Origin of the sequence: Sorangium sp. So ce1014 (assembly GCF_051521505.1) — a bacterium.
Classification (GTDB): Bacteria; Myxococcota_A; Polyangia; order Polyangiales; family Polyangiaceae; genus Sorangium.
In genome coordinates this window covers 11,378,770-11,494,112 of sequence record NZ_CP150356.1, presented here as the reverse complement: position 1 = coordinate 11,494,112, position 115,343 = coordinate 11,378,770, and the positions used below count along the sequence as shown (strand labels likewise).

Below are 115,343 nucleotides of genomic sequence, written 5' to 3'. Positions count from 1 at the left end.
GGACGGGCGCTGGTGGTGGCCGTCCGCGAGGCCATGTCCGCGATGGAGCGCTCGAGGGCGCTCCCCAGGGCATCGCGCCTGGAGAGCGAGGTGGCCGATTTCTCCGGGGCGCGCGACGTCGACGGCGCGCTCGCGCTGCTCGATCTGTCGATGGCGATGATCCACAACGCCGGCGAGCTCGCCGAGGAGTGCCGGCGGCTCGACACGCGCGCCGGGATCGCCCCGGAGATGGCGCAGGGGGAACGGTACCGCTGCGCCTACACGCTCGGCCTCCCCGCCCCCGAGGTGGTGCTGCCAGCGGGGGGCGACGGCTCGCCGGGCGCGGTCGCGGCGCGGGCGCGCGTGAAACAGATGGTCCACCACGCCGACCAGCCCGAGGCGGCCGCGGAGCTCGCGCGCCTGTACGAGCAGCAGCCCACCTCGTGGGGGCGCTCGACGCTCGCCGCGAGCGCGTCATGCCTGCTCCAGTCGTTCGATCCGGGCCGGGCCGCCGAGATGGCGCTGCTCGCGGTGCAGGCCGAGCCGAAGAACCCGATCGGGGAGTTCTGCGCGCCGTGGGTGCAGCTCGTCACCGTCTCGCGCGGGACGCCCAGCGAGGAGAGCTCGCTGCGCGCCATGCAGGCCTGGGCGCCCTGGGACGCGTACAGCTGGCTGATGGAGGCGGTCGCGCCGCGCGACGCCGCGCGCGGCCTCGCGTTCGCGCGGCGCGCGTACGCGCTCTCGCCGCTCGACACCTATGTGGCCGACGTGCTCGCCGACAGGCTGCTCGCGAGCGGCGAGCGGGAGGAGGTGCGCGGGATGGCGCTCGCGCTCGCCGCGGGCGGCTACCCGACGCACCGGGTGGAGAGCGAGCTCCTGCTCGTGCGCATGGAGGCGAGCGCGGCCCGCTTCGGCGCCGCGATGGAGAGGGCGAAGCGCGCGATGGACATCTCCCCGGAGGACGCCGGCTGGGTGCGCGGGCAGCGGCTCGAGATCGCGTGGCGCGCGCTGGAGATCGGCCTCGTCCTGGGGCGCGCGGGCGAGATCGCCGACCTCGCCGTCGCGCGGTTCATCGACCCGGATCCGCCGCCGCTCGACGGGACGCACATCGCCGTCCCGCTGCGCATCCCGGCCCTGTGCGCGCGCGCCACGAGGCCCGTGTCGCGCCGCTGCTTCGCGCGCTTCCGGGCGCTCCGGTCGAGGTTCCTGGGGGGGCTCCTGCCGGGCACGGACGCGTTCGTGGCGGGCGCCGAGCGCTACGCGGAGGGCGATCTCGCCGGCGCCGCGCGGGCCTTTCGCCCCTTGCTGCGCGACCCGGGGCCCTTCGCCGAGGTGCTCGCCGACGCGATGGTCGCGGCGTTCGAGCGGACGGGCGAGGCAGAGCTCGTCGAGCGGATCGAGGCCGCCGTGGCGGGCGGCGCGGAGCGGCTGAACGGGGCGAGCCTCGCGACGGCGCGCGCCGCCCTCCGCGCGGCGCGGCGCGGAGCGCGGGCCGAAGCGCGCGCGCTCGCCCGGCGGGTGCTCGACGCGTGGTCCGCGGCGGACGAGCCGGTGCCGGCCGTGGCGCAGATGCGCCGGCTCGCCGCGGCGGTCGAGTAGCGGCAAGCGGGAGGGGGCAATCCGCGCCCTGGAATCCGGGATCGCCGCCCCACCGCGCGGCGACCATGACGCTGTAATAGCCCATCTTGCCCTGGGGTTATTGAGGACGCGGGGACGGGTGAACTCGAAGGGATCGTCGTTGAGGTCGTTCCCTCCGGGGCCTCGGGTGCAACACCTGTTGCCACACCCTGCAACACCTGTGGCGCCGCCGGGGCCCCGCGCCCACGCGGATCCATGGCGCCGGCAGCGCAGCGCGGGCCACGGGAAAGGGCGCCGCCACGTGACCATCCAACCATCTTTCTCCGGGGTCTTCTTTGCATCCGACACGGCACGCCACTTGCAAAACTTGCAAAAATTGCAAACTGACAAAACCGGCTTGCAAAAACCGAGGCCCCGGACGCACCAAACGCTGGTTCGCGTGCGCCCCAATGCCCTAGCTGCACCCGACCAAGGAGATTCCTATGCGCACAGCCATATCCCTTGCTACCGCCATTCTCACCCTGTCCATCCTCCCTATTGGATGCGATGTCGACACGACGCCTGATGGCAATGAGCTGGAGGCCGCGGAGGAGAGCGAAGTCACCGAAGTCACTGCAACGGCTGAGCTCGCGATCAACGCCAGCCAGCGGCAGGGCGTTGGGAAGATATACGATACCGGCGCGGCGATGGGCTTCGCCGAGTTTTTCGCCTCGCTCGTCGACTGGTCGGCGTCCGGAGATAACACGCAGATCGACTACGATAATATGAATTCGTCGCTCAATTTTGCCGCCACGACGCTCCCCGACACCCGCTATGCAATCTCGGCAGCCGGTTACAAGCCGCAATCGCCAGACCCGATCGGCAAGGATGTCCAGAAGCCGTACTCGACCGTCCTCGGTCGGCGTTACGAAATCGCCGCAGCAATCGCCAACAGCTCCACCTACGCCGCATATTACGATCTCGGCGTGAACCTCGCCATTGCCGAGAGCCAGGCGCTCGTCGCATCGTGGCTTCCGACTTCCTGGAGCTATGCCTGCTGGGCGCTCGATTCAGCGCTGAGCAACGCGAACGCGCTGAATAACCGTGTGCGGATCGACGTCAGCGCGCTCGCGACGCTGCGCACGGACGTTTGCAACAATCGTCCGGCGAACGCGTCGCCCCGGATCAAGACGCTCCGCGAGCAGTATGCCTATGCCGTGTACACCACCGCCGAGCCCCCTCCGCCTTGCGGAAATGGCGCCTGCACCAACGGCGAGACCTGCTCGAGCTGCCCCTCCGATTGCGGGGCCTGTCTCTGCCCCAACAACCCGGGGGGCCAGCCGAACAAATACGCATTCTGCATCTCCTGCCCCAACGCCTATGGCAACGCGTATAACTCCACGCGCTACGAGACCGCGTGCACGTCCAGCACCGCGTTCAGCTGGGTGCAGGGAACCACGTCGTCGAGCTGCTGGATCTACGCAAACGCCTGCCCCTGAGTGTCATTCCGGGGGTGGAGCCGGAGCCCCGGCGTGATTTCCGCGCCGGCGCCCGCGGGCTATGGGATCTGAATCGCCAGCGAACCGCAAGAGCGTCACCCGGCGATCAGCCGGAACACGGGGAGCTCTGGCCGACAGGTGAACCGCACAGGAAGGACGCTGGTGCCGACACCGCGGCTCACGTAAATCCTGCCCTGCGCAGCGTCGTACATACCCGAGCGAAATCGGCAGGGCCCCCGGCGGGTGCTCGACGCGTCGTCCGCGGCGGACGAGCCGGCGCCGGCCGTTGCGCAGATGCGCCGGCTCGCCGCGGCGATCGAGTAGCGGCAAGCGGGAGGGGTCAACGGCCGTGCGTGGGCACGAGGTGGCGGTCTGGTTTGCCTCGAGACTCCGCGGAATCCTTGGTCACGGAGGCCCCAAAAAGACCACCATCGAGGCTGCACGCTTCGGCCCCGGCGTTCCCCGAGAGGTCGCACGGGTCGTTGAGATAGATCGTGACGGGATGCTTGTAGGTCTGGGGCCGCCACTGGCACTCGGGGTAAAGCACATTGTCGTACTCGCACTGCCCCGTGGCGCCGGACGGCGGCCAGCACTGGCCGGGCTGGTTGACGAAGCAGCTATCCTCCGGAGACAGGCACAGCCTGTCGGCCATGTACGCCTTCCCGTACCTCCAGACGTGGCTGAAACAGGCATACTGATTCGCCGCCAGCATGTCGGACATGGCCGGGGAGCCGGACAGATTTTTGAGGGAGCCGTCGAAGAGATTCCCGTAGAACGCCCCCTCGAGGTACGTGAACACCTCGGCCTCCGTCGCCGGGTAGCTGCCGTCGGCGGACACCTGCGCGTCGAATCCGGGATCGCCGCCCTGCGGCGAGGCGACCATGACGCTGTAATAGCCCATCTTGCGCCGGGGGTCGGCGCGGTTGCCTGGACATGTGAACGTGATGCGATGGTTCTCGCTTTTGATATGCCCGCTGAGGAGGTGCCTCGAATAGCTCCGCGCAACCTCGCCCGGCTCCTTTGGGTGATCGCAGGCGTGGAGCCCCTCGCAGATGCGCACGAAGCGAGGGTACGATCCAACGCCGGCCTGGGTCGATGTGATCGTCACCCTGCTCTCGGGCTGGCAGCGCCCCACGAAGCGCGGAGAGAAGCCGCAGTTCCGGGACTCTCCTCTCTGGAGCTCTTTGTCGCTGCACTCCTTCTGGTGGATGCTCGGGATCGGTGTCCCGCCCTTCTCGCGGAAGTACGTCTCGACAGGCACGACCGGCTGCAGCCGAAAGAGCTGTTCCGGCTCGCCGCGCATCGAGATGACGACCTTGTCCCCGTTCGCGTTCACCCGGGCGAGGACGCACGCGGAGACGGCCTGCTCGCAGTCGGACGTCGCCGGCTCCTCGGACCAGTCTCCGAGGGGCGAGCTCTCGTCGCAGAGCCCGAGCTCTCCCTTCCATTCGATGCGCGGCTCGGACGCGTTCACCGTCACGACGGCGCCCGGGTCGAGCGCGCACGAGGTGATATACTCCATCAGCGAGCTCGTGTCTTTCAGGTCGCCGGTGCGCTGCCCGTTGGTGAAGCTGTTGGCGATGGCCAGGTACGCCGGCCGGACGCTCGCGCTGTTCAGCGGCTCGCGCGCGAGGCCATTGAGGAGCGACTTGTTGGCGGCCAGCGCCTGGACGCTGAGCCCGTTGCGCGGCATGCCATTGTGGAGGAGCCCCCGGGAGGCCCTCGCGGCGGCGGGGTTCGGCGGCGCCACGCGCTGGGACGAAGGAGAGGGCGCCGGGGGCGTGGGCGGAGGTTCCGGGGGCACCGGCGGGCGCGGCCCGCAGCCGAACGGGAAACTGATGGCGACGAGGACGAGGGCCGATGTCCGCAGACTCATGGGTCCAATGTCTCCTTGGCGTTGCGCCAGAAAAGCGGAGGAACACGCCGGGCGAGGCAAGCGGCGGCGTCGCCCAGCCTGTGGCGACGACCGGCTGATGCAAGGGCCGTACCGGGTGACCGGGGCGCCGCGGCGCGCTCCTGATCACCGCCCCTCCGGGGCCTCGGGTGCAACACCCTCCAACAGCCGTGGCGCCGCCGGGGCCCCGCGCCTACGCGGATCCATGACGCCGGCAGCTCAGCGCGGGCCGCGGGGAAGGGCGCCGCGGCGGCTCCCTCCCGCGGTGTCATCGATCTACCCTGAATCCAGAGAAAACGCACCCATTCCCGGCGCGCGCCGATCTGTCAGGCATCCTGCACTCAATAGGGATAGCCGGGAATGGCCATCTCGATCGAGTACAGCGCGCGGCCCGCGGTGATATAGAGCGTCCTCCGGTCGGCCCCACCGAACGCGACGTTCGACGCCTTGCCTACCCCCTCGATCGTGCCGAGCCTCGCGCCGCCCGGCGCGATCACCTCGACGCCGCCTCGCCATCCGACGTAGAGATTGCCAGCGCAATCGACCGTCATGCCGTCGGCGTCCGCCAGGTTGGCGATGACCTCGGAGGTGGGGCCGGCCGAGCCGTCGGCGTTCAGGGGGTACCGCCGGACCGGGCCGCCGAACTCGCCGGCGTAGAGCGCGCTGCCGTCGGGCGAGAGCGCGACGCCGTTCGGGCTGTCCAGCGTGTCCACGACGCTGACCTCGCCGGACGGCGACACGCGGTACACCGCCATCGGCAGCTCCGGGCGACCGCTGAGCTGGAACTCCGGGTCGCTGAAATAAACGTTGCCGTCACCCCGCACGACGACATCGTTCGGCGAGCTGAACCGCTTCCCCATGTACCCTTCGGCGATCGGGCGCCGCGCCCTCGTGCCGAGGTCGAACACCGAGACGCTCCGCGTGTCGTGGGTGCACGCGATGAGGTTCCCGTCGACGTGAAGGCCCAGCCCGTTCGTCGAGCTGTCCTCGATGAACACCTCGAACGAGCCCGGCGGCGTGAACCTGTGTATCGTCGCCCGCGGGCCGTTGAGCGGCGGCGCGTTCTCCTCGTCGAGGTGCAGCTCCGAGAAGTACAGCGCGCCCTCCGCGGCCACCCAGACCGGCCCCTCGACGTAGTCGAACCCGTCGCGCACCCGCTGGGGCCTCCCGCTCGGCAGCGGATCGTCCGCGTACGGTCCGCCCGGGCAGATCCGCCCGCCACCGCCGCCTCCGCCCTCGCCTTCCCCACCCCCACCGTCGCCTCCGCTCCCGCCGCTCCCCACGGCCGCGGCTCCGCCCGTCGCGCCGCTCGCGCCGCTCGCACCGCTCGCGCCGCTCGCGCCCGTACTGCCGCTTGCGACCGTGGCCCCCTCGCTGCCGGTAGAGCCGCCCGGACCGCCACCGCTCCCCGATGACAATGCAGGGACTGCGCCCCCGTCACCACAGCCGAGGGCTGCCGCAGGCAGGATTCCCCATAGCATGGACGAAAACCGAGCTCTCATAAGCAAAGACCTCCGTTCGAAAACGAGCAAAGCTCGAATTTATACAGATCCTCAGGGGATAAGAAAGAACAAAACGATTCGAGGATGTCAAGGGTGGATCGCCGCGCTCACCTCAGATGACGGAAGGTTCCTTATGCGTTCCGCCTCCCTCCTGGAAAAGTGACGCTGTATCAATAATTATCCATGCATCGACAATGAGGCCGCCCTGAGGTCAAGGGCTTGAGCGCTCTCTTTGCGCGGCTGGCCGGCTTCGGCTCGGCAGCGGCGGCGCTCGGCGTCCCAGCCGAAGCTCGGGATCGCCGATAGCGTCACCGTGACCTTGCCCCGCCGGTGGAACGACACGATGTGGCTGGAGGTCGGCGCCCGACAACCACCGGCTGATCGGCGACGTCGGCGGCGTCCTCAAGGTGAGCGACAGCGTATCGCTCTCGGGCGACGTCCGCGTGCAGGGCATCCTGCCGCGCACGGTGACCGAGTCCGACTACGACCTCGGCAACGGGACGTACACGCTGGTGCTCACGACGGTGGGCGGGCACCTCAAGGTCGTGTTCTGAGCCGCCGCGCTCACCGGTCGATCACGGCCCGCACAGCTCGAGATCCGGCGCCGGCGGCGCCGGGTATGCGTCGGTCGCTCTCTTCGCGAACTGGCACTGCAGATCGTCCGGCAGACACCCGCTCTGGGAGATGCACGCGCCGTCCTCATCCTTCCCCAGACACAGGCACTCCTGATCTTCGGGATCGCAGATCTCCACGAGCTCCATCATCCCTTCGTCCTCGTGGTTCAGCTTGTGGCAGTGCAGCACGAACTGACCCATGAACTTCCGTGGATTCATGAGCACGTCGCGCGGTCCGTCCTCGAGCTGGACCCACATCGTGTCCCGCCAGTGGGGAAAGTTGGGCTCCTTGTTCGACGTGTTGGGGCACACAAGGAAAGGGTTGATGTGGATGTGGAACGGGTGGCCGTCGAACGCGCGGATCTCCCACCGCTCCGCGCTGCCGGCCGTCATGACACGGTCGCTCCGGTAGCCCCGGAGCCGCCGATCGTCGAACTTGCGGCAGCTGATGTTCGGATCCGGGCAGAGGCACACAGGCGCGTCCGGATCGATCGCGTGCGGGTGGTCCTCCGGATCGCACGTCTTGAGCGCCACGTCCGAGCCGAGATCGGGCGGCTGTGACCCCGGCGTGGGCACCAGCAGCACCACCTTCTGGTGCACGGTCTCGACCGAATCGCAGCTCACCTCGGTCATCTTGCCGTCGACCATGCCGGTCCACGAGGTGGGCGGGGCGAGCGCGGCCACGTCCGCCTCGCTGGGCAGGTTCACCTCGGTCGGCTCACCCGCGCTCGCGGCCACGTCGACGATCGCGATGACGCTGCCCTGGAGGTCGTTCGGCCGGCGGCCGACAAGACAGAGCGTCTGTTCCTGCTCGGGCATCTTCACCATCACGTCGACGCGGTACCCCGGTGATACCCACACCGTGTCGCTCCTGTAGAACTGCGGCAGCGTCAGCCCGTCGCGCGCGATCTGCGTCGTCTCGATGGGCTCCTTGTCGAAATCCGAGCACGCCGCGTCCTTCGCGACGTGCAGCTTCATCCCCATCTCGTCGGGGCTGCCCGCGTAGACCATGCGCCAGCGCTCCACCTGCCCGGGCGGCGTCACGAGCCGCGGCCTGAGCTTGCCGTTGATCAGCGTGGCCCGGAGCGTCTCGACCGCGAGGAAATCGGTCACCGACAGGTTGTGCTCGGTGCAGTCCTCCCCCTCTTTCAAGGGCACCGTGTTCTCGTGATCGATGGGCACCTGCGTCATGACCATGACCCGCTCTCGGGCCCTTTGGATGCCGGGGAGCTCGTCGAGCTCCCCCTCGATGAGGAGCGCCCCGGCGGCGCCATCCATGACCTGGATGGCCGTCGAACCGTGGATATGAGGATGGTACCAGTTGGTCCCCTCGTGATGGATCCCGTCCTCGTCGACATCCCAGCGGTACCGGGCGCCCTCCCCCGGCCCGACCTTGTGCAGCACGTGATCCCCGAAATACCGCTCACCCGGGGCGCAGCCGTCGCCCTCGCACGGGTCCGCGGGATCGTCCGTCGCGAAGTTGGGCTGCACGTGCAGGCCGTGCGCGTGCAGGTTCGTCAGGTTGAAGTCGTGACACGACCTCCCCCCGTGACCCATCATGCTCGCGATCTCGCGGAAGTCGCTCCTCGCGAAATCGTTGACCAGGTTCACGCGGACTCTTCGGTTCTCACCCTTCGGGACGCGGATCGTGGGCCCGCTCGTCATGCCGTTGTACGCGCGAAGACAGAGCCGCCGCCCGCCGATCTCCACCGCGCTCGGCCCGAAGTGGAGCTCGTACGCCCCGTCCCCGCCCGGCTGGAGCTCGGGGGGATCCTCGTAGATCGATGTCGTCTCCGGCGTCGTGCTCGTCTCCTCGCCTCCGCCGCAGCCCGCGGACGCGGCGGCCACGAGGGCCAGCGCTGCGAGCGATCCTGTCCGTGTGAGCGCATGTGAAGCGTCTCGTCCCATCGGCTTTGCTCCTCCAGGGACGACACTAGCGAGCCGCGCCGGATGTCGATGGCCGAAGACGGTCACCCCTGGCTAGAATGCGGACAGTGGCAGGAGGGTTGGACCTCGAGGAGCTGCGCGCCTTCATCGCGGTCGTCGAGGCCGGGTCGTACCTCGGCGCCGCGCGCGCGCTCGGCACGTCGCGCACGACGCTCCGGCGCCAGGTCGCGTCGCTCGAGCAGCGCGCCGGCGTCGCGCTGCTCGAGAGCGTGCGGCACGGCGTCCTGCCGACCGAGGCCGGGCAAGTGCTCGCCAAGCGGGGACGCGGTATGATGCAGGAGGCCGGCGCGCTCCTGGCCTCGATCCGCGAGGTCGGCGACGCGCCCTCGGGCACCCTGCGGGTCGTCCTGCCCGTGGGGCTGCCGCCGCACGCGCTCACGCCGGTCTTCGCCGCCGTGCGAAAGGCGTATCCGAGGCTCCACTTTCATTGCCGCTTCAGCAACGACCCGCTGGCCGAGGCCCTGACGGACGTCGACATCGCGGTTCACTTCGGCGAGGACGCGCCGCGGGGGCACTGGATATCGCACGTCGTCCTGCGCATCCGTGAGTGGCTGATCGCCGGCCGCGCCTACCTGGAGCGGCGCGGCACCCCCCGCACGATCGAGGACCTGAAGCACCACGAGCTGTTCGCGTGGCAAGCCCCCGGCGAGGACGCGCGGATCTGGCGGACACGGCGGGGCGCGTCCTTCACCGTCGCGCCGGCCCTCATCGCGACGGACATCCACTTCATCCGCCACTGTTGCATCTCCGGCCTGGGAATCGGCCTGGTCCCCGACGCGCTCCTGCCCGATCCGGGCCTCGGCCCGGACGTGCTCGTGCGGGTCCTCCCCGACGTCGTCGGCCAGGAGAGGCCGGTGCGGCTCAGCGTCCCGGAGGTGCTCTCCGAGATCCCCAAGATCAAGGTGCTCATCGAGCACGTGCGCGCGTCTCTGGGCCAGGTGGTGCCGGCGCGACGTAGCGTCGCGGCCGCATCTGCCCAGGACGAGACACCATGAAGACGGTAAGCCAATGAAACAATTGAATTTTTATCCCATCATTCCCGGATTCATGCGCCGGTCTGACCACCACCCGGCGGCAGGGAGACAGCGCTTCATGGCCGCGCGCGGAAGCGGGGTGAACACCGCGCGCAGATGCTGTAGACAGATCGCGATCCTCCCGTGAGCTCCGACCAGCCCGTCCTCCGCGTCCGCAACCTCCACAAGTCCCACGCGCTCGGCGCCACGCCGATCGAGGTGCTCCGCGGGGTCGACCTCGACATCCACGCCGGCGAGATGTGCGCGATCATGGGCCCTTCCGGCGTCGGCAAGAGCACGCTGCTCTCGTGCGTCGCGGGCCTCGAGTCCCCCGATCGCGGCGAGATCCGCGTCCTCGGCGAGGACATGGCCGCCCTCGACGAGCACGGCCGCACCCTCCTGCGCCGCCGCCGCGTCGGCATCGTCTACCAGTTCTTCAACCTCGTCCCGACCCTCACCGGCTACGAGAACATCATCCTGCCGTACCTCATCGACGGCGCCGCGCCGGACCACGACGCCGCCTCGCGCATGCTCGATCGCGTCGGCATGCGCGCCCGCGCCGAGCACCTGCCCTCGCAGATGTCGGGCGGCGAGATGCAGCTCATCTCCATCGCGCGCGCGCTCGTCCGCCGCCCTGCGCTCGTGCTCGCCGACGAGCCGACCGGCAACGTCAACATCGCGACCGGCCGCCGCATCATGGCGCTGCTCGCCGACGCCCTCCGCGACGCCGGGAGCGCCATGCTCCTCGTCACGCACAACGCCGAGGACGCCGCCCGCGCCCACCGCGTCGTGTTCATGCGCGACGGCCTCCTCCTGCACGACGCCGCCCTCGCGGGCCCCGCCGTGACCTCGGCCGCCGTCCACGACCGGCTGAAAGAGCTCGGCATCTGAATGCTCCTCCTCCGCGCCCTCTTCCAGCCGCTCGTCCGGATGCTCGCCCTGCGCAACCTGCGCGCCGATCGCTTCGGCGCGATGGCCGCCCTGCTCGGCGTCGCCCTCGGCACGGCCACGGTCAACGTCGTCCTCATCCTCGACGTCGGCACGCGCGCCGTCGAGGCGCGCAGCGCCGTCACGAACCCCGATCTCCCCGTCTTCACCGAGCAGACCGTCGCCCTGAGCGGCCTCCGCCCGGACGGCACGCTCATCGCCGCGGCCGACGCCCAGGAGGAGACGCACGAGGACTACGAGATCATGCGGTCGGCGATCCGCCTCGGCTCGCTCTCCGCGTTCCTCGTCGGCGCCCTCATCGTGTTCTTCACCTTCAACGTCGCCGTCGAGCGCCGCCGCCGCGAGATCGCCCTCCTGCGCAGCGCCGGCGCGCTGCCCCCGCAGGTGGCGGCGGTCTTCGTCTTCGAGGCCCTGCTGCTCGGCCTGGCCGGCGCGGCGCTCGGCCTGCTCGGGTCGATCCCGCTCGCGTACCTCGCCGCGAAGGCGGGCATCACGACGACGGGCCGCGCGCGCATCCCGCTCCACGCGATCCGCCTGCCCTGGAGCGCGATGCTGCTCGTCTGCGGCACCGGCGCCCTCACCGCGCTGCTCGGCGTGCTCCGCCCGGTGCGCGACGCGCTCCGCCTCGACATCGCGCGCGCCCTGCGCCCGCGCTTCCTCGAGGGCGGGGCCGAGCAGCGGCGCCGCATGCGCGGCGTCATGCTGCTCGCGCTGCCGTTCATGGTGCTCGTCTACGGCCTGCTCCGCCCCTTCTTCCGGCAGTCCGTGCCCCTGTTCGCCTTCTTCGTCCTCGAGGCGGGCCTCGTCTGCGCGGCGTTCCTCGCGGCCATCGTCTTCGTCCCGGACCTCGTCGCGCGCCTCGGCGCGCTCGCCGTCCGCCTCGCGCCGCGCCGCTGGGCCGCCGAGCGCCTGCTGCTCCGTCGCCGCGTCGAGCACAGCGGCCACGAGCTCGCCTGGAGCGTCGGCGGCGTGATGATGGTCTTCGCCCTCCTGCTCGCGCTGCACATCGCCACGGGGGCGCTCAAGCAGGAGGTCTCGGCCTGGGCGGGCCGCGCCCTCGCGCCCTACGCGTTCCTCTACCCGGACGAGCCGCTCGGCCACGCCCAGCGCCTCCTGCCGAGCCTGCCGCCGCGCCTCGTCGCGGCGCGCTTCTCGAGCCGCACGCCGTGGCCCAACGTCGTCCATGCGGTCCCGGCCGACGAGCTCCGCGCGCTCGCCGAGGCCACCGGCCGCCCCGAGTCGATCGCGCTCGCCCGCCGCTTCGGCCCGGGCAAGGCGATCGTCTCCACGATGATGGCCCGCCGCTTCGGCGTCGGCCCCGGCGATCAGCTCGAGGTGAGCGGCCGCGCCGGCGCGCGGCGGTTCGAGATCGTCGGCGTCACCGACGAGCTGGGCTATGTCCACGCGCCCGGCGCGTACCGCAACCTGCGCACCTACGCGGTCATCGAGGCGGCCGACTTCCCGGTCATCTCGCCGTACGTGCTCGCGATCGGCCACACGGTGGCGCTCGCCGATCCGGTGACCGGGGCGGCGGCGGCGCGGGGCGGCCCGGCGACGCCGCCCTGGGGCGAGCTCCTGGCCGACGTGCCGCCCGCGCGCGACATCCGGATGCAGACGGGGGTCGAGCTCGAGGCGGTGCGCCGCAAGGCGACCGGGCGTGACTTCGTGATCTTCGACATGATCCTCGGCTTCACGACGGTGCTCGCCGCGATCGGCGTGGCAAACCAGATGGTCCTGGCGCTGCACGCGCGGCGGCGGGAGCTCGCGCTGCACCGCGTGCTCGGGATGACGGCGGGCCAGGTCCGGCGGATGGTGCTGATGGAGGGGGCGCTGGTGGGCGCGCTGGGCGGCGTGCTGGCGGTCCTGCTCGGGATCCCGCTGGGCGCGGCGGCGCTCGGGGCGCTGCGCACGGTGTCGAGCTTCGAGGTCGAGCTCACCATCCCGCTGGAGTACGGCCTGCTCACGGCGCTCGGGGCGACGGCGGTGGCGCTCGGGGCGTCGCTTTACCCGGCGCGCAGCGCGGGGCGGAGCAACGCCGCGGAGTCGGTCCAGTACGAGTAGCGAGCTTCCTTGCCGGTGAGGTGGCGGCCCGGGCGCTGAAGCTCGATCCCATCGATGACGTCACGCTCGACCTCGTGGATGGACATCCATCGATGGGCGTGCCTCCTGTCGCCCATGCTGTCGATGGCCATCCGCGACGCCGTCGGCGTCCGCTCATGAGCCTGACAAATACGCATCCGCCGTGAGCCCGCAGACCGCGAATTGAAGACAGACCCTTCGATGCGCGGGATAAGCCATCGATAGTTCATCGCTTTTACGAGGGTGAGCGGATCGTCATCGATCGTCGATCGCCTGAAACCTACGTGGTGATCCGCCCTTGACATCATCGAATCTTTTGGTCTCTCCTGCTGTCGACCATGACACGACGCCCGGGGATTGAACAGGGGATGGCTCAAATCAGGGGATATCACATCACCGCGAAGACGGGCGAGACGGCGGCCTCCGTCACGTACCGAGCCCGCCGGGAGGGCGAGGAGAGAGAGGTGGCGGTGAGGATGCTCCACGCCGATCTCACGCGGGTCGCCGATATCACGCGCTTCAAGCACGCCTGCAGCGCTATCAGGCACATCGACTCGGAGAGGATCGTCAAGATCCACGGCGTCGAGGAGCACGCGGACGGGCTCTTGCTCGTGACCGAGTATTTCCCGGCTGCCGCGCTGTCCGAGCTCCTGAAGGATCGGGGCGATCTCGACGTCGGCGGGTTCCTGAGCGGGGCCATCCTCATGGCCGAAGCCCTGGCCGATATCCATCGGCGCGGCCTCATCCACGGCGACGTCAGGCCCAGGAACATCCTGCTCGGGGAAGGGGGGCAGATCAAGCTCACCGGCTTCGGCGTCGAATCCATCGTGACGCGCGAGAGGGAGGCCATCTACGGCCGCGAGGTCCTCTCGGAGGTGCTCCCGTACACCTCACCCGAGCAGACCGGCCGCATGAACCGCAGCGTCGACTACCGCACCGACCTGTACTCGCTCGGGGTCGTGTTCTACGAGATCCTCACCGGGCGAAGGCCGTTCGAGGCCGCGGACCCGCTCGAGCTGATCCACGCCCACATCGCCGTGAGGCCGACCCCACCCTCGGAGCTGAGCCCGAAGGTGCCCCCGGCGCTCTCGGCCATCACGATGAAGCTGCTCGGCAAGAACGCCGAGGATCGCTACCAGAGCACCGAAGGCCTGAGGGACGATCTGAAGGCGTGTCGACGGCGCTGGGAGGAGAGCGGCGCGATCGAGGATTTCACCCCGGGCCAGCACGACAGGACCGATCTCTTCCAGATCCACCAGAAGCTCTACGGTCGCGAGGGCGACATCCGGCGGCTCATCGAGTCGTTCGACGACGTGCTCCGGGGCAGGCGCGCGATCGTGCTGGTCTCGGGCTACTCGGGGATCGGCAAGTCGTCCCTCGTGCAGGAGATCCTCAAGCCGCTGGCGCGCGAGCGGGGCTACTACGTCAGCGGCAAGTACGACCAGTACAACCGCGACACGCCCTACAGCGCCGTCGTCCATGCGTTCGACGCGCTCGTCAAGCAGCTCCTGTCCGAGAGCGAGGAGCGCGTCCAGAGGTGGCGGAAGGCCCTCCTCGATGCCCTCGGGAGCAACGGGCAGGTCATCTGCGATGTCCTCCCGTCGCTCAGGCACCTCATCGGCGAGCAGCCGGCCGTGCCGGCGCTCGGCCCGGTCGAGGCCCAGAACCGTCTGAACCTCTATTTCAAGAAGTTCGTCTCGGTGTTCGCCCGCCCAGCCCACCCGCTCGCCGTCTTCATCGATGATCTGCAGTGGGTGGACTCGGCCAGCCTCAGCCTGCTCAAGTCCCTCCTCGCCGACGAGGAGATGGAGTCGCTCTTCTTCTGCGGCGCCTATCGCGACAACGAGGTGAGCCCGACCCACCCCTTCCTCGTCGCGCTCGAGGAGCTCCAGCAGGCGCGCCTCGGGGTCGTGAACATCGTTCTGGAGCCGCTCCGGCTGGCCCACCTGAACGAGCTCTTGCTCGACAGCCTGAGGGCCGGCGGCACGGACGCGCTCGCGCGCGCGGTGCTGAAGAAGACCGGCGGCAACCCGTTCTTCGTAAAGCAGTTCCTGCGGCATCTGGTGGAGGTCAGGGTGCTGGTCCTCGATCCCGCGGCGGGGTGGCGCTGGGACCTCTCGACGATCAAAGAGCTGGAGCACACCGACAACGTCTTGAGCCTGATGGCGCAGACCATCCGGCGCCTGCCCGAGGACACGCAAGAGGTGCTCCGGCTCGCCGCGGCGATCGGCAACAGCTTCGAGCTGGAGATCCTGAACACCGTCAGCGCAGAGGCCCCCGACGCCACCTACGGTAGCCTCGCCAGGGCCATCGACGATGGCCTGATCGTGAGCGCCGGCGAGGGCTACCGCTTCGCGCACGACAAGATCCAGGAGGCCGCATACTCCCTGATCCCCGCGCGGGACCGGCCGGGGTTCCACTACCGGATTGGCAGGCTGATCCTCGGCAAGCTCGGCCCCGACGAGGGACAGAGCGTGTTCGATATCGTCAATCACCTGAACAGCGCCGGCGATCTGATCCAGGCGCCGGAGGAGCGGCTCACCTCGGCCAGGCTCAACCTCCGGGCAGCCGCGCGCGCCGAGGAGTCGAGCGCCTTCTCCGCGTCGCTGAAGTACCTGGAGCACGGCATCTCCATGCTGCACGCGGACGCGTGGACCTCCGAGTACGAGCTGACGTTCGCCTACCACACGAAGAAGGGCGTGCTGGAGTCGCTCTGCGAGCGGCACGACGACGCGCTCGCCACGCTCTCGGGCTGCCTCGACAAGGCGAGGGGGCGGGTGCACAAGACCGAGGTCCGGCGCCTGACCATCAACGTGCAGATCCTGAAGAACGATCTGCCCGCCGCGCTGGACGAGGGGCTCGCCGCCCTGCGAGCGTTCGGCATCGACCTGCCGCCCTACCCGGACGACAGCGTGCTCGTCGCCGAGATCGAACGGACGATGACCATGATCGGCGATCGGCCCATCGCCTCCCTCATCGATCTGCCCGCCCTGGCCGATCCCGAGATCGCCGCCCTGCAGGATCTGCTGCAGGAGATGTTCGCGCCCACCTACCAGCTGGGGACGAACAACTTCGGCATCACCGTGATGAAGATGCTCCAGAACTCGCTCACGCACGGGATCTCGAGGAACTCGATCTACGCGTACGTCAACTTCGGGACGCTCCTGTGCGCCCGGCTCGACGTCGAGAAAGGCTACGAGTTCGGCAGGGCCGCGGTCCGCCTCAACGAGCGCAATCCGGACAAGAAGTCCGAGGCCATGCTGTGCAACATGTGGGGCGCGTGGGTGCAGCACTGGAAAGAGAGCTACGCGACCTACAAGACATCGTTGCGCAAGGGCATGCACGTCGGCCTCGAGACAGGCCAGTACATCTGGTCTTTTTACAACGCATGCAACTCGCAGCTCAACAGCCTGCTCCAGGGGAAGAACCTCCGCGAGCTCGTCCAGGAGGCGAAGGACAGCGAGCACATCTGCAAGCTCGACAGGTTCAATGCGATCACCTGGATCGTCGCCGCCGCCGCCGATCTCGGCGAAGAGCTCAGCACGTCCGCCGAGGGGGACGGCGGCGAGCCGCGCGCGCGCCGGGTCGATCTCGACGCCATCATCGCGGAGGCCAGGAGGATCGGCAACACCGCGAGCCTCTATTTCACGAACATCTTCACGGTCATCGGCGGCGTCTTCAAGGGCGCGTACGAGCGGGCGGCAGAGGTTTGGGGCGAGACCGACCCGGGCGCCGGCGTGATGCTCGGCGCCTGGCACGTGAGCCCTTGCTACTATTTCTATGGCGGCGTGGCGTTCTCGCGGGCCTCGCTGGCCGCCGCGCCGGAGCAGCGGGCCGCGTACGTCGCCAGGCTCGGGGAGTTCGCGGGCAAGCTCGATCTCTGGGCAGGGCTCAACCCGCAGAGCTTCCGTCACCGCAGCTTGATCCTGAGGGCGGAGCTCTCGCGGATCGAGCAGCGCGACGGCGCGAGCGCCCTCTACGATCAGGCGATCACCGCCGCGAGGGAGGCGCAGCTCGTCCATGACGAGGCGCTCGCGAACGAGCTCTGCGCGCTGCATTACCGCGACATGGGCAGGCAGTTCCTCGCGCACGCCTACATCACCGAGGCGCACCGGCTCTATGCTCGCTGGGGCGCCACGCGCGTGACGGAGCGCCTCGAGCGGGACTTCCCGCTGGCGCTCCTGCGGGAGGCGCCGCGCCAGCCGGGCTGGGGTGACCACGGCGGGGCCGTCCAGAGCGCGTCCCTCGGTCACGCCGCGGAGGTGGACCACGGCGAGGTGAAGCTCGACACGCTCGCCATCATCAAGGCCTCACAGGCGATCTCGGGCGAGATCCTGTTCCCCTGCCTCCTCGAGAAGCTCATGCAGAGCATCCTCGAGGGCGCAGGCGCCAGGAAGGGGCTCGTGATCCTCAGAGACAACGACAGGCTCGTGGTCCAGGCGGAAGGTCACGTCGAGGCGCAGGAGATCAAGGTGTCCTCGCCCGTGCCCCTGGACTCGTGCGGGGAGGTCGCCGCGAGCGTCGTGCACTACGTCGCGCGGACCGCGGAGAGCGTCGTCCTCAGCGACGCTGCCAGCAGCGATCAGTTCGCGAGCGACCCGTACATCGCGAGGACCCAGGCCCGATCGATCCTCGCGGCGCCCATCCTCCGGCAGGGGCGCCTCGTGGGCGTCATCTACCTCGAGAACGATCTGGCCGCCGGAGCCTTCACGCCGGACCGGCTGGAGGTCACCAGGCTGCTCGCCGCCCAGGTGGCCATCTCGATGGAGAACGCGCTCCTCTACGCGAGCCTCGAGGAGAAGGTCAGTACACGGACCGCCGAGCTCGAGGTCGCCCACCAGCGGATCGAGCTCGAGCTCTCGGAGAAGCTCGCGCTCATCGGGCGGCAAAAAGAGCTCATCCGCACCCTCTCCACGCCCATCCTCGAGGTGTGGGACGGCGTGCTCACCATCCCGGTGGTGGGTGGGCTCGACGATGACCGGGCCGCGACGATCATGCAGGATCTCCTCGAGCGGGTGGTCCATACCCAGTCGAGGTCCACGATCCTCGATCTCACCGGGGTGAACACGATCGATCCCGGCACGGCCGAGCGCCTCGTGCGCATCATCCGATCCGTGCAGCTCCTGGGCTCCCGGAGCATCATCACGGGCATTCAGCCCGAGGTTGCCCGGACCATGATCTCGCACGGGCTTGACCTGAGCCGCGTCACGACGCGCGCGAAGCTGCGCGATGGCTTGCGGATGTGCATGGGAGAGGGGAACTGAGGGGCTGAAGCCCGCCCGAGCCGCCGGCGCAGGTCGCGCGGCCGGCGCTGGCCGCTTCGTCGTTGAGCTCCCTCGCTGGTGCGGAGGAGCGGACGACGGATGCTTCAGAGAGCGAAGAGGAAGTCGACGAAGGAGCGGGTCGCGCCGTCGAGGCCGAGGTACTTCTTGCCGGCGGCGGGCTCGACGACGAAGTATTCGTCCTTGGCGTGGGCGCCGGAGCCGTGGCCGAGGCCGACGTGGCCGGCGGGGCGCTCGAGCGGCTTTCCTGTGAAGAGGTAGCCGGGCCAGGAGCCGGCGACGCGCGGCCAGATCACCGGGTCGAGGCCGGCGGCCTTGTAGACGGCGAGCTGGGTCTGGATGGGCGGCGCGTCGAGCGCGGTGTTCGTCGGGTCGTAGCTGCCCAGGTCCTTGATCACGATGTCCGTGTAGCCGCGCCTGTCGAGGTGCTTGCGCAGCTTGGCGAGCACGTCCTTGGCGGTCATGTCGGGCACCAGCCGGATATCCATCTTGGCGAAGGCGCGGTGCGGCAGGATGGTCTGGGAGCCCTCGCCGATGTAGCCGGCATAAAGGCCGTCGATGTTCACCGACGGGCGCGAGACGTAGCGCTCGAGCATGGCGCGCTCTTCGAGGTCGTTCACCCACCTGTCGACCTTGAAGGCGTTCTTCCAGTCGGCCTCGTCCCAGCGCGCTGACAGGTCGTCGAGCAGGATCTTCTGCTGCCTGGAGACCGGCCGCACGGCGTCGGTGAGGCCGTCGATCCTCGGTTCGTTGCCGTCCGCCGAGACCAGCGTGCCGAGCGCCTGCACGAGCCGCCAGACCGGGCTGTCGACGACCACCTTCATGCTGGAGTGGATCTCCGCCTCGCGCGGGCCGCGACCCCACGCCTTGCCGCTCGCCCCGAGCTCGACGTAGACGATGCCCTTGGCGCCCAGATCCATGTTGACCGTGCCGGACAGCGATTGCTGCGCCGACGGCATGATCACGCCCTGGCATGTCTCGAGCGCCCTCATCACATCTTCGTTCCACACCACTTGCGAGAAATGCGGCGAGCCGAGCTCCTCCTCGCCTTCGGCGACCACCACCAGGTTGACCGGCAGCTTCAGGCCGGCGGCCCGCACCGCGTGCAGCGCGGCCAGGAACGCCCCCTGCGGCCCCTTCTGGTTGACCGCGCCGCGCCCCACGATGACCTTGCCGATGCCCGCCTTGTCGACAAGCCTGGCGGCGAAGGGCGGCGACGACCACTCCTTCTCCTCCACCGGCTGCACATCGTACATGAAGTAGAAGCCCATGGTCTGCTTCGCGCCGGCGTCGAGCGTCGCGAAGATGCCTGGATGCCCGTCGGTCTTCATCTTCTTGACCGTGCCGAAGCCGGCGTCGCGCAGGAGCTCCATGGTCAGCTCGCAGCACTCGGTGATGCCGACGTTCTGCGCCGAGATCGACGGCTGCTGGATCCAGCGCTGGATGCGCTCGATCGACGGATTCAGCTGCTCGGTGATCTTGCCGTACACCGCCGAGAGATCGACGGCCTTGCCACCCGCGCCCCTGGCGAGGCGGGGAAACGAGGCGAGCGCTCCGGCGGCCGCGGCGCCGACGAGGAAAGTGCGGCGATCGATGTCCAGCATGGCGCGTACCTTAAAGCTGGATGCGCGCCGGGGTAGTGGTCAACTTTGCCCAGAGAGAGTCCACATGAAGGCGGGAAGACGGGAAGAACACTGATTTTCTTCCTGCCTTCCCGCCTTCATTTTCAAATTGGACCACTACCTTCCAGTCGCCCCTGAGGGGATGGGCTCACGGTCGCCCGCGGCTCGCGCAACGAGCGCCGTGTCGATAGTCGGTGAGCGCCTCGAGGTACAGCGCGCTGAACCGGTCCGTGGAGAAGGGATTCTGGCTGGTCACGAGGTTACAATCGCGCAGCGCATGGGCGCTCCCCGGGAAGGCGGCCTCGTGATCATAGCCGTGGTCCTCGAGCTGCTCGCCGATGTCCCGGACCTGGGCCTCGGCGCCCATCACGAAGGTCTCGATGTAGAGCTCCTCGAACGACGAGACCGACGTCACCGTTCGACGGCTGAGCGGATTCGGCTGCCGCATGCGGGTCAACACAGCCGGCGCGTGACAGATCAACCCCACGGGCTGGTCCTTGACGGCGAAGTGAGCGAGCAGCGCGTGCAGGTCCGCGTTGTCGAGCAGGTCGACCATCACGCCCTGTCCGCCCGGAACGACGATGCCGTCGAACGAGTCGGCCGCGGCGCGCGCCCGCTTCAGGCTGAGCGGCGCGCGGATCTGCGGGGCGCGCTCGACGAACCGTTGCGCTTGCGCGCGCCGCGCGTCGTCTTCCCAGTACCTCTCGTCGAGGCTCTCCGGGTCGATCGCCGGAGCGGCGCCGCCGTCGGTCGCGAACACGACCTCGTGCCCCGCGCCGGTGAGGGCCAGGTACGGCTCGTAGAACTCCCCGAGGAAGGTGCCTGTCGCGCGCTTCGAGCGGTCGCCGAGCGTCTGCTCTCGCGCCGCGCTGAGGACGAACAGGATCCTCCCTCTGGGTTTCACTGCCGCCGGGCGCTCGGGAAACACGGGGTGGAGCCTCGGCGGCGCCGCGGCGCACGCGGCCAGCGCCGAGCCGGCGAGCAGGACCGCGAGCCCCGCCAGCAGCGCCGCCTTCCGGGCCGCGCCCCGCGGCTCGTCGCGGCGCGAAAGGCCGCGCGTGGGTTCCGTTGCTCGCTGCTCGCCGTTTCGCGTCGTTCGTTCCGTCGTCATGCCCGAAAGCTGACCCGCGGGGGCGCGGTCGCGCCTTGACCTAGGTCAAGAAGCGACCGGCCTGGTCGCCGCGCGCTTCAAGCGACTCAGGGCCTCGGGCGTGATGCCGAGGTACGCGGCGATGTGATAGTCGGGCACGCGGCTCGCCACGGCGCCGTGCTCCGCGACGAAGGCGCGATAGCGCTCGGCGGCCGTGTCCATCAGCAGCGATGCCTCGCGGCGTACCTTCTTCACGTACACCCGCTCGACGATCCGCCGGCTCACCCGTTCCCAGTAGACGTCGCGCTCGCCGAACTCGCTCAGCCGCGCGTAGGGCGCGACGAAGAGCTGCATCGGGGTCAGCGCCTGAATCGTCAGCCTGGCGGGCTCCCCGGTGATCAGCGCCTCCAGCACCGACATGAAGTCGGGCGCGGAGACGAACGCCTTGTTGAACTCCTTTCCATCTCTCCGCGTGTAGAACATCCTGGCGACGCCGGAGTTGACGAGCGCCACCGAGTCGCTCGCCTCGCCCGCCCGCACGAACGTCTCGCCCTTGCGCAGGCTCTTCCCGTGGAACAGGGCCGCGAAGGCGTCGAAGCGCGGCGCCGGCCGAGCGTCGAGCGCCGCGATCATGCGCCCGAGCGCCGCCACCTGGTCCGCGCGCGAGAGCTGCGCCATGAGCGCCGAGCCTACCACGGCGTCCCCGGAGCTCGTCACCCGCGCCGCCGGGGCGCCGGCCGGCGGCGCGTCGTCGCCTCGGCGGCGAACGGCGTCTCGCCGAGGCGCAGCGCGCTCCGCTGCTCCGGGCCGAGCCGCTTCACCGCCGCCCGGAAGTCCTCCCGGGCCAGCCGGAGGCGGTTCTGGGCCGTGTTCGCGTTGATCTGGAGCTCCCGGGCGATCTCCACGACCGGGATCTCGAGCATGTCGTGCATCACCAGCATGACGCGCCGCTGCGGGACGAGGCTCGCGAGCAGCAGGTCGATCACGTCGGCCCGCTCCGTCGCCTCGACCCGCTGCTCCAGGCGGGGGCGCCTGTCGATGCCGGCGAAGATCGCGCTGCCGCCCTGCAGGCCCACCGGGATCTCGCGGCGCCGGAACGCCCGATGCCGGTAGTGAGTTATCTGCCGCCACGCGATCCCGAAGAGCCACCGGTACAGCGGGTCCCACGCCCGCCGCGCCCGCAGGCGGCTCACATAGGGAAGCACCATGCTGAACGGCACCGGCTGGCTACCGCCCACCTCGTCCTCGTCGCGCAACCCCAGGGCGGCGCGCAGCAGACGGCTCGCGTCGAAGCCCTCCAGACCGCGGTAGGCCGCGATGAGGATGTCGTGCAGCACGTCGTCGAGATCGTGAGGGTCGACGCCATACCCGCGGAGCGTCCTGCGAAGGAAAGGAACACCCACCTCGTGCAGCACAACGAAGCTTTGATGTTTGGCGCGAAGGGCATCGTCGGATTGAGATTCCACATATAATTTTTACGAACCCTCATTCCGAGTCGTTTGGGAACCGGCCCCCTCTCCGCGTAACCACGCGTTATTGCAGTGTTTTTATGGCAGCCGCGCGACTCGCACCGAGCGACTCCCGCGCGGCCCCGGGCCCGCCCCCGGCGAGCCAGCCCTCCTGTCGCCCCCGGAGCTTCGATGCGCCGTCCACACGAATTCGTGATCTGCTGGCGGGGTGTCGTGCAATTTGCGCGTTTTGCCCGGCGAAAACGCGGGCGGCGCCCGCCGGCCCGCCCCCCGGCCGGCGGCCTCGGCCGCGTCTTTTCCGCCTCCCCTGCCCCCGGAGCTCGCCCCGAGCCGCCGAATTTCCCCGGCCGACCGGCCTGCTCCGCCGCGGCCGCCCCCTTGCCGACCGCTCTCCCGGCCCGTAGGGTGACGGCGCCGTGCCCCTCCTCCAGCTCCGCCGCAGCGCCGGCGCCGCCGCGCGCGACCTCACCGCGTTCCTGCCGACGACCCGCGAGGAGATGCGCGCGCGGGGCTGGGACGCGCTCGACATCCTGATCGTCAACGGCGACGCCTACGTCGACCACCCCGCGTTCGGCGCGGCGATCATCGGCCGCTTCCTCGAGGGGCGCGGCTTCCGCGTCGGCGTCATCTCCCAGCCCCGCTACCAGGACCCGAGCGACCTGCTGCGGATGGGCGTGCCCCGGCTCATGGTCGGGGTCACCGCCGGCAACCTCGACTCGATGCTGAACAAGCTCACCGCCCAGAAGAAGGTCCGCAGCGAGGACCAGTACTCGCCGGGCGGGCAGGTGGGCCTCCGCCCCAACCGGGCCTCGATCGTCTACGCCAACCTCTGCCGCCAGGCGTTCCCCGGCGTCCCCATCGTCCTCGGCGGCATCGAGGCGTCCCTCCGCCGCATCGCCCACTACGACTACTGGTCGGACCAGGTCCGCCGCTCGGTCCTGCTCGACGCCAAGGCCGACCTGCTCATCTTCGGCATGGGCGAGAAGGCCGTCTGGGAAGTCGCCGACCGCCTCCGGCGCGGCGAGCCCGTCCGGTCCATCCGCGACGTCCGGGGCACCGCCTTCCCCATGCGCAAGGGCGAGTGGGAACCGATCGAGGGCTCACGTTACGTCTCGGACGGAAAAACCGTGCTCCTCCCGAGCTACGAGCAGGTGGCGGCGGACCGGAGCGCGTTCGCCGAGATGTCGCGGGCGTTCCAGTTCGAGACGAACCCTGGCAACGCGCGGCCGCTGCTCCAGGCGCACGGCGCGGAGGCTGTGTACTTCAACCCGCCGGCGTTCCCGCTCGAGACGGGGCAGATGGACGCGCTCTACGACCTGCCGTTCACGCGGGTGCCGCACTGGTCGTACGACGCGCCGATCCCGGCCTACGAGACGGTGAAGCACTCGGTCGTCACGATGCGCGGCTGCTTCGGCGGGTGCACGTTCTGCTCGATCACCGAGCACGAGGGCCGGGTGATCCAGTCGCGCTCGGCGGACAGCATCCTGCGCGAGGTGCGGGCGCTCCGGCGCATGGACGGCTTCCGCGGGGTGCTCAGCGACCTCGGCGGGCCGACCGCGAACATGTACCAGATGCGGTGCAAGGACGAGGCGATCGAGAACGCGTGCCGGCGGCTCTCGTGCGTCTTCCCGGAGGTCTGCGAGAACCTGAACACCGACCACGGCCCGCTGCTCAAGCTGATGAAGGCGGTGCGCGAGGAGGAGGGGATCAAGAAGGTCTTCATCGCCTCCGGCGTGCGCTACGACCTCGCCGAGCGGTCGCCCGAGTTCATCGAGGAGCTCGCTGCGCACCACACGGGGGGCCAGCTCTCGGTCGCCCCGGAGCACAGCAAGAAGGACGTGCTCGACAAGATGAAGAAGCCGGGCATCGAGAGCTACGAGCGCTTCGCCGAGCAGTTCCGGTGCGCGAGCGAGGAGGCCGGGAAGAACCAGTTCCTCGTGCCCTACTTCATCTCGGGGCACCCCGGCTCGACGCTCCGGGACATGGTCGATCTCGCCGTGTACCTGAAGAAGAACGGGATGCGGCCGCGCCAGGTGCAGGACTTCATCCCGACGCCGATGTCGATGGCCGCGTGCATGTACCACACGGGGATCGACCCGCTCACGCGCGAGCCGGTGTACACGGCGAAGGACCTGCGCGAGAAGAAGCTCCAGAAGGCGCTCTTGCTCTACTGGGACGCGGCGCACCACGACGAGGCGCGGGAGGCCTTGATCAAGGCGGGCCGCGGTGATCTCATCGGCACGAAGCCGCACTGCCTCGTGCCGCCGGCGGCGGGCAAGGGCGCGCCGCCGCGCTACCTCGCCAAGGTCCGCGGCGAGCGCCGGGGGAAGCCAGCCGATGCGACACACCGCCGAAATCGATAACGATCGGTCCTTCACCGCGAAGCTCGGCGACCGCGGCCTGTTCCCGCACCTCGCGCCGCTCGTCTACGTGAACCACGCGGGGATCTCGCCCCCGTCGCGGCCGGTGCGCCTCGCGATGATGGCGCTGCTCGACGACTACGCCGCGCAGGGGGCGGCCGCGTTCCCGGCGTGGAGCGCGCAGCGGCTCCGTCTGCGGGAGAAGCTCGGCCGGCTCATCGGCGCGGCGGCTGACGACATCGCGCTCGTGCAGAGCACGACGCGCGGGCTCACCGACATCGCCCTGTGCCTGCCGTGGCGGCCGCGCGACCGGGTGATCCTCTTCGAGGGGGAGTTCCCGGCGAACGTGACCCCGTGGCAGCGCGCGGCCGCGCTCTTCGACCTGGAGATCGTGTTCCTGCCGCTCGGCGGCTTCGCGGACGGCAGCGGCACGGGCCTCGCCCGGCTCGAGGACGAGCTCCGGCGCGGCGCGCGGCTCGTCGCGGTGAGCGCCGTGCAGTTCCAGACGGGCCTCCGGATGCCGCTCGCGGCGATCGGCGCGCTCTGCCGCGCGCACGGCGCCGAGCTGTGCGTGGACGCCGTGCAGGCGGTCGGCGCGACGCCGGTGGACCTCGAGGCGGCCGGGGTCGACTACCTCGCGTGCGGCGGCCACAAGTGGCTGATGGGGCTGGAGGGCACGGGTTTCCTGTACATTCGCCGCGAGCGCCTGCCGGCGCTCCGGCCGGCGGTGGCGGGCTGGCTGAGCCACGAGGACGGCGTGAGCTTCCTGTTCCAGGGCCCGGGCAAGCTCCGGTACGACCGGCCGATCCGGCGGCGCGCCGACTTCGTGGAGGGCGGCAACCTCAACGCGGCGGGCTACGCCGGGCTCGAGGCGGCGGTGGACCTGATCCTGCAGATCGGGGTCGAGCGGATCCACGAGCACGCGAACCGCTTCCTGGATCCGCTCGAGGAGGCGCTGCGGGAGCGCGGCTGGGAGAGCCTCCGGGCGGCGGATCCGGCCTTGCGATCGTGCTCGCTCGGGGTGAGGCCGCCGGGCGGCGTCTCGGTGGTGGCGCTCTACGGCGAGCTCACCCGCCTCGGGATCGCCTGCGCGATCCCGGACGGCGTGCTGCGCTTCGCGCCGCACTGGCCGAACGCGCTGGACGAGTGGGAGCAGGTGCTGCTGTCGGCGGACGAGGCGCTCGGGCGGATCGCGAAGGGGTGAGCGGCGGTCAGGGCACGCTGCGGCCCCGCGAGGCTACTCCATGCGTTGCCAGTACGACTCCGTGTTCAGGAGATCTACGGCCCACCTGTAGTGTTCATCCGGCCGCAAGCCGTCCGCCCCGGAGTACAGGTCACACGATATGAGCGCATAGGCCATCGCGTAGCGATACAGCCTTCCCTCTGCCTCTGCGCCGACCTTGCGCAACGCGACAGCGACCAGCTCGTCACGGACTGACGATCTCTTGGGTCCGTACATATCGAAGAGCACGCACGCGAGGGAGACATCGTACAAGGGGTTACCGAACATGGTGAAGCTCCCGAAATCGATGACACCGGTCACCCTGCAGGTGTCGCTCATCAGCACATTTCCCGGGAAGAAGTCCCCGTGCACGACGCTCAGCGGGCCGTCGTACCTCTGACGGAGATAGAGCTCACGGAGCCGGGCCTGCTTGGCGGAGAGATCGACCACGTCCGCCTCCAGGGAAGCCCGCTGCCGCTCGATCTTGACCTCGGCGAGGCGGTAGACGAACTCATACCACCCCTGAGCCCGCGCGCTGCTCGACCCGGACTCGTCGAACAAGAGATATTGCGACACGCCGTGAGGTGACTTGATCTCCGCCAGGGCCGTGACAGCGTCGAGGTAGCGCTCTCGCGCCGTGAGCGCGGCTTCGGCATCGAGATCAGGGAGCAGCTCGGAGAGCGGCTTCCCCTCGATCCGGCGCTCGATGACGGCGAGCAGCCCTCGAATGGGCGTGACGTCGTGTATCCGCGGAAGCGCGAAGGTCAGCCCGTCGGCGCGCAGGGAATCGTAGAATCTCCTCAGCACCTCGACCCTGCCGACCCGGCCGGGATCCGCATAGAGCTTGAGGACGCGCTCGTCCGTCAAGCCGTAGACCTCTGCCTCGGTCCCGCTCGCGATCCAGGCGCCTGGGTCGACGCCGAGCTGTCGCAGCGCTGCCTCTCTCGCCTCTGGATCGATCGCCGAAGCGTCCGCGCGACTCAACTCCACGAGGGTGCGCTCCCCGCGGCCGCCGATGAATCGCCCCCACGCATCGCGCTCCGGCGGCGCCCCGCTCACCGCCCCCGCTCGTAATCGAGCGCCGCCTTCTCCACGACGTCCCAGTCCCTCGCCGCCCGCTCGGCCTCGGCCACCAGGTCCGCCGTGAAGAGCGTGAGCCCCCAGATGCCGTTGTCCCGCCGCCGGAACGGGTACCGCGTGCCGCGCGCCGTCTCGACCGTGGCCCGCTCGCCCGTCACCTCCACCTTCGCGATGCCCGACACGTCGCGCCGGAGGCGCGCGACGAAGCCCTGCGTCGTGGCGATGTCGACCCACACGTCCGCCCCGTCCTCGGCCATCGCGTGCGCGCGGTACTGATCGAGCAGGCGCGTGCGCTCCGGCTCCGGGTAGCTCGCCTCGATCCGCTCGCTCGCCTTCAGCCGGTAGTCCCGGATGGTGTAGGCCGCGTGCTGCGCCCGGTCCTCGAGGTACGAGAAGCACGTGCGCAGATCGTTGGCGCCGACGCTGTACGCGATGCGGAGGTAGGCGCCCTCGGGCGTCGTGTCCGGCGGGAACCGGAAGAGCTTCAGCCCGACAAGCGCGAGGGTCACCGCAGCGACGGCGGCGGCGCCCCAGGCGAGGGCGCGGCGACGGGTCATGTTCGAGCCTCCATGACGACGGCGAGGGGCCCGGGCGAGCGCGCCGTCGGCGCCGTCCTGCCCGACACGACACCTGTGCCCCTGCGGTTCATCCCTCGCCCTGTCGAGCCGCCCGGCGCGCTAATCGATGTGCCCGCCGAACTGCAGATAGAGCGACGCCACCTTCTCCCGGTCGAACGCGGGCCCGAGCGGCGCGTCCAGCGCGAGGAGCGCGCCCGCCCGCATGAAGAAGCTCTTCTGGCTGTCGTACACGAAATACGGCAGCAGCGAGACCTGCCCCCGATCGTTGTAGATCGAGGACGGGACCCACACGGTCTGGAGCGCCGCGCCGCCGCCGAAGCCGGCGCGGCTCTGGAACTCCGGCTCGATCTTCGCCTGGAACACCACGTCGAGATCGTCGGAGTCGTCGAGGAACCCGCGCCGGCCGCGGTCCTGCAGCGGGACGAAGAACGTGAGGTCGCCGCCCGCCCGGAGCACGAAGGAGCGCCCGAAGCGGTACTCGATGCCGCCGAGCCCGCCGATCGGGAGCGTGTCGGCCGCCCAGAGGTGCAGATCGTAATAGGCCATCGCCCGCGACGCGTAACCCGTGGCGACGCGCCAGTCGAAGTCGTCGACCACGCCGAGCGGCAGCCCGGCGCGGCCGCCCGCGTACCACGTGAGCTTGCGCTTGCTGTCCGAGTAGTAGAGCGTGAACGTCGGGTTGCCGAGCCCCGCGCGCGACTGGCCGTCGCGCGGATCCTCGACATCCCCCGGGCCGTTCAGGGAGAGCGCCAGCGGGAACTTCAGGTTGACGAACAGATCGGGCGTCGGCTCGAACTGGATGAAGGGGACCGCGGCGATCGACGCGCCGAGGACGCGGGCGCTCCACAGGTAGAGATCCACACCCGCGTCCGAGCGGTGCACCACCGGATCCCAGGCGTGCGCCGGCGAGGAGGCGGCGAGGAGCGGAGCAGCGGCGGAGACCGCCAGGGCGAATGCGTGAAGCCATCGGGGCGTGCTCATCTCGAGATCTGCCTACCGAGATCCTGACCGCGACGTCAACCGCGTAGCGCCCCCTTCCTGAGAAGCCGGACCGACCCTACGATGCGCCCCATGTCCCGCACGAGACCAGAAGCCCCGCTCCTCGACGCGCTCCGGCGCTCGATCCTCGTGGTCGACGGCGCGATGGGCTCGCTGCTCTACGAGCGCGGGGTGTTCGTCACCCAGAACTTCGAGCAGCTCAACGTCGCGCGCCCCGACCTCGTGAAGAAGGTCCACGCCGACTACCTCGCGGCGGGCGCGAACGTCATCGAGACGAACACCTTCGGCGCGAACAGGTTCCGCCTCGAGCGGTACGGGCTCGTCAACGAGGTGCGCAACTTCAACCTCGCGGGCGCGCGCATCGCCCGCGAGGTCGCGGGCGGCGACGCCTACGTCGCCGGCTCGATCGGCCCGACCGGGCTCGTGCCCGGCGTGGCCACGCGCGACGACCTCGCCGCCGCGGCCGGCACGTTCGCCGAGCAGGCGGGCGCGCTCGCCGAGGGGGGCGTAGACTTCCTGATTCTTGAAACATTTCGCCATCTTGACGAGATCAAGCTCGCCATCGAGGCGGCGCGGAAGGCCGCGCCGGGGCTCCCGGTGCTCGCGTCGATGACGTTCGACACGAGCGGCGTCGTGGCCGACGGCAGCGAGCCGGAGCGCGTCGCCCGGACGCTGCGGGACTGGGGCGTCGACCTGCTCGGCGTCAACTGCGGCGACGGCCCGCAGCTGTCGCTCGCCATGGCGGAGCGGATGGCGACCGCGGGGCTCCCGCTCTGCGTGCAGCCGAACGCGGGCCTGCCCCGCACGGTCGACGGCCGCATGCTCTACATGGCGACGCCCGAGTACTTCGACGTCTTCGCCCGCCGCATGATCCAGGCGGGCGCCGTGATGATCGGCGGCTGCTGCGGCACCACGCCGGAGCACGTCAAGTGGATGGCCAAATCCGCCCGCATGCTCCGGGGCGGCGCCGCGCCCGAGGTCGCCGCGCGCCCGCACATCACGATGGACGCGCCCACGGGGAGCGAGCCCACGCCGCTCGGCGAGCGGAGCCCCCTCGCGGCGAAGATCGCGGCGGGCAAGTTCGTCGTCTCCGTCGAGGTGAACCCGGCGCCGGGCCTCAGCCCCGAGAGCGCGCTCAGCGCGGCGAAGATGCTCATCGACAGCGGCGTCGACGTCGTGAACGTCGCCGACGGCCCGCGCGCCACCGCGCGGATGACGAACCTCGCCTTCTGCTCGCTCCTTGTGCAGCGCTACGGCATCGAGCCGATGCTGCACGTCTGCGGCCGCGACCGGAACCTCATCGGCCAGATGGCGCACCTGCTCGGCGCCCACGCGATCGACATCAAGAACCTCGTCATCATCACGGGCGATCCGCCGAAGGTCGGCGACTACCCGGAGGCGACGGCCGTCTACGACCTCGACTCGATCGGGCTGCTCAACATGGCGAGCACGATGAACCGCGGCCTCGACCCGGCCGGCAAGCCGATCCCGGGCGGCAAGACGTCGTTCCTGCTCGCCACGGGGCTCGAGCCCGGCGCCCCGGACCTCGACAAGGAGGTCGCGCGCCTGGAGCGCAAGCGCGCCGCGGGGGCCGACATCATCATGACGCAGCCTATTTTCCACCAGGATCTCCTCGAGAAGGTGCTGCGGCGCATCGAGCACCTGGAGATGCCGGTGCTGATCGGCGTGCTCCCGCTGGTGAGCTACAAGAACGCCGAGTTCCTCCACAACGAGGTGCCTGGCATGCAGATCCCCGAGGAGATCCGCGAGCGCATGCGCAAGGTGCCGGCCGGGCCCGAGGCGCGCAAGGAGGGGGTGAAGATCGCCCGCGAGATGCTCTTCTCGGTGCGCGAGCGGGTGCAGGGGGCCTACCTGATGCCGCCGCTCGGCAAGTACGAGCTCGCGCTCGAGGTGCTCGACGGCCTCAAGACGAGCTGAGCGGCCCGGCCGCCCGCTCCGGCGCATGAGTTCTTGCTTGCAGCGCCGGGCGCCGCGCGGGGAAACTCCGCCGAGATGTCCCTAGAGTACCGGCTCCATTCGCGCTGTGCCTGCGGTTCCGCGCTCTCGTCGTCCGAGTTCGCGCTCGCGTCCCGCCCCTTCGCGCTCGCCGGGACGAGGCGCGTCTACGAGCGCTCGCGCCCGTTCACGATCCGCCACATCGCCCTCGATCTCGCGCTCGACGTCGCGGAGCGCTCGATCCGCGGCACGGCGCGGCTCGACGTGGTCCGCGTCGACCCTGCCGCGCGCGAGGTCGCGCTCGACGCCGTCGGCTTCGATCTGGAGGCGGTCGAGATCAGCGCCGGCGCCGGGCGCGCAGCGAAGCCCCGGCGCGGCGCGGGCAAGGCGGCGAGCGGCGCGTTCCACCCGGCCGAGCACACCTACGACGGCGAGACGCTCCGCGTGGCCGTGCCGCTCGACGAGGCCGAGGTGTCGATCCTTGTCCGGTACCGGGCGACGCCGCGGCGGGGGATCTATTTCCTCCAGCCGGACGAGCACGTCCCCGACCGCCCGCGCCAGGTCTGGACGCAGTGCCAGGACGAGGACGCGCGCCACATCTTCCCCTGCATCGACAAGCCCCATATCAAGCAGACGACCGAGCTCCGCGCGGAGGTGCCGCCGGGCTGGTACTGCCTGTCGAACGGCGAGCTCGAGAGCGACGCGCGATCGCAGAAGGCGGGCGTCTTCCACTACCGGCTGGACGAGCCCCACCCGAGCTACCTGTTCACGCTTGTCGCGGGCGAATTCGCCCGCATCGACGACGCGGCGCTCGACATCCCGCTCGCGTACTTCGTGCCGAAGGGGCGCGAGGACGACGGCCGCCGCACGTTCGCGCGCACGCCGGACATGATCCGTCACTTCAGCGAGAAGCTCGGCGTCAAGTATCCGTTCCGTCGCTACGCGCAGGTGGTGGTGAGCGACTTCATCTTCGGCGGGATGGAGAACACGACCGCCACCACGATGTACGAGCACATCCTGCTCGACGAGCGGGCGGCGCTCGACATCTCGTCGGACGACCTCATCGCGCACGAGCTCGCGCACCAGTGGTTCGGCGATCTCGTGACGTGCCGCGACTGGTCGCACGGCTGGCTCAACGAGGGATTCGCCACCTTCATGGAGCACGTCTATCGGGAGCACCACCTCGGCGCCGACGAGTACGATCACAGCGTGAAGGCCGATCTCGACGCGTACCTGGGCGAGGCGCGCGGGCGTTACCGGCGGCCCATCGTCTGTCAGGACTACGACGCGCCGCTCGACGTCTTCGATCGACACCTCTACGAGAAGGGCGGGCTCGTGCTGCACCTGCTCCGCCGGGAGCTCGGAGACGAGCTCTTCTGGCGCGGGGTGAGCACCTACCTGACGCGCCACGCGCGCGGGGTCGTGGAGACACGGGATCTCGCCCGCGCGTTCGAGGACGTGAGCGGCAAGTCGCTGGAGCGCTTCTTCGAGCAGTGGGTCTTCCGCGCCGGGCACCCCGAGCTCGACGTGAAGATCGAGCTCGAGGGCGATCAGTGCACCGTCACCGTGAAGCAGACGCAGGCGGCCGGGCAGCACCCCAGCCGGGAGCACGCGCTCCAGCCGGACGCCTCGACGCCGCCGGTCTTCGCGTTCGACCTCGTGCTCGATTTCGGCTTCGCGGACGGCAAGGGATCGAGCGTGCGCCGCGAGGTGCGGCGGGTGGACCAGCAGGCGCACACCTTCGTCATCCCGCTCCCGCGGCGTCCTCGCTTCGTCGTGGTGGATCCGGACCTCAGGATCCTGGGGGAGGTCAAGATCGACGCGCCGGCCGATCTGCTGCGGGCGCAGCTCGCCCACGCGCCGACGGCGCGCGGCCGCATGCTCGCCGCGAAGCCGCTCTCGCGGCGCGACGACCCGCCGACGACGCGGGCGCTCGGGCAGGCGCTCTCCGGCGCGAGCGAGTTCTGGGGGGTGCGCGCCGCCGCGGCGAGCGCGCTCGGCGCGCTCCAGTCGAGCGCGGCGTTCGCGCTGATCGAGGGCAACGCGGGCGTGGAGCACCCGAAGGTGAGGCGGGCGGTCACGAGCGCCCTGGGCAGCTTCAGGTCGGCCAGGGCGGCGGAGCTCCTCGGCAAGCTCGCCCTGCGCGACGCGAGCTACCTGGTCCAGGCCGAGGCGGCGCGGGCGCTCGGGGCCACGCGGCAGAGCGCGGGGTTCGACACGCTGATCGACCTGCTCGACCGTCCCTCCTGGGGCGAGGTCATCCGCTGCGGCGTGATCGACGGGCTGGCGAACCTGCGCGACGAGCGCGCCGTGCCGCACCTGACGGCCCGCACGCGCTACGGCATCCCGACGCGGGGGCGCCGCGCGGCGATCCTGGCGTTGCCGAAGCTCTCGACCGATCGGCGGACGCGCGAGCTCCTCGAGGAGCTGCTCGATCAGCCGGATCCGTACCTCCGGGTCGACGTCGCGCGCGCGCTGGGCGATCTCGGCGACGGCCGGTCGCGCGGCGCGCTCCAGCGGCAGCTCGACCGCGATCTCGACGGCCGGGTGCGGCGGCGGATCCGCGAGGTGCTCCGCGATCTCGGCGGGGCGGGCAAGCGCGAGCTGGACCGGCTGCGGGACGAGCTCGAGGCGCTGCGGCGCGACAACGCGGAGATCCGGGCGCGGCTGGGCAAGCTCGAGGCGACGGGGACCAAGGCCAAGAAGGCGGCCGACGCCAAGTGAGGGCGCCTCTTTGCCGCGCCGCTCTCGTCGGCTAGGGAGGCTCCATGTCGGACGCCTCTCCCGTGAAGCTCGACCGGCGCGGCGCGGTCGCGGTGCTCACCCTCGATCGGGCGGATCGCCGCAATGCGCTCTCCCGCGACGCGCTGCTCGCCTTCGGGCGCCTCGGGCGCGAGCTCGTGGACGATCCGGAGGTGCGGGCGCTCGTGATCACGGGCGCCGGGGACAAGGCGTTCTGCGCCGGCGCCGACCTCAAGGAGCGGCAGGGCATGAGCCCGGACGACGTCCGCCGGCAGGTGGGGCTGTACCGAACGGAGCTCGGGGTGCTCGCGCGGAGCCCGAAGCCGGTGATCGCGGCGATCAACGGGGTCGCGTTCGGCGGGGGGCTGGAGCTCGCGCTGCTCTGCGATCTCCGGGTGGCGGCGCCGCACGTCGAGCTCGCGTTGCCGGAGACGTCGCTCGGCATCATCCCGGGCGCGGGCGGCACGCAGCGGCTGCCGCGCGTCGTCGGCGAGGCGCGGGCGAAGGAGATGATCCTGCTCGGCAGGAAGCTCACCGCGGCCGAGGCGCTCGCCTGGGGGCTCGTGAACCGGGTATCGCCCGAGGGGACGCCGGTGGTCGACGACGCGATCGCGTGGATCGAGCCGATCGCGCGCGGCGCGCCCATCGCGCAGGCGGCGGCGCTCCGGGCGATCGAGGACGGCTACGACGTGCCGCTGGATCTCGGCCTCGAGATCGAGCGGGTGCACTACGACGAGACGCTGCGCAGCGAGGATCGGCTCGAGGCGCTGCGGGCGTTCGCCGAGAAGCGGAAGCCGGTGTACCGGGGGCGGTGACGGCCGCGGGCGGCGGTGACGGCGCGCGCTCCGGGAGCGGCCCCGCGGCGCGCGCTGGCGCGGCGGCGAGGCTCGTGGGATCGCCGTCGTGCTAGCCTTGTCCTCATGGATCCGAAGCCGACCGGTGCCGCGCTCCTGCTCGCCCCGGCCGCCCGGGGCGGCGCGGCGGCCAAGCTCCCGCCTGCGGACACGCGGCGGGCGCATTTCCCGGCCGTGGATGAGCACCTCGTGGCGCCGGAGGTGACGCGCGACGAGCTGATCCGCGGGCGCAAGGTCGTCGCGGCGCCGGCGCTGGAGCCGCACGCCGAGCAGCAGGTGCGGCTGGATTTCCTGATCGCGCCGCACCTTCGGCCCGGCTACATCGGCGCGGCCGATCTCATCACCCGCGTCGCCGAGGGCTCGGATTTCGCCACCGACCTCTCCATCCGCAGGGCGGGGACCGATCCGGCGACGGGGCGCCGGTACCTGGAGGAGCTCTCGTTCGAGATCGTCAACGAGCAATCGATGCGGGACGTGCGCGAGAAGGCCGAGGATCTCCTCGCCCGGGGCGTGCGCCGCGTCTTCGCCCTCTTCGTCAAGCGCGACGAGGTCGCCGAATGGTCGGCGGCCGAGGGGCGGTTCGTGCCGCTCACGCCTGACGCGACGATCGAGGATCCGTGCCTGGTCCGTCCGGTCCCCGTCCGCGCATTGCTCGACGGCGCGGCGGCCGAGCGTGAGGTCGTCCGCGCGCTGGAGCGCAAGGGCAACCCCGAGATCGAGGCCATCAAGGCCCGCGAGCGCCAGGCGGCGCTCGACGAGGGGCGGCGCGCAGGGCTCGACGAGGGGCGGCGCGCAGGGCTCGACGAGGGGCGGCGCGCAGGGCTCGACGAGGGGCGGCGCGCGGGGCTCGACGAGGGCCAGCGTGCCGTGCTGCTGCGCCAGCTCCGGACGCGGTTCGGAGAGGTGCCCGAGGCGAGGCGGGAGCAGATCCTCGCTGCGTCCGGTGAGCGACTCGCGGTATGGGCCGAGCGGATCCTCGCTGCCAGGACGCTGGACGAGCTCTTCGAGGGCTGAAGCGCCGCGCGTCGCGAGCGCGAGCGGGTCGGGGGTGGCGCTGAGCGGGGGAGTTCGACGGCGAGGTCGCGCAGGATCTCCGCGGTGATGAGGATGAGAAACTGAATCGGGTACCAGGGCCCCGCCTACAGCCCATCCGTCGGCTGGCGGAGCACCTCGACCTTCCCTGCCAGCCGCTTTGACACCCACACCTTGTTGCTCCGGTCGACGATCACCGCCCCGCAGTCCTCGATCGACTCGACGAGCGCGAGCCCCTTCTCGGCCCCCAGGATGAACACCGCGTCGTCGACCGCGTCCGCGGTCAGCGCGTCCTTCGCCCAGATGGTGACGCTCCGGCTCTCGGACGCCGGGAATCCCGTCCGCGGATCGAGGATGTGGTGGTAGCGCCGGGCCTCCTTGATGAAGCTCCGCTCGTAGTCGCCCGCCGTCGAGAACGCGTGGTCCTCGACCTCGATCATCGCGAAGTAGTCGTTCGCGTCCTTGCCGCGCGGATCCCGGACGCCCGCCCGCCATGGTGACCCGTCCGGCTTCTTGCCGGCGATGTAGAGGTCCCCGCCTGCCTGGACGAAGAACGACGAGAGCCCCTCCGCCCGCAGCACCCGCGCCGCGGCGTCGACGGCGTAGCCCTTCGCGATCCCCCCGAGGCTCATCCGCATTCCCGGCTTCCCGAGCATCACCGTGCGCTGCGCGCGATCGAGCTTGATCTGCCTGTAATCGATGAGCGCCCGCGCCCGCTCGACATCGTCCCTCCGCGGCACGTTGTCGTCGATGTCCTCATCGAACTTCCAGAGCCCGTGCATCGCCTCGAAGGTGATGTCGAAGACCCCCCCGGAGCGCTCGCTGATCCAGAGGCTCTTCTCGATCACGGCGAGAGACTCCGGGCTCACCTCCACGGCGCCCTTCCCGGCCACCGCGTTGACCCGCGACAGCTCGCTCTCCGGCCGCCAGGTCGTCATGAGCCCCTCGAGCCTGCGGATCTCGGCGATCGCCTTTTCCAGCCTGGCCCTGATCGCCGCCTCGTCCATCGCCGCGCTCGTGTGGGCGGCGAGGAGCAGGCTCGTCCCCATCGCCCGCGCCTCGACCGCGACGCGGGCGGGCCCTGCCTGCGCCGCCGCGCCCCGGTCCGGCGCACGCGCCGCGCTCGAGGCCGCCGGCGGGGCCTCCTGACGCGCGCGCGGGGCGTCGCACGCGGCGAGCGCGGGCGGCGCGAGCATCGCCGCGAGGCCGAGGAGGAGCGAGGAGCGGCGCAGTCCGACCATTCGAGGATCCTGACTCCATGAGAACGGCGAGGAAGCCCGACCGCGCGGCATCGTCGCGGACGGGCGCCGGCGGCGGAGCTCCTCCGCCGGCGCCACCATGGCCCAGGCGAGGCGCGCGGATCCAGGGTAGTATCGCCCGCCCATGAGCCTCGACCCGAGCCGCATCGCGCGTGACATCGACGACCTCTCCCCTGAGCTCCGCGAGATCGCCGCGCGCATCCACGCGAGCCCCGAGCTCCGGTTCGAGGAGCACAAGGCCGCGGCGTGGCTCGCCGAGGCCGTCGAGAAGAACGGCATCCAGGTCGAGCGCGGGCTCGCCGGCATGCCCACCTCGCTGCGCGCGCGCATCGGGCAGGGCCACGGCCCCCACCTGGCCATCCTCGCCGAGTACGACGCCCTCCCGGAGATCGGCCACGCCTGCGGGCACAACCTGATCGCCGCGGGGGCGCTCGGCGCCTTCCTCGCGCTGGCCCGGCAGAAGGACGCCGTGGCCGGCACCATCGATCTGGTCGGGACGCCCGCCGAGGAGGGGGGCGGCGGCAAGATCCGGCTGCTCGAGGCGGGCGCCTTCGAGGGCGTCGACGCCGCGATGATGTTCCACCCGTTCGACCGCGACCTGCTCGCCCACGACACGCTGGCCAGCACCTGGCTCGAGCTCCAGTTCCGCGGCAAGCCGTCGCACGCCGCGCTCGCGCCGTGGGACGGGCACAGCGCGCTCACCGCCTGCCTCGACACCTTCCGGCTGATCGACGGCCAGCGCGTCCACTTCCGCGACGGCGTCCGGGTGCACGGGTTCATCAAGAACGGCGGCCAGGCGGTCAACATCATCCCGGAGGTCGCGGTGGCCGAGTTCTCGGTCCGCGCCCTCGACACCGACGAGCTCGCCCGCGTGCGGGGGATCGTCGAGCGCTGCGCCCACGGCGCGGCCATGGCGAGCGGCGTGGAGCTCACCCTCGTCGACCAGGGCGGCTACAAGAACATGGTCAACAACCGGAAGATGGCGCGCCGCTTCGGCGAGCACCTGCGCGCCCTCGGCCGCTCGCCGGTCGAGATGGACCCCGCCGTCGGCACCGGCTCGACCGACATGGGCGACGTGTCCCACGCGCTCCCCGCCATCCACCCGTGGATCGCGATCTGCGGCAAGGGGGAGACGACCTGCCACCAGCACGCGTTCGCCGCCAAGGCCGCGAGCGCTTCCGGCCAGGACTCGATGCTGATCGCCGCCAAGGCGATGGCGATGACGTGCGCGGATCTCCTGCTCGATCCCGAGCTGCGGAGGGGCGTGCGCGAGGAGTTCGCGCAGCGGAAGGCCGGCGCGAGCGCGGCCTAGGCCAGGTCAGCCGTCGTCCTGGAGGGGGCTGCCGAGGTCGTCCATCAGCCCGGTCCCCCCCTCGATCGGGATCGCCCGCGCCAGGGCCACCCGCTCCAGCATCACCGACAGCGCGATCCTGTCTCCCACGTCCGGCAGCCAGGTGCGGGACCCGTCCCAGAGATCCAGCCGGACGTTGCTCGCGAGCTTGCCCCCGTTCGCCGCGCCCGCGCCGCCGGCGGCGCCGGCCGTCGATTGCGCGGAGGGCACCGCCATGCGGTCGATCTGCGACCAGGCGAAGCGCCGCACGCGCGGCAGCCCGAACCCGAGCAGCTCGCGCAGCTCGATCCCGTCCGGGTGCACGATCACGCCGCGCATCTGCTCGCGAAGCACCATCGCGAGCGCGCTCACGCACAGGATGATGGCGCACACGCTCGAGGGCACGAGCCGATGGCGATCCCCCTCGACGACGTACTGGAAGATCCGCGAGCTCGAAGGCGCGTTCTGACCATAGAAGATCACCGCCGAGACGCTGAGGGCGAAGCCGAGGTAGAGCAGCGCCGGGATGCGCTCCTTCATCGGCGGCCCGAACGCGATGCGCTTCTCGGGCCTGTACGTCATGTCAAAGCCGGGAGGTCTGGAAGGACGCGCCATAGATTCCTAGTCTACACGGCGCTAGGTCCGGTGCTTGGGTCGCCCCTTGGGCCCGCCCACCCCCCCGGTCGGCCGCCGCGCTCCCAAAAATACAGGGTCAGGCGTTCCCGGAAAGCCGCGGGCCGGCGCTCCCAGAAACCCATTGCCGGGAGATGGCTGAACGGACATGAAGGGACGCCCGAGGGCGCCCCCTCGACCCATCCTGGAGCCTTCCATGCACGATCGCTTCCTGCGCGCCTGCCGGCGTGAGCCGACCGATGTGACGCCCATATGGTTCATGCGCCAGGCCGGCCGGTACATGGCCGAGTACCGCGAGCTCAGGAAGAAATACACGCTCCTCGAGATCTGCAAGACGCCCGAGCTCGCCCTCGAGGTGACCCTCCAGCCGCTGCGGCTCGGGATGGACGCGGCGATCCTCTTCGCCGACATCCTGCTGCCGCTCGAGCCCATGGGCGCCCCCTTCGAGTTCGCGAAGGGCGAGGGGCCGGTCATCCACGAGCCGGTGCGCGACCGGGCCGGTATCGAGCGGCTGCGCGTGTTCGAGCCCGAGGAGGGCCTCGGCTACGTGCTCGACGCCGTGCGCCTCATCCGCAAGGAGCTGGACGGCAAGACGCCGCTCATCGGCTTCGCCGGCGCGCCGTTCACCATGGCGAGCTACCTCGTCGAGGGGGGCAAATCGAGCGATTACCGGCTCACGAAGCAGCTGATGTGGAGCGATCCCGAGGCGTGGTCGGCGCTCATGGGCAAGATCTCCGAGGTCGTCCGCCGCCTGCTGCGCGCCCAGGTCGCCGCCGGCGCGCAGGCCGTGCAGCTGTTCGACTCGTGGGTCGGCTCGCTCTCGATCGACGACTACCGCGAGCACGTGCAGCCGCACGTGCGGTACATCCTCCGCGATCTCGAGGCGACCGGGGTCCCGGTCATCCACTTCGGCACGAACACGGGGGCGCTCCTCGAGGCGCAGCGCGACGCCGGCGGCACGGTGATCGGCGTCGACTGGCGCACGCCGCTCGACAAGGCGTGGCAGCGCATCGGCCACGACCGCGCCCTGCAGGGCAACCTCGATCCGCTGCTGCTCTGCGCGCCGCGCGCCGTCGCCGAGCGCCGCGCGCGGGCGGTGCTCGCCGAGGCCGGCGGGCGCGCGGGGCACATCTTCAACCTCGGCCACGGCATCATCCCGGAGACGCCGGTCGACACGGTGAAGGCGGTCATCGATCTCGTCCACTCCATCCCGCGCGCGTCGCTGCAGGGCGAGCCCGATCGTTGATGCTGCGCCTCACCCCTCCCGGGGTGATATGGTCCCGCCGCGAGCATGTGCGAGCTCCTCGGGATGGAGTGCAACGTCCCCACCGACATCGTCTTTTCGTTCAACGGCCTCCGGCACCGGGGCGGCCGCACCGGGCCCCACGCCGACGGGTGGGGCCTCGCGTTCTTCGAGGGGCGCGCGGCGCGCGTCTTCCTCGACCCGAGCCCCGCCTGCGATAGCCCGCTGGCGCGGTTCCTCGGCGAGACCCCGATCAAGACGCTGCTCGCGATCGGCCACATCCGGCGCCGCACCCGCGGCGACGTCCTGCTCGCCAACACGCACCCGTTCGTGCGGGAGCTCTGGGGACGCCACTGGGTCTTCGCGCACAACGGCACGCTGCGCCGCGTCCGGCGCCGCGCGCTGGGCCGCTTCAACCCCATCGGCACGACCGACAGCGAGCATGCGTTCTGTTACCTGCTGGAGGGGCTCCGCAGCGCGTTCCCGGCCTACCCGCGCCGGACCAGCGAGCTCTGGGAGGCGATCGCGACGCTGGGCAGCGAGCTCGGCCGGGACGGCACGTTCAACTTCCTGCTCGGCGACGGGCGCCACCTCTTCGCCCGCTGCGCGACCCGGCTCTGTTACATCGTCCGCAAGGCCCCGTTCGGCATCGCGACGCTCGTGGACGACGACATCCGCGTCGACTTCTCCGCGGTCACGACCCCGAAAGATCGCGTCGCCGTGGTCGCGACGACCCCGCTGACCACCAACGAAGCCTGGACCCAGGGACGACCGGGCGAGCTCTGGGTATTCGATGGCGGCGAGCTGCGCGCGACGCTCCCGTCGCCCTCGTGACCGACGCCGCCCGGGCTCTCGCGCCGGCACCCGCCCGGCAGGGCTCGGGTCGTCAATACTCTACTTGCTGCCGAGGTCGGTTTCTCGACGCCTTCTCCGGCTGGGCCCGTGGATGCCTTTCGAGGCAAACCGTTCCAGCAGCGACGGAGCATGATCGCTAGCCGAGGAACGAGCTGTTCCGGGAATCATCTCAGGAAGGAACACGCGGCCGCGCCGGGGGTGGAGATGGGCACGGGGCAGCCTGAAATGAAAAACGTCGCGACGGACCTGGGGGGGAAAGGTCTCCGCCGCGACGCAGGTCTATCCTACGCACCCCGTATGCCAAGTCAACCAACCGGCACGGCTCGCAAAGAGGCCCGCGCGCAGCGCGGTCGCGGCGCGCGCAGCGCTCAGTTCAGCGTTGTGATGCGCCCTGGTTTTGAGGCAGAACTCACAGAGCCTCATCCCCGCAGAACGCGGGCATGGCAGCCGAACAGACACATCGTGCTCCAGCGAACCATTCTCTCCCCTGCCGGCTCAACCGCTCGCCGGATGGGTGGCGGCGCGCCCGGGAAACGCATAGAGAGAGCCGCATCGACGGCAGCGCGGGCTGCACGAGAGAAAGGGGCGGCGCCTTCACTGCGATACAAGCGCACAACGCCCCACAAGGCGCGTCAGCGAGCACAGGCGATGCAGTGCAGAGCAAGCGGCGGCGAGGGGCGGACGGCGTGCGGGGAACAAGCCGAGAGCGTGGAAGGGTACGACGGAGCGCAGAGGGCGACGTGCGCCGTTGTCGGGTCGGGAAGGCGGAGGAAGCACCGAAGACGGCTCCGCCCGGATGGCCGTCTTGACGGGAGTCGGGGCATGTCAGTACGCTTTGACGTTGGGCGAGCTAGGGCATATCGAGCCGTTGGATCGCGACTGCAGAGCCGCGCCCCGGTAGGTTCCGTCTCGGAAAGAGCTCGAACGATGTCGAGGCTAGGTCGCACGACGGGTTGGGCTGAGCGCGCGTGAGTGACTTCGACGAAAAGACTCGTGTAACGCAGGTGGTCCAGCCCCCACCGGGCGGCGGCAGCAAGAACACGACCGACTGCCTGGTCGTGATCTACACGAAGGAGCCCACGCTGCTCGGCAAGCGGTTCGTGCTGGAGAACAACCCGACGCGGGTCGGCCGGGGGGCGGACAACCACATCGTGCTCGACGGCGACTCCGTCTCACGGCGGCACGCCCATTTCGAGCAGCGGCCGAGCGCCTGGATGGTCGTCGACGACGGGAGCACCAACGGGACGTACTGCAACGATGAGCAGATCTCCCGCGAGGTGGTGCTGAAGAACGGAGACAGGGTGAAGATCGGCCCCACGATCTTCAAATTCCTGTCCGGCGCCGACGTGGAGGCGCAATACCACGAAGAGATCTACCGGATGACCATCATCGATGGTCTCACGCAGATCCACAACAAGCGCTACCTCTACGAGGCGCTCGAGCGCGAGATCATCCGCGGCCGCCGCCACGAGCGGGACCTCGCGATCCTCCTGTTCGACATCGACCACTTCAAGCGCATCAACGATGTCCACGGCCACCTGGCCGGCGATTTCGTGTTGAAGGAGGTCGCGCGCATCGTGCAGAGCCGCATCCGCCGCGATGAGGTCTTTGCGCGGTACGGCGGCGAGGAGTTCGCCATCATCCTGCCCGAGACGTCCATCGAGGGCGCCGCGGCGCTCGGCGAGACGCTGCGACAGAAGGTCGCGGAGCACCTCTTCGTCTTCCAGGCCGACAGCATCCGCGTGACGATCAGCGTCGGCGTGGCGCTGCTGCAGGAGGGCGATCGCACCGCGAACGACCTCATCAAGCGCGCCGACGAGCGCCTCTACCACGCGAAGAACACCGGGAGAAACCGGGTTTGCGCCTGAGCTCCGGGCCGCGGGCGCGCTAGATCCCGGCGGAGGAACGACGATGCCGAACAGCGAGCTGCCGCTGCCGGCGGCGCCGGGCGCAGACGGCGGCGCTGCGCTGCCCGAGATCCTGGTGCCGCCGCCTGGTCCCCGGTCGCGGAGCGCCCTCGAGCGGCTCGAGCGCGTCGAGTGCCCCGCGTTCGGCCGGCGCCGCGAGGCGCGGGCGCAGAAGAGCGGCGCCGAGATGCTGCCGATCGTGCTGTCGCACGGGCACGGCGCGAACGTGTGCGATGTCGACGGCAACCGTTACGTCGACCTGTGCGCGGGCTTCGGCGCGCTGCTGCTCGGCCACGCGGCGGCGCCCGTGCGGCGCGCGGCGGAGGAGCAGCTGTCGCGGCTGACGCTCGCCCTCGGCGACGTGTACTCGGCCGACGTGAAGATCACCCTGCTGGAGCGCCTCGCGGCGCTGCACCCCGGGCCCGCGCCCATGGCGCTGCTCGGCCAGAGCGGCAGCGACGCGATCACCGCGGCGATCAAGACGGCGGCGCTCGCGACCGGGCGGCCGGGGCTCGTCGCCTTCGAGGGCGCGTACCACGGCCTCGGGTACGCGCCGCTCGCGGCGTGCGGGCTGCGCGAGAGCTACCGGGCCCCCTTCGCGGAGCAGCTCAACCAGCGCGTGACGTTCGCGCCGTACCCGCGCGACGAGGCGGGCGCCGCGCGCTCGCTCGACGCCGTCGAGGCGGCGCTGCGCGGCGGCGAGGTCGGCGCGGTCCTCCTCGAGCCGATCCTCGGGCGAGGCGGCTGCGTCGTTCCGCCCGACGCGTTCCTGAGCGCGATCTGCGACGCGGCGCACCGGCACGGGGCGCTCGTGATCGCGGACGAGATCTGGACCGGCCTCGGTCGGTCGGGGGCGATGACGCGCACGGGAGCGCTCGGGGCGCCGGTGGACATCCTCTGCTTCGGCAAGGGGCTCGGCGGCGGGCTCCCCATCTCCGCGTGCGTCGCGCCCGAGCCCATCATGCGCGCGTGGGCGCGCGAGGGAGAGGTGGTCCACACCTCGACGCACTCCGGATCGCCCCTCGCCTCGAGCGCCGCGCTCGCGACGCTCGACGCCCTGGACGCAGGCCAGCTTGCGGCGCGCTCGCGCGACGTGGGCGCGCGCTTCCAGGAGGTGCTCCGGGAGGCGCTCGGGCGCGGAGCGGGCGTCGTCGACGTGCGAGGCGCCGGGCTCATGGTCGGCGTGGAGCTGGAGAGCGCCGAGCTCGGGCTGCGGGCCATGCGCGGGATGCTGGCCGAGGGCTACCTGGTCCTCACGGGCGGGGTGCGCGGCGAGACGCTGACGCTGACGCCGGCGCTCACCATCCCCGAGGCGCTGCTGGCGGCCGCGGCCGGCGCGCTGGCGCGCGTGCTCTCGGCCTAGACGCGGCCGGCGCGTGCTATCCCGGTCCCGTGGGACCGATCGATCAGAGCGAGGCGCTGCACCGCCGCGCGAGGGCGTTCATCGAGGCGTCGCTCCTCCCGGACAGGGCGGGCTCGCCCGGCGCCGGCCGGGCGGCGGCGGCCTCTCCTCAGCAGGGCGAGCGCGGGGCGGACGCCGCGCTCCCGGAGACGTTCGATGCGCTCGCGATCGCCCTCGCCCGGCACCAGGCCGCGCATTGCGCGCCGGTCGCCCGCCTCTTCAAGGCGCGCGGCGCGGACGTCGACGCGATGGAGCGCGCGGCGCAGATCCCCGCGGTGCCGTGCGACGTCTTCCGGTTCGCGCGCGTCGCGGCCCACCCCTCCGGGGCGGACGAGCGCGTCTTCCGCACGAGCGGGACCTCCCTCGGCGCGGCGTCCCGCGGCGAGCACCCGTTACGCACCACGGCGACGTACGAGCTCGCCGCGGTCGCCTGGGGGGAGCGCCTCCTGTGGCCCGACGGCGCGCGGCTCCGGGCGCTCGTCCTCGCGCCACCGCTCGACGAGGTCCCGGACTCGTCGCTCGGGTTCATGATCGATCGCTTCGCCGCGCGCCTCGCGGGGCCGGCGAGCTGGCACGTGCGCGACGGCGAGCTCGACGCCGCGGGGTTCGCCCGCGCGTGCGGCGACGCGCGCGCCGCGGGCGAGCCGGCGATCGTGCTCGGCACCTCGTTCGCGTTCGTCCACCTGCTCGAGGCGCAGCTGCCCGAGGGCGCGACGCAGCTGCCCGCAGGGAGCCGCGTCATGCAGACCGGCGGCTACAAGGGCCGCTCGCGCGAGGTGCCCGCGGAGGAGCTGCGGGCGTCGATCGCGCGGTCGCTCGCGGTGCCCCTCTCGCACGTCGTGGGCGAGTACGGCATGACGGAGCTCTCCAGCCAGCTCTACGAGGGCACCCTCGCGGCGGCGCTCGCCGGCAGACAGGGCCCCGCGCCGGGGCTCTACCTCGCGCCGCCCTGGACGCGGGTCACCGCGGTCGACCCAGGGACGCTCGCGCCGCTCCCCGCGGGCGAGATCGGGCTCGCGCGGATCGTCGATCTCGCGAACGTCGACTCGGCCGTCGCCCTCCAGACCGCCGATCGCGTGCGCGTCACCGACGAGGGCGTCGAGCTCCTGGGCCGCGCGTCCGGGGCGCCGCCGCGCGGCTGCTCGATCGCGATCGACCAGATGCTCGGCGGCGGCCCGTGATGGACGAGGGCGCGGCGCGGCGCCGCCGGGTCGAGCGCGTGATCGCCGCGGCGGCGAGGATCGCGGACGCGCGCGATCCGCTGGGCGAGGAGGCGCGCCGGCGGCTGCCCTCCACGAGCGGCCTCTCCCCCGAGGGCGTGGAGCTCGCGCTCGGCCGCCACCTCGAGGTCGCGCCGAGCCGCGGCGAGCTCGACGCGCTCGTGGCGACCTCGGGGCGCGCGCGCCGCTGCCACGTGGTCCTCGCCGCCAACGTCTGCACGGCGCCGCTGCGGGCCATCGCCGTCGCGGCGGCGACGGCGCCGGCGGTCTTCGTGCGCCCGTCTCGCCGCGATCCCGTCGTCGCGGAGCTCCTCGTGCGCGCGCTGCAGGCCGACGAGGGCTTCGGCCGCGAAGGCGGCGCCATCGCGCTTGTCGCGGACGTCGCGCTCGGGGACGCCGGGGCGCAGGCGGCCGGCGAGGGCGCGCCCGGCGATGCGTCGCGCGCCGAGCTGCACATCTACGGCTCGGACCAGACCGTGGCGACGCTGCGGGCCCAGGCCGGCCGCGGCGTGCTCGTGCGCGGGCACGGCGCCGGCCTCGGGCTCGCCGTGGTCGGCCCCGGCGCGCGCCTCGCCGAGGCGGCGCGGGACATCGCCGACGACGTCGTGCCGTTCGATCAGCGCGGCTGCCTGTCGCCGCGCTTCGTGTTGGTGGAGGGCCCTGCCGAGCGCGCGGAGGCGCTCGCGCGCGCCCTGCACGCGGCGCTCGCAGAGGCGGGCGCGCGCGTCCCGCGCGGGCCGCTCGACGGCGCCGCGCGCGCCGAGGTGGCCATGTACCGGGCCACCCTCGAGGCCGTGGGCTCGTTCTGGGAGGGCGAAGGGCACGGGGTCGGCGTGGATCTGGCGCCGCGGTCGCTGCTGCTGCCGCCCGCGGCGCGCGTCGTCCACGTCGCGGCGAGCAGCGCCGAGGCGGCTCCGGCGCTGCTCGCGCCGATCCGCGGCGCGATCACCGCGATCGGCGCGGGCGGCGGCGGGCAGCTCGCGCGCGCCGCGTCCGCCGCGGCGCCGCGCGCGCGGGTCTCGGCGCTGGGGTGGATGCAGCGCCCGCCCCTGGACGGCCCGGTCGATCTGCGGACGCTCTGACGTCCGGTGACCTGCCGCCGGACGCGCCGAGGCGGGCGGGCGGCACGCTGAAAGCGCGTCCGTCGCGCCGCCGAGGCAGCCTGGAGCGCCGCGCGATCCGGGCGCTGGTGTGTGCGAGGTGCGCTCGGGCGACCGTGTGTGATAGCGATCGTCGTATGGATGCCGAGGACGAGGACGCGCCGCCGTCGGTCACCTCCGCCAGGATCCAGGTACGCCGCGACGAGCGCCTGGATCTCGTCATCGAGTACCTGGCCTTCGTGGCGAAGCCGATGCCGCTGTCGCTCCTCCTCGACGAGGCGCCGCAGCGGATCGCCGCGATCCTCGGCGCCGACGTGGCGTCGCTGTACCTCCTCGAGGGCGACGGCGACGAGCTCGTCTTGCGCGGCAACGTCGGCTTCCCGCGCGAGGCGCGCGGCACGGTGCGGCTCTCGGTCGGGCAGGGCATCACGGGCATGGCGGTCGAGTGCCTGCGCCCGATCTCGGTCGTCCAGGCGACCGAGCACGAGCGCTACCGCGCGTTCCCGGAGCTCCACGAGGAGCGGTTCCCGGTCTTCCTGGCCGCCCCCATCCTGGGCAGCGGCCGTCCGCTCGGCGCCCTCGTCGTGCAGCGGGCGGGGGATCGCGCCTTCACCGCGCGGGACGTCGAGCTCCTCATGGCCCTGACGGCGCCGATCGCGGCCGGCGCGCGCCACGCGCAGGTGCTCGACGAGCTGCGCGAGCGGCGGCGGCGCACGGGCGGGGGCACGCGCAAGGTCACGCTGCCGGGGTTACCCGTCGTCCCGGGTCGCGCGCTCGGCGCGATCGCGGCCCTGCGGCGGCCGGCCAGCTCGTCGCTCGGCCCGCAGCGGGATCGCGGCGATCCGAAGCTCCTGCGGCTCGCCTTCGACATCGCGGAGAAGGCGCTCGTCGACCTCCACGCCCGCGCGGCGGAGCGGGGGATCGCGCAGGACGCGGCGTTCCTCTCGACCTACCTCCTGATGATCGGTGACGGCCGCCTGCGCGCGCGCGCCTTCGAGCTCGCGGCCGGCGGGCAGAGCGTCGCACAGGCGCTCGGGACGGTCGCCCGCGAGGTGGCGCGAGCCGCCAACGGGATCGTCGGCGACCCGTTCTTGCAGGACCGCGCCCGCGACATCGAGGACCTCTGCGACGCGATCCTGATGCTGGCGACCCCGGACGCCCGGGCCGAGCTCCCGTCGAAGGCGGTCCTCGTCGGCGACCAGCTGACGGTGTTCGATCTCCTGATCTCCGCCCGGGCCAACCCGGTCGGCGTCGCGCTCAGCGACCGGTCCGGGCCGCGCTCGCTCGTGCTGCTCCAGCTGCTCGGCGTGCCGTCGATCGTGGATGTGGCAGGCGCGTTCCGCTGGGCGTCGCCGGGCGACGTCGCGCTCCTCGACGCCGACCACGGCTTTCTGGTGATCAACCCGTCCCGGGCCGAGGTCGCGACCGTTCGCGCTGCGCGGCGCAAAGGGCCCTCCTCGCCAGGGCCGGCGCCGGACGACGACGGAGAGGACGAGCCGGCGAGCTGAGCACCGGCGAGGGCCGGTGCTCGCGGCTCAGCTGCTGGGCTGCGCGGCGGCGGCCGGATTGGCCGGCGACGTTCCCTGGGCGCTCTGCAGCTCCTTCTTGGCGCGCCAGTTCGCCAGGCGCTTCGTGTCGCGTCGCTTCTTCTTGGCTCTCACTGCGGGCTTTTGCGGCATGGCCGGGGGTATAGCCGCTCGAGCCCCTCGAGGGAACCCCGTACCTCGCGCCGCCGACCCCCGCGAGGCCGCCGGGCGTTGACGCGTCACTGCGCCCGCCCCATGACCGCTGCTCCAATGAACGTTCGTCTCGTGCATGAGTTCCGCTTCGAGGCCGCCCACCGCCTTCCCAAGGTGCCCCAGGGGCACAAGTGCGCGCGCCTCCACGGTCACAGCTTCAAGGTCGAGGTCGCGATCCGCGGCCCCGTGAACGAGGAGACGGGGTGGTTCATCGACTACAGCCACCTCTACGAGGCCTGGGCTCCCCTCCACGACCTGCTCGATCACCATTACCTGAACGATGTCCCCGGGCTGGAGAACCCGACGAGCGAGGTGCTCGCCCGGTGGATCTGGAACCGCCTCACGCCGTCGCTGCCGTCCTTGAGCCGGGTCACCATCTTCGAGACCTGCGACGCGCGCTGCGAGTACGAGGGCGACTAGGTCGATGAAGACGCTCGTCTGCCGCTGCGAGGACGTCACCCTGCACGAGCTCGAGGCCGCGATGGGCCGCGGCTACAGGGACATCGAGTCCGTCAAGCGCTACACGGGCTTCGGCACCGGCTGGTGCCAGGGCAAGTGGTGCCTCGCGCTCTGCGCGCGGCTCATCGAGGAGCGCGGGGGCGACGTCCAGAAGCCGATCACGCCGCGGCCCCCGTACCACCCGGTCTCGCTCGCCGCGCTCGCCGGGCTCGACGAGCTCGGCCTCCGCGGCGGCGGGCACGACCGCTAGCGCCGGCCGCGCCTCGATCGCCCGGCTCGGCGCTCCGGGTCGATCGTCAGCCGATCGGCCGCCGCGCGCTCGCGCACCCGACGTTCACGGTCAGCTCGAACACGCCCTCGGACCAGTACTTCGAGACCGCGTGGTGCAGGTACTTGAGCATCGAGTCGATGATCTGCGGCTCGAGATCGAGCATCGCCGTCGCCTCGGGGATCACCATCAGCCGCGAGATGGGGTCCTCGAGGAACTCGCGTCCGCTGTCGAACGACACCGCGATGAGCTGGACGTCGACCTCGACCTCGTCGAACCCCGCGCCCTCGATCTCCTCGGCGATGGTCTCGAGGGTCGGACGGCTGGCGGAGGCGGCGTCGACCGCCGCGCCGAGCTCCGAGAGGTCCTGCTTGAGCGCGCACTCGCGCGCGATGTCGGCCACCTCCGGGAACGAGCCGCGCAGCGGCAGCGCGATGAGCGCCTGGCCGCCGGGGACCAGGACCCGGTGCAGCTCGGCGAGGAGCTGCGCCCGCTCATCCGGGCGGCAGACCGGGTGCAGCGTGAACGCGTGGGTGAAGCTCGCGTCCGGCAGCGGCGTCGGCAGGGCGTCGGCGAGCACGTAGCTCGCGTTCATCCCGGAGAACAGCGCCGCCTTGGCGCGCGCGAGATCGAGCGCGGCGGCGGACCCGTCCACGCCCACCAGCGTCGCGCCGGGCAGCTTGTCGGCCACGATCGCGTCGGGGAAGCCGCTCCGGCAGCCGAGGTGGACGATGCGCGCCGCCTCGGAGGGCAGCAGCATGTCCACCGCCAGCGAGGCGAAGAACGAGATGTAGCGCGGGACGACCGCGTGCTCGAACAACACGGCGTCCGCCGCGCTCAGCGGCGGGCCGATCATCAGGCGACCCCGTCCTCTTCCTCCTCGTCGTAGGGAGCGAGCAGGCCGAGCGCCTCTTCGGCGAGCTCACCGATCGTGACCTCCGACGTCGCGTCCTCGCCGCCGTCGTCCGCCAGCTCGACCGTGCGCAGGTCGCCGAGCAGCGGCTGGATCAGCGGCGCGTGCGCCGGGTCGCCGATCTCGACGAGGGTCTCGATCGCCGCCGCCACCGCGTCCGGATCCTTGTGGCCGAGGAATTGACCGAGCAGCTTCGGCACGCCCGGCTCCGGCACCTCGGCGATGAGGTACGGCAGCTCCGGCAGCGCGGACGACCCGAGCGGCAGCCGCTTGAGCGCCCGCTCGATCGCCTGCGCGACCTCCTTGAACCGGTCGTAGGCGAGCAACTCGATCTCCTCGCCCGCCGCCTGCCGCGCCTCGGGGTGCTCCGCGGCGAGCACGTCGATGAGGGCGTCGAGCGCGCGCGGGCCCTCGTGCTCGCCGAGCAGCGACGCGATGCGCACCAGCCGGAGCGCCGCCTCGTCCTCATCGCTCTCGCGCGTCGCGCTCGCGATCGCGGCGGTGAGGACGTCCAGCAACGCATCGCCGGGCATGGCGGCCAGATCGTCGTGGAGCCGGCGGGCCGTGCGCTCCGCGTCGAACAGCTTGTTCAGGGTCGTCTCGATAGCTTGGCGATTTTGCACGAAGAGGAGCTATCAACAGCGCGCCGCCTCCGCAAGCTGGCAGGCAGCAAGGGCCTGTTCCCCGTGGATTCCCGTCCACGGCGGGCACGGCCACGCCGGCCCGGCGGCGCCGTATCGCGCTCGCCAGCCGCGCGCGATACGGTAGACCGTTCGAGGCATGCGCGCGTCCGGCTCACCGCAGGCCCGCCCGACGAGGGCGGCGGTCTCCCCTTCCCCGCTCGTGCGCGGCGCGGCGGCGTCCGCCCTCGTCCTTGCGCTCGGCGGTCTCGACGACCCCTCGCCGCCGCCGCCCGCGATCGTCCCTCCGGCGGCCGCGGCGCGCGGCGCGGCGGGCGCGGCGGCGCTCTGCGGCCCCCGCACCGTGCCGGAGGGCGCCGCGTGCATCCCGCTGCCCGCGCCGGGCGCGCCGCTCCCCGAAGGCGGCGCGGCGGCCCTCTCCGGCCCCGCCGGGGCGCGTCCCGCCGGGGGGGGCGCGCGCGGCCAGGCCTACGAGCACATCCCCCGCCGCCCCGAGCGTCCGGCGAGCGCCGCCGCGTACGCGTTCCCGATCGGCGCGCCGGCTCAGCCGCCCGGGTTCCTCCTCGTCGAGGGCGCTCCAGCCCAGGCGGGCGCGCCGCCTCCGGCGGGCCCCGTGGCGGCGATCGGCGCCGCGCGGCCCGAGCCGCCGTCCTGGGCCGGCGGGGTCGAGATCGCGGCGACGCGGGGCGAGCGGGTGACGGCGCTGAGGCTCGAGGGCCAGGAGGGGAAGGCCGAGGTCGTCTTCGTCGGCGAGCTGTCCGGGATCACGGTCGCCACGGCGCACGACGTGCGCGAGGCGCGCGACGTGGATCGCGTGCGCAGGTACGTCGTGCTCCACGGCCACCTCGATCGCCCTGGCCCCGGCGTCGTGGCGGGCGCGCGCCTCGACGCGGGGGACGTGGTCGGGTACGCCGGCGAAACCGGCAGCCTGGGCCTCGTCCGGCTGCACCTCGAGGCGCGGCAGCTCCGCGAGGGCGCGCGCCTCTCGGATCTCGACCCGAAGCGCATCACCGACGCCGCGGTGACGGTGCCGTGCGACCTGCGCAACGTGCTGCCGCTGCGTCAGGGCGCGAGCTTGTAGCCGAAGCCGTAGACCGTGAGGATGTGCTCCGGCTTGTCGGGCGAGCGCTCGACCTTCTTGCGCAGCTTGACGATGAAGTTGTCGACGGTGCGGTTCGACGGCCCGGCCTCGATCCCCCAGATCTTCTGGAGGATCTCCTCGCGCGAGACCGGCTGGCCCAGGCGCTCGTGCAGGAGGCGCAGGAGCTCGACCTCGTAGAACGACAGCTGATCCGAGCGCGAGCCACGCGAGACCGTGTGGGCGGTCATGTTGACCTGCACGTTGCCGATGGTGAACACCTCGACCGGCGCCTCGGCCGGCCGGGCGGCGCGGCGGAAGAGGGCGCGCAGCCGCGCGATGAGCTCGCCCACGCTGAACGGCTTTGTCACGTAGTCGTCGGCGCCCGCGTCGAGGCCGCGGATCTTGTCGATCTCCTGACCGCGGGCCGTCAGCATGATGATCGGCACGAACGCGTCCCAGCGGCGCAGGTCCTCGCAGACCTTGAAGCCGTTGGTGTCGGGGAGCATGAGGTCGAGGAGGATCGCGTCCGGCTTCTCCTGCCGCGCGAGCTGCACGCCGTCCTTCCCCTTCGAGGCCGACGCCACCGAGAAGCCCTCGAACTCGAGGGCATCCGTCAGCCCCAGCACGATGTGAGGCTCGTCCTCGATGATCAGGATCTTCTTGCGTGCCGCCACGACGGAGTGCGGTCTTAGCACAAACCCGACGGGCCCCGCGAGCGCCCTGCCGGCCGGCTCGCCGGAGCCCCTCGGGGGCCACAAACGACGGCGCGGGGCGCGATCTCGCGATCGGCCCCGCGCGCCGGGTCAGTCAGCCGTCAGTCTACTCGCCGGACTCGCCGGAGCAGGTGATGAACAGCGTGGCCCCCGTCTGGGCGTCGCCCTTGTTCGTGAACCGGATCTTGCGCTGCTCGGTCGACGGGCAGTCGGCGACGATGGTCGGATCGCCGAGCTGGATCGACGGGTCGACGTAGCACCACCCGTGCACCGCCTGACCGCCGGACTCGACGTTCTCGTTGGGGTTGGTCCTGCACTCGTAGGCCGGCTCGCCCTCGTTCACGCCCTCGAGCTGCTGGATCTCGCACACGCAGTCCCATTCGGAGACCTTCGCGATGTCGAGGGAGAGCACCTCATCCTTCGCGGGCTGGTGCTTCGTGGTCACCTCGGTGCGCCCCGGCGTCCTCGGGTCCAAGCAGTCGCACTGGCCCTGCGAGTTGCGCGCCTCGAGGATCAGGCAGGGGACTTTTCCGTCGGTGGGGGTCAAGGTGCGCGGCAGGCACTGGCCGCCGAGCACGGTCTTCAGGCGATCGATGATGGCGCCGATCGCCGGCCGGTAGCCGTAGTCGGCCGAGCTGTCGTCGTTGAGCTGGGCCGGGCACACCGAGCCGACGATGCCCTGGGGCCCGAGCTCCCGGATGAGCTGCAGCTCGCGGAGGCCCGGGTAGGCCTTCGCTTTGATCTGCGTCGTCGTCCTGGGCGCCGGGTCCTCCTGACTGTTCGTGCCCTCCGGCCGGCACAGCGGGTTGTCGTTCGGCAGTTCGCCCGCCCTGCAGTCGCAGCTCTGGTTGCTCCCCTCGCAGGGTTTCGGCGCGGTGAGATCGAAGATGCACGCGTACTGGAGATCGCCGCTCTTCGGCGAGATCGTGTACTCCCGGCCGTTGATGCCGTTCCAGCCCGGCTGCTCCGGCGTGACGATCGCGTCGCCGGTGATCGGGTTCGTGCCCGAGCGCGGCGCCATCGACTCGACCATGAAGGGATCCTTCGGCCGAACGTGGTTCGCGGGGTCGCCGAGGATGAGCTCCCAGGTGCTGCTGAACGCGTTGTCGAGCAGCGGGGAGCCGAGCTCGGTCGCGTTCTTGAACCCGCCGACCGGCTCGTTGTTCTCGTTGAGGCCATTCAGGAGGTCCGGCTCGCCCTGCGCGTTCTGGCGCGCGATGTCCTGCCACGGCACACCGACGATGCCGGCGAAGAAGACGAGCCCGGGATCGCGGACGGAGGAGTCGTCGTCGTCCGGATCCAGATCGGTGAAGATCGGGTTCGGGACGAGATCGCCCTGGCGGTTCTTGACGCGGGCCTCGGTAAAGCCGCGCCGGTAGCGATCGATCGGCTGGAGGAAGTCGTAGCCGAACCGGCGCTTCTGGTCCCAGCAGCGGGAGTTGACCGGATCCTCGAGCTCGGTCAGCCTGGCGGGGTAGCCGTCCGTGCCCGTGCATGCCTCTTGGACCGGGCATTCGCCCACGGGCTGGCTACACGACTTGCAGCACTTGTCGTTCGGGTTTTCAGCGCACTCGGCGCGCGGCCGCCACATGCGGAACCCATTGGTCTCGGCGACGAGGTAGTTGCGGCCCTCCGCGCGGATCGAGCAGTCGTTCTCGTCGCTGAGCATGATGATGGCGAGGAGGGAGCTCGGCCGGAGAAACCGGCGGCGTTGATCGAGGACGACCTGATCCGTGTCCACCAGCACGGCGATATCGTTCTCTTCTTCCAGGATATCGATCGACTGGTACGGCTCCGGGTCGACGAGGAATCGGTACACGCTCTCGAGCTGCGCCTCGAAGCCGCAGCCGGACTGCCCCGTGCCCTTGACCATCGCCGTGAGCTGCTCGACGAGCGACGTGTTGTTGAGGTCGGCGTTCGTGTCGCCCTCGATGTCCGCCTCGCCGTCGTCCGCGTCGGGCACGTTCGGCTCTCCACCCTGGCCGCGCTTCTGATCGGGGTCCCAGGCCAGGAAGCCCTGGTCAAGGTAGGTCGGAAGGTTGTTCATGGTGTCGTCCTCGCTCTCGCGCGCGAGGAGGTGCGCCATGTCCACGTTCGAGGGGATCGTAGCCCCCGGGCAAGCAGCCGAGCCGTAGCCGCCGAGGCTCGAGCTGATGATGCCGATGTGGATATCCTTGACCGGCTCGAACTCGCGCTGGAATCCCGCATCGCATTCCGCGTTCGGCGACGCGACCGTCATGGGAGCCCGCGTGCCGGTCTTGTCGATGCAGCGCGGGTTGACGAGACCCTGCACGAGGTCGGGGATCGCGAAGCCGAGGATGTCCTGCTTGTCGGCCATCGAGCCCGAGTTGTCGATCGCCAGGAGGAGGTCGATCTTGTCGACCGAGCTCTGGGTCAGCCGCTCGACGATCGTCGATGTCGTGCGGGGCTCGTTCGTGGCGATGGGGCGGTTCAGACAGCCGAAGGCGCTGCCTGTGCCCGCTACCAGGAGGCCTGCCATGGCGAGCCTCGCCGCGCCCCTCCACGGGCGCCTCCTCTCACGCTCAATCCGCGTCATCATTGGACTTTCCTTTCGACCACCGATCCAGTTGCGCGGCGGTCAAGCCACTGAAAGGGCCCGTCGTCCACGGGCCCACGACCGACTTCCGCAGGCGATCCGCGGCTCGACGGGAGCTCGATGCTAAGGACCCGACCGGAACGCTGTCAATTCGACCTGCCGGCCCGCTCGGACCCGCCGGAGGGCGCCGTAGCAAACGAGATGCCGCCGCCGCGCTTCGAGAATCTCCATCTCCGCGCCGGGCTGCGCCGTCAACTTGATTGCGCGCTGCCAACGCAGTAGGCGATCTCCTCCCTTTCCACACCCTCCTGGCTCAACCCCGGTCGGTCGGGGGGCGATCGTCTGGCGGGGCCGTGATTGCCGCGGCCGCGCAACCCCGGTCGGCCGCCTCCGCCTCAACCCCGGTCGCCTCCACCTCGGTCGAAGGGAGCGGGCTGGCCTGATCGCGCCCCCCCCGGCGCCGGCCGGGGTTTGCCGCTTCCCAGCAGGGCCGAGTTGTGGTCAGTGCCCGAGCATGTTGCGCGTCGCCGTCGCCATGGTCCCGGAGGTACGGCAGCTCCTCGCCGAGGATCCGGCGCAGCTCGCCGACCTCCTGGACGAGATCCACGACGAGGACCTCGCCGATCTCATCGGCCTGCTGGACGACGCCGAGGCGGCGACGGTCCTGATGGCGCTCAAGGCCGAGGACGCCGCGCCCATCTTCGAGCGCCTCGACGGCGAGACCCAGGAGGCCCTGGTCGAGCAGATGGGCGTCGAGAGCATCGCGCCCATCGTCTCCGAGATGGCGGCCGACGACCGCACCGACCTCATCGAGGCCCTGCCGGACCAGGTCAGCGGCACGCTGCTCTCCACGCTGGAGAAGGTCGACCCCGAGGCCGCCGCCGAGGTCGAGGAGCTCGCCAAGTGGCCCGAGGACAGCGCCGGCGGCCTCATGACCACCGATTACGTGTCGGTGGGCATCCACCTCACGGTCGCCGACGTGATCGAGCGGATCCGCGCCGTCGGCGAGCACGCCGAGACCATCTACTCCGTGTACATCGTCTCCGATCGGGGGCACCTCATCGGCGTCGTCTCGCTGCGCGATCTGCTGCTCGCCTCGCCCTCCGAGAAGCTCGCGAACGTCATGACCGAGAACGTCTTCGCCGTCAGCCCCGAGACCGACCAGGAAGAGGTCGCGCGGACCATGGCGAAGTACGACTTCAACGCGTTGCCCGTGCTCTCCGCGGACCGGAAGCTGCTCGGCGTCATCACCGTCGACGACGTGATGGATGTCCTCACGGAGGAGCAGTCCGAGGACATGCAGCGGCTCGGCGCGGTGGGTCCCATCGACGAGAGCTACTTCAAGACGAGCTTCTGGACGTTCATCCAGAAGCGCGCCCCCTGGCTCGCCGTGCTGTTCGTCGGCGAGTTCATGACCGGCGAGGTGCTCCGGCGTTACGAGGACGACCTCGAGGCCGTCGCGACGCTCGCTTACTACGTGCCGCTGCTCATCTCGACGGGCGGCAACTCCGGCTCGCAGTCGTCGTCGCTCATCATCCGCGGCCTCGCCGTCGGCGATGTGCGCGTCGGCGACTGGGCGAGCGTCCTCGTCCGCGAGCTCGGGCAGGCGGTCGTGCTCGGCCTCATGCTCTCCGTCATCGGCATGCTCCGCGTCTGGCTCTGGGGCGACGGCACCGGCTTCGTCCTGACGATCGGCGCGACGCTCATGGCGATCGTGCTCATGGGCTGCACGGTGGGCGCGATGCTCCCGCTCCTGCTCCGGCGTATCGGCCTCGATCCGGCGACAAGCTCCACGCCGTTCATCGCGAGCCTCGTGGACGTCCTCGGGATCCTCCTCTACTTCACGATCGCCCGCGTCTTCCTGGCCGATCTCCTCGCGCAGGCCGGGGCGGGCGGCTGAGCGGCCCCGGGCACCTCGCCGTCCGGACCGAGGCGGCGCCGGCTCCCCCGCGCGGGCGCGCCGCGTGAGTCGCCGCGTGATCTGCGCGCGCCTCGAGTCCTTGACGCGTCAGCGCCCATGGGGGAGGGAAACAGGCGACGTTCGTTCAGCGCAACGTGCGCTGAGCCGCTCCCAGGGAAGGAGTCAAGATGGCCGAAGGCTTGAATCGCGTGATGCTGCTTGGCAACCTGGGCGCCGACCCCGAGCTCCGGTTCACCCAGGGAGGGCAGGCCGTCTTGAACCTGCGGCTCGCGACGACCGAGTCGTACCTGGACCGCGACAAGGTCCGGAAAGAACGGACGGACTGGCACAATGTCGTGATCTGGGGCAAGCGCGCCGAGGCCTTGGGCAAGATCCTCAGCAAAGGCTCCTCGATCTTCATCGAGGGCTCGCTCCGCACGTCGAGCTACGACGACCGGGATGGCAACAAGCGCTACAAGACCGAGGTGGTCGCGAACAACGTCCTGCTGACGGGCGGCGGCCGCAGCCGCGGCGTCGCCAACGACGACGCGGGCGCGTTCGGCGCTGATCCCGGCGGCGGCTACACCGGCGGCGGCGGCGGCTACGGCGGTGGTGGTGGCGGCTACGGCGGCGGTCGCCCGGCCGGCGGCGGCTACAACCGCGGCGGTGGCGGCGGTGGTGGCGGTCGCCCGGCACCGGCTGCGCCGGATGCCGGCCCCCCTCCGGACGACTTCGGCGGCGGCGGCTACGGCGGCGGCAACGACGACGACATCCCGTTCTGATCCCCGGAAATCCTGCACAATCCCCGCTGCCAGAGCGGCGCTCACCCGCACAGGAGACGGGCCCAGGTCGGCGTTTTCGGCGCACAGGCGCACTCCCGTGCGCCGAGCACCGAAAGCGTCGAGGTGGGCCCGTATCCGAAGCGGGTGACGCCGCTCTAGGGGCGCGGGCGAGGGCGCCACGCCAGCATAACGGCCACGCCTGCCGCCGCGAGCACCCCGAGCGCCGCGGTCGCGGCGAGCGGCTCCTCCGCGGCGAAGAAGATCGCCCGCACGAGCACCCCCGGCGCCGGCGGCGCCGTGAACGCCCCCTCAACCTCCGTCGCGCCGAGCAGCGCGCCGCACCGGGCGCCCGCCCCCTGCGCCGGCTCCTCCAGACAGACCACGCTGCAGAGCGCCGCGTCGCGCTCGCTCCCGGCGAAGCCGAGCACGTGCCACCCGCGGATCGCCACCGCGCGCTCGCCCGCCGTCCCCGCCGCCTCGAACGGCTGCTCGAACCGCTGCGAGTGCGCGCGGATCGGCCCCGCTTCCCACCGCTCGATCGCCACCCCGAGGCCGCCGCGCACGAGCCCCGATGCCCGATCGAGCACCAGCTCCTCCAGACCGGTCACCCACTGCCGCGACGGAGCCGTCGCGCAGACCGCGCGCAGCGAGAGGCCGTCCGCGTCGACGCCCCGCCGGAGCGTCACCTTCGCCCCCGCGATCGCCGAGACGTCGATCGAGGGCAGCACCGCCTGCAGCGCATCGCGCGCCCCGGCAGGCAACGAGAGGCGCAGCGCGAGGCCCGGCGCCACGCCGTGCAGCTCAGACGCGCTCGAGCTCATCCATCAACGCGAGCACCTCGCTGCGGATCTCGACGAGCGCCGTGCGCATCCGCTGCACCTCCTCATGGCTCGCGCCCGCGTCGGCGGGCGGCGGCTCGATGCCGCCCTCGCGCAGCTTGCGACGCGCCCCCGCGATCGTGAAGCGGTGCGAATAGAGGAGCTCCTTGACCTTGAGGAGCGTCTCGACGTCGCGCCGGCTGTAGACCCGCTGCCCCTTCGCCGACTTCTGCGGGCGGATGGAGCGGAACTCCGTCTCCCAGTACCGGAGCACGTGCGGCTCGACCCCCACGAGGCCGGCCACCTCGCCGATCCGGTAGTACAGCTTCGCCGGAAGCTGCTGGCGCACCGCCAAGCGGTCTACTCCTCGGCGGCCGAGGCCGTCTCGCGCGGGTTGAGGGCCTGCTTCAAGATCTGGCTCGCCTTGAAGTTCAGGACCCGCCGCTCCGTGATCAGGATCGGGTCGCCGGTCTGGGGATTGCGCCCCTGCCGCTGGCGCTTGTCGCGCAGCACGAAGTTGCCGAATCCAGAGATCTTGATCTTCTCCCCGCGCCCCAGGGTTTCCTTCATGGTCTCGAACACGAGATCCACCAGATCGGCAGACTCCTTCTTCGAGAACCCCCCGAGGCGGGAGTAGACCGCCTGAACGATTTCGGCTTTCGTCATGAGACCCCCATCGCCCTTGCAGAAGGGGGGGACACGCCGCAACCCCTGAAGACCGTTCAGGAAGCCGCGTGCGGTCCCCCGACCGGCCTGGGGGCAGGATGCCAGCCTGCGTCGGGGAGGTCTAGGGGGTTACGCAGGCTTCGCCCGATGAGCGCCGGGCCCGCTTTGTGCAGCCCTCCAGCGGGCGCGGTGCCGGAGCCAGCCCGCCGGGGCTCGGCGTCAGCCCACCACGACGAGACAAGCGCCCCGCGCGGCCCTCATCGAGGCCGGAACCCCGGCAGGATCCCGGCGCGGCCGCGCGGCATGGGCTCGCTGGCGGCGAACGGCTCAGGCGGCGAGGTCGCCGAGAGGCCGCTCCTTCGTCGCCTGCCTTGACCAGGCGCCGACCACGGCCGCATCGCCCGGCCGCGCGTCGTTCCAGCCGACGGCCGGCGCGCCCGAGACCGCGTCGCGGCGGCGCGCGAACTGCTCCTGGGCGACCATGGCCGCGACGTAGAAATATCCGACGGCGAAGAGCACCGCGAACGGCGTGGCGAAGTAGTGCCCCGTCTGGACGGACGCAACCACCGCGCCGCACGACAGCACGGCGAGCACCGCCTCGGTCAGCGGCAGGTCCGTGCGCACCCTGTACCGGCCCTTGTTGTCGCCCTGCTTCGGGGTCCGCACGAACTCGCCCGACATGCTGCGGATCCCCTCGATCACGGCCTTCGACAGGTGCGGCGCGAGCCCCGTCCCGAGCGCGATGAGCATCGGCAGGCGCACGACCGCGCCCCAGCGCGAGCGGCCCTGCGCCGTCTCGGCCAGCATGTAGAACGCCGCGAGCGATCCAGTCGTCGCCGTGCAGAGCGGCAGGTCGATGGCGACCATCGTCAGCGTGTCGGCGGCGGGGAACAGGACGAGCGCCGGCAGGAGGAGGATGCTCAGCAGGACCAGGAGCGGGTAGGCGAAGTGCGGCGTGAGGTGGAAGAACGCCTCGATCCGCTGCCCCCGCGAGAGCTTCGCGCTGAGCACCCTCGCCATCAGCTTGCGCGCGGTCTGCACCGTCCCCTTCGCCCAGCGGTACTGCTGCGCGCGCAGCGCCGAGATGTCCTCGGGGAGCTCCGCCGGCGAGACGACATCCTCGCGGTAGATGAAGCGGTAGCCCGCGAGCTGCGCCCGGTACGACAGGTCGAGGTCCTCGGTCAGCGTGTCGTGCTGCCAGCCGCCGGCCTCGCGGATGGCGTCCTTGCGCCACATCCCGCCGGTGCCGGAGAAGTTGAACAGGAGGCCGGCGCCGAAGCGCGCGCGGTTCTCGACGAGGTGGTGGCCGTCGAGCATGAGCGCCTGCACCTGCGTGAGGATGGAGACGTCGCGGTTCAGGTGCCCCCACCGCGTCTGGACCATGCCGACCGTCGGATCCTCGAAGTGGCCGACGATCGACCGGACGAAGCCCGGCTGCGGGATGAAGTCGGCGTCGAAGATCGCGACGAGCTCGCCCTTCGCGACCTTGAGGCCCTCGTCGAGGGCCCCCGCCTTGTAGCCGACGCGGTTCGTGCGGTGCAGGTACACCGCGTCGATGCCCTGCGCGCGGAGCCGCTCGACGTGCGCGCGCACGAGGCCCTGCGTCTCGTCCGTCGAGTCGTCGAGCACCTGGATCTCGAGCTTGTCGCGCGGGTAATCCATCCTCGCGACCGCATCGAGCAGCCGCGCCGCGACCGTCGACTCGTTGAAGAGCGGGAGCTGGATCGTCACCGGCGGGAGATCGCGATCCGTCAGGGCCGCGACCTCCTGCGCGTGCACGATCTTCGCGCGGTTGAAGCGACAGAGGACGACGAGGTGCAGTCGGTGCAGGCCGTAGGCGCTGAGACCGAGCAGCACGCCGAAGTAGAGCACACAGAGCAACATCGAGAGCATCGGGAGCACCTACCGCCAGGGTTGCCGGGCAGCCGTGGGATCGGGCGATCTTGCCGGTCCCCACTCCTGCAGATGCTGGCGGGTACCGAACGCGTACCATCCGCCGAATCCGAAGTTGTCATGCACTTGTAATTCGTTGCAACTCTCTGTCACGAGACGCGAAAAGTTGACTTGAGGCCGAGTCCTTCCCCCTGGAAAATGACAATCACCGACAATCCCGCTTCGCCCGGTCGCGCGGCGCTGGCCGCAGGTTCGCTGCACGAACGCCCGTGCGCGAGCGACGCACCAGGTACGGTGATCCCCCGATACCGCTGCTCTTAAGTAAGGTGTTTTTCGTAAGGGCTGCCCGAGGCTTCGTTCAATAAGTACGGCGCTCGCCTGATGAGCAGATTCACAGTGCTGTGGGGTTTTGAGGCCTGTCCAGGAGCGGCGCCGCCGGGGGTCCGGGGTCATCTGCGCCTGGCGCCCGTGGGAGCCCGGGGCTATCCGTTGCCGATGAGCCGCGCGTTACTTAATGAACTGAAGGCCCGCCAGATCGCGTTCCTCGAGGCGCGGCTCGTCTCGGAGGCCGCCGCGCGGGACTTCCGGGAGCGCCTGCCCGCCGGCTTCGCGGCGCTGCTCGCGACGCCGCTCGGCGAGCTCATCGATGCGGGGGCGGTCGCGCGGGCGCTCGACGCGCTGGCGGCGGAGGAGTCGCTCCGGCGGGCGGTCCGGCCCGCGGTCGCCGCGGCGCTCGCGGCGCTGGTCGAGGCGGCGCGCGCCGAGCGGCGGCGCGCGAAGGAGCTCATGCCGCAGGGGGCGCGCGACAAGCTCGATCGCATCCTGGAGCAGCCGAAGATCGTCCCCGAGCGGCTCGTGCGCGAGGTGCTCGAGAGCGCGGCGCTCGACGCGGTGATGCGCGACGTGCTCTACGACACGCTGAAGGAGTTCTCCGAGAAGGTGAACCCGTTCTTCGCCGAGTGGGGCCTGCCGGCGCTGCTCAAGCGGATCTCCCCCTTCGGCCTCGGCGGGGTCGGCAAGACGATGGGCACCCTGCGGGGCGACTTCGAGCGGCGGCTCGAGCCCGAGATCCGCCGCTTCTTGCAGGGGTTCTCGCGCACGGCGATGCGCCAGGTGCACGACATCGTCGTCGCCCGGGGCGACACGCCCGAGTTCATCGGCCTGCGCAAGCACGTCGCGACGTGGGTGCTGGAGCAGGAGATCTGCGCGCTCGTCGGTCAGCTCGACGCGACGAGCTCGGCGCTCGCCGAGGAGCTCGGGGCCGACGTCGCCGCGCAGGTGCTCCGGGACCGGCCGGTCCGGACGCGGACCAGCGAGGCGATCGCGGCGTTCGTCGCCGCGCACGCGCGCGAGCCGCTCGGCGAGGCGCTGGGGCGCCTCGGGATCGCGCCCGCGCCCGACTTCGACGCGCTCGCGGCCGCGCTCTGGCCGCTCGTGCGGAGCCTGTGCGCGACCGGACCGGTGCGCGCCTGGCTCGCGTCCGTGGTGGAGGAGTTCTTCGACGGGCTGCCGGACGGCATCGAGCCGCCCGCCTGAAGCGCGCCGAGACAAGGCGCGCAGCCCGCCTCGGGCGCGGGCCCCTGCGGCGAGCGGCCGCTCAGCCCATGGCCGACGCGTCCGCCACCGCCGACTCGATGTAGGCGAGGCCGCGCGACGGGCACGCGGGCACCGTGGGCGCGAACGCCTCCATGTCCAGGATCAGCTCGGGGCCGGCCGCGAGCGTGAGCACCACGACGGGCACGCGCGGCGACATGCGGCGGAGCGCCTCCATCTCGCTGTGGAGCCCCGATTCCTCCCGGGGCACGAGCACCATCACGTGAGGACGCCAGCGGGCAAGCACGTCACGCGCATGGCCGAGCCCGCAGCACGTCTCCACCGTGTAGTCCCGGGATGAGAGGAAGTGGACGAGCGGCAGGGAGTTGCTGGCGTCGTCGTCAATCACCAGAACTCGGGTCGTGCTCTCAATCTCCATAAGGTTCCCCCGTCGGCGGCTGGGTCTGACCGCGGCCACGAAGACCAGATCTTCATCGCCGCGCCCAGGGAAACCATACTCCATCGGCGACAAAGCGCGATATCAATCGCGCTTCATCGCATCACGCGACGCGTTGATACGCGCTTGAAACATCAGCGCTTTCCCCCTGTCGTCTCCGCGACCCGCGCCCCATCCGCGCGGGCCCGGCGGGGGCTCAGCCGCCGAGATAGGCCGCGCGGATCTCTTCGTTCGCCGCGAGATCCCTGGAGTCGCCGCTCATGGCGATCTGCCCAGTACGGAGCACGTAGGCGCGCGTCGAGTACTTGAGGGCGAGTCGGGTGTTTTGCTCGACGAGGAGTACGGTAGTTCCTGACGCCGCGATCTTGGCGATCGACTCGAAGATGTCCGCGACGAGCCGCGGCGCGATGCCGAGCGAGGGCTCGTCGAGGAGCAGCATGGCCGGGCGCGCCATCATGGCGCGGCCGATCGCGAGCATCTGCTGCTCGCCGCCGGAGAGCGTGCCGCCGTGCTGGTGCATGCGCTCGCCGAGGCGGGGGAAGAGCTTCACCACGTCATCGACGGTCTCTGCCATGGTGGGGCCGTCTTTATGGCACCACGCGCCGAGATCGAGGTTCTCGCGGACGGTGAGGTTCGAGAAGATCGCGCGCCCCTCGGGGACGAGCGAGACGCCGACGGCGACGAGCTCCTCGGTCGAGATGGACGCGAGGTCCTTGCCGTCATAGCGGATGCGGCCGGAGGCGATCGGCAACAGGCGGACGATCGTCTTCAGCGTGGTCGTCTTGCCGGCGCCGTTCGCGCCGATCATCGCGACGACCTCGCCGCGCCGCACCTCGAGGCTGACGCCCTTGAGCGCCCGGATGCCGCCGTAGCTGACCGCGAGATCCTCGACGACGAGCAGGCGCTCGCCGGGCGCCACCGAGGGGGGCTGCCGCGTCGGATGCGATGTCTTCATGCGCGCTCCTCTACCGCCGCAGCGGCCGCGGGGCGGGCCTCGTCTTCGACCTCCTCGCCGAGGTAGGCGGCGAGGACCTTCGGGTCCCTGCGCACCGCCTCCGGGGTGCCGTGCGAGATGGTCTCGCCGTGGTCGAGGACGTGGATCTCCTCGCACACCCCCATCACGACCTGCATGTTGTGCTCGACGAGCACGACCGTGATGTCGAAGGTGTCGCGCAGCCAGCGGATCTGCTGCTTGAGCCCCTCGGCCTCGCCGTAGTTCATGCCCGCCGCCGGCTCGTCGAGCAGGAGCAGCTTCGGCTTGAGCATCATCGCCCGGGCGATCTCGAGGCGGCGCTGGTTGCCGTAGGAGAGCGACGTCGAGATCTCGTCGGCCATCTCCTCGAGCTTGAACACCGAGAGCAGCGAGAGCGCGCGCTCGGTCATCTCCTGCTCGTCCTTGTAGAAGAACGGCGAGCGGAGCAGGGCGGAGGTGAGCGTCGACCTGCGCAGGTTCTCGCAGGCGACGAGCACGTTCTCGAGCACCGTGAGCTGGCCGAAGAGGCGGATGTTCTGGAACGTGCGAGCGACGCCGAGGCGCGCGATCTGGCTCGGCCTGAGCGGCGCGAGGTCGGTCCCGCCGAAGCGGATCGAGCCCTCGTCGTGCTTGTAGACGCCGGTGATCAGGTTGAACACCGTCGTCTTGCCGGCGCCGTTCGGGCCGATGAGCCCGAAGATCGAGCGATCCGGCACGGAGAACGAGACGCCGCCGACGGCCCGCAGGCCGCCGAACCGCTTGGTCACTCGCTGCAGATCGAGGCTCACTCGAACTCCCTCCCGGTCGGCTTGACCTCGTGCTCGAGGGCGCTGCCGGGCGGCTGCTCCTCCGGCGGGGCGCCCGGGCGCTCGGCGGCCGCCTCGGCGCCGGTCGTGGCGGGGACGGGCTCGGCCGGCCCGACCGGAGGGCGCTTCGCGCGCACCACGCGCCGGCCGAAGAGCTCGCGCTCGCCGAAGAGCCCCTCGGGGCGGAGGATCATCAGCCCGATGAGGATGCTCGCATAGAGCACCATCCTCAGGGCGTTCAGATCGAGCGCGGGGTAGGCCGCCTTCAGCGCGAGGACGCTGTCGAGGCCCTGGAGCTGCTCGATGAGCTTGACCGTGAAGGTCACGAGCACGCCGCCCACGATCGACCCGGTGACGCTGCCCGAGCCGCCGAGGATCACCATCGTGATGGCGTCGAACGAGTAGCTGAACGTGAACTGGTCGGGCTGGATCGTCGGGTTGCCGTCGCGCATCGAGGCGAGCAGGCCGCCGGCGATCCCGCCGCCGGCGGCGGAGATGACGAACGAGGTGACCTTGTAGCGCGTCGGGTCGACGCCCACCGCGGCGGAGGCGATCTCGTCCTCGCGGAGCGCGCGCAGCGCGCGGCCCCAGCCGGAGAACTTCAGCCGCCAGGCGATGAGGGTCGCGAGCACGACGGCGCCGAAGATCCAGAACGGGCCGCCGTACTGCGGGACGCCGGTGTCGTCGGGGCCGGCGTAGCCGATCGGGCCGCCGAGCGCCCCGAGCAGCCTGCCGACCGTCCCCTGCTCGGCGGCGCCGGTCGTCGCCGTGGCGATCGTCAGGCGGAAGATCTCGGCGAACCCGAGGGTCACGATGGCGAGGTAGTCGCCGCGCAGCCGGAGGCTCGGCAGGCCGACGACGAGGCCGAAGAGGGCCGCGACGAGCCCCGACGCGAGGAGCGCCGGGGGCATCACGAGGAACGAGTTGCCGAAGAGGGGATCGCCGCCGCCGAGCTGCTGGTGCAGGTTGCCGGAGACGATGGCCCCGGTGTACGCGCCGATGCCGACGAAGCCGGCGTGGCCGATCGAGAACTGGCCGGCCATGCCGTTGATGACGTTGAGCGAGAGCGCCGCGATGACGTTGACCATCGCGAACAGCGCGAGCTGCCGCCAGGCGGCGTCCGGCATGAGGGTCTCGAAGCCGAACTCGAGGGCGACGACGGCGCCGAGGAGCACGAGCGCCGTGATGACGCGCTTCAACGGTCGAGGCATGGCCGGCCACAGTTGATTTGGCCGAGCCGTACCGTCAAGCAGTAGCGTTACTTGATGACCCGCAAATAGGGGGGTAGCTCGCGCTTCGCCTTGCCCGCTCCCTGGCGCTGTCTGGGCTCGGGCTCACCGGAGCTGCCGGAATCGTCGTCTTCGCTCTCCTCGGTGGAGCGCACCGGCGCGAGGGCCGGCGCGGGCACCGCCGCGAGCGTCCTCACGGGCGCGCCGGCGTCCCGCGCCGAGGGCTCGCTCGCGCTGCGCTCGGCGGGCTCCACGGGCTCGAGCTCGGGACGGCGCACCTTGTCGCGCGCGCGCGCCTCGTCCGCCGCGTCGTCGCTCCGCTCGTCGTCGCCGCTCGGGGGCGCCACGGCGGCGAGCCGGGGGCGCGGCCGCTTGGCGGGCTTCTGCGGCGGGGCCACGCCGGGGCGCTGCTGCTTCTGCGCGGCGAGATCGGCCGGGATGTCCTCGGGCCACACCATGCCCCGCTGGTCCTCGCTCACGAGCGCCCAGATCGCGTGCCACGGCAAGCGGCACCAGAACGGCGCGCGGTTGAACGAGAGGGTGCAGCTGATCCCGTCGTCGTCCACCTTCAGGTCGGGGATCGAGATCGCCATGTTCATGCCGACCTGGAGGATCAGCTGCGGCTGCCCCGTGAACCACTTGGGGACGGAGACCCCGGGCCGGCGCGGGTCGAGGTGGATGAACACGCTCGGCTCTCGCTCGAGGAGGGCCAGCGCGACGTCCTTCTTCGGCGGAAGCGGTCTCTGCACGTCGGACATCGTACTGCTCTGCCCAATACCCCGGACCGCGCGGCTCCGCCAGCGCTTCGGGCCCTCGGGCGCCGGGCGGCGCGCCGGTGAGCAGGCCGCAGGGCGAAAGCCGCCAGGCGACTCCAGCAGCTCTGTAGAAAGCTCGCCGTAGAGGCGCGCGCGACGCGGCGGGCGCCGGCACGATCGGGCTGCCGGACCTCCTCCTCGCGGCCCGCGCGCCCGCGCACCTCACGCCGCGGGTCGCCGGCTCAGCTGGATCGGGACCTCCGAGAGGGTGACGCGGTGCTTGCCGGCGCTCGTGAGGGGGATGTGGTCGACGATCTGGACGCAGATCTCCGCGCGCTCGCCGAGGTGCTGCCGGACGGTGCGCTCGATGAGCCGCGCGGTCTCGGGCTGGAAGCCCTTGCCGGGCACGAGCCGGACCGTGATCGCGCGCCGCCGGTCCTGGTAGACCTGGTAGCGGGCGATCGTGGGCTGGTCCTTGATGAGGTGCGGGAAGAGCTCCCCCGCGAGCAGCTGGCCGTCGGGGCCGACGAGGAGGTCGAGGACGCGGCCCTCCACCGAGGCGAGCATCGGCAGCCCGCGGCCGCACGCGCACGGCGCGCCGGCGGCGATCGCGACGTCCTGGTTCTTGTAGCGGATGAGCGGCATCGATCGGCAGACGAGGTCGGTCACGACGACCTCGCCCGCCTCGCCCGGGAGGGCGTGTCGCCCGTCGCGGAGCAGCTCGACGTACACGCCTTCCAGGTTGATGTGCTTGCCCTCGTGCCGCTCGCACTCGGCGGCGATCAGCATGAGCTCCCGGCAGCCGTACCGGTCGAACACCGGCGCGCCGAACGCGCGCTCGATCGCCTCGCGCTGGTGCGCGAAGAGCCGCTCGGCGCTTGTGACGATGCCGCGCGGGGCGGGGAGCGCGCGCCCCTCCGCGAGCGCGTAGCGCGCCGCCTGGTACAGCGCGCTCGTGTAGCCGACGATGAGCTGCGGCCGGTACCGCGCGATCTCGTCGAGCAGCGCGGCGAAGCGCGCTTCGGACAGATCGAAGGCGCTGATCATCTTCTTGCGGAGGACGGCCTCGTGCAGGGAGCGCTTGGCCTTCTTCGCGAGCGTCTCCCCGAACACTGTGCTCCACAGGTGAAGCTCCCGGTCGCCGAGCCGGGCGCCCGCCCACCCGTCGGACCGCATGGCGGCCGCGATGCGGCGCTCGTAGGTGCGGTGGTCGAAGCGGAACTGCACCGGCTCCCCCGTGGAGCCTCCCGTGCCGCTCGAGTAGAGCCGGCCGACGAAGCCCTCGGCGAGGAGATCCGGCCCGTGGGCGCGGAGGTCGGCCCGCGTGAGGACGGGGAGCCGCAGGAGGTCCTCCGGCGCCTTCACCGAGGCGACGCGCACGCCGTGCTCGGCGAACCGAGCCCTGTAGAACGGGACGTTCTGCTCGGCGAAATGGAGGGCCGCGAGCATCCGCCGGAAGCCGAGGTCGCGAACCTCGTCTTCCGACCGCCACTGGGAGCGCTCGATCTCCTCCAGGTGTTTCAGGGTCTCCCTGCCCCTCAAACGGGTCTCGTAGAGCGGAAACAGGATGTTTCGAAACAGCTCACCGTACATGGGGAGAGCGTTCTATCGAATCATCGACCGTCAAGCGCGCGCCGGCGGCTCTCCTGCGAATCCGCATCTTCGTCGCGAGGAATCCGACCGGAGCGGCGCGCGCCGTCGACTTCCGTCCTGGCGGAGCCGGAGGCGCCGTATCCAGGACGGCACAGGCACCCTTCCACCGGGCGGCGAGCGATCTCTTCTGGCTCGACGACCGCGGCGTGCGCTCGCCATGACGGGCTCCGGCCGGGTGCCCACTTACGCCGCGTCGAACCCGAACGCCATCGGCTGACACGTTGGATCGCGCGCGGGTGCTGCCGTTCGGGCTGCGAGGGTAAGTTCAGAGGATCGAGGATGCGGCGCACCACCGCGGAGTCGGTGATCGTGGAAAGCACGCGCATCCTCCGTTCGCATCTCGGGCAGCGGAGCGCATCGAAGCCGAACGAACGCTTCATGAGCACGGCCCACCTGAACCGAGATCCGTCGCCTACCCGCGTCGGCCCATGCTGGCACACCCGCAGGCTTGATGTGCCACGCGCTGGCCCTGCTCCTGCCTGGATTCGCGCGTTTGTCGCGAGGCACCTCTCTTGCTGTCCGCCCTCGTCGCCGCGCGCGAGGTGCGCAGGCGAACGCGGAGAGGTGATCAGATGACGAGCAACGTGCTTCGAGCCCTGATGGCAGCCCTGCTGTCCGGTGCGTGCCTTATGGGATGCAAAAACGGCGGCAACGACGGCGTTGGCGCCAGCGGCGGCAGCGGCGGCGACAACGGCGGCAGCGGCGGCGACAACAGCGGCAGCGGCGGCGACAACAGCGGCAGCGGCGGCGACAACAGCGGCAGCGGCGGCGACAACAGCGGCAGCGGCGGCGACAACGGCGGCAGCGGCGGCGACAACAGCGGCGCCGGCGGCTGCGGCGAGGGCAGCGGCGGTGGCTGCGGCTTCCCGCCGGACAAGCCGTGCGAGGTGCGCGACGTCGAGGGCACGATCCCTGGCGTGAAGATAACGATCGAGTCGAGCCGGTGCGTCTACCACGAGGGAGAGGCGGCGGAGTTCGTCTACACGGTCACGACCGACTCGAGCGTTCCCCCGATCGACATCGCGGCCTCCACCGGCTGCGGGCGCTGCGTCGAGCCGACGAAGGATCCGCGCTCGTTCGTCTCCTACAAGATCAGCGGCCTCACGTGGGCCGCCTCTCCGCAGCCGCAGCTCTACTGCCTGTGCGACGTGGGCTGCTGCCCTCCCGACGAGTCAGCGACCGTGCAGGTCGACGCGACGACGGCGACGCAGTCGATCCTCTGGTCGGGGCGGCAGTGGAACGGGCCGTCCGACACCAGCAATCCGGAGGGCGACTTCTTCGCGCCGGGCAGCTACGAGGTCGAGGTGACGTTCGACGGCAAGGAGCAGGGCGTCGTCACGGCCAAGCTGGGGATCGAGATCTACCCCTGAAGCACGGCCGAGGCGAAACCCGCAAGGAGACAGCGGCCCAGGGTCGCACAAGGGAATTCGAGACCGGTCGGAGAGGTCGAGCCCCGGCTGCCCGCCGACTGACGCTCGACGGCTGACCGCTGGCCGCCACGGGTGTCCTCTCCCAGGCGACACCCCGTCGAGGGCTCGTCCGAAAGCTCGACCACGCCGATCGGCCCGAAGCGCTCGATCCCCACCAGCAGCGCAAAGAGGGCGCGATCCAGGGAGATGCCCGCCTCCGCGAGCAGCGCCTGATCGCGGTGCGGCTGATTCATGAGCGCGATCAGATCGACCATGGCTCCGTGCAGCTCGCGGAGCTCCTCTTTTGTAATCCGTGTATTTTGCACGAATTCTCTTGACGCTTCGGAAGGCGTAACTATATGCATAGTACACATATACAAACCGCAGTCGAACAAAACGTGGCTTCTTACCAAGCGCCCGGCCCCTCCGCTCGTGAAGGATCCGGCTGCCCGGAGATCTCATGCCTGCTTCAATACGCTCGCGCTCCGTCGCCCGAGTCTCGCTGTCCGCCCTCACCCTCGCCCTCGCTCTGCCAGCCGCCTCGCTCACCGGCTGCTCCGGGGGCGACGAGCCCACGGAGCCCCAGGCTGCCGGGAGTAGCCCCACGTTCCACAAAGACGTCGAGCCCATCCTGCAGAAGAGCTGCATGGGCTGCCACTCCGCGGGCAATATCGCGCCCTTCAGTCTTACCGCGTACGACGACGCCAAGGCTGTCGCGGCGCTCATGGTCCACACGACCAAGGCGGGCACGATGCCGCCCTTCGCCGTGCGTGACACCGACGAGTGCTCGACCCGTCACGCGTGGAAGGGCGACATCCGCCTCTCCGACGAGGAGATCAGCACGCTGGAGGCCTGGAGCAAGGCCGGCACCCCCAAGGGGGATCCGAAGGACGCGCCCGCCTCGTTCGTGCCGAAGAGCCCCGACCTGCCGGGCATGACCCTCGAGGTTCATCCGAACGAGCCCTACGTCACCTCCGGCGAGCAGGACGAGTTCCGCTGCTTCATCATCGATCCCGGGCTCACCGAGGACCAGTACCTGAATGGTCTACAGATGGTGCCCGGCAACCACAAGGTCGTTCACCATGGGATCATCTCCGTCGATCCGGAGAGGAAGTCCGCGAGCCTGGCCGGCCCCGACGGGAGCTTTCCGTGTGGCGCCGGCGATGTCGCGAATGGCGTGGACGACGGATCGCTCCAGATGCTCACAGCCTGGGCTCCCGGCACCGACCCGGTCGATCTGCCCGAGGGGGTGGGTCAGCTGATCCCGAAGGGGTCGCTCATCATGATCCAGATCCACTACCACCCCGCCGGCACGACGGCCGACCCGGACCTGACGCGCATCCAGCTCAGGCTCACCCAGGAGAAGCCGAAGTACGGCTTCCTGTACCACCTGATCGGCAACTTCGATGATCCGGTCGGCCAATTTGGCTTCGGGCTGCTACCGGGTCCGGACGACAAGAACGGCGTCGAGTTCCTGATCCCCGCGGACAGCAAGAACCACGTGGAGACGCAGCAGATCACGGTCCCGGCCCCGGACTCGCCCATAGCGCAACAGATGCCGTTCCCGCCGGGCACGCGCATCTATGGCGACTTTCTGCACATGCACTACCTGGGCTTCGACCAGAAGGTGACGGTCACGCGGGCGAACGGCTCACCCGATCAACCCAAGGAGGAGTGCCTGGCGCACGCGCCGAAGTGGGAGTTCGGCTGGCAGCGCTCGTACTCGTACGACGCGCCCCTCGAGACGCTCCCGACGCTCGAGCCGGGCGATGTGCTCCAGATCCGGTGCTCGTACAATAACTCGACGGAGAACCCGTACGTGGTCAAGGCGCTCAAGGAGGCCAAGTTGATCTCGACGATCGACGTGGCCTACGGCGAGGGGAATACGTTCGACGAGATGTGCGTCGCCGGGCTCTCGCTCGTGTACCCGATGCCCTGACGGGAGCGGAGGCGGGCGTACATGGGGAGAGCGTCCTATCGAATCATCGCTCGTCCAGCGCGCGCCGGAGGCGCTCCTGCGAATCCGCATCTTCGTGGCGAGGAGTCCGACCGGAGCGGCGCGCGCCGGCGACTTTCGTCCTGGCGGAGCCGGAGCGGAGGGGCGCGTCAGCCTGCGCCGCCGGCCGCGGGCGGGCTCGATCCGAAGATGGCGACGGTGGCGCCGGCGAGGATGATCGCGGCGCCGGCGATCTCGGTGGCGGTGGGCAGGGCGTCGAGCCACAGGGCGCCGATGACGATCCCGCCCAGCGTCTCGCCGGGGGACACGAGCGCGACGATGGACGGGGACATGCGGCGCGCCGCGGCCTGCACCGCGGTGTGGCCGACGAGGGTGGGGACGAGCGCGAGCGCGACGATGGCGACGGCGGCGTGGGCCGGCGGCGGGGCGACGCCGGCGAGGGCGCCGGGCGCGGCGGGGAGCGCGGCGGCGAGGAAGACCGCGGCGCTCGTGTAGACGAGCGCGGCGTAGCTGCGCGCCGGCAGCGCGTCCCGGAGCGCCCGGGCGAAGGACACGTAGAGGCCGTAGAGGACGGTGGCGCCGACGACCATGAGGTCGCCCGAGAGCCGGTGATCGCCGGCGCCGGACGCGCTCGCGATGACGATCGCTCCGGCGGTGGCGAGGAGCACGCCGGCCTGCTCGGAGCGCGTGGGGCGGACACGGAAGAACGCCCACGCGCAGAGCACGACGGCGAGCGGCTCGAGCGAGATGAGCGAGAGCGCCGCGGCGAGGGAGGTGCGGTCGAGCCCCCAGAGGAAGAGCGCGAAGTGGACGGCGAGCAGCAAGCCCGCCGTCAGGACGGCGGCGCGCTGGCGCAGCGAGAGGCCGGCCGCGGAGCGGGCGATCCCGCGCAGGTCGAGCAGGGAGAGCGCGACCGCGGCGAGGGCGACCCGGCCAAAGGCGATGAAGAGCGGGTGGACCGGGCGCGCGTACCGGGCGAGCGGGCCGCTCGAGGCGAAGGCGAGGCTGGCCAGGACGACGAAGAGCGCGGCGCTCCGGGCCGTGACGCGCTGCTTGGCCGTCATGCGATGCTGCTAGGTCAGGCGGCAGGGGAAGACAATCCGCGAGGCGCGTACCGGCCACCGCGGCGGCGCCCCGCCACGCCGCCGCGCCGCGATCTCGGGTCGCAGCTCGACCCTCTCGGGCCGGCGGGAGCGTCCGACGGGCGTCCGGGATCAGTTGGGCGGGGGCGGCGGCGGCGCGATGGCGACGAGGTTGAGCCCGCCCGGGTACTGGTAGCTCGTGTAGGAGCCGTAGCCGATCACCTGGATGCCGACGGGGGCCGAGGCGGTCAGCACGTGAGCGCCGCCGTTGCCCGGGCCGAGCCGGACGCGCGCGACACCGAAGCCGGAGCCGTTGCCGATCGGGGTCGGCGCGACGTCGACGGCGGCGGCGTCGAGCGTGATCGCGGCGTCGATGGGCTGGATGATGTCGACGTAGCTCTCGTCGTAGTCGCTGGGCGCGAGGAAGATGTACTTGGTGCGGTACTGCTCGACCGCCGTGGCGTGGCTCTGCGAGGGGTCGCCCTTCTGCTTGGGAGCGCGGGTGTCGCGGTCGACGATCTCGGCGCCCAGCATGAACGTGCTGACCGCGAACTCGTGATCTCCCACGATCTCGAAATCGCTCCTCACGACGCTGAGGTCGACGACCTGGCCGGCGTCGATCGAGGTCGGCGCGCCGTCCGGCCGGCCGGAGGGGTAGGTCAGCGCCGTGCCGTCGACGTTGCCATAGAGGCGCACGATGTGGCCGAAGACCTTGCCGCCGGGCGAGGTCGGGACCGTGACGAAGTACCGCCTGCCCAGGGTCTCGGCCGGGAACACCGACTCCTCGATGTGGTCGCAGGCCTTGTAGCCGGCCGGCGCCTGCGTGCACGGCATGCCCGTCAGCACCTGGACGGGCTTCGTCGCGGTGACGAGGCTGCCGCTGAGATCGTTGTTCGGGTGTCCGAGGACCTCGACGACGTCGCCCTCGTCGAGCTCGACGGTGAAGTCGCCGCCGCCGGGCGTCGCAGGGATGCCGCCGCCCGCGATCACCGCGCCGCCCTGAGCGACGTTGACGGTGACGCTGGTGCCATCCTGGATGCCGGTGATGACCATGTAGGCGCCCGATTCCGCCTGTCTCCAGCCCTGCTGGCCGGTGACGCGGTAGTTGCCGGTCATCGCGGTGCTCGGCAGGAGCAGAGAGGCGTCGTTGGTGAACGAGAAGCAGCCGTAGGCGTCCCCGCTGGAAGGGCACGTCTGAAGGCCAGGACAGGAGGACCAGTCCTTCCCCTCCGGGCCTCCAGCGCTCTTGTACTCGAGCGCGTTGAATTGATAGACCGTGACCGGCCTGGTCGAGACGAGGTGGTAGGCGCCGCCGTCCACGCGAACGGAGCCGGTGATCGATTTGCCCGAGGCGCACCTGGAGGCGTCGGGCCCCTTCAGCTCGGGGACCCAGGGGAGGTAGATCTTGGTCAGGCTGTTGGGCTGGACCTCGGCGTGCGCCATCGCAGCGCCGTCGCGCGTCACCTCGACCTCGGCCACCTCGTCGCCGGCGTTCGCGACGACGACCGCATAGTCGAAGATCGACCAGACGATGTTCGCGGTGACCGTGGGCCAGAAATCGCACCCGATATAGGACTTGTTCGCGGCGGCCTCCGCGCACGTCTTCGGGTCGCCCGTCAGCTCGGGGCCCAGGTCGTCTCCGCCGCCGGTACCGATGCCGATATCGTCTCCGGTGGCGCCGGCGCCCGCGCTCGTCGAGCCGCCGTCGCCCGGGCCGCCGCCGGTGGTGGTGCTTTCAGGTCCAGGGGGGCCCGCGGAAGAACCGCTGGCGGAGCACGCGGCCGAGGAGACGGCGCCCACCCACAGTCCTAGGCCGAGAAATAGAGAGTGCTTCGAGATCTGCATGGGCCCTCCCGTCAACGGACTTCGAGCACAGGGGCCTGTGCGACAGCCCGGCTGGCATGAGAATTACAATGGATTGTTGATTGCTGACGTGATCTGTCGGGCGCGTCCGCACCCCGAGACACGCGGTGTCTATCGATCCCGGCTACGCTTTTTTGTGCTTCGACGCAAGCACGTCAAACAAATCCACTGTAGTCGCCAATCATGGAGACAATGGAGTTCCAGAAGCTTTGGAACGCTGGGATACCCTGATCACACCAGGGACGGTTCTCTGGGTGACGAGGCGCTAGCGAGCCGCCAGCAGCGGTCGCAGGAACTGCCCCGTGTACGAGGCCGGGACGTTCGCGACGTCCTCCGGCGTCCCCTCGGCGATGACCTGGCCGCCGCCGGCGCCGCCCTCGGGGCCGAGGTCGACAACCCAGTCGGCGCACTTGATGACGTCGAGGCTGTGCTCGATGACCACCACCGTGTTCCCCGCCTCGACGAGCCGGTGGAGCACGCCGAGGAGCTTGCGAATGTCCTCGAAATGCAGGCCCGTCGTGGGCTCGTCGAGCACGTAGAGCGTGCGCCCCGTCTGGCTCTTGCCGAGCTCGCGGCTCAGCTTCACGCGCTGCGCCTCGCCGCCGCTCATCGTCGGCGCGCTCTGGCCGATCTTCATGTATCCGAGGCCGACCTCGACCAGCGTGTCGAGGATCCGCCGCAGCGCCACGTGGTGCTCGAAGAGCCGCACGCAGTCCTCGATGCTGGTGTCCAGGATGTCGGCGATGCTCTTGCCCTTGTACCGCACCGCGAGCGTCTGCGCGCTGTACCGCTTGCCGGCGCACACCTCGCACGGGACGTAGACGTCGGCGAGGAAGTGCATCTCCACCTTCACCACGCCGTCACCGCTGCACGCCTCGCAGCGCCCGCCCTTCACGTTGAAGCTGAACCGCCCCGGACCATAGCCGCGCGTCCGCGACTCCGGCAGCTCGGCGAAGATCTCGCGGATCTGGTCGAACGCCTTCGTGTACGTCCCGGGGTTCGAGCGCGGCGTGCGGCCGATCGGCTTCTGGTCGATCGCGATCACCTTGTCGAGCGCCTGGAGCCCCTTGATCGCGCGGTGCGCGCCGACCGGCTCGGTGCTGTTGTGGAGCGCCCGGCCGAGCGCCGGCAGGAGGATGCCGTTCACCAGCGAGCTCTTGCCCGCGCCGCTCACCCCGGTCACCGCGAGCAGCACCCCGAGCGGGAAGCGGACATCGATGCTCCTCAGGTTGTGCTCGGACGCGCCCAGGATCTCCAGCCACCCGCGCGGCGCGCGCCGCGCCTCGGGCACCTCGATGCGCGCGCGCCCCGCGAGGTACGCGCCCGTCAGGCTCTCCGGGTGACGCTCGATCTCCTCGGGCGTCCCCGCGGCCATCACCCGGCCGCCGAGGTGCCCCGCCCCGGGGCCGAAATCCACCACGTAATCGGCGGCCCGGATCGTCTCCTCGTCGTGCTCCACCACCAGCACCGTGTTGCCCAGATCCCTGAGGCGCCGCAGCGTCTCGATGAGGCGCTGGTTGTCCCGCTGGTGCAGGCCGATGCTCGGCTCGTCGAGCACGTACATCACCCCCGAGAGCTCGCTGCCGAGCTGGCTCGCCAGCCGGATGCGCTGCGCCTCGCCGCCGCTCAGCGTCGGCCCCGAACGATCGAGCGTCAGGTAGTCGAGGCCCACGTTCAGGAGAAAGTTGAGACGGCTCGTGATCTCCCGCCGCACCCCCTCCGTGATCTTCTGCCGGTTGCCCGGGAGCTCCAGCCGGGCGAAATGGTCGAACGCGTCCTTCACCGTCATCCCGGTGACGTCGGCGATCCCCTTGTCCGCGACGCGCACCGAGAGCGACTCGGGGCGCATCCTCCTGGAGCCGCAGACGTCGCACGGCCGCTCGCTCATGAACTTGCGGTAAGCCTCCCGCGCCGACTCGGACGACGACTGCTGGAACCTGCGCATCAGGCTGGGAATCACGCCCTCGAACTTGATGCCCCAGGTGCCATGGGTCTCGGTCCCCTCCTTCCCCCACGTCACCGCGATGCGCTTGCCCGAGAGGCCATGGAGCACCATCTCCTGCTTCTTCGCCCCGAGCTTGCGCCAGGGCACGTCGAGGTCGACGGAGCACGCCTTGGCCACGGCGTCGATGATGCGGAACGTCCAGCCCTCGCCGCGCGCCATGGCCGACGCCCAGGGGGCGATGGCGCCCTCCCGGAGCGACAGCGCGGGGTCCGGGATCACGAGGGCCGGATCGATCTCCAGGCGGGTGCCGAGGCCGTTGCAGGCGCCGCACATGCCGAGCGGGCTGTTGAACGAGAAGCTCTGCGGCGAGAGCTCGGGGAAGCTCTGGCCGCAGCAGGAGCGCGCGGCGCTGAACAGCAGCGGGGCGCCCGGACGCCGCCGCCGCGCGGCCGGCGCGTCGTCGGCCTGGACCTCGACCCGGAGCTCGCCGCGCCCCTCCTGGAGCGCGAGCTCGACCCCCTCGGTGATGCGCTGGCGCTCGTCCGCCCGCACGACGAGCCGGTCGACCACGAGCGCGATGGTGTGCTTGAGCTTCTTGTCGAGCCGCGGCGCCTCGTCGAGCCGGTGCTGCGCCCCGTCGATCTCGATCCGCACGAAGCCGCGGCCCCGGAGCTCCTCGAAGAGGTCCTTGAACTCCCCCTTCCGGTGCGTCACGAGCGGGGCGAACAGCACGAATTTCGTCCCCTCCGGCATGCCGAGGAGCTCGTCGACGATCTGCTCCGAGCTCTGCGCCTTCACCGGCTTGCCGCAGAGATGACAATGCTGCTCGCCGGCGCGCGCATAGAGCACGCGCAGGTAATCGTAGACCTCGGTGATGGTGCCGACCGTGGAGCGCGGGTTGCTCGATGCGCTCTTCTGCTCGATGGCAATGGTCGGCGACAGGCCGCGCAGGTGCTCGACCTGCGGTCGATCGAGCTGACCCAGGAACTGCCGGGCGTACGAGCTCAGCGTCTCGACGTAACGCCGCTGCCCCTCGGCGTAGAGGGTGTCGAACGCCAGGCTCGATTTGCCCGAGCCGCTCACCCCCGTGAACACCACGAGCTTCCGCTTCGGCACCTCCAGCCGATCGATGCGGAGGTTGTGCTCCCGCGACCCGAGCACCTCGATGAAATCCGGCTCGCGCGCGGCGTCGAGGAGCTTGAGCGCCGGCCGCGGCTCGGCCTGCCCGAGGTCGGGCGCGGCCGGCTCCGGGCGCGGCGCCCGCGACGCGCCGCCCTTTCCCGATCTGGCCGGCCCCGCGCTCCGGGAGGTGGAGACGATGGATTGCGACTGTGTGGATCCGTTCGTTCGCGCGCCCATTGGATTGCTCACCGCCATTAACACGGTGGCGCGCTCTCCGGCACGCGATGTTCTATGGAAAAACCGGGAAGCCACGCGCAATGCGCGCGGCAGCCCAGGTCAGGGGAGCGCGCAGCTCAGCGCCTGGCCGGGCCGCCGGGAGAAGCGCGCCAGCGCACGACAACGCAGGTGACGTTATCGGGGCCACCGTTCTCATTGGCGCGCTTGACGAGCCGCGACGTGATGTCGGCGAGGTCGGCGCCCTCGTCCAGGATACTTGCGATATCTTGCGCGGACACCACGCCGGACAGGCCGTCCGAGCAGAGCAGCAGGACATCCCCGCCCTCGACGGCGTCGATCCGCGTCTCCACCTCGACCGCCTCGTCGGTGCCGAGCGCGCGGGTGATCACGTGCTGGAGCGGGAACGAGCTGGCCTGCTCGGGGAGGAGGTGGCCGAGCCGGATGCACTCGTTGACCAGCGAGTGGTCCCGGGTGAGCTGCTCGAGGCGGTGATCGCGGAGGCGGTATACGCGGCTGTCGCCCACGTGCGCGACGGCGATGAAGCCGTCGCGCACGAGCGCGGCGGCGAACGTGGTGCCCATCCCGCGCTTCTCCCGGTCGCGCCGCGCCGCGGAGAAGATGCGGCCGTTCGCGAGCTGGATGCCCGCGACGAGCAGCGGGAGCCCCTGATCGATGTAGCGGGCCTCCGCGCCCCGCGTCGTGGCCGGCCCCACGCTGACCGCGACAGGCCAGGTGGAGTCCGGATCGTCGAAGAAATCACGCACGGTGTCGATCGCCATCCGCGAGGCGACCTCCCCGGCGGCGCGGCCTCCCATGCCGTCAGCCACGAGGAACAGCCCCCGCGGCTCGAGGATCGCGAAGCTGTCCTCGTTCGTTTCCCGGACCATGCCAGCGTGGGTGATCCCGGCGGCTTCAAAAACGAGGTGACGCTGCACGGCGCTACCCTCCAGCTTGCTCTCAGGCACGCGCTGCCGAACTGCCGAACGACGGGCGCGTATCCGCCGTCATCCGCGCCCTTCCGGCGCCTGGATCGAACCGATCGCGCGACACAGGACGCATCGTCTGCTCATCTGGCTGCCCGCTTCAACTGCTCTCAGGGAGCCTACGCGGCAAGGATCGGTCGCGTCCACCAGATCAGGCCTCGGGCCGCGCCCGCCCGCGGCTGTCCGCGCGGGGCTCGGCTGTCCGGTGCGCTGCGCGCGCGTTGCCGTTCCGTTTCCAACGTCTCGCGCTGCGGCGGACCCGGGGCGGAGCCGCGCGGGGCCTGCGGGGGCGACCCGGCGCGCGCCGCCCCGAGGCCGCGGCGGGCGCGTCAAGGGACCGCGAACCGATCGGCGCCGCCGCCGGAGCACGCGCTGAGCGCGAAGCCGAACCGGTCCTCGCGGCCCTCCTGCATGATGCGCTCGAGGTTGCGGCAAGCGTGACGGAAGACGCCCTGGAGAGCGTAGCGATCCTTGCTGTCCACGACGACGACGACGCCGGTGAGGGTGACCTCGAGGCGGTAGGTGACGGGATCGCCTTCGATGGTGTACCGCGTCGTCGTGAACTCGGACGGCTCGCGGTTCCTGTACGCCTGCCAGATGCACTCGCGCGCCGCGCCGTTGTAGCCGTGACCGTGCTTGACGACCTCGGTGCCGCACTGCTTGAGCGGCGGCGTCGACGGCCCGCTCTGCACCTTTTCGGGCGCGGACGAGCAGGAGGCGGCGAGCAGGGTCAGCGCGAGGGCAGCGAGCGATCGGCCTGGCGAGCGAGGCATGGCGACTTCTTACCTAACGCGATCCACGGAAAAGAGATTCTTTTTTTCGGGCGGACGGGGCGAACCGGCGGCGCGGGGCGGTATCGCCGGTATTTCGCGGGGCGGCCTTCTTCCGGGTGGACTTTTCGGGCGGCGGCTCGAGCGCGGCGGAGAGGGCGCCGAGATCCTGGAGGCTGGCGACGAGCGCGCGCAGGTAGTGCGCCGAGAGCCGCTCGGCGGCGCAGAGGGCCCGGGAGGCGAGGACCTGGGCGTTGTAGGGGCCGGCGTCCTCGGGCACGTTGTCGGCCGCGCGGGCGACGGCGAGCGTCGCGCGGGCGCTCACCAGCGACTCGTGGAACAGCGCCGTGGACAGGGCGTTGCTGAGCGCCTGGGCCTGCCGCTTCACCCGGCGCTCGACGACGTCGCCGTCGCACGGGAGCGCGGCGAGATCGCGCGCGAGCGGCTCGGGCAGGCGCATGTCGCGCGCGGCGGCCTCGCCGCGGAGGCGCGCGAGCGAGGGCACGGCGGTCGTCTGCCGCCCGGCGGCGAGCGCGCGCAGGCGGCGGCGCGCAGCCCTCACGACGGCGGGGAGCTCGCCGAGCGAGAGCGCCGCGGCGAGCTCCCCGCCGTCGGGGACGCCCGCGTCGGCGAGGGCGCGGAGCTGGGCCTCGGCGTCGGCGCGGGCGCGGTGGAAGGCGGCCTCGAGCGCCGTGAGCCGCGCAGAGGCGCGGGCGTCGAGGCGCGCGCGGGCGCCGCCGTCGAGGGCGCGGGCGCGCTCGAGGAGCGCCTCGACGAAGCGGTAGCTGGCCGGATCGAAGCGGTGGGCGCCGGCGGCGCGGAGGGCCGCGAGGCGCGCGGCGGAGGAGGGGGAGGAGGACGACCCGGGTTGAGCGGCCGCGGCGGCGGCGGGCGACCCGGGTTGGGCGGCCGCGGCGGCGGGCGACCCGGGTTGAGCGGCCGCGGCGGCGGGCGACCCGGGTTGGGCGGCCGCGGCGGCGGGCGACCCGGGTTGGGATTGGAGACGCCGCTGGCGCTCGTCGAAATCCACCGGGGGAGAAAAATTTAACGTGGACGCCATCAGGGCGCGCCGCGCCGCGGGATGGGCGAGATCTCCACGCGACGGTTCTTCGCCCGGTTCTCGCTTGTGTCGTTGGGCGCCACCGGGTGCCGCTCGCCGAAACCGGCCGCGAACAGCGCCGTGTCGGGAACGCCGCCCGCCGCGAGCGCGCGCGTCACCGTGAGCGCGCGCTGCGCCGAGAGCTCCCAGTTGTCGGCATAGCCACGGGACGAGCTCGTAAGGGGCCGGTCATCCGTGAACCCGCTCACCATGATGAGCTCGTCATGGTGGGCCAGGTACGCCTTGAGCGGATCAGCCAGGGCGCGGAGCAGCGCGATGCCCTCCGGTTGAAGCTCGGCCGAGTTGAGCTCGAACAGGATGCTCCCGCGGATCCCGATGCGCCCCTCCGTCAGCGTGATCCTGCCCTCGGCGAGCGGTCCGGCCAGGGCGCGCTCGAGCGTCTCCAGGCGCGCGCGCTCCGTTGCGCGGGTGGCACGCTCGGCGGCCAGATCGCGGGCCAGGTCGACCTGGAACGAGATCGCCCAGACGAAAAAGAGCACGAAGAGGCCGAAGAGGCAGGCCATGAGGTCGCCGAAGACCGGCCACACCGCCGCCTGCTCGGGCGCCTCGTCCTCGGCCGGCATCAGGGACATCGCTCAGCTCTCGCGGCGCGCGCCAGGGCGGATACCGGCGCGCTCTCACGGCAATCCGTGGAGCAGACGACCTCGGGGCGCGAGGCGCCAGGCGCAGGCGAGGAGCGACGCATCAGCTCGTCCTGCTCCTCAGCGCCCGCAGCTCCGAGAAGAGCTCGCGCTGGAACTGCAGCGAGTGGTCGAAGACCTCGCGGGTCTGGTCGAGGTAGGCGCCGAGGAGGTCCGTCGCCTCGCCGTGCTCACGTCGCTCGATCGCGTCCTCGATTGCGCCGAGGCTGTTCAGCCAGCGATCGCTGGCGTCGCGGTAACGGTCGACCGCGACGGTGAACATCTCGGCCACCGCCGTCATCTCGGCGCCGCCGGCGCGCACGAGCTCCGACGCCTCGCGCGCCACCGCCGCGGTCGCCTCGAGGCTCTCCCCGAGGCCGCGGGCGTGGGCGCTGAGCCGCTCGGCCAGCCCGTCGGCCGCCTCCCGCCGCGCGCCGTCGAGCCGCTCCTCGAACGCTAGGAGCCGCGCCGCCTGCTCCGCCAGATGCGCCCGCGCCGCCTCGCCCAGCGCCGCCACGCGCGCCTCGGCCCGCGCCTCGCGCTCCGCCGCCCCCCGCTCCGCCGCCTCCGCCAGCGCCGCCACCCGCTCGGCCTGCTCCCGCGCGCTGCCCGACATCCCCGCCGTCGCCTCCGACAGCTTCTCCAGCAACGCATCCAGCCGCGCGTCCCGCTCGGCGTCCGCCTCCGCCCGCGCCGACAGCCGCTCCGACGCCTCCTCGATCAGCCGCGCCGCCGCCTCCGGCGCCGCCTGCGCCGCGCGCGCCGCCTCCGTCAGCGGTCCCGACAGCGCCTCGCCCAGCGCCCTCAGGTGCGCCGCGCGCGCCGCGTCCTGCTCCGCCTGCCGCGACGCCGCTTCCGCCGCGCGCGCCGCCTGCGCCTGCTCCAGCCGCTCGATCGCCTCCCCCACCACCCCGGCCAGCCGCTCCGCCTGGCCCTCCAGCCGCGACGACGACTCGGTCTCGAGCTCGCGCCGGCGCGCCGCGGCCTCCCGGTCGAGCCGCTCGAAGCGCTTCGCCGCGCCCTCCTCCATCCGCTCCAGCCGCGACGCGACGCCCCCTTCCGTCCGCTCCAGCCGCGACACGACGCCCTCTTCCATCCGCTCCAGCCGCTCGCCCAGGCCGCCGGCGTGGGCGCTGAGCCGCTCGGCCAGCCCGTCGGCCGCCTCCCGCCGCGCGCCGTCGAGCCGCTCCTCGAACGCCAGCAGCCGCGCCGCCTGCTCCGCCAGATGCGCCCGCGCCGCCTCGCCCAGCGCCGCCACGCGCGCCTCGGCCCGCTCCTCGCGCTCCGCCGCCCCCCGCTCCGCCGCCTCCGCCAGCGCCGCCACCCGCTCGGCCTGCTCCCGCGCGCTGCCCGACATCCCCGCCGTCGCCTCCGACAGCTTCTCCAGCAGCGCATCCAGCCGCGCGTCCCGCTCGGCGTCCGCCTCCGCCCGCGCCGACAGCCGCTCCGACGCCTCCCCGATCAGCCGCGCCGCCGCCTCCGGCGCCGCCTGCGCCGCGCGCGCCGCCTCCGTCAGCGGCCCCGACAGCGCCTCGCCCAGCGCCCTCAGGTGCGCCGCGCGCGCCGCGTCCTGCTCCGCCTGCCGCGACGCCGCTTCCGCCGCGCGCGCCGCCTGCGCCTGCTCCAGCCGCTCGATCGCCTCCCCCACCACCCCGGCCAGCCGCTCCGCCTGGCCCTCCAGCCGCGACGACGACTCGGTCTCGAGCTCGCGCCGGCGCGCCGCGGCCTCCCGGTCGAGCCGCTCGAAGCGCTTCGCCGCGCCCTCCTCCATCCGCTCCAGCCGCGACGCGACGCCCCCTTCCGTCCGCTCCAGCCGCGACACGACGCCCTCTTCCATCCGCTCCAGCCGCTCGCCCAGGCCGCCGGCGTGGGCGCTGAGCCGCTCGGCCAGCCCGTCGGCCGCCTCCCGCCGCGCGCCGTCGAGCCGCTCCTCGAACGCCAGCAGCCGCGCCGCCTGCTCCGCCAGATGCGCCCGCGCCGCCTCGCCCAGCGCCGCCACGCGCGCCTCGGCCCGCGCCTCGCGCTCCGCCGCCACCCGCTCCGCCGCCTCCGCCAGCGCCGCCACCCGCTCGGCCTGCTCCCGCGCGCTGCCCGACATCCCCGCCGTCGCCTCCGACAGCTTCTCCAGCAGCGCGTCCAGCCGCGCGTCCCGCTCGGCGTCCGCCTCCGCCCGCGCCGACAGCCGCTCCGACGCCTCCCCGATCAGCCGCGCCGCCGCCTCCGGCGCCGCCTGCGCCGCGCGCGCCGCCTCCGTCAGCGGCCCCGACAGCGCCTCGCCCAGCGCCCTCAGGTGCGCCGCGCGCGCCGCGTCCTGCTCCGCCTGCCGCGACGCCGCTTCCGCCGCCCGCGCCGCCTGCGCCTGCTCCAGCCGCTCGATCGCCTCCCCCACCACCCCGGCCAGCCGCTCCGCCTGGCCCTCCAGCCGCGACGCCGACGCGGTGTCCGCCTCTCGCCGCGCGCGTGACTCCTCGTCGAGGCGCCGCTCGACCGCCTGCAGCGCGCCGCCCGCGGCCGCGCCGGCGCGCTCCACCGCCTCGGCCAGGATTGGCCTCACCACGCCGGCCGCGACGTCGGCTGTCTGCCGGAGGCCCGCCGCGATGTCGCCGCGGATCTCGGCCGCGGCCGCCGTGAACGAGGCGGCGGCCTGGCGCGCCCCCTCGACCTGGACGGCCACGAGCCGCTCCTCGAGGCGCTCGAGCCGGGAGGTGGCCTCGCGCAGCGACGCCGCCGCGGCGGGGAGCGCCTCGCCTTGCCGCGCGAGCGCCTCCAGCGCCGCGAGCTGTCGCCCCGCGACCGTCAGCGCCGCGAGCGGGCCCGCCGCGTAGGCCTGGAGCGCGGCCACGGCCGCCGCCTCGGCCCGGCGCGCGAGCACGGCGCCGAGCCCCAGCGCCCCCGACGCCGACACGCCCGCCGCCGAGGTGCCGAACGCGCGCGACAGGCCCTGCAGCGGCGCGGCCAGGCTCCCCCGCAGCGCGTCGACGTCGGCGCTCAGGGTCAGCGCCTCGCGCGCCCCCTGCAGCGTCTCGAACAGGCCGAGGAACGTGCCGAGCAGCCCGATCATCACGAGCAGCCCGACGAGGTACGACGCGAACGTCGCGCCGGCCGGAGCCAGCGCCGCGCCGGCGACCCGCGCCTCGAGCATCGACCGGAGCGGCGCGCTGGTCTGCTCGATCGCCGCCCGCGTCGCCGGCCGCGGCAGCGCGGCGAGCTCGCGCTCGATCCGGGCGGCCCGACCCGCGCGCACGAACAGCTCGAGGGTGCCGAGCGCGAGCCCGAGCGCGATCAGCTGCACGAGGCGGTACGCGAGCGGATCCGTCCCGCGGTAGGCGAGCGCCGCCCGCCCCACCAGGGCGAGACCGACCCCCCCGGTGAGGAGCACCAGGAGCCGCGTCGTCCACTGCCGCGCCGTCGCGAGCCGCATCGTGGAGCCCCTCACGGGCTACGCGGGCGCGCCCGCCGCCGCAGCCCCGTCGACAAGCGCGAGCAGCCGGCCCGCCTCGTGCGCGAGCACCGCCTGGACCACGAGCTCCATGCGCTGGAGCTCCCGGCCGAGCCACTGCTCCCGCGCGAACCAGCCCGCCACGTGCTCGATCTCGACCGCCTCCGGCAGCGCGACAACGGCCGCGCGGAGGCCCCGCGCGAAGGCGCGCGCGAGCCCGGGGACGAGCCCGGCAAGGGCGCGCTCGCGCCGCTTCTGGGTGGCGGCGGCGATCACCGCGTCGAACCGCTCGAGCCGGGCCGCGTCCGGCCCGAGCGCCCGCAGCGACGGCGCGAGCTCCTCGCGCAGCGCGCGCGTCTCGAGCCGGATGCGGCCGAGGACGCGGTCCGTGAGCTCGCCGAACGGCTCCCAGAGCTGGCCGACCGCGGACGCGAGCGGGCGTCCGCCGCGCGCCGCCCGCTCGTGCGCGGCGCGCGCGGACAGCACCCCGGTCAGCTCCAGCGTCGCGAGCACCGCCGCCGCGTCGGGCAGCTTGTTCCGCCGGTGGAACGGCGCGGCGAACACGGAGTCGAGCGCCGCCGCGAGCTCACCGAGGCGCTCCGCGGCGAGCGCCCGGACCTCGGCGCGCGCGCCTTCGGCCGCCGGCGGGGGCGGCGCGGCGGGGCGGTCGAGGAGCGAGAGCTCGCGCGCGAGCGCCACGCTGCCGTGCAGATCCATGAGCCCGGCGAGGACCGCCGCAGGATCGGAGCGCTCCGCGAGCGGCGCGCGCGTCCCCTCCTCCACCAGCGCCGCGACAGCGGCGGCGAGGGGGCGCGAGGTCAAAGGCCCGGGCCGCGAGGACCCGGCTCCGGGGTGAAGCATTCGCACGGCCGGGCGTTGTTAGCCGTCGCGGCGCGGAGCCGCAAGCCTGTCCGTCGGGCCTCGCGCCCGTCACGCCGCGCGCCCGCCGCGCCTCATCGGCTCGCCGGCGCCGGCGCGTTCGTGGCCCACAGCGCGAAGGAGAGCTGGTCGGCCCCCTTCGCGACGGCCGCCTTGATGAGGTCCGCGCCGCCGTGCCCGGCGTTCCGCTCGATGCGGAGCAGGACCCGCCCGCCCGAGCTCGCCGCCTGGAGCGCCGCGGCGAACTTGCGCGCGTGCATCGGATCGACCCGATCGTCGCTGTCGGCCGACAGCAGGAGGACCTCCGGGTACCTCGTCCCCGGCTTGATGTGGTGATAGGGCGAGTAGGCGTGGAGCGCCTTGAGCTGCTCCGGATCGTCGGCGGACCCATACTCGCTGATCCACGTCTTGCCGGACCCGAACAGGTGGTATCGCACCATGTCGAGCAGGGGGACGCCGCAGAGGACGGCCCCGAACAGATCCGGCCGCTGGGTGAGCGCGGCGCCGACGAGCAGGCCGCCGTTCGAGCCGCCCTGGATGGCCAGCCGCTCCGGCTGCGTATATCCCTCGCGGACCAGGTGCTCCGCGGCGGCGATGAAGTCGTCGAAGCCGTTCTGCTTCTTGAGCAGCATCCCGTCCCGGTGCCACGCCTCGCCGTACTCGCCGCCGCCGCGCAGGTTCGCCACCGCGTACACGCCGCCCCGCTCGAGCCACGGATACATCGAGGCGGTGAACGAGGGGGTCTGCGACATCTGGAACCCTCCGTAGCCGTAGAGCAGCGCGCGCGAGCTCCCGTCCTTCTTCATGTCCTTGCGACGGACGATGAACATCGAGATCTTCGTGCCGTCCTTGGACGGGAAGAAGGTCTGCTCGACGGTGAACGGCGACGGGTCGACAGGCACCTCGATGCGCGCGTAGAGCGCGGTCTGGCCCGTCTTGATCGAGGTCGCGTGGATCTCCGGGGGCGAGGTGAAGGATTCGAACGAGAAATACGCCTCGTCCTCGTCGGGCAGCCCGGACGGGCCGCCCACGGTGCCGATGCCGGGCAGCGGGACCTCGCGGACCCGCTTGCCGTCGAGCGAGCGCACCTCGACCCGGCTGGAGGCGTCCTTGAGGTAGCCCAGCGCGAGGTGCCCACCCAGGATGGAGAAGCTGTCCAGGATGGCGTCAGGGCGCTCCGGGACGATCTCCTTCCACGCGGCGCGCTCCGGCCGGGCCGGGTCGACCTCGAAGAGGCGGTAATGGGGCGCGCCCTCGTCGGTGTGGACGTAGAACCGGTCCTTGTAGACCTCGACGCTGTAGTGAGCGTCGCGCCCGACGGCGAGCGGCTTGTCCACGGCCTGCCCGCCCGGCCTGCGGAGATCGCGAAAGTAGACGTCGGTCGAGGTCCACCCGTGGGCGACGGTGAGCATCAGGAAGCGGCCATCCTTGGACAGGGCCGCGCCGAGGAAGGTCTTCGGATCGCCCGTCCTGCCGCGCACCACGCGATCTTGCTTCGGATCCTGGCCGAGCCGGTGGAAGCGCACCTCGGCGTAGCCGGGCCGATCGGCGACCGGGATCGACGGGTCAGTGGGGAGCCAGACGTAGTAGAAGCCGTCGCCGGAGGGCGTCCACGACGCGTACGCGTACTTGCCCCCTTCGATGACGTCCACCTCGGAGCGCTTGCCGGACGCGACATCCATCACATGCAGGGTCGCTTCATCCGAGTTGTTCTTCTGGATCTTGTAGGCGACGTTCTTGCCATCCCACGAGACTTCCCACCCGCCCAGCGAGACGCTGCCGTCGTCAGACCAGCTGTTCGGGTCGAGCAGCGGGCGCTCCTCGCCGCTCTTTCCTTCCTTCCAGTAGACAATCGACTTCTCTTTCGTCGCGTGCCTCCGGCTCAGGAAGTATCGGCCCCGGCGGTGGCGCGGCGCGGAGACCGTGTCGATGTAGAAGAGCTGCTTGAGCCTCGACGCGATCGCGTCCCGCTCGGGGAGCCGCGCGAGCTCGGCGCGCGTGAACGCGTCCTGAGCCTGCATCCACTCCTTCACCTCCGGCGCGTCGCCCTCCTCGAGCCAGCGGTACGGATCGGTGATCTCGACTCCATGGACGGCGTACTTCACCGGCGCGACGCGGGTGGGCGGGTACGCGGGGCGGCCAGGGGCGTCGGGCGTCGGCGCGGCGCTGGCCGCAGCGGGGAGTCGTGAGGAGCTTGCGGTCATTGGGGGACCCGATCGGTGTGCCTCGGCACCTCCGCAGGCGCCAGCGAGAAGCGCCGTGAGGAGCAGGCAGGGGGAGGCCTTCATGGTGCGACAAGCATACCGTGCCCCGGCCGCCGGGGGCAGGCGAGTTCGCGGCGTGCTCGGGCGAACGCGCTTCTCATGCGCGACGAGGCTCTGGTATGAACCGTGGGATGCTGCCGGCCATGGGGCGGGAGGTCATGTGGCAGACCCGGAATCTCCGAACCTTGTCGACGTCCATCCTCGGGTGGTGGGGTCATTTGAACAGGAAGGCGGGAAGGCGGGGATAAAATCCTCAATGATTTCCCATCTTCCCGTCTTCATGGGACGTCTCGACGCCCTCCAGGAGGATTCCAGTGGCGCTAAACGACGTGCAGCACTTCTTCGTGCTCATGCTCGAAAATCGCTCGTTCGACCACATCTTCGGTCTCTCTGGCATCTCGGGCATCAGCGCGACTACCGGGCAGAGGGTCGGCGTCGACGGGCTCATTGGCAAGAGGTTCTTTGTCAAGAACAGGTCGGGCGAGCTGGTTCAGATCGACAGGAACATCAACCGCGCCCTGAACCGCCTGACGCGCGATATCCCCCATGAGCTCGGGGACGTGAAGCGGCAGCTCTGTGGGCCGAGCCATCATGGGCCCTACTCCGATCGGAACATCACGATGGACGGCTTCATCGCGGACCGAGACGGCACAGACCCGACCATGGAGGATGCCGTTCGTTGCGTCGGGCCAGGTCACCTCCGGGTGCTGACCTCGCTTGCCAAGGAGTTCGTCATCTGCGACCGCTGGTTCAGCTCCATGCCGGGGCCGACGTTTCCGAACCGCATGTTCGCCCATGCGGCCACGTCGGGTGGAATCGCCGACAGCCCGAGCCATGGGCAAATCGCGCTGCGCACCATCGACGGCTACGACTTCAGGAACGGCCACATCTTCGGTCGGCTCCGTCAGAAGCGCATCCCGTGGGCCATCTTCGTGCATGATCGCGTCGAGAACATGAGCGTCCTCCTGGATGGCATCTCCGCGTTCGGAGCCGAGATGAAGGAGTTCTCGCAGTTCGCGTGGGAGCTGCAGAAGAGGCCGTTCCTGCCGCGGTATGTCTTCATCGAGCCGCGCTACGACGCCATCTTGGGCGACTTTTCCCGGGGGAACTCGATGCACCCCATCAGCGATATGATGAACGCCGAGGCCCTCGTGAAGGACGTCTATGAAGCGATCCGGGCGTCGCCGCACGTGTGGCAGCGCAGCGCGCTCATCGTCGTCTTCGACGAGCACGGCGGGTTCTTCGACCATGTCCCGCCGCCCGCGGCGCCGGCGCCGGGGGATGGCTCCGCGAACGGCGCGTTCGACTTCAAGCGGCTGGGGCCGCGCGTGCCGGCCGTGATCATCTCCCCGCTCATCCCCAAGAACCGCGTCGATAGCACGGTCTATGATCACACGTCGATCCTGAAGACCCTCGCGCTGCGCTTCGGACTGGCGCACCTGACGGAGCGGGACGCGAGCGCCAATGCGCTGGAGCATCTCTTCACCTTGAGCTCCGCACGACGCGACACACCGGAGACGCTGCCGGATCCGCTGGCTCCTCGTCCGCGGAGCAGGTCCGTCCCTGAGATGGCCGTCGGCGCCGGGCACCTCGGAGCGCCCGTCGGACCGTTCGTGCTCGCAGCAGCGGCGGTGAACGCCGAGCTCAAGGGGCCGGACGCGTGGGGTTCGATCAAGGACGAAGTGCGCTCGCTCGATGGGCGATCCCAGGACGATGTCGCCGACTACGTCACACGAGTGAGGAGCGACGCGTCGCTCACCGTGGGAGCGACGGCGCCGCGCGCGACGCCGATCCGCGGCGTTGACTTCGGGGGCATGGGCGACGTGAGCATGTTCGCAGCCCGGATCGAGGGCTTCACGCCACGCGACGAGGTCGAGGGACGCCATGTAGAGGCGTGGCGCCTCGGGATCAGCCAGGCGGAGCTCCGCGCGATAGAAGCGCTCCGGGGAGAGGGCGAGCAAGGCAGGCACGAAGACGGCACCCGAGTCGCCCAGGCAGGCGGCGACCAGGAGACCAGCGAAGCCCGTGAAGAGGTCGGCTGAGGATCGCACGTGACGTGACGGTAGGTGCGCCCGGCGACCCGGCGTGCGGGTGCGCCGGACCGGTACGCGGAGGCGAGGCGCGACCGCGCGCGGCCGCGCCTGTGCGCGATGAACCGCCAGATTGCGATGCCGGGGTCCCCGTCATCGTATAGGAAAGGGAGCCCATGGCGACGCCTCTCCCCCTCCTGCGCGCGACCGCGCTTCCGGCGCTCCTTGGCCTCAGCCTGCTCCACACCACCGCCGCGGCGCAGCCGGCGCCGTCCGGAGAGACGCCCGCCGCCGACCCGCTCTTCGCCCCCAGGCCAGCGGTGCGGCGCGCCGGGTTCACCGCAGGGATCGCCGGCGGCCTGTCGCTCGGGAGCGCCGCCGGATTTCCGAATGATATTCAGAAGATAGGGTTCGAGCGGCACTACACCGAGACAGGCGTCGGGATCGGCGGCGGGGGTTACGTCTGGCTCGGCGGCGTGCTCGCGGACTGGCTCACGTTCGGCGGCGCGTTCGGCGGGCACGCCCTGAGCGCCGCGGACCATGGTTCCCTGGCCGGCGGGTTCATGTTCCACACCGAGGTATTCCCGCTCTTCTCGCTCGGGGAGCGCTGGAGAGAGGTGGGCGTCATCTTCGACGCCGGCACCGGCGTGGCCTACACGACCTCGGACGGCAGCGACACCGACGTCATCGACGGCGCTCTCCCGGCTCGCATCGGAGGCGGCGTGTTTTACGAGGGGATCCGGCTCTGGAAGGTGTCGATGGGACCGTGGCTCTACGCCGATTACACCTGGAGCACGTCCGTACGCCAGCCAGGCTTCTACCTGGGCTGGCGCACCGCCATCTACACCGGCCCCTGACCCCCCGCCGCCAGCTCCGACCGGCCGCTCCTGCCACCACGATCGCCGAGCGGAGCTCACCCGCACAGGAGACGGGCCCAGATCGGCGTTTTCGGCGCACAGGCGCACTCCGGTGCGCCGAGCACCGAAAACGTCGAGGTGGGCCCGGATCCGAAGCGGGTGAGCTCCGCTCTACGCTTGGAGTTCGGGCACCCGCCGCCGCACGAGCACCTTCCGGGTCGGCGGCGCCAGCGTGAGCCGGATCCCGCGCCGGATGAGCTGCATCGCCGCGAAGGACACCGCGCCCACCAGGATCTTCCGCCCGATCTCGCGCGGCACGCTCGGCTTCCCGCGCGGCGCCACCCAGTCCGGGTGCCGCCAAGAGCGGACGAGCGCACGGACCCGCTCGCCCCGCAGCCGCTCGCCGCGCGCCCGCGCCCCCCGGACCAGCGCGATCACCGCCGCGCCGCCCAGGATCGCGAGCAGGAGCCCTCCGGTGGCCACCCCGGCGCCGTGCCGGCGCACCTGGGTCTTCACGTCGAGGAGCGCGTGGCGCCGCCGATCGATCACCTCGATCGTGTGCAGCAGCCGGTCGCGCAGCTCGTCCGCCTTTCGCTCGAACTCCTCCCGCTGGCCGTTCAGCCCCTTCATACGACGCGCTCCCGGACCAGCCGGACGTCCGACCCGAGCCGACCGCGCGTCCGCTCGAGCGGCCTCCTCGGCGCACGCTCGTAGCCGACGATGCCCACCACGATCGCCAGCGCGATCAGCGCGAGCCCCATCAGCAGCGCCGGGAGCGGCTCCGGCGAGATCGCCAGCGCGATCGCGACGAGCACGAGCGCCACCCCGAGCAGCGCCGCGGCAGCCGCCACGCCGAGCGCGACGCCCGACGTCTTCGCCCGCGAGATCTCCTGGTTGATCTCGTCGCGCGCCAGCGCGACCTCGACCTCTATCAGCTCCCTCGCCTCGACGATCGCCTCCTTCACGAGATCGGCCGTCGAGCTCTCGGGCCTGGGATCCAGCTGCCTCATGGGACACCTCTCCGCCTCACAGGGTGAACGCGCTCGGGAGCGGAGCAGACAGCCGCCAGCACACGGAACGCCGCGGAGCCCCCGCCACCGACCCGCGGCACGCGGTGCATACGGCACGCCAGCCCCATCCTCGCGAAGGCGCGCGCGCCCTGCGCGGCCGCCGCCCAGTCTCCGCCCCGCCCCGCGCGGCGGGCGATCAGGGCAGGGCGCCGGAGACGACGCGCTCGTGACCGCCGTAGTCGAGGCTCCGCGTGACGTCGACGAACCCAGCCGCCGCGAAGAGCTCGGCGACCTCGCCCGCCTTGCCGGCCTCGACCTCCACCGCCAGCACGCCGCCGCCGGCGAGCAACGCCGGCGCGCCCGCGACGATGCTGCGCGTGAAGGCGAGCCCGTCCGGTCCCCCCGCCAGCGCGAGGTGCGGCTCGTAGCCGCGGATGTCGATCTGCAGCGCGGCCACGTCCTGGTCCGGGATGTACGGCGGGTTCGCGGTGATCAGATCGAAGCGGAGGCCGGACGGCACGCCGGCGAAGAGATCCGAGCGCAAGAACCCCGCGTTGACGGCGCCGAGGCGGAGCGCGTTCTCGCGGGCGACGGCGAGCGCCCCGTCCGAGATGTCGATCCCGAGGACGCGGCTGGTGGGCCGCTCGCAGGCGAGGCTCACCGCGACGCAGCCGGACCCGGTGCACAGATCGAGCACGCGCGCGGAGAGCGCGAGGTGCCTCGTCCGGGCGAGGCCGACCTCGACGAGGATCTCGGTGTCGGGGCGCGGGATGAGCACGCGCGGATCGACGCGGAACGGGCGGCCGTAGAACTCCCGCACACCGAGCAGGTAAGCGACCGGCTCGCCGGCGCGGCGGCGCTGGTGCAGCTCCCGGTAGGTGGCGAGCTCGTCCCTCGTGAGCGGCCGATCGGCGTCGATGAGCAGCCCGACGCGATCGATGCCCAGCACCTTGCCGAGCAGGAGCTCGGCGTCGAGGCGCGCCGAGGACGCGCCGCGCTTCCTCAGATCGCCCGAGGCCCAGGCGATCACGCGGCGGATCGTCCAGGGCTCGTTCTGCGGCTCGACGTCGGGCTTTGTCACGGGAGCGGGGCGGCGACGGCGTCGCGGACAGCGGCGGAGACGACGGCCTCGACCTCGGCGCGGACCGCGTCGCGGTCCGCGACCGAGCGGGCCTCGAACCGCAGCACCAGGATCGGACCGGTGTTCGAGGCGCGGCAGAGGCCCCAGGCCCCGCCGCCGAAGTCGATGCGCGCGCCGTCGATGTCCACGACCGGACGGACGCGGCGGAAGTGCTCGGTCACGCGGCGGACGACCTCGAACTTCACGGCGTCGGGGCAGTCGACCCGGATCTCGGGGGTCGCGAAGGTCAGCGGCACGTCGGCGAGCAGCTCGCCGAGCGGCCGCTGCTCCCGGGCCACGATCTCGAGCAGGCGGACCGTCGCGTAGACCGCGTCGTCGAACCCGAACCACCGGTCGGCGAAGAACATGTGCCCGCTCATCTCGCCCGCGAGCAGGGCGCCCTCCTCTTTCATCTTTGTCTTGATGAGCGAATGGCCCGTCTTCCAGACGATGGGGCGCCCTCCGCGCGCGGCGATGTCCGCGTAGAGCGTCTCGGAGCACTTCACCTCGCCGAGCACCGCCGAGCCGGGGCGCTCCGCGAGGAGCGACCGCGCGAACAGGAGCAGCAGCTTGTCCCCCCAGATCACCTCGCCGCGCTCGTCGACGACGCCAACCCGGTCGCCGTCGCCGTCCCACGCGACGCCGAGCGCGGCGCCTGTCGAGAGCACGCGGGCGCGGAGCGCCTCGAGGTTCTCGGGCACCGTCGGGTCCGGGTGGTGGTTCGGGAACCGGCCGTCGATGTCGCAGAAGAGCGCGTCCGGCGAGAAGCCGAGCGCCGTGAGCGTGCGGACGCCGAGCGGGCCGGCCGCGCCGTTGCCGGCGTCGACCACGAAGCGGACGTCGGTGCGGGACAGGCGGGCCGCGGCGCGCACCGCCTCGATGTAGTCGGCCGCAAGGTCGACCTCGGTGAGCGCGCCGCCTCCCGCGGCACCTGCGGCGCCCAGGCCCTCCTCGATGGCATCGGCGAGCCCCTGGATCTCCTGGCCGAAGAACGAGGCCTTGCCGCGCATGAGCTTGAACCCGTTGTCCGGCGCCGGGTTGTGGCTCGCCGTGATCATGATCGCGCCGTCCGCGTGCAGGTGGTGCGCCGCGAAGTAGAGCAGCGGCGTCGGCCCGACGCCGGCCGAGATCACGTCGGCGCCGCCCGCGCGCAGGCCGTCCGTGAGCGCGGAGAACAGCCTGTCGCTCGAGAGGCGGCCGTCGCGGCAAACGGCGACCCGGGGACGGGGCCCGTCGACCGGCAGGGTGACGCGCTGCGCGTCGAGGGAGAGCTGCAGGAGGCCGGCGAACGCGGCGCCGAGCTCGCGGGCAAGCTCGCTGCTGAGGTCGCGCTCGGCGTCGCCGCGGATGTCGTACTCGCGGAAGATGGTTCGGGGGACCTTCATGGACCACGCGGAGGAGCGTCCGTGCCGCGCTGCAGCGCAGGGCCGGCGCCAAGGGTGCTCTGACACAGCGCAATCGTGGGTGAAACGAAAAACGCTCGCCACGGCGCCGGCCCGTCGGCTCGTCGGCTCGTCGGCTCGTCGGTCGGCTCGTCGGTCAGCTCGTCGGTCAGCTCGTCGGATTGCGTTCCTGGCCGCCGGCCGGGTAAGTTGGGCCCCGTGGAGCCCAGGACCGCATGATGACGCGCGCACAGAGAACCGGCCTCGCTGCCATGCTGGCCCTCTCCGCGTGCCTCGCCTGCAGCGAGGCCGCCCGGGCGGCGGAGCCGTCGCCCGCCGCCCTGCCGATCACCGTCGTCGCCCTCCGGACCGACGACGCGTACGACCAGGCAGGCGCGCTGACCCAGGCGCTCCGCTCCGCCGTCAAGGAGACCCCGGGGTGGTCGGTCGGCGAGGGGGATTTCTCGCTGGAGGTCCTGACGCTCTCGCTGCAGTGCGAAGATGTGCCCGACGCGGGCTGCCAGGCGCGCATCGCCGACCAGATCAAGAGCGACCGCTATCTCTGGGGCGTGCTCCGCAAGAGCGACACCGACGTGGAGGGCGCCCTGCACCTCTGGACCCGCGGGAAGCCGGCCACGAGCGTCCCGGTGAAGCACAGCGCGAACCTCACCGAGGCCAACGACGAGCCGCTCCGCAAGATCGCGGCGGACGCGATCGCGGCGCTGACCGGCGGGCCGCCGGAGGGCTCGCTCCGCGTGAGGACGGGCGCCGCGCAGGCGAGCGTGCTCATCGACGGGAAACCGGTCGGCAACGTGCAGAACGGCGAGGCGACCTTCACGGTCACGGCCGGGCCGCACAGGGTGCGCGTCAAGTCGTCCGGCTTCCTCGACTCCGAGGCGTCGGTCGTGGTCCTGCCCGTGGCCACGACGGACGTCGCGCTCAGCCAGATGCCCGCCGAGCCGTCGCAGTCCAACTGGAAGCGGGTGGGCGGGTTCATCGGCCTCGGCGCGGGGGCGGTGTTCGGCACCGTCGCCGTCATCAGCTCGGTCCAGGTCGCGAGCATCCAGAGCGACCCGCGGTACACGGCCTACCGAGGGCTGTTCCTCACCGGGGTCGAGGACGTCTGCGCGCCCGCGCAGCGCGAGGCCATCCGGGGCGACATCACCGCCGACGCGAGGACGGCCGACGCGGGCATCCGGCTCTGCGAGAGGACGGACACGTTCATGGGGCTCCAGTACGTCTTCTACCCGCTGGCGGTGGTCTCCGCGGGCCTCGGCGCCTACCTGCTCGTGACGAGCGACAGCCGGAGCGGGGAGCGCACCGGCTGGACCGTGCAGCCCAGCGTCGGCCTCGACGCGGGCGGCCTCGACGTGACGTACCGCTGGTGAGCCCCGCCCTTCGTTCCGCTCGCCAGGAGCGCGTCCAGGGGCGACGATCATGCGGGTGATCGCCGGCCGGCTCGGGGGGCGGAGGCTCGCCGCGCCGCGCGGCGAGGGCACGCGGCCGACCGCGGATCGCGTGCGTGAGGCGCTCTTCTCCTCGCTCGGCGACGTCACCGGCGCGCTCGTCTGCGACCTGTACGCCGGCACCGGCGCGCTCGGCATCGAGGCGCTCTCGCGCGGCGCGCGGCGCGCGGTCTTCGTCGAGAGCGGCCGGCCTGCGCTCGCCACGCTCCGCGAGAACCTCGCCGCGCTCAGCCTCGCCGAGGCGACGCGCGTCGTCCCGCTCCCGGTCGAGCGCGCGCTCGATCTGCTCCGCGACGAAGGCCCCTTCGATCTCGCGCTGCTCGATCCGCCCTACGCCGCCCTGACCCAGGCCGCCGCCGCGGCCGCGCGCCTCGCCGGCCCGCTCGGCCTGCTCGCCCCGACCGGGCGCCTCGTCCTCGAGCACGCGCGCCGCGATCCTTCCCCGGAGATCGCCGGGCTCACCTGCGCTGCGCTCCGCACCTACGGTGACACCGCGGTGTCGTTCTACACGCGCTGAGCAGCCTCCGCGCGCTCGACACGCGCCGAGCCGCGCGCGCCGGGCAGCCCGCTGCGCGCACCGGATACCCCGCCTGCGCGCCGAGCCGCCGTCCGCGCGGACCCAACATGTTCATCCGGGGCGCATCCAGTTTCCTGGCGCGCTTCCCTGCCCGCCCTTGTAGACTCGCCCCGCCGGACGCGCCCGCGTCTCGGCTCCGGCGCACGATGGCCCCGCCGAAGCGGCCGGCCCCCGCGCGCCTCTCCGGGAGGACTTCTCAACGTGTCCGCATCGATGCCCCCGTCGTCCCAGCAGATCCCGGGCAAATCCGGTAATTCTGGGCCTTACATCGCAGGAATGGTCGTCCTTGCCGCGCTCATGGCGGGCCTGCTCTACTGGAAGCTGCGCCCGGAGCCGGACGCGCCGCCCGCGGCGCCCACCGCCGCTGCCCGCACCGAGACGAAGTCCGCCGATCCGCCGCCGCTCTTCGCGCCCCCCCCGCCGCCGCCCGTCGACGAGGTCGAGGATGCCGGCGTGGACGCTGGCAAGGTCGCGTCGGGGCAGGGCCCGGCCACGACCGGCAAGTCGCCTTGCTCGGGCAAGTGCGGCGACGGCGCCAGCTCGCCCGCGCTCGACTCCGCCGTCCTCGGGCTCGCCCGCTCGGCGCAGGGTTGTTATAACCGCGCACTGCGCACCTCGGAGGTCTCCGGCAAGCTGACGGTGAGCGTGCAGGTCGCCTCGACGGGCGCGGTGTGCAGCGCCTCGATTCTCAACGATACCGTGGGTTCGGGCGAGATTGCGTCTTGCGTCCTTGGACGTTTCCGCGGCAAATCACTGCCTCCGCCGCAGAGCGGATGCGTCGTGGTGAACGTTCCGATCAACTTCACCATCAAGCAATAGGAAGCCGCCGATGCGAATGCTCCCCCTCCGGATGGCCAGCTTGCTCCTCCTCGCGCTCGCGCTGTCGAGCGCCGCGTGCCGTGTCGAGGAAGGCACCACCCCGACCTGCACCGACAACCTCAACAGCGAGCAGGGAATCGTGGACGACCCGGATGGGTGCCATCGGCTCCCGTACTGCATGGTGAACGGCGCGCAGGCGGACCCCGCGGAGTGCTGCAAGAACGCAGAGGGCATGGTCAACCCGGAGTGCGCCAGGGGGTATGCGTCCCTGACCTCCTCGGCCAGCACGACGTCGGCGAGCAGCTCCGGGGGCAACGGCGGCTCCGGGGGCAACGGCGGCTCCGGGGGCAACGGCGGCTCCGGGGGCAACGGCGGCTCCGGGGGCAACGGCGGCTCGGACGGCGGCGGGGGGAGCGGCGGCTAGGCCGCGCGCATCCATCCACCGTGGCGAGGAGTGCCGCTTCCAGTCGGGGGATCCTGCTCTCGGTCGCCTATGACGGGCGCCCGTTCGCGGGCTTCGCCCGTCAGCGCGACCAGCGCACGGTCTCGGGCGAGCTGCTCGGCGCGCTGCGCGCCATCGACCCGGCCATCCGCGAGATCCGCGGCGCGAGCCGCACCGACGCGGGCGTCCACGCGCGCGACCAGCGCGTCGCCTTCGACACGGCGGCGCCGCTGCCGCCGCGCGGCTGGGTCCTCGCGACCGCGCGCCACCTCCCGGACGAGATCGTGATCCGGCGCGCCGCCGTCGTGCGCGTCGGGTACTCGCCCCGCTTCGAGAGCCTCCGCAAGCGCTACCGCTACCTGGTCCTCCGGGATCTTGTCCGCGATCCGTTCCTCATCCGCCGCGCCTGGCGGGTCGAGGGTCTCACCGACGACGCGATCGAGCGGGCGCGCGCCGAGACGCCCGCCGCGAAGGGCACCCACGACTTCGCGGCGTTCCGGACGAGCGCGGACGAGCGGACGAGCACGGTGCGCACGCTGTACGGCCTCGAGCTGTCGCTCGACCCTGCGGACCCGCGCCTCGTCCGGATCGACGTCGAGGGGAACGCGTTTCTGCACAACATGGTGCGCATCCTTGTCGGCACCTTGATGGACGTGGCGCGCGGCTACCTCGCCCCCGGCGCGATCGCCCGCGCGCTCGCGTCGCTCGACCGGCGCGACGCCGGGATCACGGCGCCGCCGGACGGGCTGTACCTGGAGCACATCCACCTGCGCGACAACGGCCAGGATCCCTGGCCGACGGGCCCGTCGGGCGGGTCCTCGGAGGGCGACGCCGCGCCGGAGGACACTCCACCCACGGGCGACGCCGCCCCCGCGGAGCCGGGCGCCGAGACGGACGCCGGGGGCGAGGCGAGCGCGCGGCCCGGGGCGGATGCCGGGGACGAGGCGAGCGTGCGACCCGGGGCGGGAGCGCCCCTTCTGCCCGATCGGTGATTCGCGCGCTTTCCGCGCGCCAGAAGGTTGCGCTCGCGAGCGCTTCCCGTCTTACCTCTCTTGCCTCGCTGCCGGGCACCCCGCTCCGCGGACCGCGGACAGGACCTCTCCCAACGCGCTGGAGGAAGCATGAACTCGCGTCGGCTGACTGCATCCCTCGCCCTGCTCATCCCTGCCCTTGGGCTCCCGTCGCTCGCGGGCGCCCAGCCGTCCGCAGCGCCGGCGGCGGCGCCCCCCCTCAGGGCGCCCTCGGCCCCGCCGCAGGCGGCGCCCTCGCCCGCGCCGTCCCGCGCCGCCGCCTCCAGCGCCGCCGCGGCCGCCGGCGCGGCTGATCTGCGCCGCCTCGGCGAGGCCTTCGCCGATGTCGTCGACAAGGTCGGTCCCGCGGTCGTCCAGATCGAGGTCGCCGTCGGCGAGGACGTCTCCTCGCCGCTGCGCTGGTTCCGCGACGGCGGCCAGCGGCGCGGGCTCGGCTCGGGCGTCCTCTTCTCCCCGGACGGCGGCATCCTCACGAACAACCACGTCATCGACGGGGCCCGCGCGATCACCGTCCGGCTCCGCGACGGCCGCATGTTCGCCGGCCGCGTGGCAGGCCGCGATCCCGCGACCGATCTCGCCGTGCTCCGCATCGACGCGAAGGCCCTCCCCACCGCGACGTTCGCCGACAGCGACGCCGCGCGCGTCGGCGCCTGGGTGGTCGCGATCGGTTCCCCCTTCGGCCTCGGCCACACGGTCACCACCGGCGTGCTCAGCGCCAAGGGGCGGGGCGGCGTCGGCGTGAACGACGTGGAGGACTACCTCCAGACCGACGCGAGCATCAACCCCGGCAACTCGGGCGGACCGCTCGTCGACCTCGACGGCCGCGTGCTCGGCATCAACACGATGGTGGTGAGCCGGGGGCAGGGCATCGGGCTGGCGGTGCCGGCGAGCATGGCCCGGCGCGTGGCCGAGCAGCTGCTCCGGCACGGCCGCGTCGAGCGCGCCTGGATCGGCGTCGGGCTGCAGGACCTCACGCCCCAGCTCGCGGCGGTGATGCCGAGCCCGCCCCGGGCCGGCGCGCTCGTCAACGCCGTCAACCCGAGCGGCCCAGCCGCCAGGTCGAACCTCCAGCCGGGCGACGTGATCACGTCGATCGCGGCCAGGCCGACGCGCGACGCGCAGGACGTCATCCGCGAGCTCTTCCACCACAACGTCGGCGAGACGCTGCCGGTCGAGGTCGTGCGCGGCGGCCAGCGATACCAGACCCGGGTGACGCTCGCCCCGCGGAACGAGCCGGCGCCGCCGGCGCTCCCGGTGCAGCGCGCGCCCGCCCCGCACCCGGACCTCGGCCTCACGCTGCACGACGTACCGGCCTCGCGCGGCGAGCGCGGCGAGCGCGGCGAGGGCCGAGCGCTCGCGCGCGTGGCCATCGTGGCGAACGACTCGCCCGCCGAGCGCGCCGGCCTCCGCCCGGGCGACGTGATCCTGGAGGCCGACAGCCGCCGCGCGCCGACCGCCGCCGAGGTCGAGGAGGCCGCGCGCGACGGCGAGCTCCTCGTCCGGGTCCAGCGCCGGGGCGCCGCGTTCTACACCGCCCTCAAGCGCTGACCTGCCCCGGCGCCCCCGGAAAATCCGACGCGGACAAATGGACTGCCCGCGCTCGCCTTGGTAGTCAGGGTACCGTGCACATCGGACTCGACCGTCTCCCGGATCTCTCGCAGCTCCAGCGCATCCGATCGGCTCGCCTGGGGGTCCTTGCGCACCCGGCGAGCGTCGATCGCGACCTCACCCACATCGCGTTCGTCCTCGAGCGCCTCGGCGTGCGCCCGCGCCTCTTCTTCGGCCCGGAGCACGGCTATGGCGGCGAGGCGCAGGACATGGCGTCGGTGACGAGCGCCGTCGACGCGCGCTCCGGCGCGCGCATCGTCAGCCTGTACGGCGATCGCTTCGAGGATCTCTCGCCTTCCGCGGCGGATCTCGCGGAGATCGACCTGCTCCTCATCGATCTCGCCGACGTCGGCGCGCGCTATTACACGTTCGTCTGGACGGCGCTGCTCGCGCTGCGGGCGGCCCACGCCGCGGGCGTGCACGTCGTGCTGCTCGACCGGCCGAACCCCATCGGCTGCGCGCTGGAGAGCGTCGAGGGCGCGACGCAGGCGCCTGGATTCCTCTCGTTCGTGGGCCTCGAGCCCGTACCGATCCGCCATTCGCTCACGGTGGGCGAGCTTGTCGCGCTCTTCGCGCGGCGCGAGGGCATCCCGCTCGGCGACGTCGCCTGTGGCCTGCACGTCGTGGCGGTCGAGGAGCATCGCCGCGAGGGGCTCGCCGCCGAGTGGGACCGTCCGTTCGTCCTCCCCTCGCCCAACATGCCGGCGACCGACACCGCGCTCGTCTACCCGGGCGGCTGCCTCATCGAGGGGACGAACCTGTCGGAGGGCCGCGGCACGACGCGCCCCTTCGAGATCGTCGGCGCCCCCTGGCTCGACGGCCGCGATCTCGCCGCGCGCCTCGCGTCCACGGGGCTGCTCGGGTTCATCGCGCGGCCGCTCACCTTCCGGCCCACCTTCCAGAAGCACGCTGGCAAGACCTGCGGCGGCGTCCAGGTCCACGTCACCGACCCGCGCACCTTCCGTCCGGTCGCCACGTACCTCGCGCTCACCGCGTTTGCCTTCAGGCAGCAGCCCGAGGCGTTCCGTTTCCGCACCGAGCGTTACGAGTACGTCGACACGATCCCGGCCTTCGATCTGCTCACCGGCTCTGCTGCGGCGCGCCTCGCCATCGAGGCCGGCGAGGATCCGCTGGCGATCGCCCTGGAGGTGTCGCGCCCGGATCCGGCCTGGTCCGAGGTGATGCGCGAGGCGCAGGCGGCGCGGGCCGCCGCCGGCTGAGCGCCGCCCGCGCGGCTCAGCGATCGTAGCGGTCGTAGGGCTCCGGCCGGGAGAGGATGCCGGCCGTGTACCTCGTCGCGAGGACGACGAGCAACAGCGCGAGCCCGGTGATCACGGAGAAGATCCGCGCCGGGCCCTCGGCGGAGAAGCCGAACAGCCAGGGAGAGGCGACGAGACCGACGCCGAGGAAGGATTCCAGCGCTCCGTGCACCGGAAACGGGATCTTCCTGGTGGCGCCGAGCGGCTGGTCGGACAGCAGCGTCAGGACGAGGTGCGTCAGGGCGGCGACAGAAGAGACCGCCGTCGGCACCGGCCCGAAGCGGAGCGCGAGCGGCGCGAACGCGAGCAGGACGACGACCGCATAATCGACGTACCCATGGAGTCGCGGAGACAGCAGCTTCATCGGTCCCTCCCTGGAGAGCTCTCCGCACGACCGTGCATCGCATGTGCCGGTGAGCGGCTGTCAGCGCGCGCGCAGCCCGCGTCGGGGCGCCGCGCGCCCCGGAGAGCAGGGCGGTCATGGCTCGTCCGGGACGGGCGGGAGAGTGCTTGTCGTGCTCACCTGAAGCGAGCGCATGGGGCGCGCGCGCTCGAATCGGGACAGGGCCCGGCGGAGCTTGACGGTGCTGGCGCGGCTCTCCTCACCGTCCACGATGCGCTCTGGCAGGGGGGCGGCGACGCCGGAGTCGCCACCTCGTTCACGTTCGAGACACACCCTGTCTCCGAGGTCTCGATCTTCAGGATCTCCTGGCCGTGAACCGACCTCCCGCCCCACGGGCGGGCCCTGCGCGGCGGCCTGCGCGCGTCGCGCTCCGGGGCGCGGGCGCTCAGCTCGTCGACAGGAGCTCGTCGAGCACGGCCTCGTACTCGTCGACGAGAGGGTGCGGCGCCAGCGCTCGGCCCATCGCGCGCAGCTCCTCGAACCTGGCGACCTGCACCTCCCTGCCGCGCTTGAACATCGGCCACGGATCGCCGTGCTCGCGCGAGCAGACGATGATGGACTGGAGGTTGTCTATCTTGTCCGCCAGCGTGATCGCCTGTGCTTCCCAGGGCTTTCCGGGGAACGCCTTGAGATAGAGCCGCTTCCTGTCCTCCCAGGGAAGCGACCTGTCCTGCTCGGTCACGTGGCGGACGAGCGTGGCGACGCGCTCGCCGAAGTGCTGGACCAGCTCGTCGAACGTGACGCCCTGGTCCTCCACGGCGTCGTGCAGCGCGCCGGCCGCGACCACCTCGTCGTCGAAGCCGTGGCGCGCGAGCAGGACCGCGACCCCGGCGAGGTGGCTGATGTAGGGGACGTCGGCGTTCGGATACTTGCGCTTCTGTGCTCGGTGCCAGACCGCCGCCTGGTCGAGCGCGCGCTTGAGGAGGATGCCCATCGCGATGTCTCGCCCACCATAGCCGTTCGGCGTCCGGAGCGCAGGCACTCGAACGCGAGCCGCCACCACCGGCGAAAATCCGTCCCTACCGGACCGCGCGCCGCCCGCCCAGACGGCGCGGCGCTGAGCGCGTCCAGCGCCCGGATGCACCGTCGACAAGCGGCCCCGCGGGCGCCGAGGGCGCTCGGCCGCAGCGAGGCCGCCGCGGCGAGGCGATCGTGGTGCAAATTTCCACCCCGCATTGAATCTGTGGTCGGCGCCTCGGGCCCCGCGGCGCGCGACATCGGCTCTTCGACCCGCGTGAGCCGCTCCGCCATCGTGTCTTGTCTTGCTGTGTAGACAGGGGCGTTCGTGAACGGAGAGACATACCTGCTCTGCGGATGTCGCGCCGGCCCTGCCGCCGGGGGCCGCGCGCCTGGCGGCGGGCGTCGCCCGGCGCTTCCGGTGGCGGACCGCATGACGTAGCATCGGGTCGTGCCTGCGAGCGGAGCCGCCTCCTTGCCCCTCCCCGCGCGGCCGCGTCTCGCTCGTTCAGAGGGTCCGGGGAGGTGCGCGCAAGTCCTACGAAGATGTAGACCACGTCGCTCGTTGCCCAAGACTCCGCAGTTGCCGGCCGGTATACTGGTCCGTGACAGCGGCTTGACTCGTCATGCGAAACCCGCCGACGCAGGGTGCCACCTCATGAGATCTCGGTCTTTCTGCTCGCTGGCGGTCGCGCTGGCCGCCCTCGCCGCCGCGCCCGCGCTCGCCCGCGCGCAGGACGCGCCCGTCAAGCCCGAGGGCATGGCCCTGAGCCGCTTCGTCCCGGCGCCCGCCGGGGACCGCATGTTCAGCGTACCGTCGCCGTTCGCGCCAGGCCACCTGACGCCCCACGTGATGCTGCTGGCCGATTACGCGAGCAATCCGCTCGTCCTGCGGCGCGAGCGCGACGGCGCCGAGATCGGCGCGGTCGTCAGCGATCAGCTCACGTTCCGGCTCAACGCGTCGCTCCCGCTCTGGAACAAGGTGAGCTTCGACCTCGACGCGCCGCTCACCGCGCTCCAGTCGGGAGAGAGCCCGAACGGCGGCGGCCGCGAGTTCGCGTCCCCGAGCGGCGCGGAGCTCGGCGACCTGCGGCTCGGCGCGCGCGTGCAGGTCTATGGCACGTACCACGACCCGCTCCAGCTCGCGGTCGGCGCCTACCTCTGGCTGCCCACCGGCGCGGACGACTCGTTCGTGAGCGACGGGAGCGTCCGCGCGATGCCTTACGTCGTCGCCGGCGGCCGCCTGGAGCGGCTTGTCTGGTCGACCTCGCTGGGCACCGAGATCCGGCGCTCCCAGTCGTTCGGCGGCGTGGCGCAGGGGACGATGCTCACCCTGGGCGGCGGCGTCGGGTTCCTCGCCGCCGACGGCCGGCTCCAGGTGGGGCCGGAGCTCAGCACCGCGATGGTGCTCGAGGACATCAGCGATCGCTCGATCAACGCGGAGCTCCTCCTCGACGCGCGGTATCGATTCCTCCCGTTCCTGGAGGCCGGCATCGGCGTCGGGCCGGGGCTCACCTCGGGGATCGGGACGCCCGACCTGCGCTTCGTCGCCATGGCCGCCTTCACGCCGGAGCAGCCGCCGGACACGGACAGGGACGGCGTTTCCGATCCGGAGGACGCCTGCCCGAAGGTGCCGGGCGCGCGCAGCGACGACCCGCGCAAGCACGGCTGCCCGCCGCCGCCGGACCGCGACAAGGACGGCATCGTCGACGCCGACGACGCGTGCCCGCTCGTGCCCGGCGTCCCCAGCGACGATCCGCGCAAGAACGGCTGCCCGCCGCCGCCGGACCGCGACGACGACGGCATCGCCGACGCCGACGACGCGTGCCCGCTCGTGCCCGGCGTCCCCAGCGACGATCCGCGCAAGAACGGCTGCCCGCCGGACCGGGACGAGGACGGCGTGCCCGACAGCGAGGACGCCTGCCCCGAGGTGAAGGGGTTCCGCTCGAAGGACCCGGCGAAGAACGGCTGCCCGCGCGATACGGACGGCGACCTGTTCCGCGACGACGACGACGCCTGCCCGAGGGAGAAGGGCTTCGCGGATCCGGACCCCGAGAAGCACGGCTGCCCGAAGGCGGTGCGGGTGACGGACAAGAACGTCGTGATCCTCCAGCAGGTGCAGTTCGACACGAACAGGGCCACCATTAAGCCGGTGAGCGATCCGCTGCTCGACGAGGTCGCGCAGGTGCTGGAGGAGCACCCGGAGATCGTGCTCATCGAGATCCAGGGCCACACCGACGATCGGGGCACCGACGGGCACAACAAGGCCCTGTCGCAGAACCGCGCCAACTCCGTCATGGCGGCGCTGGTCCGCCGCGGCATCGACTCGACGCGGCTGACGGCCCAGGGCTACGGCCGGGAGCAGCCCCTCGACAACAACGCGACGGAGGCGGGGCGGCAGCGGAACCGCCGTGTCCAGTTCAACATCATCAAGAAGGCCGCGTACAAGCCGCAGGTCGAAACCGGAGAGGATCGATGAGAAAGCAGTTAGGCGTCACCGGGCTCGCGTCTCTCACGCTGATTGGCCTCACGACCGCCAGCGCGACGGCCGAGCCCAAGCTGCGCATACAGGTCGATCAGCAGGGCGACTTCGCCCTCATCGGGAGCTCGATCGGCCAGGAGTGCCGCTCTTCGACGCCGAGGCCCAAGGAGGGCACGGTCGGCGACTGCGGCACATCGATCGTCGAATCGGGGCCTGATCTCTTCTGGCGGTCCGACTCGCCCGCGGACGGCAGGGCGGAGGCGAACCTCGACGTCGCCCCGGAGATGGCGCGCACGACCGCGGTGCTGACGCTGCCCGAGGGAGCGACGGTGACGCACGCGTTCCTGTACTGGGCCGCGCGCAACAGCGCCGGCGCGGATCCCGACGTCGAGCTCCACCACGCGGGCGGCTTCGACGGCACGGTCACCTCGATCGACTCGGTCGAGACGGTGATCAACGAGGGGAAGCCCAACGAGTCGCACAACTACCAGTCGGTCGCCGACATCACCTCGATCGTGAAGGAGAGCGGCGCGGGGGCTTACCGGGTGGGCGGCGTGGACGTCGTCGACGTCAGGAACAGCGACGACGATGTGGTCTTCGTGGCGTGGTGGATGGTGGTGTTCTACGAGGCGCCGAGATCACCGATGCGCAACCTCGCGCTGTTCGACGGGCTCGACCGGGTCTCCGAGGGGAACTCGCAGCGGGTCGAGCTCTCGGGCTTCAAGGTGCCTGACGCCGGCTTCACCGCGAAGCTCGGCATCGTCGCGTTCGAGGGCGACAACACGAACTCGGGCGACAGCGTGTTCTTCAACCCCCAGAACCCCGGCAAGCCCGACGCGGCCGAGGCGCTGAGCGACGCCCTGAACCCCGCGGACAACTTCTTCAACAGCACCCGATCGGCCCTCGGAGAGCCGGTGTCGGTGGAGGGTGATCTCCCGAGGATCGCGGGCACGCCTCAGAGCATGTCGGGGGTCGACATCGACATCGTGGATGTGAGCGCGAAGCTCAAGCCGGGGAACAACCGGGCGACGCTCGTCGCCACGAGCAGCCAGGAGCTCTATTTCCTCGCGGGGTGGGTGACGTCGATCTCCAACTTCGGGCCCGACTTCAGCAAGTCGAGCAAGGTGGCGAGGGACATCGGCGGGCCGCCGACCTACCGCGGCGACGCCATCGAATACGTCATCACGGCGTCGAACACCGGCAATGACGACGCCGTGGGTGCGGTGCTGACCGACGCGCTGCCTCCCGGTGTGACGTTCGTCCCGGGCTCGCTCTCGATCGTCGACGGGCCGAACGCCGGTCCCCAGACGGACAGTCCGGGAGACGACCTCGGCGAGTACGATCCGCAGACGCGGACCGTCACGTTCCGGCTGGGCGAGGGGGCGGACGGCGCGCAGGGCGGCAGCATCCCTGTCGACGGGAGCGTCTCGGTGCGCTTCGAGGTCACGGTCGACACGGACGCGCCGGACGCCATCAAGAACCAGGCGCGGATCGCCGCGGGGGGCGCGCTCGGTGCGCCGGTCAGCGACGACCCGACGGACGGCAACGGCGCCGCCGCCGGCGCGCCGCCGACCGAGGTCGCGGTGGAGCCCGAGGACTTCTATGCTGCCGGGAGCGGCATGCTCGGCGCCTGCGCGACGAGCCCGCGAGGCCGGGATGGGAGCGCCGGCTGGCTCGCGGGGCTCGCGCTGGCGGGGCTCCTCTGCAGGCGGCGCCGGGCGTAGCGGTCCGACGCTGGAGGCGCGAGCGGGAGCCGGACCGAGCGGAGAGCGCTCGGGTTCCGGCCGAGCTCAGTTGATGGTGAACGACTTGCTGACCGCGACCGGCCCGCCGCCGAAGGCGGGCACGCGCGCGCCGCGGAACAACCTGGCCACGCAGCCGCCGACGCTCGTTCCAGCGAACGGCGCGCCCTGAACCTCGGCCGACGTGACATTGCCGCTCGGCGCGAAGGTGACCTTGACCTTCCCGGTGCCCGTCGGCCCGCCGGCCTTCTTGCAGCTCTTGGCAGAGCCCGCTGCCGAGCCGAGCGCCGAGCTCGCGGCGCCGCGGTTGAACTCGCCGCCTCCGGAGGGCGCCGGCTCCGCCGCGGGCTTCGGCGCAGCCGGCTTGTCCGCCGCAGCGGCGGGCGCAGACGCCGGCTTCTCCCTCTCCGCCGGCTTCTCGGCCGCGCCGGGCGACGGCGGATCCGGCGTCGGCGCCGCCGCGGCGGGCTCCTCGGCGGCCGGCGCCGCCGTCTCGGCGGGGGGCGGCGTGGCGGCCGCCGTCTCGGTCGGTGCCGGCGCCGGCGTTGCCGCCGGGCTCGGCACCTCGGCGGGGGTGGTGTTCGTCTGCTCCGGCGTGGTCGTGGACGCGTCCTCCTTCGGCGACTGCATGAAGAAGAAGGCGACGCCGCCGATCAGCGCGACCGCGGCGACCGCGGTGGCGATCAGGCCCATGCGGCCCTTCTTCGCCGAGGCCTCCGGCGCCGCGATCGGGGAGAGCGGCAGGAGCGGCGAGGGCGGCACCGACGCCTTGGCCGGGACCGACATCGACGGCGGCGGCCGCGAGTCCGTCACCGGCGCAAGCAGGGGGGGCGGCGCGAGCATCGGCGCGGAGGCGATCGCGCCGCCGCCGAGGTTCAGCAGGTCGTCGTAGCCGCTGCGCCCGTTGTTCTTCGCGGGGCGGCTCGAGGGACGCCGGACCAGCGGGGCGTCATCGTCCTGCTGCTTGGCCGCGTTCTCGGTCGCGGTGAGCGCCGAGAGCGAGAAGAGGACGGAATTCTCGTTGCGCTCGCCCACCTGGCGATCGGCGCCGGGCAGCGGGGCAGGTGCGGCCGACTCGGCGTCCCGCTCGGCGGCGCTGAAGACGTCGACCGCGGCCGTGCGGCCCGGGCGTCGCGCCGCCGGAGCCGCCGCGCCGGCTGCGGCCGGCGCTGCCGCCGCCCCGCCGGCCGGCGCCGGAGCAGGCGCAGGGGCTGCCGATGCTGCAGCCGACGGTACGATACCGAGCTGGTTCAGCGCGCGCTTCGAGTCCTTCATCACCACGGTCCCCTCGGGGCCGAACCTGAGCCCGGCCGGCGCCGGAGCCACGGGGATCGGCGCCGCTGCCGGTGCAGGCGCGGGCACCGCGGCAGGCGCGGGCGCCGCGGCGGCCGCAGGCACCGCGGCAGGCGCGGGCACCGCGGCAGGCGCGGGCACCGCGGCAGGCACGGGCACCGCGGCAGGCACGGGCACCGCGGCAGCAGCAGGCATCGCGACCGCTGGAGCCGCTGCAGCGGCCGCCGTGGCCGACGCCGCATCCGCCGGGGTGGAAAATTGCTCCTTGAGCTCGGGGACGCTGGCGAGCGGCAGCCAGTCGGTCATCCCCTCTTTCCAGACGTAGGTCTCGTTGCTGAGCGCTCCGCGGGCGTACTCGGTCACGAGCTGGGCGGTCGTCATGGTCCGCTCGTCGCCCTCGGCGACGTTGACGGTCCACGCGTCGGGCGCCGCCGACGAGGGCGGGCCGCCGGCGTCGAGCTTCGCGTCGGCGTCCTCCGAGAGGTCGCCCTGCTGCCCCACGGTCGCGTCCTGCGACGGGGCCGAGGCCGCCTCATTCGCGCCGTGGACGACCATCGCGTGGTTGCATTTCTTGCATTTGATCTTGACCGTCTTGCCGACGACTTTCTCGTCGGCAATCGTGTACTTGGCCTGGCAGGACTCACACGTAATCTTCATGCGACTGTCGCCCTTCCCGTTCCGGCGTGCGGGCATGGGTTCAACGACCACACACGCGCACAATCACGCGGGACGGTCGGTTGACGGAGGATAGCGGGAGCGCGCGAGACCGATCAAGGAGCCGGCTTTTTTTGTGATCGCCGCCGGCGCAGCGCAGCGAGATGACGCAGCGCGCGCCCATGCCCGCGCGACGCGCAAGGGCGACGCGCTCAGTTGAGCAAGAGCAGCTGCGTGCCGTCTTTCCCGCAGAACATCGCCTCGCCCGGATAGCGCTCGCCGCAGGTAGGGCAGATCTTTCCGCGAACCCGCGGCGCCGGCCCGGCGCCGCCCGCGGCCGGCGCCGCGAGCGCGGCACCGGTCGACGCCGGCGCATCCTCGGCCCCGGCGCCGCCGCGCTCCCCGCCGAGGGCGCCGCCCGTCGACGCGGGGCCTTCGAGCTCGCCGCCGGCGCGCCGGCGCCCGCGGCGCAGCAGGATCAGCCCCGCAAACCCGAGGCAGGCGGCGACCCCGCCCACGATGGCGACGAACAGGTTCTTGCGCTGGCGTCCCAGGTCCTCGCCCGAGGTGGTGCGCCCGCCGATGGTGCCGGCCGCGATCACCACGACGGCGGCCTGATCGCTCTCACCGGCCTCGTTGAGCCCGCTCGTGGCGAGGAGCGCGTCGTACCGGTCGGGGCTCGTCACCTCGATCGCGACGGTCACGCCCTTGCCGGCGACGGTCGCCACGAGGCCGAGCGCCCCCTCGCCCGCGTCGGCGCCGAGCGAGAGGGCGCCGGTCGCGTCGACCGTCGCGGCGGACGCGAGCGGCCCGGACGCGATCGACCACGCGGGCCTCGTCGGGAGCGCGCATCCTGCCGCATCCATGACCAGGGCGCGGAACTGAAAGCGCTCGCCCGGCCGCATGAGCTTGCGCGACGGCGTGACCTCGAGGCGCGCCGGATCGCCGGGCGCATCGCAGGTGCGCGTGGCGGCGGGCTTCTTCTCGGAGGCGGCGGGCGCGGCGGGCGGAGCGCTCGCGATGGGCGGAGCGCTCGCCGCGGGGGGCGCCTCGCCCTCGCGCCGGACGAGCGTGTAGGACCGCGTCCTCGTCACGGAGGCGCTGCAGGTCGTGTCCTGGATGATGAACTCGTACTGCCCCGTCTCCACCATGTGGAGGCTTGTGTCGGTCGCCTGCGTCGTCGTGGTGACGACCGCCCGGCGGGGGTCGTTCGGCGGCGTCGTGCAGCGCGTCTGCCAGGAGCGCGCGTTGCCGGACGCCGAGTGCTTGCTGCGCGCGAGCCCGGGCATCTGCTCCCAGCACTCGGCGGTGCTCCACGACCGTCCGGCGCCCGAGATCGAGAGCTCCGAGCCGTGCTGCTGGATCTGCACGGCGCCGCCCGGGGCGCCCTGCGGGCGCGGCCTGGGCCCGCACGCCTCCCCCCACGCGTCGACCGACCACTGTTCGGAGAGCGCGCTCGCGGTCCAGGCCCCGCTCAGCTTCGGCTGGCCCTGCGCCGCGCCCGTGCCCGGAAGAGCGAGCGACGCGAGCGACGCAAGCGACGCGAACGACGCGAGGAGCAGGGCCGGCGAGGCGAGCAGCGGGCGTCCCACAGCCGAACCCTAGCAGCGCCCGCGCACGGACGGCAGCCGGCAGGCTCGCAGCCCGGGGCGGCTCGCTCGCTCCTCGCGTCCTCCCCCCTCGTCCAGGGCGGGCGAGGACGAGCGAGAACGAGCGAGAACGCGACCCGGCGCGACGCGCGACGCGCGGCGGCGCCCTCCGGGCGCAGGCCGCAACACATGAAAAAGCGGCGGGCCTGGAAAAGGGTCTAGACAGGCGAAACAGAGATTCGTTATCTTGAAAAATGGTCCCGTGCGCGCTCTGCATCAAATCTCGTCAGACACTCCCGCGTGCCTGATCCGATCCTGTTCAGCCCCTGGCCGGCATGAGGGCTGGAGAGGGCTGCGGAGCGTGCGGAGGAGGCAAAGCGTGCGAGACGCGCGAGACGCGCGAGATGTCACAACGCGCCGCCGCACGCCCCGCACCCGCCGCGTACCCATCGCGCGCCCATCCACCCATGCTGCGGATCTCCCTCGTCCCTGCGCTCCTCTTCACGGAACGCAAACGGCCCAAAAGCGTCACCGCACGTCCCAAAATTGTCCCAAAATTGTCACTGCGCACCTCGGTGGTTTTCTTGTGTCTCCCAGAAAAAAGATCTGGACACTTCCAGTAGTGAGTTGCTAACTTGAACACTGTCCCTTTGCGCATCCGCTCTCCGATCGAAGCCAAAGCACCCGCGTACCTGATCTGATCCTGATCAGCCCGCGGGGCGCAGTCCGATAGGAGCCCGCGAAACGACCTCGCCTGACCCGTGTGTCATGGCAACTGCCATCCGGATGACGCTCCAGCAATGGTTCACCTGTGAGGACCTCAAGGAGCTACAAATGAAGCAAGTCGCAATCGCCTCATCCGCCGCGCTCGCCACCCTGTTCATCGCCGCCACAAGCCTCGCCAACACCTCTTCACCGTCCCCCACGTGCACCGTGATCAAGCGGGGTGTCCTGGGCGACATCTACAACGCCGAGATCTGGAGCCTTGCCCCGAGCTATCACGTCCCGTCCCCGCATGAAGTGAACACCGGCTACTCCAGCACCGTCGGCGAGAAGCGCGCCCTCTTCCGCTTCGATCTGAGCCCCATCCCCGCCGGCTCGCTCGTCACGTCGGCCAAGTTCTACGCCCTGACCTACACGAGCACGGCCCAGACCGTGTACGTCCACCAGGTGCTCGCCCCCTGGACCGAGGAGGGCGTCACCTGGAACAACCTCGGCGGCATCGACCCCGCCACGTTCACCTCGTTCGTGCCCAACGTCACAGGATGGAGCTCGGTCGACCTCACCGGGCTCGTGCAGGACTGGGTGAGCGGCGTCTCGCCGAGCTACGGGATCCTCCTCGAAGAGGCCTCCTCCGGAAAGACCTCTTACAAAGGCAGCGCCCACACCGACGCTTCGTACCGCCCCCTCCTCGAGGTCTGTTACACGGCGCCAAAGGGCACGATCGGCGACAAGGTGTGGTTCGACGCGAACGCCGACGGCATCGAGGACGCCTCCGAGCCCGGCATCGCCGACGTCGTCGTCGACCTCTTCGCCGACACGAACTGCGACGGCTCGGCCGACGGCGCCGCCATGCAGACGACCGCGACCGGCGCGACAGGCGTCTACCGCTTCAGCGACGTCGAAGCGGGCTGTTATGTCGTCGCCGTCGACGACGCGACGCTGCCGCTCGGGCATTTCCTTACCACCGACGACGAGCCGCTCGCCGTGTCCCTCGACGCGGGAGAGAACGTGACCGACGCCGACTTCGGGTACGTGACGTACTCGTCGATCGGCGACACGGTCTGGCTCGACAGCGACGCCGACGGGCTCTACGAGCCGGAGACGGGCGAGCTCGGCGTCAACGGCGTCCGCGTCGAGCTGTTCCAGGGCGACCAGATGCTCGACTTCACCCTCACCGGCAACAGCCCCTACACCGGCCAGCCCGGCTTCTATCTCTTCGACACGCTCTCGGCGGGCACCTACTCGGTGGTCATCACCTCCGACAACTTCATGACGAGCGGTCCGCTCGCCGGACAGGAGCAGACGGCGGACCCGGACGGCGGGCTCGACAACGTCGGCACGGTCGCGCTCGGCTGGGCCCAGGACCTCCTCGACGCGGACTTCGGCTACCAGCTCTCCTGCGGCAACGGCGTCTGCGGCGGCGACGAGAGCTGCTCCACCTGCGCCGTCGACTGCGGCATCTGCCCGCCCGTCTGCGGCGACGGCACCTGCGGGATCGGCGAGGACTGCGGGAGCTGCAGCACCGACTGCGACGTCTGCGCGCCCGTCTGCGGCGACGGCACCTGCGACGCGAGCGAGAGCTGCGGGAGCTGCTCGGACGACTGCGGCGCCTGCCCGCCCGTCTGCGGCAACGACACGTGCGAGGCCGGCGAGGACTGCGGCACCTGCTCGGACGACTGCGGCGCCTGCCCCGCGGTCTGCGGCAACAACGTCTGCGAGAACGGCGAGGACTGCTCGAACTGCGCCGGCGACTGCGGCGCTTGCCCCGCGGTCTGCGGCAACGACAGCTGCGAGGCCGGCGAGAGCTGCCTCGAGTGCCCGAGCGACTGCGGCATCTGCCCGCCGGTCTGCGGCAGCGGCGTCTGCGAGGTCGGTGAGACCTGCGGGAGCTGCGCGGCCGACTGCGGCGCGTGCGCGCCGGTCTGCGGCGACGGAGTCTGCAAGGCGGGCATCGAGAACTGCTCGAGCTGCGCGGCCGACTGCGGCACCTGCCAGTGCGCGTCCCCCGGCACCGGCTCCCCCGGCTACTGGAAGAACCACCCGGGCGCGTGGAAGGTCTCGAAGCTGACGATCGGTAACAAGACGTACACGAAGTCCCAGCTCCTCGACATCATCAGCCGTCCGACCAAGGGCGACGTCACGTACATCATCGCGAAGCACCTCATCGTCGCCAAGCTCAACGTCGGTATCGGCAACCAGTCGAGCTGCATCGAGGACACCATCGCCAAGGCGGATGCGTGGCTCAAGAAGTACCCGCTCGGCAGCAACGTCAAGGACAAGGGCAAGAACTCCCCGTGGGAGAGCGGCGAGCCGCTCGCCGAGAAGCTCGACAGGTACAACAACGGCTACCTCTGCGCCCCGCACCGCGATGACCTGGACTGCGACAACGACCGGGATGACCGCGACCACGACCGCGGCTGCCGCTGACCGATAAGCCCCGGCGCCCCCCTGGGCCAGCGCCCGCCCGAGCGACCTGACTCGAGCGTACCGGCGCTGGCCCATCCCCCCCTCCCTGCCCCTCGCTGCTCCCCTCCCCCGCGACTCCCCACCGAACGAGCCCGTCCACGAGAGGCAGCCTCATCGCTCCAGCGGGTGGCCCTTTGCCCCGGAGCGAATCCCATGAAGGCGGGAAGATCCTTGAGCTTTTCTTCCCGCCTCCCCGCCTTCCTGTTCAGATCCGGCCACCCCCTCGCTCCACAGGCGCCCTCGACCCCGCGACCGTTCCGGCGGTTCCAAGGTCGCCGACCTCTCCGGCCCACGGCCTCCGGGCGCAGGTAAGATCGCCGACCGTGACACGCGACGCACCGGCGCTCCCGCTGCGAGTGGAACGACCCTGCGCGCGATGGTGAATCGCGACCACACCACGACGCACCGGCCCCGCCGAGGCAGGGGACCGGAGTGCCCCGGCGGCGATGGGCGTGTTCTGCCCCTTGCGCGGCAAATTGCCCCTACCGCACGGGACGTGGCTCCCGCTGGCACGGCTTACACCGCGGACAGCGGCGCGCCCCGCGCGCGCGATGACATCGTCGAGCCCGCTCCACCGCAAACCAGGACAGCGTGGCACGGGCGCTGCAATTCATGCGGTGCTGAGCTCCGAGGACCTCGGTAGACGGCCCGAAGGTCCACGAGGGGCGGGCCAGAAGAAGGAGAAGCTGCCATGAACCTCACCGAAAGCTGGATTGGCGATAAGCCCTTGGTCCCGCCTTGCGGTTTGTTCGGTAAAGGCCAGCATATCGTCCTGGCCGAAGACGACGACGACATGCGCTCCACGCTCGCGATGGCGCTCCGCCGCGACGGGTTCGAGGTGTCCGAGGCGCGCAATGGCCTCGAGCTGCTCGACAAGGTGGCGCCCTGGCTCGGTGGGAAGGAGCCCCCGGAGCCGATCGACGTGATCGTCAGCGATATCCAGATGCCCTGCTTCTCGGGGATGGAGATCCTGGAGGGCCTCGCCGAGCTGAGACGCCGGCCGCCGGTCATCCTGATCACGGGGTTCGGCGACCCCCACCTCCACGCGGCCGCACGAAGCCTGGGCGCCTCGGCGGTCTTCGAGAAACCGTTCGAGCTGGATGATCTCCGCAGCGTCCTGTTCAACCTGAAGGACGCGCCCGGCTTCGACGGCGGCTACTGATAACGAAGAGCGCGCCCCGTACCCCCGCGGGGCCGCCGGACGCCGCGCTCAGCCGTCCGGCCGCGGGAGGGGCGTCGCCGCCGCCCAGCGCGCGACGCAGCTCCGCTCCTCCTCGGTCATCTCCAGCATGCTCGCCACCACGCCGTCCAGGTGGCGCCGCGCCTCGGCCGGCAGGCCTGCGTTCGCCGGGCCGAGCTCCCGCCCGAGCGCGTCGAGCGCGCCGATCAGGTCGGCCCGCGCCGGAGGGGGCGCCGGGATCGCCCGCAGGTGCGCGATCTTCACCTGCGGCATGCCCTCGCGCGCATCCCGGTGTCGGGTGTAATGCCACCAGCGCACAGGGGAGGAGTTGAGGTAGCAGAGCAGCGCGAACTCGCTCCAGGTGGCGTCGCAGAAGCCGGCCAGGATCGAGTTGCGAAACGGGAGGCCGTCGCTCAGCGCGGCGATCGGGTAGCGGGCGGTCTGGCGGATCAGCAGCCGC

General features: G+C 71.7%; 89 protein-coding genes (2 of these 89 only partly in view). 42 read left to right on the top strand and 47 right to left on the bottom strand.

Annotated elements, in window-relative coordinates; translation table 11 throughout:
- Together WME75_RS43350 and WME75_RS43345 are read left to right on the top strand one after the other, a co-directional pair.
- Positions 1–1,578: the end of a protein kinase domain-containing protein gene (locus WME75_RS43350; protein ID WP_437483600.1), read on the top strand. It extends 1,734 nt beyond the left edge of the window; 1,578 of the gene's 3,312 nt are visible here — the last part of the coding sequence; the start codon falls outside the window, past its left edge; it ends in the stop codon at positions 1,576–1,578.
- 461 nt (positions 1,579–2,039) lie between these two features.
- Positions 2,040–3,035, top strand: a complete 996-nt coding sequence (locus WME75_RS43345; RefSeq protein WP_437483598.1) for a hypothetical protein — start codon at positions 2,040–2,042, stop codon at positions 3,033–3,035.
- Positions 3,036–3,375: 340 nt separating this feature from the next.
- Here WME75_RS43345 and WME75_RS43340 read toward each other — a convergent pair whose 3' ends face one another.
- Together WME75_RS43340 and WME75_RS43335 are read right to left on the bottom strand one after the other, a co-directional pair.
- On the bottom strand, positions 3,376–4,911 hold the full coding sequence (locus WME75_RS43340) for a hypothetical protein (RefSeq protein ID WP_437483596.1): 1,536 nt from the start codon (positions 4,909–4,911) through the stop codon (positions 3,376–3,378).
- Between the two features lie 359 nt (positions 4,912–5,270).
- Positions 5,271–6,212, bottom strand: coding sequence for an SMP-30/gluconolactonase/LRE family protein (locus tag WME75_RS43335; protein ID WP_437483595.1), 942 nt, complete (start codon positions 6,210–6,212; stop codon positions 5,271–5,273).
- Positions 6,213–6,838: 626 nt separating this feature from the next.
- Between WME75_RS43335 and WME75_RS43330 the strand changes: the two genes are divergently transcribed.
- Positions 6,839–6,985 (top strand): hypothetical protein, encoded by a 147-nt coding sequence (locus WME75_RS43330; RefSeq protein WP_437483593.1) that lies wholly within the window; start codon positions 6,839–6,841, stop codon positions 6,983–6,985.
- Between the two features lie 21 nt (positions 6,986–7,006).
- Here the strand turns inward: WME75_RS43330 and WME75_RS43325 are convergent, their stop codons facing one another.
- Positions 7,007–8,893, bottom strand: a complete 1,887-nt coding sequence (locus WME75_RS43325; protein ID WP_437483590.1) for a multicopper oxidase family protein — start codon at positions 8,891–8,893, stop codon at positions 7,007–7,009.
- A gap of 137 nt (positions 8,894–9,030) precedes the next feature.
- Between WME75_RS43325 and WME75_RS43320 the strand changes: the two genes are divergently transcribed.
- From WME75_RS43320 to WME75_RS43305, 4 genes are all read left to right on the top strand, one after another.
- Entirely contained in the window at positions 9,031–9,987 is a 957-nt protein-coding gene (locus WME75_RS43320; RefSeq protein WP_437483587.1) for a LysR family transcriptional regulator, read from the top strand.
- Between the two features lie 162 nt (positions 9,988–10,149).
- Positions 10,150–10,896 (top strand): ABC transporter ATP-binding protein, encoded by a 747-nt coding sequence (locus WME75_RS43315; RefSeq protein WP_437483584.1) that lies wholly within the window; start codon positions 10,150–10,152, stop codon positions 10,894–10,896.
- Complete coding sequence (locus tag WME75_RS43310) at positions 10,897–13,014, top strand: ABC transporter permease (RefSeq protein WP_437483582.1); 2,118 nt, start codon at positions 10,897–10,899, stop codon at positions 13,012–13,014.
- A gap of 386 nt (positions 13,015–13,400) precedes the next feature.
- Complete coding sequence (locus WME75_RS43305; RefSeq protein ID WP_437483579.1) at positions 13,401–18,296, top strand: AAA family ATPase; 4,896 nt, start codon at positions 13,401–13,403, stop codon at positions 18,294–18,296.
- Between the two features lie 104 nt (positions 18,297–18,400).
- Here WME75_RS43305 and WME75_RS43300 read toward each other — a convergent pair whose 3' ends face one another.
- The 4 genes from WME75_RS43300 to WME75_RS43285 all read right to left on the bottom strand — a co-directional run bounded on the left by WME75_RS43300 (position 18,401) and on the right by WME75_RS43285 (position 22,429).
- Positions 18,401–19,918 carry a M20/M25/M40 family metallo-hydrolase gene (locus tag WME75_RS43300; RefSeq protein WP_437483576.1) on the bottom strand — a complete coding sequence of 506 codons (1,518 nt, stop codon included), beginning with the start codon at positions 19,916–19,918 and terminating at the stop codon, positions 18,401–18,403.
- A 166-nt stretch (positions 19,919–20,084) separates the two neighbouring features.
- A complete protein-coding gene (locus WME75_RS43295; protein ID WP_437483573.1) occupies positions 20,085–21,047 on the bottom strand; it encodes a type 1 glutamine amidotransferase domain-containing protein in 963 nt (320 codons plus the stop codon).
- A 45-nt stretch (positions 21,048–21,092) separates the two neighbouring features.
- A complete protein-coding gene (locus WME75_RS43290) occupies positions 21,093–21,704 on the bottom strand; it encodes a Crp/Fnr family transcriptional regulator (RefSeq protein WP_437483570.1) in 612 nt (203 codons plus the stop codon).
- 35 nt (positions 21,705–21,739) lie between these two features.
- Positions 21,740–22,429 carry an RNA polymerase sigma factor gene (locus WME75_RS43285; protein ID WP_437483567.1) on the bottom strand — a complete coding sequence of 230 codons (690 nt, stop codon included), beginning with the start codon at positions 22,427–22,429 and terminating at the stop codon, positions 21,740–21,742.
- Positions 22,430–22,911: 482 nt separating this feature from the next.
- On the opposite strand from WME75_RS43285, the gene WME75_RS43280 reads away from it, so the two are divergent.
- Together WME75_RS43280 and WME75_RS43275 are read left to right on the top strand one after the other, a co-directional pair.
- Entirely contained in the window at positions 22,912–24,858 is a 1,947-nt protein-coding gene (locus WME75_RS43280) for a YgiQ family radical SAM protein (protein WP_437483565.1), read from the top strand.
- Positions 24,833–26,059 (top strand): aminotransferase class V-fold PLP-dependent enzyme, encoded by a 1,227-nt coding sequence (locus tag WME75_RS43275; RefSeq protein ID WP_437483562.1) that lies wholly within the window; start codon positions 24,833–24,835, stop codon positions 26,057–26,059. Before WME75_RS43280 ends, WME75_RS43275 begins: the two co-directional genes overlap by 26 nt.
- 33 nt (positions 26,060–26,092) lie before the next feature.
- Here WME75_RS43275 and WME75_RS43270 read toward each other — a convergent pair whose 3' ends face one another.
- The 3 genes from WME75_RS43270 to WME75_RS43260 form a co-directional block, all read right to left on the bottom strand.
- Positions 26,093–27,136, bottom strand: a complete 1,044-nt coding sequence (locus WME75_RS43270) for a phosphotransferase family protein (protein ID WP_437483559.1) — start codon at positions 27,134–27,136, stop codon at positions 26,093–26,095.
- The gene (locus WME75_RS43265) at positions 27,133–27,714 is read right to left on the bottom strand and encodes a hypothetical protein (protein WP_437483556.1); all 582 of its coding nucleotides are present in this window, start codon (positions 27,712–27,714) and stop codon (positions 27,133–27,135) included. Before WME75_RS43265 ends, WME75_RS43270 begins: the two co-directional genes overlap by 4 nt.
- Positions 27,715–27,834: 120 nt before the next feature.
- Complete coding sequence (locus WME75_RS43260) at positions 27,835–28,716, bottom strand: hypothetical protein (protein WP_437483553.1); 882 nt, start codon at positions 28,714–28,716, stop codon at positions 27,835–27,837.
- A gap of 90 nt (positions 28,717–28,806) precedes the next feature.
- Here WME75_RS43260 and WME75_RS43255 point away from each other — a divergent pair, with 90 nt between their 5' ends.
- From WME75_RS43255 to WME75_RS43240, 4 genes are all read left to right on the top strand, one after another.
- The gene (locus tag WME75_RS43255; protein ID WP_437483550.1) at positions 28,807–30,672 is read left to right on the top strand and encodes a bifunctional homocysteine S-methyltransferase/methylenetetrahydrofolate reductase; all 1,866 of its coding nucleotides are present in this window, start codon (positions 28,807–28,809) and stop codon (positions 30,670–30,672) included.
- Between the two features lie 75 nt (positions 30,673–30,747).
- A complete protein-coding gene (locus WME75_RS43250; RefSeq protein WP_437483548.1) occupies positions 30,748–33,414 on the top strand; it encodes a M1 family aminopeptidase in 2,667 nt (888 codons plus the stop codon).
- A gap of 44 nt (positions 33,415–33,458) precedes the next feature.
- On the top strand, positions 33,459–34,247 hold the full coding sequence (locus tag WME75_RS43245) for an enoyl-CoA hydratase-related protein (RefSeq protein WP_437483545.1): 789 nt from the start codon (positions 33,459–33,461) through the stop codon (positions 34,245–34,247).
- Positions 34,248–34,352: 105 nt separating this feature from the next.
- A complete protein-coding gene (locus WME75_RS43240; protein WP_437483542.1) occupies positions 34,353–35,300 on the top strand; it encodes a DUF4351 domain-containing protein in 948 nt (315 codons plus the stop codon).
- A gap of 125 nt (positions 35,301–35,425) precedes the next feature.
- On the opposite strand, the gene WME75_RS43235 is transcribed toward WME75_RS43240, so the two are convergent.
- On the bottom strand, positions 35,426–36,559 hold the full coding sequence (locus WME75_RS43235; protein WP_437483539.1) for an FAD:protein FMN transferase: 1,134 nt from the start codon (positions 36,557–36,559) through the stop codon (positions 35,426–35,428).
- A gap of 142 nt (positions 36,560–36,701) precedes the next feature.
- On the opposite strand from WME75_RS43235, the gene WME75_RS43230 reads away from it, so the two are divergent.
- Positions 36,702–37,889 (top strand): amidohydrolase, encoded by a 1,188-nt coding sequence (locus tag WME75_RS43230; protein WP_437483536.1) that lies wholly within the window; start codon positions 36,702–36,704, stop codon positions 37,887–37,889.
- Positions 37,890–37,895: 6 nt separating this feature from the next.
- Here WME75_RS43230 and WME75_RS43225 read toward each other — a convergent pair whose 3' ends face one another.
- Entirely contained in the window at positions 37,896–38,489 is a 594-nt protein-coding gene (locus WME75_RS43225) for a hypothetical protein (protein WP_437483533.1), read from the bottom strand.
- Positions 38,490–38,736: 247 nt separating this feature from the next.
- Here WME75_RS43225 and hemE point away from each other — a divergent pair, with 247 nt between their 5' ends.
- The 7 genes from hemE to WME75_RS43190 all read left to right on the top strand — a co-directional run bounded on the left by hemE (position 38,737) and on the right by WME75_RS43190 (position 47,775).
- Positions 38,737–39,786 carry a uroporphyrinogen decarboxylase gene (hemE, locus tag WME75_RS43220; RefSeq protein WP_437483530.1) on the top strand — a complete coding sequence of 350 codons (1,050 nt, stop codon included), beginning with the start codon at positions 38,737–38,739 and terminating at the stop codon, positions 39,784–39,786.
- Positions 39,787–39,831: 45 nt separating this feature from the next.
- The gene (locus WME75_RS43215) at positions 39,832–40,617 is read left to right on the top strand and encodes a class II glutamine amidotransferase (RefSeq protein WP_437483527.1); all 786 of its coding nucleotides are present in this window, start codon (positions 39,832–39,834) and stop codon (positions 40,615–40,617) included.
- 989 nt (positions 40,618–41,606) lie between these two features.
- Positions 41,607–42,506, top strand: coding sequence for a diguanylate cyclase (locus WME75_RS43210; protein WP_436623239.1), 900 nt, complete (start codon positions 41,607–41,609; stop codon positions 42,504–42,506).
- 43 nt (positions 42,507–42,549) lie between these two features.
- Positions 42,550–43,908, top strand: coding sequence for an aspartate aminotransferase family protein (locus WME75_RS43205; RefSeq protein ID WP_437483524.1), 1,359 nt, complete (start codon positions 42,550–42,552; stop codon positions 43,906–43,908).
- A gap of 29 nt (positions 43,909–43,937) precedes the next feature.
- Positions 43,938–45,128 carry an acyl-protein synthetase gene (locus WME75_RS43200; protein WP_437483521.1) on the top strand — a complete coding sequence of 397 codons (1,191 nt, stop codon included), beginning with the start codon at positions 43,938–43,940 and terminating at the stop codon, positions 45,126–45,128.
- Positions 45,128–46,249 (top strand): acyl-CoA reductase, encoded by a 1,122-nt coding sequence (locus WME75_RS43195; RefSeq protein WP_437495043.1) that lies wholly within the window; start codon positions 45,128–45,130, stop codon positions 46,247–46,249. The genes WME75_RS43200 and WME75_RS43195 overlap by 1 nt, the downstream gene beginning before the upstream one ends.
- Positions 46,250–46,404: 155 nt before the next feature.
- Complete coding sequence (locus WME75_RS43190; protein WP_437483519.1) at positions 46,405–47,775, top strand: GAF domain-containing protein; 1,371 nt, start codon at positions 46,405–46,407, stop codon at positions 47,773–47,775.
- Positions 47,776–47,802: 27 nt separating this feature from the next.
- Here WME75_RS43190 and WME75_RS43185 read toward each other — a convergent pair whose 3' ends face one another.
- Positions 47,803–47,946, bottom strand: a complete 144-nt coding sequence (locus tag WME75_RS43185) for a hypothetical protein (RefSeq protein ID WP_437483516.1) — start codon at positions 47,944–47,946, stop codon at positions 47,803–47,805.
- A 117-nt stretch (positions 47,947–48,063) separates the two neighbouring features.
- On the opposite strand from WME75_RS43185, the gene queD reads away from it, so the two are divergent.
- Together queD and WME75_RS43175 are read left to right on the top strand one after the other, a co-directional pair.
- Positions 48,064–48,426 (top strand): 6-carboxytetrahydropterin synthase QueD, encoded by a 363-nt coding sequence (gene queD, locus WME75_RS43180; RefSeq protein ID WP_437483513.1) that lies wholly within the window; start codon positions 48,064–48,066, stop codon positions 48,424–48,426.
- A gap of 4 nt (positions 48,427–48,430) precedes the next feature.
- Positions 48,431–48,715 carry a (2Fe-2S)-binding protein gene (locus WME75_RS43175; RefSeq protein WP_437483510.1) on the top strand — a complete coding sequence of 95 codons (285 nt, stop codon included), beginning with the start codon at positions 48,431–48,433 and terminating at the stop codon, positions 48,713–48,715.
- Positions 48,716–48,761: 46 nt separating this feature from the next.
- On the opposite strand, the gene WME75_RS43170 is transcribed toward WME75_RS43175, so the two are convergent.
- Both WME75_RS43170 and WME75_RS43165 read right to left on the bottom strand, forming a co-directional pair.
- Positions 48,762–49,589 carry a class I SAM-dependent methyltransferase gene (locus tag WME75_RS43170; protein ID WP_437483507.1) on the bottom strand — a complete coding sequence of 276 codons (828 nt, stop codon included), beginning with the start codon at positions 49,587–49,589 and terminating at the stop codon, positions 48,762–48,764.
- Complete coding sequence (locus WME75_RS43165; RefSeq protein ID WP_437483505.1) at positions 49,589–50,269, bottom strand: HEAT repeat domain-containing protein; 681 nt, start codon at positions 50,267–50,269, stop codon at positions 49,589–49,591. Before WME75_RS43165 ends, WME75_RS43170 begins: the two co-directional genes overlap by 1 nt.
- Positions 50,270–50,426: 157 nt before the next feature.
- Here WME75_RS43165 and WME75_RS43160 point away from each other — a divergent pair, with 157 nt between their 5' ends.
- Positions 50,427–51,368 carry a M23 family metallopeptidase gene (locus WME75_RS43160; protein WP_437483503.1) on the top strand — a complete coding sequence of 314 codons (942 nt, stop codon included), beginning with the start codon at positions 50,427–50,429 and terminating at the stop codon, positions 51,366–51,368.
- Here WME75_RS43160 and WME75_RS43155 read toward each other — a convergent pair.
- Both WME75_RS43155 and WME75_RS43150 read right to left on the bottom strand, forming a co-directional pair.
- Positions 51,350–52,042, bottom strand: a complete 693-nt coding sequence (locus WME75_RS43155) for a response regulator transcription factor (RefSeq protein WP_437483500.1) — start codon at positions 52,040–52,042, stop codon at positions 51,350–51,352. The genes WME75_RS43160 and WME75_RS43155 overlap by 19 nt on opposite strands.
- 145 nt (positions 52,043–52,187) lie before the next feature.
- A complete protein-coding gene (locus WME75_RS43150; protein ID WP_437483498.1) occupies positions 52,188–54,581 on the bottom strand; it encodes a hypothetical protein in 2,394 nt (797 codons plus the stop codon).
- A gap of 571 nt (positions 54,582–55,152) precedes the next feature.
- Between WME75_RS43150 and mgtE the strand changes: the two genes are divergently transcribed.
- Both mgtE and WME75_RS43140 read left to right on the top strand, forming a co-directional pair.
- The gene (gene mgtE, locus WME75_RS43145; RefSeq protein ID WP_437483495.1) at positions 55,153–56,538 is read left to right on the top strand and encodes a magnesium transporter; all 1,386 of its coding nucleotides are present in this window, start codon (positions 55,153–55,155) and stop codon (positions 56,536–56,538) included.
- A gap of 188 nt (positions 56,539–56,726) precedes the next feature.
- The gene (locus WME75_RS43140) at positions 56,727–57,320 is read left to right on the top strand and encodes a single-stranded DNA-binding protein (protein WP_437483492.1); all 594 of its coding nucleotides are present in this window, start codon (positions 56,727–56,729) and stop codon (positions 57,318–57,320) included.
- Between the two features lie 155 nt (positions 57,321–57,475).
- On the opposite strand, the gene WME75_RS43135 is transcribed toward WME75_RS43140, so the two are convergent.
- From WME75_RS43135 to WME75_RS43120, 4 genes are all read right to left on the bottom strand, one after another.
- Positions 57,476–58,141, bottom strand: a complete 666-nt coding sequence (locus tag WME75_RS43135; RefSeq protein ID WP_437483489.1) for a hypothetical protein — start codon at positions 58,139–58,141, stop codon at positions 57,476–57,478.
- A complete protein-coding gene (locus WME75_RS43130) occupies positions 58,122–58,487 on the bottom strand; it encodes a MerR family transcriptional regulator (protein WP_437483486.1) in 366 nt (121 codons plus the stop codon). The genes WME75_RS43135 and WME75_RS43130 overlap by 20 nt, the downstream gene beginning before the upstream one ends.
- Before the next feature lie 11 nt (positions 58,488–58,498).
- Entirely contained in the window at positions 58,499–58,804 is a 306-nt protein-coding gene (locus tag WME75_RS43125) for an integration host factor subunit alpha (RefSeq protein WP_012241218.1), read from the bottom strand.
- Positions 58,805–59,131: 327 nt separating this feature from the next.
- Positions 59,132–60,697, bottom strand: a complete 1,566-nt coding sequence (locus WME75_RS43120) for a glycosyltransferase family 2 protein (protein ID WP_437483483.1) — start codon at positions 60,695–60,697, stop codon at positions 59,132–59,134.
- Positions 60,698–61,192: 495 nt separating this feature from the next.
- On the opposite strand from WME75_RS43120, the gene WME75_RS43115 reads away from it, so the two are divergent.
- Positions 61,193–62,233 carry a hypothetical protein gene (locus WME75_RS43115; protein ID WP_437483480.1) on the top strand — a complete coding sequence of 347 codons (1,041 nt, stop codon included), beginning with the start codon at positions 61,193–61,195 and terminating at the stop codon, positions 62,231–62,233.
- Between the two features lie 61 nt (positions 62,234–62,294).
- Here the strand turns inward: WME75_RS43115 and WME75_RS43110 are convergent, their stop codons facing one another.
- From WME75_RS43110 to WME75_RS43085, 6 genes are all read right to left on the bottom strand, one after another.
- Complete coding sequence (locus tag WME75_RS43110) at positions 62,295–62,639, bottom strand: response regulator (RefSeq protein WP_437483477.1); 345 nt, start codon at positions 62,637–62,639, stop codon at positions 62,295–62,297.
- A 244-nt stretch (positions 62,640–62,883) separates the two neighbouring features.
- A complete protein-coding gene (locus tag WME75_RS43105; protein WP_437483474.1) occupies positions 62,884–63,642 on the bottom strand; it encodes an ABC transporter ATP-binding protein in 759 nt (252 codons plus the stop codon).
- Positions 63,639–64,448: an ABC transporter ATP-binding protein gene (locus WME75_RS43100; protein WP_437483471.1), complete on the bottom strand. Its 810-nt coding sequence runs from the start codon at positions 64,446–64,448 to the stop codon at positions 63,639–63,641. Before WME75_RS43100 ends, WME75_RS43105 begins: the two co-directional genes overlap by 4 nt.
- Positions 64,445–65,677: a branched-chain amino acid ABC transporter permease gene (locus WME75_RS43095; protein ID WP_437483468.1), complete on the bottom strand. Its 1,233-nt coding sequence runs from the start codon at positions 65,675–65,677 to the stop codon at positions 64,445–64,447. Before WME75_RS43095 ends, WME75_RS43100 begins: the two co-directional genes overlap by 4 nt.
- A gap of 47 nt (positions 65,678–65,724) precedes the next feature.
- Positions 65,725–66,453, bottom strand: a complete 729-nt coding sequence (locus tag WME75_RS43090) for a ClpXP protease specificity-enhancing factor SspB (RefSeq protein WP_437483465.1) — start codon at positions 66,451–66,453, stop codon at positions 65,725–65,727.
- 219 nt (positions 66,454–66,672) lie between these two features.
- Complete coding sequence (locus WME75_RS43085) at positions 66,673–68,043, bottom strand: phenylacetate--CoA ligase family protein (RefSeq protein WP_437483462.1); 1,371 nt, start codon at positions 68,041–68,043, stop codon at positions 66,673–66,675.
- 689 nt (positions 68,044–68,732) lie between these two features.
- On the opposite strand from WME75_RS43085, the gene WME75_RS43080 reads away from it, so the two are divergent.
- A complete protein-coding gene (locus tag WME75_RS43080; protein WP_437483459.1) occupies positions 68,733–69,473 on the top strand; it encodes a hypothetical protein in 741 nt (246 codons plus the stop codon).
- On the opposite strand, the gene WME75_RS43075 is transcribed toward WME75_RS43080, so the two are convergent.
- A complete protein-coding gene (locus WME75_RS43075) occupies positions 69,464–69,787 on the bottom strand; it encodes a hypothetical protein (protein ID WP_437483456.1) in 324 nt (107 codons plus the stop codon). The two genes, WME75_RS43080 and WME75_RS43075, sit on opposite strands and share 10 nt — an antisense overlap.
- Positions 69,788–70,236: 449 nt before the next feature.
- On the opposite strand from WME75_RS43075, the gene WME75_RS43070 reads away from it, so the two are divergent.
- Positions 70,237–71,451 carry a hypothetical protein gene (locus WME75_RS43070; protein ID WP_437483453.1) on the top strand — a complete coding sequence of 405 codons (1,215 nt, stop codon included), beginning with the start codon at positions 70,237–70,239 and terminating at the stop codon, positions 71,449–71,451.
- Between the two features lie 167 nt (positions 71,452–71,618).
- Here the strand turns inward: WME75_RS43070 and WME75_RS43065 are convergent, their stop codons facing one another.
- The 10 genes from WME75_RS43065 to WME75_RS43020 all read right to left on the bottom strand — a co-directional run bounded on the left by WME75_RS43065 (position 71,619) and on the right by WME75_RS43020 (position 87,733).
- Complete coding sequence (locus tag WME75_RS43065) at positions 71,619–72,533, bottom strand: DMT family transporter (RefSeq protein WP_437483450.1); 915 nt, start codon at positions 72,531–72,533, stop codon at positions 71,619–71,621.
- A 150-nt stretch (positions 72,534–72,683) separates the two neighbouring features.
- Positions 72,684–74,351, bottom strand: a complete 1,668-nt coding sequence (locus WME75_RS43060) for an IgGFc-binding protein (RefSeq protein WP_437483449.1) — start codon at positions 74,349–74,351, stop codon at positions 72,684–72,686.
- 328 nt (positions 74,352–74,679) lie between these two features.
- On the bottom strand, positions 74,680–77,718 hold the full coding sequence (gene uvrA, locus WME75_RS43055; protein WP_437483446.1) for an excinuclease ABC subunit UvrA: 3,039 nt from the start codon (positions 77,716–77,718) through the stop codon (positions 74,680–74,682).
- Positions 77,719–77,834: 116 nt separating this feature from the next.
- On the bottom strand, positions 77,835–78,653 hold the full coding sequence (locus WME75_RS43050; protein WP_437483443.1) for a Stp1/IreP family PP2C-type Ser/Thr phosphatase: 819 nt from the start codon (positions 78,651–78,653) through the stop codon (positions 77,835–77,837).
- Between the two features lie 377 nt (positions 78,654–79,030).
- Complete coding sequence (locus WME75_RS43045) at positions 79,031–79,474, bottom strand: hypothetical protein (protein WP_437483441.1); 444 nt, start codon at positions 79,472–79,474, stop codon at positions 79,031–79,033.
- Positions 79,475–79,487: 13 nt separating this feature from the next.
- The gene (locus WME75_RS43040; protein WP_437483438.1) at positions 79,488–80,531 is read right to left on the bottom strand and encodes a DUF2894 domain-containing protein; all 1,044 of its coding nucleotides are present in this window, start codon (positions 80,529–80,531) and stop codon (positions 79,488–79,490) included.
- A complete protein-coding gene (locus WME75_RS43035; RefSeq protein ID WP_437483435.1) occupies positions 80,531–81,163 on the bottom strand; it encodes an OmpA family protein in 633 nt (210 codons plus the stop codon). Before WME75_RS43035 ends, WME75_RS43040 begins: the two co-directional genes overlap by 1 nt.
- 112 nt (positions 81,164–81,275) lie before the next feature.
- Positions 81,276–84,632, bottom strand: a complete 3,357-nt coding sequence (locus WME75_RS43030; RefSeq protein WP_437483434.1) for a hypothetical protein — start codon at positions 84,630–84,632, stop codon at positions 81,276–81,278.
- An 18-nt stretch (positions 84,633–84,650) separates the two neighbouring features.
- The gene (locus WME75_RS43025) at positions 84,651–85,472 is read right to left on the bottom strand and encodes a hypothetical protein (RefSeq protein WP_437483431.1); all 822 of its coding nucleotides are present in this window, start codon (positions 85,470–85,472) and stop codon (positions 84,651–84,653) included.
- A 131-nt stretch (positions 85,473–85,603) separates the two neighbouring features.
- Entirely contained in the window at positions 85,604–87,733 is a 2,130-nt protein-coding gene (locus tag WME75_RS43020; RefSeq protein WP_437483428.1) for a prolyl oligopeptidase family serine peptidase, read from the bottom strand.
- 374 nt (positions 87,734–88,107) lie between these two features.
- Here WME75_RS43020 and WME75_RS43015 point away from each other — a divergent pair, with 374 nt between their 5' ends.
- Both WME75_RS43015 and WME75_RS43010 read left to right on the top strand, forming a co-directional pair.
- Positions 88,108–89,835, top strand: coding sequence for an alkaline phosphatase family protein (locus WME75_RS43015; protein ID WP_437483425.1), 1,728 nt, complete (start codon positions 88,108–88,110; stop codon positions 89,833–89,835).
- Between the two features lie 164 nt (positions 89,836–89,999).
- Positions 90,000–90,680 (top strand): hypothetical protein, encoded by a 681-nt coding sequence (locus WME75_RS43010; protein ID WP_437483422.1) that lies wholly within the window; start codon positions 90,000–90,002, stop codon positions 90,678–90,680.
- A gap of 171 nt (positions 90,681–90,851) precedes the next feature.
- Here the strand turns inward: WME75_RS43010 and WME75_RS43005 are convergent, their stop codons facing one another.
- The 4 genes from WME75_RS43005 to WME75_RS42990 all read right to left on the bottom strand — a co-directional run bounded on the left by WME75_RS43005 (position 90,852) and on the right by WME75_RS42990 (position 94,195).
- Positions 90,852–91,310 (bottom strand): hypothetical protein, encoded by a 459-nt coding sequence (locus WME75_RS43005; RefSeq protein WP_437483419.1) that lies wholly within the window; start codon positions 91,308–91,310, stop codon positions 90,852–90,854.
- Positions 91,307–91,690 carry a phage holin family protein gene (locus WME75_RS43000; protein WP_437483416.1) on the bottom strand — a complete coding sequence of 128 codons (384 nt, stop codon included), beginning with the start codon at positions 91,688–91,690 and terminating at the stop codon, positions 91,307–91,309. The genes WME75_RS43005 and WME75_RS43000 overlap by 4 nt, the downstream gene beginning before the upstream one ends.
- A gap of 196 nt (positions 91,691–91,886) precedes the next feature.
- The gene (gene prmC, locus WME75_RS42995; RefSeq protein ID WP_437483413.1) at positions 91,887–92,771 is read right to left on the bottom strand and encodes a peptide chain release factor N(5)-glutamine methyltransferase; all 885 of its coding nucleotides are present in this window, start codon (positions 92,769–92,771) and stop codon (positions 91,887–91,889) included.
- Positions 92,768–94,195 carry a phosphomannomutase/phosphoglucomutase gene (locus WME75_RS42990; protein ID WP_437483410.1) on the bottom strand — a complete coding sequence of 476 codons (1,428 nt, stop codon included), beginning with the start codon at positions 94,193–94,195 and terminating at the stop codon, positions 92,768–92,770. Before WME75_RS42990 ends, prmC begins: the two co-directional genes overlap by 4 nt.
- A gap of 269 nt (positions 94,196–94,464) precedes the next feature.
- On the opposite strand from WME75_RS42990, the gene WME75_RS42985 reads away from it, so the two are divergent.
- From WME75_RS42985 to WME75_RS42955, 7 genes are all read left to right on the top strand, one after another.
- On the top strand, positions 94,465–95,580 hold the full coding sequence (locus WME75_RS42985) for a PEGA domain-containing protein (RefSeq protein ID WP_437483407.1): 1,116 nt from the start codon (positions 94,465–94,467) through the stop codon (positions 95,578–95,580).
- Positions 95,581–95,629: 49 nt separating this feature from the next.
- The gene (gene rsmD, locus WME75_RS42980; protein WP_437483404.1) at positions 95,630–96,175 is read left to right on the top strand and encodes a 16S rRNA (guanine(966)-N(2))-methyltransferase RsmD; all 546 of its coding nucleotides are present in this window, start codon (positions 95,630–95,632) and stop codon (positions 96,173–96,175) included.
- Between the two features lie 336 nt (positions 96,176–96,511).
- Entirely contained in the window at positions 96,512–97,054 is a 543-nt protein-coding gene (locus WME75_RS42975) for an AgmX/PglI C-terminal domain-containing protein (protein ID WP_437483401.1), read from the top strand.
- Between the two features lie 10 nt (positions 97,055–97,064).
- Positions 97,065–97,478, top strand: coding sequence for a hypothetical protein (locus WME75_RS42970; RefSeq protein WP_437483399.1), 414 nt, complete (start codon positions 97,065–97,067; stop codon positions 97,476–97,478).
- Positions 97,479–97,498: 20 nt separating this feature from the next.
- Entirely contained in the window at positions 97,499–98,488 is a 990-nt protein-coding gene (gene truA, locus WME75_RS42965) for a tRNA pseudouridine(38-40) synthase TruA (protein ID WP_437483396.1), read from the top strand.
- A 129-nt stretch (positions 98,489–98,617) separates the two neighbouring features.
- On the top strand, positions 98,618–100,075 hold the full coding sequence (locus WME75_RS42960) for a trypsin-like peptidase domain-containing protein (RefSeq protein WP_437483393.1): 1,458 nt from the start codon (positions 98,618–98,620) through the stop codon (positions 100,073–100,075).
- Between the two features lie 74 nt (positions 100,076–100,149).
- Positions 100,150–101,355 (top strand): exo-beta-N-acetylmuramidase NamZ family protein, encoded by a 1,206-nt coding sequence (locus WME75_RS42955; protein WP_437483390.1) that lies wholly within the window; start codon positions 100,150–100,152, stop codon positions 101,353–101,355.
- Positions 101,356–101,371: 16 nt separating this feature from the next.
- On the opposite strand, the gene WME75_RS42950 is transcribed toward WME75_RS42955, so the two are convergent.
- Together WME75_RS42950 and WME75_RS42945 are read right to left on the bottom strand one after the other, a co-directional pair.
- Positions 101,372–101,758, bottom strand: coding sequence for an SPW repeat domain-containing protein (locus tag WME75_RS42950; protein WP_437483387.1), 387 nt, complete (start codon positions 101,756–101,758; stop codon positions 101,372–101,374).
- A 424-nt stretch (positions 101,759–102,182) separates the two neighbouring features.
- Positions 102,183–102,731, bottom strand: coding sequence for an HD domain-containing protein (locus WME75_RS42945; RefSeq protein WP_437483384.1), 549 nt, complete (start codon positions 102,729–102,731; stop codon positions 102,183–102,185).
- A 681-nt stretch (positions 102,732–103,412) separates the two neighbouring features.
- Between WME75_RS42945 and WME75_RS42940 the strand changes: the two genes are divergently transcribed.
- A complete protein-coding gene (locus WME75_RS42940) occupies positions 103,413–105,233 on the top strand; it encodes an OmpA family protein (protein ID WP_437483381.1) in 1,821 nt (606 codons plus the stop codon).
- Entirely contained in the window at positions 105,230–106,960 is a 1,731-nt protein-coding gene (locus tag WME75_RS42935) for a DUF3344 domain-containing protein (protein ID WP_437483378.1), read from the top strand. Before WME75_RS42940 ends, WME75_RS42935 begins: the two co-directional genes overlap by 4 nt.
- A gap of 66 nt (positions 106,961–107,026) precedes the next feature.
- Here WME75_RS42935 and WME75_RS42930 read toward each other — a convergent pair whose 3' ends face one another.
- The gene (locus tag WME75_RS42930; protein WP_437483375.1) at positions 107,027–108,928 is read right to left on the bottom strand and encodes a zinc-ribbon domain-containing protein; all 1,902 of its coding nucleotides are present in this window, start codon (positions 108,926–108,928) and stop codon (positions 107,027–107,029) included.
- A 209-nt stretch (positions 108,929–109,137) separates the two neighbouring features.
- Positions 109,138–110,517, bottom strand: coding sequence for a hypothetical protein (locus tag WME75_RS42925; RefSeq protein WP_437483372.1), 1,380 nt, complete (start codon positions 110,515–110,517; stop codon positions 109,138–109,140).
- An 831-nt stretch (positions 110,518–111,348) separates the two neighbouring features.
- Here WME75_RS42925 and WME75_RS42920 point away from each other — a divergent pair.
- Both WME75_RS42920 and WME75_RS42915 read left to right on the top strand, forming a co-directional pair.
- Complete coding sequence (locus tag WME75_RS42920) at positions 111,349–113,664, top strand: SdrD B-like domain-containing protein (RefSeq protein WP_437483369.1); 2,316 nt, start codon at positions 111,349–111,351, stop codon at positions 113,662–113,664.
- Positions 113,665–114,394: 730 nt separating this feature from the next.
- Positions 114,395–114,865: a response regulator gene (locus WME75_RS42915; RefSeq protein WP_437483366.1), complete on the top strand. Its 471-nt coding sequence runs from the start codon at positions 114,395–114,397 to the stop codon at positions 114,863–114,865.
- Between the two features lie 48 nt (positions 114,866–114,913).
- Here WME75_RS42915 and WME75_RS42910 read toward each other — a convergent pair whose 3' ends face one another.
- On the bottom strand, positions 114,914–115,343 hold the 3' end of the coding sequence (locus WME75_RS42910; protein WP_437483363.1) for an Eco57I restriction-modification methylase domain-containing protein. It continues 2,420 nt past the right edge of the window; the window shows 430 of its 2,850 coding nt (coding positions 2,421–2,850); the start codon falls outside the window, past its right edge — the gene reads right to left on this strand; its stop codon occupies positions 114,914–114,916.

Excerpts from the sequence above, each read along its gene's own strand:
- WME75_RS42930 (WP_437483375.1), bottom strand. The coding sequence starts at position 108,928 with ATGAAGATTACGTGTGAGTCCTGCCAGGCCAAGTACACGATTGCCGAC.
- WME75_RS43300 (WP_437483576.1), bottom strand. The coding sequence starts at position 19,918 with ATGCTGGACATCGATCGCCGCACTTTCCTCGTCGGCGCCGCGGCCGCC.
- WME75_RS43305 (WP_437483579.1), top strand. The coding sequence starts at position 13,401 with ATGGCTCAAATCAGGGGATATCACATCACCGCGAAGACGGGCGAGACG.
- WME75_RS43225 (WP_437483533.1), bottom strand. The coding sequence starts at position 38,489 with ATGACGTACAGGCCCGAGAAGCGCATCGCGTTCGGGCCGCCGATGAAG.
- WME75_RS43245 (WP_437483545.1), top strand. The coding sequence starts at position 33,459 with ATGTCGGACGCCTCTCCCGTGAAGCTCGACCGGCGCGGCGCGGTCGCG.
- WME75_RS43260 (WP_437483553.1), bottom strand. The coding sequence starts at position 28,716 with ATGAGCACGCCCCGATGGCTTCACGCATTCGCCCTGGCGGTCTCCGCC.
- WME75_RS43125 (WP_012241218.1), bottom strand. The coding sequence starts at position 58,804 with ATGACGAAAGCCGAAATCGTTCAGGCGGTCTACTCCCGCCTCGGGGGG.
- WME75_RS43005 (WP_437483419.1), bottom strand. The coding sequence starts at position 91,310 with ATGAAGGGGCTGAACGGCCAGCGGGAGGAGTTCGAGCGAAAGGCGGAC.
- WME75_RS43290 (WP_437483570.1), bottom strand. The coding sequence starts at position 21,704 with ATGGCGCAGCTCTCGCGCGCGGACCAGGTGGCGGCGCTCGGGCGCATG.
- WME75_RS43105 (WP_437483474.1), bottom strand. The coding sequence starts at position 63,642 with ATGAAGACATCGCATCCGACGCGGCAGCCCCCCTCGGTGGCGCCCGGC.
- WME75_RS43075 (WP_437483456.1), bottom strand. The coding sequence starts at position 69,787 with ATGGTCGATCTGATCGCGCTCATGAATCAGCCGCACCGCGATCAGGCG.
- WME75_RS43230 (WP_437483536.1), top strand. The coding sequence starts at position 36,702 with ATGAGCCTCGACCCGAGCCGCATCGCGCGTGACATCGACGACCTCTCC.
- WME75_RS42985 (WP_437483407.1), top strand. The coding sequence starts at position 94,465 with ATGCTGGCCCTCTCCGCGTGCCTCGCCTGCAGCGAGGCCGCCCGGGCG.
- WME75_RS42970 (WP_437483399.1), top strand. The coding sequence starts at position 97,065 with ATGCGAATGCTCCCCCTCCGGATGGCCAGCTTGCTCCTCCTCGCGCTC.
- WME75_RS43175 (WP_437483510.1), top strand. The coding sequence starts at position 48,431 with ATGAAGACGCTCGTCTGCCGCTGCGAGGACGTCACCCTGCACGAGCTC.
- WME75_RS43320 (WP_437483587.1), top strand. The coding sequence starts at position 9,031 with ATGCGGACAGTGGCAGGAGGGTTGGACCTCGAGGAGCTGCGCGCCTTC.
- WME75_RS43040 (WP_437483438.1), bottom strand. The coding sequence starts at position 80,531 with ATGGCGTCCACGTTAAATTTTTCTCCCCCGGTGGATTTCGACGAGCGC.
- WME75_RS43185 (WP_437483516.1), bottom strand. The coding sequence starts at position 47,946 with ATGCCGCAAAAGCCCGCAGTGAGAGCCAAGAAGAAGCGACGCGACACG.
- WME75_RS43120 (WP_437483483.1), bottom strand. The coding sequence starts at position 60,697 with ATGCTCTCGATGTTGCTCTGTGTGCTCTACTTCGGCGTGCTGCTCGGT.
- WME75_RS42960 (WP_437483393.1), top strand. The coding sequence starts at position 98,618 with ATGAACTCGCGTCGGCTGACTGCATCCCTCGCCCTGCTCATCCCTGCC.
- WME75_RS43275 (WP_437483562.1), top strand. The coding sequence starts at position 24,833 with ATGCGACACACCGCCGAAATCGATAACGATCGGTCCTTCACCGCGAAG.
- WME75_RS42915 (WP_437483366.1), top strand. The coding sequence starts at position 114,395 with ATGAACCTCACCGAAAGCTGGATTGGCGATAAGCCCTTGGTCCCGCCT.
- WME75_RS43190 (WP_437483519.1), top strand. The coding sequence starts at position 46,405 with ATGGATGCCGAGGACGAGGACGCGCCGCCGTCGGTCACCTCCGCCAGG.
- WME75_RS43020 (WP_437483428.1), bottom strand. The coding sequence starts at position 87,733 with ATGACCGCAAGCTCCTCACGACTCCCCGCTGCGGCCAGCGCCGCGCCG.
- WME75_RS43170 (WP_437483507.1), bottom strand. The coding sequence starts at position 49,589 with ATGATCGGCCCGCCGCTGAGCGCGGCGGACGCCGTGTTGTTCGAGCAC.
- WME75_RS43295 (WP_437483573.1), bottom strand. The coding sequence starts at position 21,047 with ATGACGACGGAACGAACGACGCGAAACGGCGAGCAGCGAGCAACGGAA.
- WME75_RS43085 (WP_437483462.1), bottom strand. The coding sequence starts at position 68,043 with ATGTACGGTGAGCTGTTTCGAAACATCCTGTTTCCGCTCTACGAGACC.
- WME75_RS43070 (WP_437483453.1), top strand. The coding sequence starts at position 70,237 with ATGGTCCACACGACCAAGGCGGGCACGATGCCGCCCTTCGCCGTGCGT.
- WME75_RS42945 (WP_437483384.1), bottom strand. The coding sequence starts at position 102,731 with ATGGGCATCCTCCTCAAGCGCGCGCTCGACCAGGCGGCGGTCTGGCAC.
- WME75_RS43065 (WP_437483450.1), bottom strand. The coding sequence starts at position 72,533 with ATGACGGCCAAGCAGCGCGTCACGGCCCGGAGCGCCGCGCTCTTCGTC.
- WME75_RS42975 (WP_437483401.1), top strand. The coding sequence starts at position 96,512 with ATGGTCGTCCTTGCCGCGCTCATGGCGGGCCTGCTCTACTGGAAGCTG.
- WME75_RS43045 (WP_437483441.1), bottom strand. The coding sequence starts at position 79,474 with ATGCCTCGCTCGCCAGGCCGATCGCTCGCTGCCCTCGCGCTGACCCTG.
- WME75_RS43035 (WP_437483435.1), bottom strand. The coding sequence starts at position 81,163 with ATGTCCCTGATGCCGGCCGAGGACGAGGCGCCCGAGCAGGCGGCGGTG.
- WME75_RS43010 (WP_437483422.1), top strand. The coding sequence starts at position 90,000 with ATGGCGACGCCTCTCCCCCTCCTGCGCGCGACCGCGCTTCCGGCGCTC.
- WME75_RS43255 (WP_437483550.1), top strand. The coding sequence starts at position 28,807 with ATGTCCCGCACGAGACCAGAAGCCCCGCTCCTCGACGCGCTCCGGCGC.
- WME75_RS43340 (WP_437483596.1), bottom strand. The coding sequence starts at position 4,911 with ATGAGTCTGCGGACATCGGCCCTCGTCCTCGTCGCCATCAGTTTCCCG.
- WME75_RS43235 (WP_437483539.1), bottom strand. The coding sequence starts at position 36,559 with ATGGTCGGACTGCGCCGCTCCTCGCTCCTCCTCGGCCTCGCGGCGATG.
- WME75_RS43195 (WP_437495043.1), top strand. The coding sequence starts at position 45,128 with ATGGACGAGGGCGCGGCGCGGCGCCGCCGGGTCGAGCGCGTGATCGCC.
- WME75_RS43115 (WP_437483480.1), top strand. The coding sequence starts at position 61,193 with ATGAGCCGCGCGTTACTTAATGAACTGAAGGCCCGCCAGATCGCGTTC.
- WME75_RS43310 (WP_437483582.1), top strand. The coding sequence starts at position 10,897 with ATGCTCCTCCTCCGCGCCCTCTTCCAGCCGCTCGTCCGGATGCTCGCC.
- WME75_RS43345 (WP_437483598.1), top strand. The coding sequence starts at position 2,040 with ATGCGCACAGCCATATCCCTTGCTACCGCCATTCTCACCCTGTCCATC.
- WME75_RS43080 (WP_437483459.1), top strand. The coding sequence starts at position 68,733 with ATGGGATGCAAAAACGGCGGCAACGACGGCGTTGGCGCCAGCGGCGGC.
- WME75_RS43000 (WP_437483416.1), bottom strand. The coding sequence starts at position 91,690 with ATGAGGCAGCTGGATCCCAGGCCCGAGAGCTCGACGGCCGATCTCGTG.
- WME75_RS43250 (WP_437483548.1), top strand. The coding sequence starts at position 30,748 with ATGTCCCTAGAGTACCGGCTCCATTCGCGCTGTGCCTGCGGTTCCGCG.
- WME75_RS43240 (WP_437483542.1), top strand. The coding sequence starts at position 34,353 with ATGGATCCGAAGCCGACCGGTGCCGCGCTCCTGCTCGCCCCGGCCGCC.
- WME75_RS43095 (WP_437483468.1), bottom strand. The coding sequence starts at position 65,677 with ATGCCTCGACCGTTGAAGCGCGTCATCACGGCGCTCGTGCTCCTCGGC.
- WME75_RS43030 (WP_437483434.1), bottom strand. The coding sequence starts at position 84,632 with ATGCGGCTCGCGACGGCGCGGCAGTGGACGACGCGGCTCCTGGTGCTC.
- WME75_RS42935 (WP_437483378.1), top strand. The coding sequence starts at position 105,230 with ATGAGAAAGCAGTTAGGCGTCACCGGGCTCGCGTCTCTCACGCTGATT.
- WME75_RS43135 (WP_437483489.1), bottom strand. The coding sequence starts at position 58,141 with ATGAGCTCGAGCGCGTCTGAGCTGCACGGCGTGGCGCCGGGCCTCGCG.
- WME75_RS43205 (WP_437483524.1), top strand. The coding sequence starts at position 42,550 with ATGCCGAACAGCGAGCTGCCGCTGCCGGCGGCGCCGGGCGCAGACGGC.
- WME75_RS43265 (WP_437483556.1), bottom strand. The coding sequence starts at position 27,714 with ATGACCCGTCGCCGCGCCCTCGCCTGGGGCGCCGCCGCCGTCGCTGCG.
- WME75_RS42920 (WP_437483369.1), top strand. The coding sequence starts at position 111,349 with ATGAAGCAAGTCGCAATCGCCTCATCCGCCGCGCTCGCCACCCTGTTC.
- WME75_RS42950 (WP_437483387.1), bottom strand. The coding sequence starts at position 101,758 with ATGAAGCTGCTGTCTCCGCGACTCCATGGGTACGTCGATTATGCGGTC.
- hemE (WP_437483530.1), top strand. The coding sequence starts at position 38,737 with ATGCACGATCGCTTCCTGCGCGCCTGCCGGCGTGAGCCGACCGATGTG.
- WME75_RS43140 (WP_437483492.1), top strand. The coding sequence starts at position 56,727 with ATGGCCGAAGGCTTGAATCGCGTGATGCTGCTTGGCAACCTGGGCGCC.
- WME75_RS42990 (WP_437483410.1), bottom strand. The coding sequence starts at position 94,195 with ATGAAGGTCCCCCGAACCATCTTCCGCGAGTACGACATCCGCGGCGAC.
- WME75_RS43160 (WP_437483503.1), top strand. The coding sequence starts at position 50,427 with ATGCGCGCGTCCGGCTCACCGCAGGCCCGCCCGACGAGGGCGGCGGTC.
- WME75_RS43215 (WP_437483527.1), top strand. The coding sequence starts at position 39,832 with ATGTGCGAGCTCCTCGGGATGGAGTGCAACGTCCCCACCGACATCGTC.
- rsmD (WP_437483404.1), top strand. The coding sequence starts at position 95,630 with ATGCGGGTGATCGCCGGCCGGCTCGGGGGGCGGAGGCTCGCCGCGCCG.
- WME75_RS43150 (WP_437483498.1), bottom strand. The coding sequence starts at position 54,581 with ATGGCAGGCCTCCTGGTAGCGGGCACAGGCAGCGCCTTCGGCTGTCTG.
- WME75_RS42940 (WP_437483381.1), top strand. The coding sequence starts at position 103,413 with ATGAGATCTCGGTCTTTCTGCTCGCTGGCGGTCGCGCTGGCCGCCCTC.
- uvrA (WP_437483446.1), bottom strand. The coding sequence starts at position 77,718 with ATGGGCGCGCGAACGAACGGATCCACACAGTCGCAATCCATCGTCTCC.
- mgtE (WP_437483495.1), top strand. The coding sequence starts at position 55,153 with ATGTTGCGCGTCGCCGTCGCCATGGTCCCGGAGGTACGGCAGCTCCTC.
- queD (WP_437483513.1), top strand. The coding sequence starts at position 48,064 with ATGAACGTTCGTCTCGTGCATGAGTTCCGCTTCGAGGCCGCCCACCGC.
- WME75_RS43090 (WP_437483465.1), bottom strand. The coding sequence starts at position 66,453 with ATGTCCGACGTGCAGAGACCGCTTCCGCCGAAGAAGGACGTCGCGCTG.